Source organism: Mesorhizobium sp. NFR06 (assembly GCF_900115245.1).
GTDB lineage: Bacteria > Pseudomonadota > Alphaproteobacteria > Rhizobiales > Rhizobiaceae > Mesorhizobium.
Genome location: NZ_FOVT01000011.1, coordinates 113,006 through 210,457 on the forward strand (window position 1 = coordinate 113,006; position 97,452 = coordinate 210,457).

General features: G+C 63.8%; 97 protein-coding genes, 1 tRNA gene and 2 pseudogenes (1 of these 100 running past the window's edge). 46 read left to right on the top strand and 54 right to left on the bottom strand.

Features of this window, described 5'->3' with window-relative positions; all coding sequences use genetic code 11:
• Both F3H96_RS19755 and F3H96_RS19760 read right to left on the bottom strand, forming a co-directional pair.
• Positions 1 to 1,187, bottom strand: the 5' portion of a protein-coding gene (locus tag F3H96_RS19755; protein ID WP_149803399.1) for an ABC transporter ATP-binding protein/permease. It extends 646 nt beyond the left edge of the window; the window shows 1,187 of its 1,833 coding nt (coding positions 1-1,187); the start codon lies at positions 1,185 to 1,187; its stop codon lies off the left edge, out of view.
• 115 nt (positions 1,188 to 1,302) lie between these two features.
• Complete coding sequence (locus F3H96_RS19760; protein WP_149803400.1) at positions 1,303 to 2,079, bottom strand: methyltransferase domain-containing protein; 777 nt, start codon at positions 2,077 to 2,079, stop codon at positions 1,303 to 1,305.
• 117 nt (positions 2,080 to 2,196) lie between these two features.
• On the opposite strand from F3H96_RS19760, the gene gloB reads away from it, so the two are divergent.
• Both gloB and F3H96_RS19770 read left to right on the top strand, forming a co-directional pair.
• Positions 2,197 to 2,964, top strand: a complete 768-nt coding sequence (gene gloB / locus F3H96_RS19765; RefSeq protein WP_149803401.1) for a hydroxyacylglutathione hydrolase — start codon at positions 2,197 to 2,199, stop codon at positions 2,962 to 2,964.
• A gap of 50 nt (positions 2,965 to 3,014) precedes the next feature.
• Positions 3,015 to 3,446, top strand: coding sequence for a cupin domain-containing protein (locus F3H96_RS19770; protein WP_149803402.1), 432 nt, complete (start codon positions 3,015 to 3,017; stop codon positions 3,444 to 3,446).
• A gap of 98 nt (positions 3,447 to 3,544) precedes the next feature.
• Here F3H96_RS19770 and F3H96_RS19775 read toward each other — a convergent pair whose 3' ends face one another.
• The 3 genes from F3H96_RS19775 to F3H96_RS19785 are packed head-to-tail and all read right to left on the bottom strand — an operon-like array spanning position 3,545 to position 5,920.
• Complete coding sequence (locus tag F3H96_RS19775) at positions 3,545 to 4,216, bottom strand: lysoplasmalogenase family protein (RefSeq protein WP_149803403.1); 672 nt, start codon at positions 4,214 to 4,216, stop codon at positions 3,545 to 3,547.
• On the bottom strand, positions 4,213 to 5,100 hold the full coding sequence (locus F3H96_RS19780) for an EamA family transporter (RefSeq protein ID WP_149803404.1): 888 nt from the start codon (positions 5,098 to 5,100) through the stop codon (positions 4,213 to 4,215). The genes F3H96_RS19775 and F3H96_RS19780 overlap by 4 nt, the downstream gene beginning before the upstream one ends.
• Before the next feature lie 28 nt (positions 5,101 to 5,128).
• Complete coding sequence (locus tag F3H96_RS19785; RefSeq protein WP_149803405.1) at positions 5,129 to 5,920, bottom strand: DUF3108 domain-containing protein; 792 nt, start codon at positions 5,918 to 5,920, stop codon at positions 5,129 to 5,131.
• A gap of 251 nt (positions 5,921 to 6,171) precedes the next feature.
• On the opposite strand from F3H96_RS19785, the gene rpmB reads away from it, so the two are divergent.
• The 3 genes from rpmB to F3H96_RS19800 all read left to right on the top strand — a co-directional run bounded on the left by rpmB (position 6,172) and on the right by F3H96_RS19800 (position 7,962).
• On the top strand, positions 6,172 to 6,468 hold the full coding sequence (gene rpmB / locus F3H96_RS19790; protein ID WP_149803406.1) for a 50S ribosomal protein L28: 297 nt from the start codon (positions 6,172 to 6,174) through the stop codon (positions 6,466 to 6,468).
• A gap of 109 nt (positions 6,469 to 6,577) precedes the next feature.
• Positions 6,578 to 7,258: a queuosine precursor transporter gene (locus F3H96_RS19795; RefSeq protein ID WP_149803407.1), complete on the top strand. Its 681-nt coding sequence runs from the start codon at positions 6,578 to 6,580 to the stop codon at positions 7,256 to 7,258.
• 29 nt (positions 7,259 to 7,287) lie between these two features.
• Positions 7,288 to 7,962: a hypothetical protein gene (locus F3H96_RS19800; protein ID WP_149803408.1), complete on the top strand. Its 675-nt coding sequence runs from the start codon at positions 7,288 to 7,290 to the stop codon at positions 7,960 to 7,962.
• An 84-nt stretch (positions 7,963 to 8,046) separates the two neighbouring features.
• Here F3H96_RS19800 and F3H96_RS19805 read toward each other — a convergent pair whose 3' ends face one another.
• Together F3H96_RS19805 and F3H96_RS19810 are read right to left on the bottom strand one after the other, a co-directional pair.
• Positions 8,047 to 8,532, bottom strand: coding sequence for an SRPBCC family protein (locus F3H96_RS19805; protein ID WP_149803409.1), 486 nt, complete (start codon positions 8,530 to 8,532; stop codon positions 8,047 to 8,049).
• Positions 8,529 to 8,897, bottom strand: coding sequence for a metalloregulator ArsR/SmtB family transcription factor (locus F3H96_RS19810; RefSeq protein ID WP_149803410.1), 369 nt, complete (start codon positions 8,895 to 8,897; stop codon positions 8,529 to 8,531). The genes F3H96_RS19805 and F3H96_RS19810 overlap by 4 nt, the downstream gene beginning before the upstream one ends.
• Positions 8,898 to 9,063: 166 nt before the next feature.
• Here F3H96_RS19810 and F3H96_RS19815 point away from each other — a divergent pair, with 166 nt between their 5' ends.
• Together F3H96_RS19815 and F3H96_RS19820 are read left to right on the top strand one after the other, a co-directional pair.
• Positions 9,064 to 10,839, top strand: a complete 1,776-nt coding sequence (locus tag F3H96_RS19815) for a GtrA family protein (protein WP_149803411.1) — start codon at positions 9,064 to 9,066, stop codon at positions 10,837 to 10,839.
• Positions 10,840 to 10,855: 16 nt separating this feature from the next.
• Complete coding sequence (locus F3H96_RS19820; protein WP_244620069.1) at positions 10,856 to 11,866, top strand: hypothetical protein; 1,011 nt, start codon at positions 10,856 to 10,858, stop codon at positions 11,864 to 11,866.
• Positions 11,867 to 11,899: 33 nt separating this feature from the next.
• Here the strand turns inward: F3H96_RS19820 and F3H96_RS19825 are convergent, their stop codons facing one another.
• The 4 genes from F3H96_RS19825 to F3H96_RS19840 all read right to left on the bottom strand — a co-directional run bounded on the left by F3H96_RS19825 (position 11,900) and on the right by F3H96_RS19840 (position 16,592).
• Positions 11,900 to 12,910, bottom strand: coding sequence for an esterase-like activity of phytase family protein (locus F3H96_RS19825; RefSeq protein ID WP_149803412.1), 1,011 nt, complete (start codon positions 12,908 to 12,910; stop codon positions 11,900 to 11,902).
• On the bottom strand, positions 12,907 to 14,805 hold the full coding sequence (gene cobT, locus F3H96_RS19830) for a cobaltochelatase subunit CobT (protein ID WP_149803413.1): 1,899 nt from the start codon (positions 14,803 to 14,805) through the stop codon (positions 12,907 to 12,909). The genes F3H96_RS19825 and cobT overlap by 4 nt, the downstream gene beginning before the upstream one ends.
• A gap of 53 nt (positions 14,806 to 14,858) precedes the next feature.
• Positions 14,859 to 15,845 carry a cobaltochelatase subunit CobS gene (cobS, locus tag F3H96_RS19835; protein ID WP_149803414.1) on the bottom strand — a complete coding sequence of 329 codons (987 nt, stop codon included), beginning with the start codon at positions 15,843 to 15,845 and terminating at the stop codon, positions 14,859 to 14,861.
• A gap of 123 nt (positions 15,846 to 15,968) precedes the next feature.
• Entirely contained in the window at positions 15,969 to 16,592 is a 624-nt protein-coding gene (locus tag F3H96_RS19840; RefSeq protein WP_149803415.1) for a J domain-containing protein, read from the bottom strand.
• 136 nt (positions 16,593 to 16,728) lie between these two features.
• Between F3H96_RS19840 and F3H96_RS19845 the strand changes: the two genes are divergently transcribed.
• On the top strand, positions 16,729 to 17,031 hold the full coding sequence (locus F3H96_RS19845) for a BolA family protein (protein WP_149803416.1): 303 nt from the start codon (positions 16,729 to 16,731) through the stop codon (positions 17,029 to 17,031).
• A 4-nt stretch (positions 17,032 to 17,035) separates the two neighbouring features.
• On the opposite strand, the gene F3H96_RS19850 is transcribed toward F3H96_RS19845, so the two are convergent.
• Positions 17,036 to 17,842 (bottom strand): alpha/beta hydrolase, encoded by an 807-nt coding sequence (locus F3H96_RS19850; protein WP_149803417.1) that lies wholly within the window; start codon positions 17,840 to 17,842, stop codon positions 17,036 to 17,038.
• 372 nt (positions 17,843 to 18,214) lie between these two features.
• Between F3H96_RS19850 and F3H96_RS19855 the strand changes: the two genes are divergently transcribed.
• Genes F3H96_RS19855 through F3H96_RS19865 form a run of 3 tightly spaced genes read left to right on the top strand, consistent with a single transcriptional unit; the run spans position 18,215 to position 23,064 of the window.
• Complete coding sequence (locus tag F3H96_RS19855; protein WP_149803418.1) at positions 18,215 to 20,164, top strand: PrkA family serine protein kinase; 1,950 nt, start codon at positions 18,215 to 18,217, stop codon at positions 20,162 to 20,164.
• An 18-nt stretch (positions 20,165 to 20,182) separates the two neighbouring features.
• On the top strand, positions 20,183 to 21,493 hold the full coding sequence (locus tag F3H96_RS19860; protein WP_149803419.1) for a YeaH/YhbH family protein: 1,311 nt from the start codon (positions 20,183 to 20,185) through the stop codon (positions 21,491 to 21,493).
• A 26-nt stretch (positions 21,494 to 21,519) separates the two neighbouring features.
• On the top strand, positions 21,520 to 23,064 hold the full coding sequence (locus F3H96_RS19865; protein WP_149803492.1) for a SpoVR family protein: 1,545 nt from the start codon (positions 21,520 to 21,522) through the stop codon (positions 23,062 to 23,064).
• A 49-nt stretch (positions 23,065 to 23,113) separates the two neighbouring features.
• Here F3H96_RS19865 and F3H96_RS19870 read toward each other — a convergent pair whose 3' ends face one another.
• From F3H96_RS19870 to F3H96_RS19880, 3 genes are read right to left on the bottom strand one after another with little or no spacing between them, the layout of a single operon-like run.
• Positions 23,114 to 24,004, bottom strand: a complete 891-nt coding sequence (locus tag F3H96_RS19870; protein ID WP_149803420.1) for a transporter associated domain-containing protein — start codon at positions 24,002 to 24,004, stop codon at positions 23,114 to 23,116.
• Positions 24,001 to 25,143, bottom strand: coding sequence for a 3-dehydroquinate synthase (gene aroB, locus F3H96_RS19875; protein ID WP_149803421.1), 1,143 nt, complete (start codon positions 25,141 to 25,143; stop codon positions 24,001 to 24,003). The genes F3H96_RS19870 and aroB overlap by 4 nt, the downstream gene beginning before the upstream one ends.
• The gene (locus F3H96_RS19880) at positions 25,140 to 25,769 is read right to left on the bottom strand and encodes a shikimate kinase (protein WP_149803422.1); all 630 of its coding nucleotides are present in this window, start codon (positions 25,767 to 25,769) and stop codon (positions 25,140 to 25,142) included. The genes aroB and F3H96_RS19880 overlap by 4 nt, the downstream gene beginning before the upstream one ends.
• A gap of 189 nt (positions 25,770 to 25,958) precedes the next feature.
• Here F3H96_RS19880 and F3H96_RS19885 point away from each other — a divergent pair, with 189 nt between their 5' ends.
• The 5 genes from F3H96_RS19885 (at position 25,959) to F3H96_RS19905 (ending at position 29,918) form a co-directional block, all read left to right on the top strand.
• On the top strand, positions 25,959 to 26,111 hold the full coding sequence (locus F3H96_RS19885; RefSeq protein WP_149803423.1) for a histidine kinase: 153 nt from the start codon (positions 25,959 to 25,961) through the stop codon (positions 26,109 to 26,111).
• Positions 26,112 to 26,131: 20 nt separating this feature from the next.
• Positions 26,132 to 27,046: a site-specific tyrosine recombinase XerD gene (locus F3H96_RS19890; protein ID WP_149803424.1), complete on the top strand. Its 915-nt coding sequence runs from the start codon at positions 26,132 to 26,134 to the stop codon at positions 27,044 to 27,046.
• A 100-nt stretch (positions 27,047 to 27,146) separates the two neighbouring features.
• Positions 27,147 to 28,097, top strand: a complete 951-nt coding sequence (locus tag F3H96_RS19895) for an acetyl-CoA carboxylase carboxyltransferase subunit alpha (RefSeq protein ID WP_149803425.1) — start codon at positions 27,147 to 27,149, stop codon at positions 28,095 to 28,097.
• A 219-nt stretch (positions 28,098 to 28,316) separates the two neighbouring features.
• Positions 28,317 to 29,615, top strand: coding sequence for a murein L,D-transpeptidase family protein (locus F3H96_RS19900; protein WP_149803426.1), 1,299 nt, complete (start codon positions 28,317 to 28,319; stop codon positions 29,613 to 29,615).
• A gap of 51 nt (positions 29,616 to 29,666) precedes the next feature.
• Positions 29,667 to 29,918, top strand: coding sequence for a sulfurtransferase TusA family protein (locus tag F3H96_RS19905; protein WP_149803427.1), 252 nt, complete (start codon positions 29,667 to 29,669; stop codon positions 29,916 to 29,918).
• A 21-nt stretch (positions 29,919 to 29,939) separates the two neighbouring features.
• Here F3H96_RS19905 and F3H96_RS19910 read toward each other — a convergent pair whose 3' ends face one another.
• Entirely contained in the window at positions 29,940 to 31,046 is a 1,107-nt protein-coding gene (locus F3H96_RS19910; RefSeq protein ID WP_149803493.1) for a GTP-binding protein, read from the bottom strand.
• Positions 31,047 to 31,060: 14 nt separating this feature from the next.
• Positions 31,061 to 32,233, bottom strand: a complete 1,173-nt coding sequence (locus tag F3H96_RS19915; RefSeq protein WP_149803428.1) for a D-alanyl-D-alanine carboxypeptidase family protein — start codon at positions 32,231 to 32,233, stop codon at positions 31,061 to 31,063.
• 217 nt (positions 32,234 to 32,450) lie between these two features.
• Between F3H96_RS19915 and F3H96_RS19920 the strand changes: the two genes are divergently transcribed.
• Positions 32,451 to 33,614, top strand: coding sequence for a M20 aminoacylase family protein (locus F3H96_RS19920; protein ID WP_149803429.1), 1,164 nt, complete (start codon positions 32,451 to 32,453; stop codon positions 33,612 to 33,614).
• Between the two features lie 114 nt (positions 33,615 to 33,728).
• Positions 33,729 to 33,805 (top strand) — tRNA-Arg (locus F3H96_RS19925).
• Positions 33,806 to 34,018: 213 nt separating this feature from the next.
• On the opposite strand, the gene F3H96_RS19930 is transcribed toward F3H96_RS19925, so the two are convergent.
• Together F3H96_RS19930 and F3H96_RS31175 are read right to left on the bottom strand one after the other, a co-directional pair.
• The gene (locus F3H96_RS19930; protein ID WP_149803430.1) at positions 34,019 to 35,554 is read right to left on the bottom strand and encodes an FAD-dependent oxidoreductase; all 1,536 of its coding nucleotides are present in this window, start codon (positions 35,552 to 35,554) and stop codon (positions 34,019 to 34,021) included.
• A gap of 178 nt (positions 35,555 to 35,732) precedes the next feature.
• Positions 35,733 to 35,885 (bottom strand): annotated as a pseudogene (locus tag F3H96_RS31175) (fructose-6-phosphate aldolase); the annotation flags it as partial.
• On the opposite strand from F3H96_RS31175, the gene F3H96_RS19935 reads away from it, so the two are divergent.
• A complete protein-coding gene (locus F3H96_RS19935; RefSeq protein WP_244620077.1) occupies positions 35,877 to 36,677 on the top strand; it encodes a TIM44-like domain-containing protein in 801 nt (266 codons plus the stop codon). The pseudogene F3H96_RS31175 and the gene F3H96_RS19935 sit on opposite strands and share 9 nt — an antisense overlap.
• Before the next feature lies 1 nt (position 36,678).
• On the opposite strand, the gene F3H96_RS19940 is transcribed toward F3H96_RS19935, so the two are convergent.
• The 8 genes from F3H96_RS19940 to F3H96_RS19970 all read right to left on the bottom strand — a co-directional run bounded on the left by F3H96_RS19940 (position 36,679) and on the right by F3H96_RS19970 (position 43,263).
• A complete protein-coding gene (locus tag F3H96_RS19940) occupies positions 36,679 to 37,584 on the bottom strand; it encodes an anti-sigma factor (protein WP_149803432.1) in 906 nt (301 codons plus the stop codon).
• On the bottom strand, positions 37,571 to 38,113 hold the full coding sequence (locus F3H96_RS19945; RefSeq protein ID WP_244620070.1) for a sigma-70 family RNA polymerase sigma factor: 543 nt from the start codon (positions 38,111 to 38,113) through the stop codon (positions 37,571 to 37,573). Before F3H96_RS19945 ends, F3H96_RS19940 begins: the two co-directional genes overlap by 14 nt.
• A gap of 301 nt (positions 38,114 to 38,414) precedes the next feature.
• Positions 38,415 to 38,540, bottom strand: coding sequence for a hypothetical protein (locus tag F3H96_RS31535; RefSeq protein ID WP_280177783.1), 126 nt, complete (start codon positions 38,538 to 38,540; stop codon positions 38,415 to 38,417).
• A gap of 111 nt (positions 38,541 to 38,651) precedes the next feature.
• A complete protein-coding gene (chrA, locus tag F3H96_RS19950) occupies positions 38,652 to 40,040 on the bottom strand; it encodes a chromate efflux transporter (protein WP_149803434.1) in 1,389 nt (462 codons plus the stop codon).
• Positions 40,037 to 40,855, bottom strand: coding sequence for a sulfurtransferase/chromate resistance protein (locus F3H96_RS19955; RefSeq protein WP_149803435.1), 819 nt, complete (start codon positions 40,853 to 40,855; stop codon positions 40,037 to 40,039). The genes chrA and F3H96_RS19955 overlap by 4 nt, the downstream gene beginning before the upstream one ends.
• A gap of 179 nt (positions 40,856 to 41,034) precedes the next feature.
• Positions 41,035 to 42,072 (bottom strand): cation diffusion facilitator family transporter, encoded by a 1,038-nt coding sequence (locus F3H96_RS19960; protein ID WP_149803436.1) that lies wholly within the window; start codon positions 42,070 to 42,072, stop codon positions 41,035 to 41,037.
• A complete protein-coding gene (locus tag F3H96_RS19965; RefSeq protein WP_149803437.1) occupies positions 42,069 to 42,332 on the bottom strand; it encodes a metal-sensing transcriptional repressor in 264 nt (87 codons plus the stop codon). Before F3H96_RS19965 ends, F3H96_RS19960 begins: the two co-directional genes overlap by 4 nt.
• Positions 42,333 to 42,474: 142 nt before the next feature.
• Entirely contained in the window at positions 42,475 to 43,263 is a 789-nt protein-coding gene (locus tag F3H96_RS19970) for a 3-hydroxybutyrate dehydrogenase (protein ID WP_149803438.1), read from the bottom strand.
• A gap of 244 nt (positions 43,264 to 43,507) precedes the next feature.
• Here F3H96_RS19970 and F3H96_RS19975 point away from each other — a divergent pair, with 244 nt between their 5' ends.
• The 3 genes from F3H96_RS19975 (at position 43,508) to F3H96_RS19985 (ending at position 46,665) form a co-directional block, all read left to right on the top strand.
• Positions 43,508 to 44,296 (top strand): acetoacetate decarboxylase, encoded by a 789-nt coding sequence (locus F3H96_RS19975; protein ID WP_149803439.1) that lies wholly within the window; start codon positions 43,508 to 43,510, stop codon positions 44,294 to 44,296.
• Positions 44,289 to 45,449, top strand: a complete 1,161-nt coding sequence (locus F3H96_RS19980; protein WP_149803440.1) for a patatin-like phospholipase family protein — start codon at positions 44,289 to 44,291, stop codon at positions 45,447 to 45,449. Before F3H96_RS19975 ends, F3H96_RS19980 begins: the two co-directional genes overlap by 8 nt.
• Before the next feature lie 370 nt (positions 45,450 to 45,819).
• A complete protein-coding gene (locus F3H96_RS19985; RefSeq protein ID WP_149803441.1) occupies positions 45,820 to 46,665 on the top strand; it encodes an MFS transporter in 846 nt (281 codons plus the stop codon).
• A gap of 73 nt (positions 46,666 to 46,738) precedes the next feature.
• Here the strand turns inward: F3H96_RS19985 and F3H96_RS19990 are convergent, their stop codons facing one another.
• Positions 46,739 to 48,340: an inorganic phosphate transporter gene (locus F3H96_RS19990; protein WP_149803442.1), complete on the bottom strand. Its 1,602-nt coding sequence runs from the start codon at positions 48,338 to 48,340 to the stop codon at positions 46,739 to 46,741.
• Positions 48,341 to 48,443: 103 nt separating this feature from the next.
• The gene (locus tag F3H96_RS19995; RefSeq protein ID WP_149803443.1) at positions 48,444 to 48,977 is read right to left on the bottom strand and encodes a TetR/AcrR family transcriptional regulator; all 534 of its coding nucleotides are present in this window, start codon (positions 48,975 to 48,977) and stop codon (positions 48,444 to 48,446) included.
• A gap of 147 nt (positions 48,978 to 49,124) precedes the next feature.
• Between F3H96_RS19995 and F3H96_RS20000 the strand changes: the two genes are divergently transcribed.
• Both F3H96_RS20000 and F3H96_RS20005 read left to right on the top strand, forming a co-directional pair.
• Complete coding sequence (locus F3H96_RS20000) at positions 49,125 to 50,435, top strand: efflux RND transporter periplasmic adaptor subunit (protein WP_244620071.1); 1,311 nt, start codon at positions 49,125 to 49,127, stop codon at positions 50,433 to 50,435.
• Positions 50,432 to 53,515, top strand: a complete 3,084-nt coding sequence (locus tag F3H96_RS20005; RefSeq protein WP_149803444.1) for an efflux RND transporter permease subunit — start codon at positions 50,432 to 50,434, stop codon at positions 53,513 to 53,515. Before F3H96_RS20000 ends, F3H96_RS20005 begins: the two co-directional genes overlap by 4 nt.
• A 168-nt stretch (positions 53,516 to 53,683) precedes the next feature.
• On the opposite strand, the gene F3H96_RS20010 is transcribed toward F3H96_RS20005, so the two are convergent.
• Complete coding sequence (locus F3H96_RS20010; RefSeq protein WP_149803445.1) at positions 53,684 to 54,136, bottom strand: L,D-transpeptidase; 453 nt, start codon at positions 54,134 to 54,136, stop codon at positions 53,684 to 53,686.
• 86 nt (positions 54,137 to 54,222) lie between these two features.
• Here F3H96_RS20010 and F3H96_RS20015 point away from each other — a divergent pair, with 86 nt between their 5' ends.
• Genes F3H96_RS20015 through F3H96_RS20025 form a run of 3 tightly spaced genes read left to right on the top strand, consistent with a single transcriptional unit; the run spans position 54,223 to position 55,001 of the window.
• On the top strand, positions 54,223 to 54,444 hold the full coding sequence (locus F3H96_RS20015; RefSeq protein ID WP_149803446.1) for a hypothetical protein: 222 nt from the start codon (positions 54,223 to 54,225) through the stop codon (positions 54,442 to 54,444).
• A 30-nt stretch (positions 54,445 to 54,474) separates the two neighbouring features.
• A complete protein-coding gene (locus F3H96_RS20020) occupies positions 54,475 to 54,804 on the top strand; it encodes a hypothetical protein (protein ID WP_149803447.1) in 330 nt (109 codons plus the stop codon).
• A 35-nt stretch (positions 54,805 to 54,839) separates the two neighbouring features.
• Complete coding sequence (locus F3H96_RS20025) at positions 54,840 to 55,001, top strand: hypothetical protein (protein ID WP_149803448.1); 162 nt, start codon at positions 54,840 to 54,842, stop codon at positions 54,999 to 55,001.
• Positions 55,002 to 55,079: 78 nt separating this feature from the next.
• On the opposite strand, the gene F3H96_RS20030 is transcribed toward F3H96_RS20025, so the two are convergent.
• On the bottom strand, positions 55,080 to 55,781 hold the full coding sequence (locus tag F3H96_RS20030) for a winged helix-turn-helix domain-containing protein (protein WP_149803449.1): 702 nt from the start codon (positions 55,779 to 55,781) through the stop codon (positions 55,080 to 55,082).
• A 93-nt stretch (positions 55,782 to 55,874) separates the two neighbouring features.
• Here F3H96_RS20030 and F3H96_RS20035 point away from each other — a divergent pair, with 93 nt between their 5' ends.
• Both F3H96_RS20035 and F3H96_RS20040 read left to right on the top strand, forming a co-directional pair.
• Positions 55,875 to 56,603 carry a response regulator transcription factor gene (locus F3H96_RS20035; RefSeq protein WP_244620072.1) on the top strand — a complete coding sequence of 243 codons (729 nt, stop codon included), beginning with the start codon at positions 55,875 to 55,877 and terminating at the stop codon, positions 56,601 to 56,603.
• 34 nt (positions 56,604 to 56,637) lie between these two features.
• Positions 56,638 to 58,740, top strand: a complete 2,103-nt coding sequence (locus F3H96_RS20040; protein WP_188131462.1) for an ATP-binding protein — start codon at positions 56,638 to 56,640, stop codon at positions 58,738 to 58,740.
• Between the two features lie 287 nt (positions 58,741 to 59,027).
• Here the strand turns inward: F3H96_RS20040 and F3H96_RS20045 are convergent, their stop codons facing one another.
• Positions 59,028 to 59,438 carry a hypothetical protein gene (locus F3H96_RS20045; RefSeq protein ID WP_149803450.1) on the bottom strand — a complete coding sequence of 137 codons (411 nt, stop codon included), beginning with the start codon at positions 59,436 to 59,438 and terminating at the stop codon, positions 59,028 to 59,030.
• 474 nt (positions 59,439 to 59,912) lie between these two features.
• Here F3H96_RS20045 and F3H96_RS20050 point away from each other — a divergent pair, with 474 nt between their 5' ends.
• The gene (locus F3H96_RS20050) at positions 59,913 to 61,115 is read left to right on the top strand and encodes an aromatic ring-hydroxylating dioxygenase subunit alpha (protein WP_149803451.1); all 1,203 of its coding nucleotides are present in this window, start codon (positions 59,913 to 59,915) and stop codon (positions 61,113 to 61,115) included.
• Positions 61,116 to 61,374: 259 nt separating this feature from the next.
• On the opposite strand, the gene F3H96_RS20055 is transcribed toward F3H96_RS20050, so the two are convergent.
• Entirely contained in the window at positions 61,375 to 62,793 is a 1,419-nt protein-coding gene (locus F3H96_RS20055; RefSeq protein ID WP_149803452.1) for an aminotransferase, read from the bottom strand.
• Between the two features lie 279 nt (positions 62,794 to 63,072).
• Between F3H96_RS20055 and F3H96_RS20060 the strand changes: the two genes are divergently transcribed.
• Genes F3H96_RS20060 through F3H96_RS20070 form a run of 3 tightly spaced genes read left to right on the top strand, consistent with a single transcriptional unit; the run spans position 63,073 to position 65,922 of the window.
• A complete protein-coding gene (locus tag F3H96_RS20060; protein WP_149803453.1) occupies positions 63,073 to 63,990 on the top strand; it encodes an ABC transporter permease in 918 nt (305 codons plus the stop codon).
• Entirely contained in the window at positions 63,987 to 64,808 is an 822-nt protein-coding gene (locus F3H96_RS20065) for an ABC transporter permease (RefSeq protein ID WP_149803454.1), read from the top strand. The genes F3H96_RS20060 and F3H96_RS20065 overlap by 4 nt, the downstream gene beginning before the upstream one ends.
• 37 nt (positions 64,809 to 64,845) lie before the next feature.
• Positions 64,846 to 65,922 carry an ABC transporter ATP-binding protein gene (locus tag F3H96_RS20070; protein ID WP_149803497.1) on the top strand — a complete coding sequence of 359 codons (1,077 nt, stop codon included), beginning with the start codon at positions 64,846 to 64,848 and terminating at the stop codon, positions 65,920 to 65,922.
• Here F3H96_RS20070 and F3H96_RS20075 read toward each other — a convergent pair.
• The 5 genes from F3H96_RS20075 to F3H96_RS20095 form a co-directional block, all read right to left on the bottom strand.
• Positions 65,886 to 67,184: a flavin monoamine oxidase family protein gene (locus tag F3H96_RS20075; protein WP_149803455.1), complete on the bottom strand. Its 1,299-nt coding sequence runs from the start codon at positions 67,182 to 67,184 to the stop codon at positions 65,886 to 65,888. The genes F3H96_RS20070 and F3H96_RS20075 overlap by 37 nt on opposite strands.
• Positions 67,181 to 68,257, bottom strand: coding sequence for an extracellular solute-binding protein (locus tag F3H96_RS20080; RefSeq protein ID WP_149803456.1), 1,077 nt, complete (start codon positions 68,255 to 68,257; stop codon positions 67,181 to 67,183). The genes F3H96_RS20075 and F3H96_RS20080 overlap by 4 nt, the downstream gene beginning before the upstream one ends.
• Before the next feature lie 113 nt (positions 68,258 to 68,370).
• A complete protein-coding gene (locus F3H96_RS20085; protein WP_149803457.1) occupies positions 68,371 to 69,453 on the bottom strand; it encodes an ABC transporter substrate-binding protein in 1,083 nt (360 codons plus the stop codon).
• Positions 69,454 to 69,533: 80 nt separating this feature from the next.
• A complete protein-coding gene (gene betI, locus F3H96_RS20090) occupies positions 69,534 to 70,199 on the bottom strand; it encodes a transcriptional regulator BetI (protein ID WP_244620073.1) in 666 nt (221 codons plus the stop codon).
• 79 nt (positions 70,200 to 70,278) lie between these two features.
• Positions 70,279 to 71,019, bottom strand: coding sequence for a methyltransferase domain-containing protein (locus F3H96_RS20095; RefSeq protein WP_244620074.1), 741 nt, complete (start codon positions 71,017 to 71,019; stop codon positions 70,279 to 70,281).
• 268 nt (positions 71,020 to 71,287) lie between these two features.
• Between F3H96_RS20095 and F3H96_RS20100 the strand changes: the two genes are divergently transcribed.
• The 4 genes from F3H96_RS20100 (at position 71,288) to F3H96_RS20120 (ending at position 76,212) form a co-directional block, all read left to right on the top strand.
• Positions 71,288 to 72,907, top strand: coding sequence for an NAD(P)/FAD-dependent oxidoreductase (locus tag F3H96_RS20100; protein ID WP_149803459.1), 1,620 nt, complete (start codon positions 71,288 to 71,290; stop codon positions 72,905 to 72,907).
• A complete protein-coding gene (locus F3H96_RS20105; RefSeq protein WP_149803460.1) occupies positions 72,894 to 74,468 on the top strand; it encodes an NAD(P)/FAD-dependent oxidoreductase in 1,575 nt (524 codons plus the stop codon). Before F3H96_RS20100 ends, F3H96_RS20105 begins: the two co-directional genes overlap by 14 nt.
• A gap of 246 nt (positions 74,469 to 74,714) precedes the next feature.
• Positions 74,715 to 75,953, top strand: coding sequence for an aminomethyltransferase family protein (locus F3H96_RS20115; protein ID WP_149803461.1), 1,239 nt, complete (start codon positions 74,715 to 74,717; stop codon positions 75,951 to 75,953).
• Position 75,954: 1 nt separating this feature from the next.
• The gene (locus F3H96_RS20120; protein ID WP_149803462.1) at positions 75,955 to 76,212 is read left to right on the top strand and encodes a hypothetical protein; all 258 of its coding nucleotides are present in this window, start codon (positions 75,955 to 75,957) and stop codon (positions 76,210 to 76,212) included.
• Positions 76,213 to 76,357: 145 nt separating this feature from the next.
• On the opposite strand, the gene F3H96_RS20125 is transcribed toward F3H96_RS20120, so the two are convergent.
• From F3H96_RS20125 to F3H96_RS20140, 4 genes are all read right to left on the bottom strand, one after another.
• Positions 76,358 to 77,416, bottom strand: coding sequence for a dipeptidase (locus F3H96_RS20125; RefSeq protein WP_149803463.1), 1,059 nt, complete (start codon positions 77,414 to 77,416; stop codon positions 76,358 to 76,360).
• 257 nt (positions 77,417 to 77,673) lie between these two features.
• Complete coding sequence (locus tag F3H96_RS20130) at positions 77,674 to 77,973, bottom strand: GNAT family N-acetyltransferase (RefSeq protein ID WP_027166574.1); 300 nt, start codon at positions 77,971 to 77,973, stop codon at positions 77,674 to 77,676.
• A 1-nt stretch (position 77,974) separates the two neighbouring features.
• Positions 77,975 to 78,604, bottom strand: a complete 630-nt coding sequence (locus F3H96_RS20135) for an alpha/beta hydrolase (protein ID WP_149803464.1) — start codon at positions 78,602 to 78,604, stop codon at positions 77,975 to 77,977.
• Positions 78,605 to 78,607: 3 nt separating this feature from the next.
• Positions 78,608 to 79,540 carry a VOC family protein gene (locus F3H96_RS20140; protein WP_149803465.1) on the bottom strand — a complete coding sequence of 311 codons (933 nt, stop codon included), beginning with the start codon at positions 79,538 to 79,540 and terminating at the stop codon, positions 78,608 to 78,610.
• A gap of 213 nt (positions 79,541 to 79,753) precedes the next feature.
• Between F3H96_RS20140 and F3H96_RS20145 the strand changes: the two genes are divergently transcribed.
• On the top strand, positions 79,754 to 81,316 hold the full coding sequence (locus tag F3H96_RS20145) for an alkaline phosphatase family protein (protein ID WP_149803466.1): 1,563 nt from the start codon (positions 79,754 to 79,756) through the stop codon (positions 81,314 to 81,316).
• Between the two features lie 48 nt (positions 81,317 to 81,364).
• Here the strand turns inward: F3H96_RS20145 and F3H96_RS20150 are convergent, their stop codons facing one another.
• Positions 81,365 to 82,732, bottom strand: coding sequence for a PRC-barrel domain-containing protein (locus tag F3H96_RS20150; protein WP_149803467.1), 1,368 nt, complete (start codon positions 82,730 to 82,732; stop codon positions 81,365 to 81,367).
• Positions 82,733 to 82,982: 250 nt separating this feature from the next.
• Here F3H96_RS20150 and F3H96_RS20155 point away from each other — a divergent pair, with 250 nt between their 5' ends.
• On the top strand, positions 82,983 to 83,903 hold the full coding sequence (locus tag F3H96_RS20155) for a diacylglycerol kinase family protein (protein WP_149803498.1): 921 nt from the start codon (positions 82,983 to 82,985) through the stop codon (positions 83,901 to 83,903).
• Positions 83,904 to 83,911: 8 nt separating this feature from the next.
• On the opposite strand, the gene F3H96_RS20160 is transcribed toward F3H96_RS20155, so the two are convergent.
• The 4 genes and pseudogenes from F3H96_RS20160 to F3H96_RS20175 form a co-directional block, all read right to left on the bottom strand.
• Positions 83,912 to 84,115 carry a hypothetical protein gene (locus F3H96_RS20160; RefSeq protein WP_149803468.1) on the bottom strand — a complete coding sequence of 68 codons (204 nt, stop codon included), beginning with the start codon at positions 84,113 to 84,115 and terminating at the stop codon, positions 83,912 to 83,914.
• 134 nt (positions 84,116 to 84,249) lie between these two features.
• Positions 84,250 to 84,714: a phage holin family protein gene (locus tag F3H96_RS20165; RefSeq protein WP_149803469.1), complete on the bottom strand. Its 465-nt coding sequence runs from the start codon at positions 84,712 to 84,714 to the stop codon at positions 84,250 to 84,252.
• Positions 84,715 to 84,720: 6 nt separating this feature from the next.
• A complete protein-coding gene (locus F3H96_RS20170) occupies positions 84,721 to 85,047 on the bottom strand; it encodes a DUF883 family protein (protein WP_149803470.1) in 327 nt (108 codons plus the stop codon).
• Between the two features lie 177 nt (positions 85,048 to 85,224).
• Positions 85,225 to 85,455 (bottom strand): annotated as a pseudogene (locus F3H96_RS20175) (Crp/Fnr family transcriptional regulator); the annotation flags it as partial.
• A gap of 232 nt (positions 85,456 to 85,687) precedes the next feature.
• Between F3H96_RS20175 and F3H96_RS20180 the strand changes: the two are divergent.
• Positions 85,688 to 86,008, top strand: a complete 321-nt coding sequence (locus F3H96_RS20180) for a response regulator (protein ID WP_188131465.1) — start codon at positions 85,688 to 85,690, stop codon at positions 86,006 to 86,008.
• A 36-nt stretch (positions 86,009 to 86,044) separates the two neighbouring features.
• Here F3H96_RS20180 and F3H96_RS20185 read toward each other — a convergent pair whose 3' ends face one another.
• The gene (locus F3H96_RS20185) at positions 86,045 to 86,596 is read right to left on the bottom strand and encodes an RNA polymerase sigma factor (RefSeq protein WP_027166584.1); all 552 of its coding nucleotides are present in this window, start codon (positions 86,594 to 86,596) and stop codon (positions 86,045 to 86,047) included.
• Between the two features lie 3 nt (positions 86,597 to 86,599).
• Complete coding sequence (locus F3H96_RS20190) at positions 86,600 to 86,803, bottom strand: NepR family anti-sigma factor (RefSeq protein WP_149803471.1); 204 nt, start codon at positions 86,801 to 86,803, stop codon at positions 86,600 to 86,602.
• Positions 86,804 to 87,021: 218 nt separating this feature from the next.
• Between F3H96_RS20190 and F3H96_RS20195 the strand changes: the two genes are divergently transcribed.
• The 5 genes from F3H96_RS20195 (at position 87,022) to F3H96_RS20210 (ending at position 90,055) form a co-directional block, all read left to right on the top strand.
• On the top strand, positions 87,022 to 87,816 hold the full coding sequence (locus tag F3H96_RS20195) for a response regulator (protein ID WP_149803472.1): 795 nt from the start codon (positions 87,022 to 87,024) through the stop codon (positions 87,814 to 87,816).
• 170 nt (positions 87,817 to 87,986) lie between these two features.
• Positions 87,987 to 88,151: a DUF1328 domain-containing protein gene (locus tag F3H96_RS20200; protein ID WP_018429836.1), complete on the top strand. Its 165-nt coding sequence runs from the start codon at positions 87,987 to 87,989 to the stop codon at positions 88,149 to 88,151.
• A 174-nt stretch (positions 88,152 to 88,325) separates the two neighbouring features.
• Positions 88,326 to 89,357 (top strand): sensor histidine kinase, encoded by a 1,032-nt coding sequence (locus F3H96_RS20205; protein WP_149803473.1) that lies wholly within the window; start codon positions 88,326 to 88,328, stop codon positions 89,355 to 89,357.
• 137 nt (positions 89,358 to 89,494) lie between these two features.
• Positions 89,495 to 89,662, top strand: a complete 168-nt coding sequence (locus tag F3H96_RS30610; protein ID WP_188131463.1) for a hypothetical protein — start codon at positions 89,495 to 89,497, stop codon at positions 89,660 to 89,662.
• A 150-nt stretch (positions 89,663 to 89,812) separates the two neighbouring features.
• Complete coding sequence (locus F3H96_RS20210; protein WP_149803474.1) at positions 89,813 to 90,055, top strand: YMGG-like glycine zipper-containing protein; 243 nt, start codon at positions 89,813 to 89,815, stop codon at positions 90,053 to 90,055.
• Positions 90,056 to 90,244: 189 nt separating this feature from the next.
• On the opposite strand, the gene F3H96_RS20215 is transcribed toward F3H96_RS20210, so the two are convergent.
• The 4 genes from F3H96_RS20215 to xylF form a co-directional block, all read right to left on the bottom strand.
• Complete coding sequence (locus F3H96_RS20215; RefSeq protein WP_149803475.1) at positions 90,245 to 91,873, bottom strand: CHASE domain-containing protein; 1,629 nt, start codon at positions 91,871 to 91,873, stop codon at positions 90,245 to 90,247.
• Positions 91,874 to 91,997: 124 nt separating this feature from the next.
• On the bottom strand, positions 91,998 to 92,798 hold the full coding sequence (locus F3H96_RS20220; RefSeq protein WP_149803476.1) for an ATP-binding cassette domain-containing protein: 801 nt from the start codon (positions 92,796 to 92,798) through the stop codon (positions 91,998 to 92,000).
• Positions 92,799 to 92,811: 13 nt separating this feature from the next.
• Positions 92,812 to 94,164, bottom strand: coding sequence for a sugar ABC transporter permease (locus F3H96_RS20225; protein WP_149803477.1), 1,353 nt, complete (start codon positions 94,162 to 94,164; stop codon positions 92,812 to 92,814).
• A 214-nt stretch (positions 94,165 to 94,378) separates the two neighbouring features.
• Positions 94,379 to 95,419, bottom strand: a complete 1,041-nt coding sequence (gene xylF, locus F3H96_RS20230; RefSeq protein WP_149803478.1) for a D-xylose ABC transporter substrate-binding protein — start codon at positions 95,417 to 95,419, stop codon at positions 94,379 to 94,381.
• Positions 95,420 to 95,687: 268 nt separating this feature from the next.
• Between xylF and F3H96_RS20235 the strand changes: the two genes are divergently transcribed.
• Complete coding sequence (locus F3H96_RS20235; protein ID WP_149803479.1) at positions 95,688 to 96,929, top strand: ROK family protein; 1,242 nt, start codon at positions 95,688 to 95,690, stop codon at positions 96,927 to 96,929.
• A 192-nt stretch (positions 96,930 to 97,121) separates the two neighbouring features.
• On the opposite strand, the gene F3H96_RS20240 is transcribed toward F3H96_RS20235, so the two are convergent.
• A partial coding sequence (locus tag F3H96_RS20240) for a transposase (RefSeq protein WP_149803480.1) occupies positions 97,122 to 97,452 on the bottom strand: 331 nt, incomplete at its 5' end.

Here is a 97,452-nt window from a genome sequence, read left to right on the forward strand (position 1 = left end):
TCCGGCGAGGCCACTTCGAGCTTGTTGAGAGTCAGCTTGCCATCGGCGTTTTCGCCGAACTGGATGCGTTTTTCCTTGTCATGCAGCGCGTCGGTTTCCTCCAGCGCGATGCGGAAATCCGCCACGCGCATCAGCGTCGCGCGCCAGTCGGCGATGCTGCCGATGTTGTTGATGAACCAGCGCAGCGACGAATGGACCTGGTTGAACGCGCCAACCGCCATCATCAGCCCGCCAAAACTGATGTCGCCCGAAAAATAGACCGGCGAGGCGACCAGAATCGGCGCCACGACGGTTATCCAGCCATAGGTGTCGGTCACCCAGGAGAGGTTGATCTGGGCGGTGTAAATGCGCCGCATGGCGCCGAGCACAGTATCCAGGTCGAGTTCCAGCCGGTGCCTGGCATCGGCCTCGCCATGGTAGAGCGCGATGGCGTCGACATTCTCGTTGACCCGAACCATGGAGGAGCGCAGCTCCGCCTCGCGCGTGTAGCGCTCGCTGTTGAGGCTGATCAGCGGTCGCCCGACCAGCCAGCTCAGCCACGAGGCGGTGCCGGCATAGATGAAGGCGGCCCAGACCATGTAGCCCGGTATCGCCAATGAATAGCCGCCGACGTGGAACACGAAGCCGGAAGACAGTTCCCACAGCACGCCGATGAAGGAGACCAGCAGGATGAACGACTGCAGGAGGCCGACCCCGAGATCCGTCGACAAATCCGATAGATGCGCGGCGTCCTGCTGCATGCGCTGGTCGGGATTGACGCCGATGGCGCCGGCATTGGCCAGCCGAAAGGCCCGCGCCGGACGCATCCATTGATCGATCAGGTCAAGCGTCAGCGCCTGACGCAACCTCAAGCGAATCATCTGATTGAGCCAGGTCTGGCCGATGTTGAGCACCAGAAGTCCGCCGGCAATGGCCGCAAAGACCAGGAGCTGATGCAGGAAGTCCGCCATGTCGCGCCTGGCCAGCGCATCGTAGAAAGGCTGGTTCCAGCGGTTGAGCAGGACCTGACCGATCGAGGTCGCGATGATGACGGCGACGATGCCGATCGAGACCCAGGCAAGCTGCCGGCGCACCGGCGAGAACTTCAGCCCCAGCTTGATCGTCGCCACCTGGTCGGCGAGGCTGCTCGCCTCGACCGAGACGGCGGCCTTTCGCGGGGCTGGCTTTTTATCGGTTCGGTTTGGCATGAAGGATATTCCTGATTTTCGGCAGCGGTCACGAGCCGTGCCAGGCGCGCATTCCGCTGTTCGAGCATCCTCAGATAGGGTGACGACCGCCGCGCGATGCAAGAAGCGGTAGCGATCACGAACGCGTCACTTGGCCGGGCGCGGCATCGGTCACCTGCCGGCCAAGCCTCGTCGCGCCCTGCGGCGAGAAGACCGGCACGAAGACGCGGCGCGAGGCGCGCTGCGCGACGGGCACGCCCTGGTAGAGCCGCTTTTGCGCCTCGACGACAATGACGCCCGAAAAGATCGGCCAGAACCGCCGGCCAGCCTTCTCCAGCACATTGTGGAACCGCATCATGAAGCGCCGCGGCGATGGCGGGAAAAACAGCGCGTCACACCATGCGGCTGGCGTGAAATTCGCCTCGCGCAGCAACTCGGTCAACTGGCCGCGCGAGAACGGCCGGCCGTTGCCGAAGGGCGTGTGCTCGAACCGGGCCCACACACCGCGGCGGTTGGGCACGACGATGACGACACGCCCTGCGGGCGACAGCACGCGCCAGATCTCGTTCAGCGTCTCGCGCGGGTTTTCGGCATGTTCGAGCGAATGCACCAGGAGTATGCGATCGATGCAGGAATCGACCAGCGGCAATTCCTCGTCGAAGACCAGCGCCGTCGCCGTTGGCCCCGACGCCGGCCACACCACCGCGCCCTGCGTCGCCGGCATGAAGGCGAAGACGCGCTCGGCATCGGCGCCAAACCGCTCCAGCCATGGCAGCGTGTAGCCGAGGCCGACCAGCCGTTCGTTGGGAACTACAGCCCATATGGACGACAGCGCCATGGTGATCGAACGCTCGGCCAGACGCCCGAGCGTGGTCGAGTAGAAGGAACGCAGATCGACGATATCCGAATGCATGCGCGCGACGGTAGCCGCGATAAATGCCAAGTTCAACAAAGGCCCAAGTTCAACAAACGCGGATGACATCGCCCGCGGCCCGCCCTATGTCTGCGGCGATAACGGAGAAAGATGCCGATGCCCGTCGAAATCGAGCAGTTCATGTGTCGCACCGATAATTTCGGCGTGCTGGTTCACGACCCAAAAAGCGGGCAGACGGCGATCATCGACGCGCCGGAGGAGGCGCCGATCCTGGCGGCGATCAAGCGCACCGGCTGGACGCCGACGTTGATCCTGACCACGCACCATCATGCCGACCATGTCGAAGCCAATCTGGCGCTGAAGGAACGCTTCAAGCTGCGCATCGTCGGCCCGGAAGCCGAGAAGGCAAAAATCCCCGGCATCGACGAGACGGTCAGCCAAGGCTCGGTCGTGCGCCTTGGCGAGGAACGGATCGAGGTCATCGAGACGCCCGGTCATACCGCCGGCCACGTTTCCTACCATCTCCCGGCCTCGAAGGTGGGCTTCACCGCCGACACGCTGTTTGCGCTGGGTTGCGGCCGCCTGTTCGAATGCAAACCGCCGGTGATGTATGAATCGCTGAAGAAGCTGGCAGCGCTGCCCGCCGAAACCGTCATCTATTGCGGCCACGAATACACTTTGGCCAATGCCCGCTTCGCGGTGACCGTCGACCCGGGCAACCCGGTGCTCAAGCAACGCGCGGCAAGGATCGAGGCGCTGCGCGCCGACAACAAGCCGACGCTGCCGACGACCATCGGCGAGGAATTGTCGACCAACCCGTTCCTGCGCTGGCACGACCCGGCGATCCGCAAGCATCTCGGCATGGAGAAGGCTTCGGATGCCGAGGTGTTTGCCGAGATCCGCAAGCGCAAGGACAATTTCTAGTCCCAAGCTTCGCCGTCCAAAAGGCACGGCATGCATCGCAAAGACCGCCAATGACCAGCGCCGCCGAGATCATTGCAACGCTAGGCCTGCAGCCGCACCCGGAAGGCGGCTGGTATGCCGAGACGTTTCGCGACGCCGCGGCAGGCGGGCGAGGCCATTCGACCGCGATCTACTTCCTGCTGGAGCAAGGCCAGCTCTCGGCCTGGCACCGGGTGAAGGACGCGGCCGAGGTCTGGCATTTCTATGCCGGGGCGCCGCTGGCGTTGTCGATGCATGAGCAAGGCTCCGGCAGCGTCATCGAGCAGGTGCTGGGCGCGGCCCTGGCCGCGGGCGAGCGGCCGCAGATCGTCGTGCCGGCCGGCTGGTGGCAATCGGCGCGCAGCCTCGGCGAATGGACGCTGGTCGGCTGCACGGTGGCGCCCGGCTTTGATTTCGCCGCCTTCGAGCTGGCCGAGCCCGGCTGGCGGCCGAAAATCGCCTAGAGCAATTCCAGGAAACGTGTGACACGGTTTTCCGTCAGGAATTGCGTCAAAACAAAGAGATAGAACGTTTCGCCGTTTCCGTGAAACGGTGAAATGCTCTAACCGAGCAGGAAACCCAGCGTGATCGCCAGTTGGGCGGCGTAGTAAAGCACCCAGACCGCGTAGCGTATCCACATTCGATGCGGCGAGATCGCCGCGAGCAGGAAGCGCTCGGCCGCCAGCAGCCCGTCCGACGCCATGAACAGCACCGCGCCGGCGATCACCCAGGGATAGCTGATCGTGAGCGCCGAAAGGCCCATGGCCAGGATTGCCGCGACATAGACGGCGATCGGGATGCGCAATTGCGGCCCGACGCGGCGCCAGAGCGCGGCAAGCATGACGATGCTGAATGCGGCCATGGCCAAGGCGATCGCGCCCCGCCAGGACTGCGCGCTCAACAGTTCGAGCCCTCCGCCTGTCTTCAGGAACAGCGCGACAAAGACGATGTGGGCGGTGAGAAAGCTCGCTAGCCCGCCGAGAAAGGCCTTTTCGCCATCGCGCGACAGGAAGGCGTCGCCGATGGCGCTGAGCGCGAGCGCCACGACAAGCAGCAGCGGACCACCTTGCATGGCGGCAAGCACGGCCAGGAACGCGACGGCAAGCGTCTTTGCCGCCGTTCGCGTCAGCTTCGGCGGCATGTCGAGCGCAAAGGCGTAGATTGCCGCCGCGACAAACGAAAACAGCAGCGTTGCATTGGCGTTGGCCTCGATGCCGCCTGGAAACGGCATCATGCACTCACCTCTTTGGCCGCCGGCTTGCGCATCAGCAGCGACTTCGCCGCCAGCGCCGCGCCACCCGTGATGAGAACGCAGGCGGCCAGAATGCGCGGCGACGGCTCGGCGACGCCGGCCGCGATCAACACCAGCGTCGACAGAAGCGGCGCGGCATAGCTTGCGGCGCCCAGCACCTGGATGTTGCCGCGCTTGACGCCGATGTCCCAGGCATAGAAGGCGGCGCCCACCGGCATCAGGCCGAGCCCGATGACCGCCAGCCACTGGCCGGGACCATCCGGCAGAACGGTCTTCTCCAGAAGGAGGTGGCAGACAAATGAAAGCACCGATGTCGCCGCGCAGAACCAGGTGACGATCGAGGTCGGCACCGATGGGAAACGCCGCGACAGCAGCGAATAGGACGACCACAAAAGCGCGCAGACGGCGGCCATCGCATAGCCGAAGGCGTAACGCGCATCGAAAGCGAGCCCGCCGCCTTTGGTGACGATCAGGAAGGTGCCGGCAAGGCCGAGCAGCGCACCGACGACATGGTTCCAGGCAAGCCGCTCGCCCGGCATCAGCGCCGAGCCCAGCACGATCAGCAGCGGCCACAGATAGGCGATCAGGCTCGCCTCGACCGCCGGCGCGTTGCGCAGCGCCGTGAAGTAAAAGAAATGGTAGCCGAACAGCCCGGCTATGCCGATCACCCAGACTTGGCGAGGGATCATCTGGCTTCTGTCGGTGGCCGGCATCACCAGCCGCGCCGCCAGCCCCACGCAGGTGCCGATGGCGAAAGTGATGGCCGACAACAGGAACGGCGGCACCTGCCCCGAAGCGTCGGTGAGCAGCGCCAGCAGTGCCCACATGGTGACCGCTGAAAAACCGATCAGTGTTGCGCGCGCCATAGCTGTCCCCGGCGGCGCGCGACGGCGCCTACTCTACTGCTTCGAACTTTCGCGCGCTGATTGTCAGCGGACCGATCTGGGTGCCGACCGTGGCGCGGATCGGCGCATATACGCCGGATTGGCCGACCGGTGCAAACGTCACCATCATGCGGCTCTTGTTCTTTAGGAAGTCCAGCGCCTTGCGGCCCTTGCGGTAACCCGCCACCGGCTCGAAGCCCATCCTGCAAGTCACCGTATCGCCCTTGTAGCCGGGCACCGCGATCGAGCCTTTCGAGGCATAGGTCAGCGTCAGGTCGGCGCGCATCTCGCCGTCATAGAATTTGACGGTTCGCCCGCAGACCTTGTCGAGGCTGTCGGCATGGATGACGGTCGCCGCCATCGGGTCGAGCACCGATTTGAGGTCGCCGGCGCCGACAGGCACCCAGGTCTTTGGGTTGCGCTTTCCCGGCCCTGGAATGACCTGCGTCGAAGTGACCGCGCCGTTGGCGAAGCGGATATCGACGACGGAAGCCTTCTTGCCGGAGGTGTAGTCGGCCCGGAACACCCGCGGCCGCATCTGTTTGCCCGCGATGGTGCCCTTCGAAGAGATCGTACCCTTGGTGTCGTCGAATATTCTGGCGAGGCCGGCGGCCGAAACGGTGCCGTCGATCGCGTAGGTATCGCCGTCGTAGCGGCTCGAAAATGTTGCTCTGGCCACCGAGAGGCCGAGGAACGATACGGTATATTCGCCTTTGAAAGATTGCGGGCTGGCCGCGGCGAAGCTTGTCGCGGGCACGCTGGCGGCAATTAGGGTTGCAAGTGCGTGGCAGGGGCGAAGCATGGCGGTCCTTGGCGGTTTTGGCCGGAAACGCTATGGTTCCCAGCCTGGCATGTCCCTTCGCGAGGGGCTTATAGGTCAAAATCCGGCCTTTATATGGAGCGCATCCGGTGGCGGTGCATCTGGCGGAGCTTGACGTATTGGCGAAATGCAACTATGGAACGCCAACTTTTCCAAAGGCCGCCTGACCGAGACCGCGCGCCGCCTGGCGCGGGCTAAATGGTTTGGCAGGATTAGAACTGAAGGTTAGATCGATGTCCCGTACCTGCGAGCTCACTGCCAAGGCAGTCCAGACCGGCAACAATGTGAGCCATGCCAACAACAAGACCAAGCGCCGCTTCCTGCCGAACCTGGTCAATGTCACGCTCATCTCCGAAGCGCTGAACCAGAACGTGCGCCTGCGCATTTCGGCCAACGCGTTGCGTTCGGTCGAGCATCGCGGCGGCCTCGACGCGTTCCTGGCCAAGGCCGATGCCAAGGAGCTGTCGCAGCGCGCCCGCCTCTTGAAGAAGCAGATCGCCAAGAAGCTCGCCCAGCAGCCGGCCGCTTAACCAGCTTTCAAGCGGGACGACCGCCTCGAGTACCGGCTCGACCCGGCGCTCGAAATATGAGCGAGCGTCGACATGACGCTCAGCTGGTTCCATTACCCAGGATAAAAAAATGAACTTCCTGACGCGATACCTGCCCTTCGTGGCCGCCATGGCGCTTGTCGTCGTGGCGTCGAATATCCTTGTCCAGTTCCCGATGCAGGGCCAGGTCGGCGGCCTGTCGCTGGCGGACCTGCTCACCTGGGGTGCCTTCACCTATCCTTTCTCCTTCCTGGTCACCGACCTCGCCAACCGCCGCTATGGCCCGGCCGTGGCGCGTAAGGTGGTGTTCGTCGGCTTCATGACGGCGGTGATCTGCTCGATTGTGATCCCGCCCTTCCTGTTCCGCCACGGCCTGATCGAGTTCGAGACCGCCGCCAGCCGGCTGGTGCGCATCGCCGCCGCTTCGGGTGCCGCCTTCCTGACCGCGCAGTTGCTCGATGTCACCGTCTTCAACCGGCTGCGCCGGCAGAGCTGGTGGCGCGCGCCGATCGTCGGCACGCTGGTCGGCTCGGTCTTCGACACAGTCGTCTTCTTCGGCGTCGCCTTTTCCGCCGCCTTCGCTTTTACCGGCCCCAACGACAGCTTCGCGCTGGAGCCCGCGCCGCTGCTGGGCGTGCTGCCCGTCGAGACGATGCGTTGGGTCTCCTGGGCGCTTGGCGATCTGTCCGTCAAGCTGATCATCGCCGTGGTGGCGCTGATTCCCTATCGGCTGCTCGCCGCCCGCTGGAGCCAGCCGGCAGTCGCGGTCTAGAGCATGATCCCAAGGATTGGAATCAGGCCATGATCCCCTGGGTTCAGCTTGATTCGGCCCGCACGCCCGACGGTGGCCAGGAACTTCGCCTGAAGCAGCGCGGTTCCGAATTCTCGATCATGCTGGGCGCAAATGAGCTGATGAATAGCCGACTCAGCGGCTCGGAAGAAGCTCTCGCCAGGCTTTCCTGCCAGCGGATCGCCGACCGCAAGCAGCCAAGCATCCTCATCGGCGGGCTCGGCATGGGCTTCACCTTGCGCGCCGCTCTCGCCGCGCTGGGCGACAACGCCACCGTCACCGTCGCCGAACTTGTCCCAGCGGTGATCGCCTGGGCGCGCGGCCCGATGTCCGCCATCTTCGACGGCTGCCTCGAGGATCCCCGCGTCAGCATTCGCGAAGTCGATGTCGGGCAATTGATAAGGGCGGAGAAGGCCGCCTGGGACGCCATCCTGCTCGACGTCGACAATGGTCCCGAAGGCATCGTCTACAAGGGCAACGACTCGCTCTATAGCGCGGCCGGCCTGGCCGCCGCTGGTGCCGCATTGAAAGACGGCGGCGTGCTGGCGGTCTGGTCGCAAGGACCGGACAGCGGTTTCACCCGGCGGCTGAAGCAGGCCGGATTCGCGGTCGAGGAGGTCAACACGCGGGCCCGCGGCAAGCGCAGCGCCCGCCATGTGATCTGGATCGCGGCCAAAAAGCTGTGATTGGGTCGCAGTCAACGCATCGCAACCGTGACGACGCCGGCACCCCGCCCGCGGGACGGCCCGTGCCTTGGAGCGGGACCGAGGCTATTTCGACCTCTGAAGCTCAGCGGCCAAGGCCTCAAGCAAACCGCGGGTGCCTTCTTCCCGTCCTTGAGCCGAATCGACGCCATCGAGAAAGGCGCCTTGTTCGGTGTAGGTCAGGCGCGTGCCTTCGCCCGAAGGCGTGAGCTCGACGGTGGTGAGCGATGCCGACATCGTCTGCGACCCGATCGCCATTCGATAGGAGAACACAATGCGCTGGTCGGCAATGATGTCCTGGAACTGCGCATCCAGCCTGATCTCCGGGCCGCCCTGATAACTGAACCGCGAGACCTCGCCGCCGCCGACGCGGAAATCGAAGGTGAATTCGGCAATGGCAAAACCATCGCCGTCGATCCGCCAGCGCCTTACCGTCGCCTTGTCGGCAAAGGCGTGGAAGACTTTGGTCGGCGATTGCGGATAGGTCCGTTCGATCGTGAAGGTGGAGTGAATGACGGATTGCTCGTCCTTTGCGTGGGCTATCTGGTTCATTTCGTTTTGTCCTTTTGCTTGTCCCGATTTCTTGCAGTCGATTGATCTGCCTCGGCGAGGATTTCGCCCAGACGGTCGAGTTGGCGTTCCGCGGGTATGCGGCGCTCGGCGATCCAGTCAGCGAGCGGGGCAAGCCCGCCCGGCTCGATGCGGCAGGTGCGCACCCGCCCTATCTTTTCGCTGCGAATAAGCCCGCAGGCCTCCAGCGCCTGCAGATGCTGCAATACGGCGGCGAACGTCATGCCGAACGGCTCCGCCAGCTGGCTGACGGTCGCAGGTCCTTGGCTCAGCCTTTCCAGGATCGACCGGCGGGTCGGCTCGACCAGAGCCCTGAGAATGCCATCGATCTCGGAATACTTAAGCATGGACTTGAGTAATCCCGAAATATCGGACAGTCAAGTCATGACTTAAGTATTTTTGGACCGACCATGCCCTCGCCTGGCGATTCCGTCGACCGGGGCCGACGCTTTACGCTTTGTTACGCCAGATGATGCAGGATCGCGGGAAATTCTCCAGGGCATCGCGACCAGCATGATCGTGCAAGGCACCGGTTGGAAAAACGACCTTCTGCTTGCGTTGTGCGCCACGCTGGTGGTGCTGACGATCAACGCGTTTTCCGGTTTTTCGACGCTTGGCGACTATGGCGCTGACAACGATAGCATGCTGCGTCTGGTCGAGGTCCGCGACCTGCTCGGCGGCCAGGGCTGGTTCGATCTCCACCAATACCGGATGGGCATCTCTGGCGGATTCCTCATGCACTGGTCGCGGCTGGTCGACGCGCCGCTCGCGCTGATCATCATCGCCTTCGATGCGCTAGGCGCCGGCGCCGCCACCGCCGAACGGGCCGCGCAGATCATCTGGCCGACCTTGCTTTACGGGCTGACCATATTCGCGCTCATGCGCGCCTCGCAGCGTTTCGCCGGCGCGAATGTCGCGATGCCCTCGGTCATCCTGTCGACGGCCGCACTCTTCTTCCTTGTGATCTACAACCCCGGCGTGATCGATCACCACAATGTCCAGCTGTTGCTGACGGCGGCCAGCCTCTGGTTCCTCATGGAAGCGCCCTCCTCGCCGCCCGCGGCCCTTTTTTCGGGGATCTGCGCAGGCCTTACGCTCGCCGTCGGCATGGAGACCGCACCCTATGTGGCGGTGCTCGGCATCTGTGCCGCGGTCCTGTTCATCCTCGACGAAAGGGAGCGCGTCACGGCACGGGGTTTTGGCTTCGGATTTGCCTGCATCGCCTTCCTGGTCTTCGTCGCGACCGTCCGGCCGGCCGACTGGGGTGTGGCCCAGTGCGACGCCTTCTCGTCCTTCCAGTTCGCGGTTGCCGCACTGTCCGGCTTCGGCCTCGCGACAGCCGCTGCATTGACCGCGTCGACGGCCCGGGCACGGCTTCTTTCAATGCTGGCGCTGGCGGCGGCGGTGGCGGCCGCCGTCATCGTGTTTTTCCCGCAATGCCTGGCATCGCCCTATGCCGGCTTGGACGGGCGTATCCGCACCTATTGGCTGAACGACGTCGTCGAAGCGCAGCCTTTCTGGAGCGTCGCGGTCCATCAGCCGAAGCTGATGGCGGCGCGCTACGTGACGCCCTTCATCGCGATCCTGCTGATCGGCTTTCAGCTCCGAAGCCGTCGCTTGCGGCGCGAGGAAATGCTCGCCGCCATCCTGCTGGTTGTCGCCTTCGGCGTCAGCCTCTGGCAGGTGCGCGGCTCGACTTTCTCCGTCGCGTTCGCGGTGCTGCCGCTCTCGGCCTGGATTGCAAAAATCCGCCTGCGGGCGGGCGCCGCGCCATCATGGCGCATCTCTATGGGCATTGCCATGGCGTGGCTGGTCTCGCTCAACGCGACCTGGGCGGGGGTTGCGGTCGCGGCGCAATCCGTGGTGCAAAAGGCGCCGCAGCGGATCAACTCCGATCCCGACCATGCCGTGACCTGCGGCAAGCCGGGCGACTTCAACGATCTTGCCGCCATGCCGGCGACGACGGTGCTTGCCTCGTCCAACCTCGGCTCGGGAATATTGACGTTCACCGGCCACCGGGCGCTGGCCGGCCCCTACCACCGCAATGTCGGCGGCAACCTCGCCATGCTCGATGCGTTCATGGGAACGCCGGACGCCGCCCGCGCCGTCATCGAGCGCGAGCATGTGGGATTGATCGCAATCTGTCGCGACAACACCGAAGAGATATCGCTGGCTCTCGACGCTCCCAAGGGTCTTGTCGCGGAGCTGCTGCGAGGCGACGTGCCGCAATGGCTCGAACTGGACCGGACGACCGCTGGAAAACCGATCGAGATCTACAAGGTCCGTTGAATTTCGACCCGCGAGCATGGCAGCAGCGCGTTTCGCGATGCGCTCGCCTGCAAGTAGCCCTGAGACATTTTCGCTTCGTGCTGTAGAAACAGCGGCTAAAACCAGTCCGCTGGATCGTTGCAAACGAGCCTGTGCTTTGGTTAGCATTTCGCCGCGGCAGCGATATATCTATTCAGCGAACTGGATTCGGGGTTTTCTGCTCGGGGGAAGGATGTCCATGTCGGCCATAGACGGCGCGGTGGCGCCAGCATCAGCCACGCAAACGCTGCAGCATGCCGTCTCCCACATGGTGGAAGCCGTCAACCGCGCCAGCTTTGCGGAAACGCCCTTCTGGCATCTGGAGATGAAGGATGTTTTCCCGGCGGACCTCTATAAGCGAATGCGCGCCGCCATGCCCGAAGCGCGCGAGTATCGCGCGCTCAAGGGGCGCAACAACGTGAATATCAAGGCCGACGGCACCGCAACGCGGATCAAGATCGACCTCTACCCCGAATATATCCGCCATCTGCCCAGTGACAAACGGGCAGTCTGGTCCCTGGTCGGAAAGGCGCTGCATGCGCCGGAACTGAAAGACGCGTTCATGCGCCGCCTCGCCCCGGGATTGGAGCGCAGGTTCGGGCCGGACTTCATGAAGGTCGGCATGTATCCGGTGCCGATGCTTACGCGCGATGTGGCGGGCTACAAGATCGGCTTCCACACCGACACGAAATGGAAGGGCATCACCGTCCAGTTTTACCTGCCGGAGGACGACAGCATCAATCACATCGGCACGCGCTTCGCCCAGCGCAGGCCGGACGGGCGTTTTGAAATGTCTCACCGGATGCCGTTTTCCCCGAATACGGGCTATGCCTTTGCTGTCGGCACCGACACCTGGCACGCGGTCGATACCGTCGGGCCGGAGGTCCGCACCCGCGACAGCATCCTGCACACCTATTTCGTCGACAACACCGCGACGCTCAAGATCCGCAACCGAAGCAAGCGCGCGGCCAATTTCCTGATGAACGAAGTCCGCCACGTCGGCCGCTGACGTCCTGGCGGCGGGCCTCGCCGGCCGAAACGGTCAGTCCTGGTGCAGGATGAATTCCAGGTAGAGGTTGCGTTGCAGGATCGAATGGTTGTCGTCGGATATCAGCGACACCATCAGCGCGCCGTCGTCTCGGGTCCAGACGTCGAGCCCTTCCATATTGTCGATCTGGTAGGCCATATCGGCCTCGATCAGCACCGGCCCGTCGGCGACCGCGCCCTTTTTAACGCTCTCGCCATAGATGCGCCGCAGCCGCATCTTCACCCCGCGCGCGATCGAGAAGCTGCGCTCCAGAAGCAGCAGATCGCCGCCCGGCAGGAAGGCGCCGTCGGTGATGTCGAAATCGCCGTCGCGCTTGACGCTGAAGATCCCCTTATGCGGCCCTTCGATAACGGCGGCATAGACGTTGCCTGCCTCGTCGAGGCTCCTCTCCGAAACCACGACCAGGCCGCCCGCGTGCTGCCCATCACGGTTGGCGTGGGCGACGGTCTCGAAGCCGCGGTTCTGGCGCAGCTCCCGGGCGGGAACTAGGTAATCGAGCTGCTTGAACGGCGCTTTCATGTCGTCGGCATCGATCTTGAACTGGGCGACACGATGGTCGCGCTCGAAGCCAACGGTGGCGATGCCGTCCTTCACCGCAAGCCCTTCCGCGTCGACTTCCCATTTCCTGTCGATCGGACGGCCCCAAGCATCGACCATCTGCTGCACGCGGAAATTCTTCACGCCCGACGGACGTTTGTCGGCGTCACGCGTGATCGTGCCGAAAAACCAGAAACCCGTATCGGCGACGCCGATGAAATCGCTGCCATGCTTCAGGAAGCGAAACGCCGACAGCGCGCCGAAATCGCCCGCCGGCGAGGTCATTTCCAGCCCGCCGGCGAATTCGAACGGCCCGAACCGCGTCTCGTCGTGGCCGATATGGAACTGGCTGATCGGCCGCGCCGAAATCTCGACCGGCTCGACAACGGTTCGCTGGGCGGCAATCGCCGGCGAGGCGCAGGCCAGCATGCAGGCGGCAAGCGCCCGCAGCGCACGCGAAAAGATCATCCGGCGCGTCGCAAGCCGCCGCGCCTGGTGTCGCGCGCGCTCTCCTCGCCGAACAGCGAGGCGAGTTGCTCGGTCATGGCGCCTGCCAGTTCCTCGGCATCGACGATGGTGACGGCGCGCCGGTAGTAGCGCGTGACGTCGTGGCCGATGCCGATCGCCAGGAGCTCGACCGGCGAGCGCGTCTCGATCAGCTCGATGACCGCCCGCAGATGCCGCTCGAGATAATTGCCCGGATTGACCGAGAGCGTCGAATCGTCGACCGGCGCGCCGTCCGAGATCATCATCAGGATCTTGCGCTGCTCGGGCCGGCCGATCAGCCGGTTATGCGCCCACAGCAGCGCCTCGCCGTCGATGTTTTCCTTGAGCAGGCCCTCGCGCATCATCAGGCCGAGATTGCGGCGCGCGCGCCGCCACGGATGATCGGCGGACTTGTAGATGATGTGGCGCAGGTCGTTGAGCCGGCCGGGATTCGGCGGCTTGCCGTCCTTCAGCCATTTCTCGCGCGCCTGCCCGCCTTTCCAGGCGCGGGTGGTGAAACCGAGGATTTCAACCGAAACGCCGCAGCGCTCCAGCGTGCGCGCCAGAATGTCGGCGCAGGTCGCCGCGACCGTGATCGGCCGGCCGCGCATCGAGCCCGAATTGTCGAGCACCAGCGACACCACCGTGTCGCGGAACTTGGTGTCGCGCTCCTGCTTGAAGGACAGCGGCTGCATCGGATCGATGACGACGCGCACCAGCCGCGCCGGATCGAGATAGCCTTCCTCGAGGTCGAAATCCCAGGAGCGGTTCTGCTGCGCCATCAGCCGGCGCTGCAGCCGGTTGGCGAGCCGCCCGACGACCCCTGAGAGGTTGGCGAGCTGCTTGTCGAGGAAAGCGCGCAGCCGGTCGAGCTCTTCTTCCTCGCAAAGGTCCTCGGCGCCCACCGTCTCGTCGAAGGCGGTGGTGAAGACCTTGTAGTCGATCTCTTTCGGCAGGTTGAGGAACGGATTGTCGTGGCGCTTGGCCTCGCCCGGCGTCTCGGCGTCGGCATCGTCTTCATCCGAGAGATCGTCGGAGGTGGCGTCGGTGGCCTCCGTCTCGGCCGACTCTTCCTCGTCGGCGGAGGCTTCGGCATCTTCGGACTGCGACTGCTCGGAGCCGGAATCGTCCTCGCCGCCTTCCTCGCCCTGGTCCTCGCCCTGCTGCTCGTTCTCTTCGTTTTCCTCCGAGTCGTCGGTTTCCTGGTCGTCGCCGAGCTCATCGGCCATCTCCATGGAAACGAGCATCTCGCGCACCACCCGGGCAAAGGCCTGCTGGTCCTCGAGCTTGGCCGACAGGCCGTCGAGAGCGCCGCTGGCCTTTTCCTCGACCCAGGGACGCCAAAGATCGACCAGACGCTCGCCGCTCTTCGGCACGGGCCGGCCGGTGAGCTTTTCGCGCACGATCAGCGCCACCGCCTCTTCGAGCGGCGCGTCCGCCTTGTCCCTGACGTCGACGAGGTTTGCCTTGGCGTATTTGTCCTCGAGCATCGAGCCGATATTGTCGGCCACGCCCTGCATGGCGCGGCTGCCGATCGCCTCGACGCGCGCCTGCTCGACGGCGTCGAAAACAGACCGCGCCAGCTTGCCTTCCGGCGCCAGCTTGTTGTGGATGCGCTGATCGTGGCAGGCGCGCTTCAGCGCCATGGAATCGCCTAAGCCGCGCGTGATGGCGATATCGTTGCGGGAGGCCTTCTTGGGTAGCTCGGGCAGGCGGGCACGATTGCCGGCCAGCGCCGGCCGGTCCTTGGCAAAGCCGACCTCGAGGTCCTTGTCGCCGGCGACGGCGCGCATGCAGACGGTAACGGCGCGCTTGAAGCTGTCCGCTTCAGACCCGTTCTTCGGCTTGTTGCGCGTGTTGTCGCCCGGACCCGCCATCGTTCATTCCCTGCGCGATTAGCCTGGAAGGCTGAACGCCTTCTGGCGCGCGCCTAGCCCAGCACCACGTTGGCGGCGCTCTCCGGCAGATCCTCGCCAAAGGCGCGCTGGTAGAATTCGGCGACCACCGAACGCTCCAGTTCGTCGCATTTGTTGAGGAAGGTCAGCCGGAACGCCATGCCGATGTCGCCGAAGATCTCGGCGTTTTCGGCCCAGGTGATGACGGTACGCGGGCTCATCACGGTCGACAGGTCGCCATTGATGAAGGCCGAACGCGTCATGTCGGCGACACGCACCATCTTGTTGACGATGTCCTTGCCCTTGCTGTCGCGATAGTGCTTGGCCTTGGCCAGTACGATGTTCACCTCGTTGTCGTGGGGCAGGTAGTTGAGCGTGGTGACGATCGACCAACGGTCCATCTGCGCCTGGTTGATCTGCTGCGTGCCGTGATAGAGGCCGGTCGTGTCGCCGAGCCCGACCGTGTTGGCGGTGGCGAAAAGCCGGAACGCCGGGTGCGGGCGGATGACCCGGCTCTGGTCGAGCAGCGTCAGGCGGCCCGACGATTCCAGCACGCGCTGGATGACGAACATCACGTCCGGGCGGCCGGCATCGTATTCGTCGAAGCAGAGCGCCACGTTGTGCTGGTAGGCCCATGGCAGGATGCCGTCGCGGAACTCGGTGATCTGCAGGCCTTCCTTGACCACGATCGCGTCCTTGCCGACGAGATCGATACGGCTGACATGGCTGTCGAGGTTGACGCGCACGCAGGGCCAGTTGAGCCGCGCCGCGACCTGCTCGATATGCGTCGACTTGCCGGTGCCGTGATAGCCCGACACCATGACGCGGCGGTTGTAGGCAAAGCCGGCGAGGATCGCCAATGTCGTCGCGCGGTCGAAGAGATAGTCGGGGTCGATGTCCGGCACATGCTCGGTCGCCGCCGAATAGGCGGGAACGATCATCTTGGAGTCGAAGCCGAATTTCTCCTTCACCGGCACCGTCGTGTCGGGCAGGTTGGCGATATCGCGATCGACCTTGTTCATCTCTATCAACGTCTCCACGGGCGAAACGCCGCGTTTCGCCGGCAATCGATTTTGTTCGGGGGCGGTCTTAGAGCCTTTTCCAACCTTATGAAAGTTGGAAACGACTTGGGACCTTAGGGCCGCTCAGCACAATCCTGCTTGCTTGAGCACGCGATAGGCCTGCAGCACATCGCGGAACCGGTCTTCCGAACCTCTGTCGCCGCCATTCGCATCCGGATGGTGGCGCTTAACGAGTTCCTTATAGCGCGCCTTGATGTCCTGACCAGTCGCCTTTGTGTCAAGACCAAGCGTTTCCAGCGCCTTGGCCTCAAGCGGCTTTGCCTTGCGCTCGCGCGGCTCCCGTGCTCCGCCGCTGAACAGGTTGAAGGGATCGCGCATGCGATTGTAATAGCCGGCGCGCCCCGAACGCTGCTGCGCGAAATCCGGCGCCGAGCGCGTCCCGCCTACATTGGCGCCCATGCGCCATGTCGGCCTGTGGCCGGTCAGCGCCTCTTTCTGGAAGCGGGCGATCTCGCTGTCCGACACGCCGGAGAAGTAGTTGAAGCCCTTGTTGTATTCGCGCACATGCTCGAAACAGAAGCGGAAATATTCGCCCTCCTTGAGGCGCCCGACCGGCGCCCGATGCGTGCCGGCCTCCTTGCAGCCGTCCCACTGGCAGACCGGCGCGCGCGACTTCAACTCCGCGTCCTTCTCCGGCCGGATTCGAATTTTCTCGAAATATTTGGGGTACGCTTTCATCTCACCCATTTATGGGCTGTTCGCACGTGCGAAACAAGAATTGACATTTCACCGATGATCGCCCTAACCGCTGAATCGCGGCTTAAAAGCGGTCGAAAACGTAGATTCTGCGGCTGTGCCGCAGATGTGGGGAAGGGAAAACCGCATGTCCATACAGTCGACGATGGAAAACAAGCTGAAAGCGGCATTTGCGCCGGAAAGGCTTGCCGTCATCAATGAAAGCCACCTTCACGCCGGCCATCATCATGCCGAGTCTGGCCATCACGCGACGTTCGACGGCACCGGCGAGACGCATTTTCGCGTCCGCATCGTCTCCGCTGCGTTTGCCGGCAGGGGCCGCATCGAGCGCCACCGCGCCGTCAACGGTCTGCTCGCCGACGAATTGAAAGCCGGCGTGCATGCGCTGGCCATCGAAGCGGCCGCACCTGGCGAGAAGACGCGCTGGTGAATGGTCAGCCGACAGTCGCCTTGAGGAACGCCATCGCCGCCGCCGTCAAGGCGTCGCCATCCTGGCCGAAATCGCGATTGATCGACATGTGCGTATAGGCGCTGCCGTCGAACAGCCTGACCTTGGTGCCGGCGGCGCGCAGGCGCTCGGCGAAGGCTTTCGACTCCTCGCCGCGGCCTGAGGCGCGCGAATAGGCGATGAAGGTCGGCGGATGCGTCCTGCCATCGACATAGCTCGCCGGCGAAAGCGCCGCCCATTGCGCTGGATCCGAGAAGACACGCGCATAAGCTCGAACCATGCCGCCCTTCCTGGAAAGCGCGGCAAGATCGTAGGCCCTGGTATCGTCGAGGATCAGCGCGGCCACACCCGGCAACCCGCCGCGCATGGCGGTGAGCGCAATCAGGTGACAGCCGGCCGAATGGCCCATGCCGACGATGCGCTTCGGATCGCCGCCATATCGGGCGATATTGGCTCGCGCATAGGCGTAAGCCTTTTCGACGTCGCTCGCCTGTGTCGCGACATCCGCTTCCGGCAGCATGCGGTAGTCGATCGAGACGAACACGAAGCCGTTGGCGAGCAGGAAGTCCGGTTTGGAGCCGACCTGGCTGCGGTTGCCGAACCTCCATGCGCCGCCATGGACGAAAAACACCACCGGCAGATTTTTCGCGCCATCGGGCGCGTAGACGTCGAGCCTGGCAGGTCCGTAGTCGACGGTGCGAGGCGCCGGCTGGGGCGCGCGCTGGGCCGCCGATGCAGCGGCCGGCAGCATCGCAGCGATCGATGCCATTATGAAGCCGCGTCTATCGATCACCGTCACCTCCGGCCAGCTAGAGCAATTCCACGAAAAGTATGACCGGTTTCTGTCAGGAATTGCGTCAAAACAACGAGATGGAACGGCGGCGGCGCGCGTACGCTCGCCATTCGCGTCAGCAAGGATCAATAATCACTTCGGTAAGGGTCAATAATGACAACTCGTGGGTGCGAAACCGAATCCTGCCCTTGAAGCTTCGCCGGTAATCACCACGTATTTTTCAGGCGAGCACTTTCGGCCGTGTCGGGTATCCCCTAAGGTCGATGCCAGGTTGCATGTGTTCCCCTTCACGTGAAGGGAACCACAATGCTTTCCGGCAGTTGAAAGAGCGATGAGCCGATTGGCAGCCTGTCGGCTCCGAGGCAAAGCATCATGCGCGATAACCAATCCGACGTCTTCGATCTGTTTTCGGAGGTTTATTCCAACGCGGCCCAGGAAGAGATCAGCCTCCAGCAGTATCTGCTGGCCTGCCGCGAGGACAAATCAATGTATGCTTCGGCGCCGGAACGCATGGTCGAGGCAATCGGCGCCCCGAACCTGGTCGACACCAGCAAGGACGAGCGGCTCGGCCGCATTTTTTCCAACCGCACCATCAAAATCTATCCCTCCTTCTCCGACTTCTACGGAATGGAGGATACGATCGAGCGTATCGCCGGATATTTCCGCTACGCCTCGCAAGGCCTCGAGGAGCGCAAGCAGATCCTCTATCTCCTCGGCCCGGTCGGCGGCGGCAAGTCCTCGCTCGCCGAACGGCTGAAGAAACTGATGGAGCAGCGCCCGATCTACACGCTCAAGGTCGGCAACCAGATCAGCCCGGTTTTCGAATCGCCGCTCGGCCTTTTCCATCCGGACCGCATGGGCGATCTGCTCGAAGACAAATACGGCATCGCCCGCCGCCGCCTGAACGGGCTGATCTCGCCCTGGGCAGCCAAGCGGCTCGACGAACTGAACGGCGACATTTCCAAATTCAGCGTGGTCAAGCTGTCGCCGTCGCGTCTGCGCCAGATCGCCATCGCCAAGACCGAGCCCGGCGACGAGAACAATCAGGACGTTTCGGCCCTGGTCGGCAAGGTCGACATCAGGCAATTGGAAAATTTCAGCCAATCCGATCCGGATGCCTATTCCTACAGCGGCGGCCTGAACCGGACCACGCAAGGGCTGCTCGAATTCGTCGAGATGTTCAAGGCGCCCATCAAGGTCCTGCACCCATTGCTGACGGCAACCCAGGAAGGCAGCTACAACGGCACCGAGAATTTCGGCGCCTTCCCATATCAGGGCATCGTCGTTGCCCATTCCAATGAATCGGAATGGCAGCAGTTCAAGAACAACAAGAACAATGAGGCCTTCCTCGACCGCATCCTCGTGGTCAAGGTTCCCTATTGCCTGCGCATCTCCGAGGAAAGGCAAATCTACGAGAAGCTGTTGCGCGAAAGCGAACTTGCGAACAGCCCATGCGCGCCCGAGGTGCTGGACATTCTCAGCCGCTTCACCGTCTCGACCCGCCTTGCCGAGCACGAGAATTCGCCGCTTTACACCAAGATGCGCGCCTATGACGGCGAAAACCTCAAGGAGATCGACCCGAAGGCCAAGTCGGTCCAGGAATATCGCGATGCCGCCGGTGTCGACGAGGGCATGACCGGGGTCAGCACCCGCTTCGCCTTCAAGATCCTGTCGCAGACGTTCAACTACGACACCAAGGAGGTCGCCGCCGATCCCGTTCACCTGATGTACATCCTCGAGGAGGCGATCAAGCGCGAGCAATTCCCGAAGGAGACGGAGGCCGCCTACCTGGAATTCATCAAGTCCGAACTCGCGGCGCGCTATGCCGAGTTCATCGGCCATGAGATCCAGAAGGCCTATTTGGAATCCTACAGCGAGTACGGCCAGAACCTCTTCGACCGCTACATCGCCTACGCCGATGCCTGGATCGAGGATCAGGACTACAAGGACCCCGACACGGGCCAGATCCTCAACCGCGAGATCCTGGACAAGGAGTTGTCGCAGGTCGAGAAACCGGCCGGCATCGCCAATCCCAAGGATTTCCGCAACGAAGTGGTCAAATTCACCTTGCGCGCGCGGGCGCGCAACCATGGCCGCAACCCATCCTGGACGAGCTATGAAAAGCTTCGCGAGGTCATCGAAAAGCGCATGTTCGGTCAGGTTGAGGACCTGTTGCCGGTGATCAGCTTCGGCTCCAAGCAGGACAGCGTCACGGAGAAACGGCACAATGAATTCGTGCAGCGCATGGTGGAACGCGGTTACACCGAGCGGCAAGTGCGCCGGCTGGTCGACTGGTACATGCGCGTGAACAAGGCGGGCTGAGCAAGCCCGAACGGTTCCATGCCGATCTTCATCGACCGCCGCCTGAACCCGAAAGACAAGAGCCTGGGCAATCGTCAGCGCTTCCTCAGGCGCGCCCGCGAAGAGCTCAAGCGCAGCATCCGCGACCAGGTTCGCTCAGGGCGCATCGCCGAGGTCGACCGCGAGCATGCCGTGCCGATGCCCCGCAAGGGCACCAGCGAACCGACCTTCGGCGGCGACAAGGAAAGTGGCCGCCGCCAGCACGTCCTGCCCGGCAACAGGACGTTCAACTCCGGCGATCTCATCCCCAAGCCTGGTGGCGTGGGCGGCAGCCAATCGGCTCCGGGAACAACGGAATCCGAAGACGATTTTCGCTTCGTGCTGTCGCGCGAGGAGGTGCTCGACCTCTTCTTCGAAGACCTGGAACTGCCCGATCTGGTCAAGCTCAATCTCAAGCAGATACTGAGCTTCAAGCCAAGACGGGCCGGCTTTACGGCAAGCGGAGCGCCCACCAACATCAATGTCGGCCGCACGATGCGAAACAGCCACGGGCGCCGCATCGCTCTCAGGCGCCCCAAACAGGCGGAGCTGGACGCGATCGCCCAGGAGATTGCCGAGCTTCAAGCCAAGCCGGAAGGCGCGGCTGTGCGCGATCGCATCGCCGCCCTGCGCGAGGAATTCGACCGGCTCGAGCGCCGGCGCAAGCGGATTGCCTATGTCGATCCGGTCGACATCCGTTTCAATCGGTTCGATCCCCAACCGGTGCCGACTGCGAGTGCGGTGATGTTCTGCCTGATGGACGTCTCGGGGTCGATGGGAGAGCGCGAGAAGGACCTGGCCAAACGCTTCTTCGTGTTGCTGCACCTGTTCCTGACACGCCGCTATGAGCGCATCGAGGTAGTCTTCATCCGCCACACCCACGAAGCCAAGGAGGTGGACGAGCAGACGTTCTTCTACCACACCGAAAGCGGCGGAACCGTCGTTTCCACCGCGCTCGAGGAAATGCACCGCATCATCGAGCAGCGCTATCCGGTCGCCGAATGGAATATCTACGCCGCCCAGGCCTCCGACGGCGACAATTTCGCCACCGACTCGGAACGCTGCATAGAGCTGCTCGACCGCAAGCTCATGCGCCTTTGCCAGTATTTCGCCTATGTGGAGATCATCGACGAGCGGGAAAGCCACATTTTCGGCTCCACCCAGAACGGCACGTCGCTCTGGCGCGCCTACAATGCCGTCGACGGGAAATGGCCGAATTTCCAGATGAGGCGCATTGCCGCTCCGGCCGATATATACCCGGTCTTTCGCCAGCTCTTCGCCAGGCAGCCTGCCCTGCGCAAGAGCGTTTGAGGACGTGGTCGATGGGACGTGGGCCGATGGTCAGTCAGGCGCGCAAATCCGAACTGTTGTTTTCCGGGTCGGACTGGGATTTCAACAAATTGTCGCGCGTCTACGACGAGATCGAGGCGATCGGACGCGAAGAGCTTCACCTCGATATCTATCCGGTGCAGATGGAGGTCATTTCCTCAGAGCAGATGCTCGACGCCTATTCGTCGGTCGGCATGCCGCTGATGTATCGGCATTGGTCGTTCGGCAAACGTTTCCTCTATGACGAACTTCTCTACCGCAAGGGCGCTCGCGGTTTGGCCTATGAACTGGTCATCAACTCCAATCCCTGCATCGTCTATCTCATGGAAGAGAACACCATGGCCCTGCAGGCTTTGGTGACAGCCCACGCCGCGCTTGGACACAACCATTTCTTCAAGAACAATCATCTCTTCCGGCAATGGACGGATGCCGGCGGCATCCTGAGCTATCTCGATTTTGCCAAGAGCTACATCGCCCGATGCGAGGAACGCCATGGCCTGCCAGCAGTGGAGGCGATCCTGGATTCCGCCCACGCGCTGATGGAGCAAGGCGTGTTCCGCTACCGTCGGCCGCCGAAGCTGTCATCGGAACAGCAGCGCGAAGGGCTGCGCGAGCGCCTCGAATACGAGGAGCGTTCGTTCAACGATCTCTGGCGAACGCTGCCGCCCTCGCCGGGAAAGAGCAAGCCGGAAGCCAGCGACGAAACCCTTGCCGAGCGGAAGAAATCGCTCAATCTGCCGGAAGAAAACCTGCTCTATTTCCTCGAGAAGAACAGCCTCGTCCTCGAGCCTTGGCAGCGCGAGATCATCCGGATCGTGCGTGTCATCGCGCAATATTTTTATCCGCAGCGGCAAACCCAGGTGATGAACGAAGGTTGCGCCACCTTCGTGCACTACACTCTCATGAACACACTTTTCGACCGTGGCCGCATCAGCGAAGGCGCCATGCTCGAGATCTTGCGCAACCATTCGAACGTGGTTTTCCAGCCGGCCTATGACGACCCGCGCTTTTCCGGCATCAATCCCTATGCGCTGGGTCTCGACATGATGCAGGATATCAAGCGCATGTCGACCGCGCCGACCGCGGAAGACCGCGACTGGTTTCCCGACATCGCCGGCCGTGGCGACTGGCGCGACACGCTGCTCGATGCCTGGGCCAACCACCGCGACGAATCCTTCATCCGCCAGTATCTGAGCCCGACGCTGATCCGGAAGTGGCGGCTCTTCGTGCTCGCCGACGGTGCCGACGAGCCGCACTACGAGGTCGCCTCGATCCACAATGAGCGTGGCTATGCCAAGATCCGGTCAGCGCTTGCTCAAAGTTACGACGTGGGAGCGAGCCGTCCCGACATCCAGGTGGTTGACGTCGATCTTCTGGGCGACCGGCATCTGCGACTTCAGCACAATGTCAAGGATGGCATCATGCTCGAGGGTCAAAGCCGCGATGCAACGCTGCGCCATATCCGAAACCTTTGGGGCTACGACGTCAGCCTGGCTGCAATCGATGCTGGAACCGGCGCCATGCTCAGCGAGCGCTGGACAAAGGAACTTTGACGGCGGCGACGCCATTCGCAGGCCAGCACCACCTGGATGTCGACACACCCTATCCATCGCCGGCGGGCCTGATCCTCAAGCGTGCGATGCGGTTCTTGTCACGCTTCATCACCACGAAACGCTTGCCGTGGAAGGTGAAGGCCTGCTTCTCCTCCGGGATGGACTGCGTCTCATGGATGACGAGGCCGGCGATCGTCGTGGCTTCCTCGTCGGGCAGGTCCCAGTCGAGCGCGCGGTTCAAATCGCGGATCGGCACCGTGCCGTCGACGACGACGGAGCCGTCCGCCTCTTTCTTCACGCCCTGCATGTCGACATCGTGTTCATCGGCGATCTCGCCGACGATCTCCTCGATGATGTCTTCCAGCGTCACCAGCCCCTCGACCTCGCCGTATTCGTCGACGACGATGGCGAAATGCGCCTTGCGGCGCAGGAAGGCGTTGAGCTGTTCCTGCAAGGTTGTCGTATCCGGCACGAACCAGGGCTTCGCCGCGATCTTCATCACGTCGATCTGCGAAAAATCGTTGCCGACCTCGTTGAGGGCCCTGAGCAGGTCTTTCGCATGCAGCACGCCGACGATGTTGTCGAGCGAGCCCTTCCACACCGGCATGCGGGTGTGCGGGCTCTGCAGGATTTCGCGCACCACCGCCTCCGGCGCATTGTCGGCATTGACCGAGCGCATATTGGTGCGGTGGACCATGATATCGGACACTTCGAGTTCCTCGAGGTCGAACAGGCCCTCGAGTCGATTGCGCTCCTCACGCACCGCGTCGTCGCGACGGGGATCATCGCTGTCTTCGTCCCTGCCGTTACGCTCGAACCGTTGCGGGTCGATCGGCCGCAGCGCGTAGCCGAAAGCGGCAAGCAATCGGCCGCGCAACAGAAGCGCCAACAGCACGATGGCGGCGAGGACGGCGGCAACGATCCAGCCGGCGTCGCTCATCCCGGCCAGCTTTCCCGCCGGCCCGGATGGCTCGCCTTGAGGAAGGTGAGCACTTCCGAGGGCGGCACGTCCTTGGCGATGAAGGCCTGGCCGATGCCGCGCGTCAGAATGAAGGTGAGCGCACCGCGCGAGACCTTCTTGTCCTGGGTGATGAAGCCCAGCAGCGCCTCGGCGTCCGGCAGGTCACCGGGAATATCGGCCATGCGCCAGGGCAAGCCGACGGCGCGAAGATGCGCCTCGACGCGGGCCGCATCGTCGGGGCTAGCCAGGTTGAGGCGCGCCGAGAAACGATGCGCCAGCGCCATACCGATGGCGACACCCTCGCCATGGACGAGACGCGCGCCGTCATATTGCGTGGCGGCCTCCAGCGCATGACCGAACGTGTGGCCGAGATTGAGCAGCGCGCGATCGCCGGTCTCGAACTCGTCGCGGGCAACGACATCGGCCTTGGCGCGGCAGGCTTCGGCAATCGCCTCGACCCGCGCCGCGCCGCCGGCAAACACCTCCCGCCAGTTCTGTTCGAGCCAGGCGAAGAAGGCCGGGCGGTCGATCAGCCCGTATTTGGCTAGCTCGGCATAGCCGGCGCGGAACTCGCGGATCGGCAGCGTGTCGAGCACGCCGGTGTCGGCGAGCACCAGCTTGGGCTGGTGGAAAACGCCGACGAGGTTCTTACCGCGTGCGCTGTTGATGCCGGTCTTGCCGCCAACGGAAGAATCGACCTGCGCCAAAAGCGACGTCGGGACCTGCACGAAATTCATGCCGCGCCGCACGATGCCGGAAGCAAAGCCGGCAAGATCGCCGATCACGCCGCCACCGAGCGCGATCACCACGTCGCGGCGTTCGAGCTTGGCGGCGAGCACGCCGTCGACCACCTCTTCCAGACGGGCAAAGCTCTTTGTCTTTTCGCCAGCCGGCAATGTGATGACGGCCGACTGGATGCCGCCCTTCTCCAGGCCGGCCTTCAGCGTTTCGAGATGCGCGCCGGCGACGTTCTCGTCGGTGACGATGGCCGCGCGGGTACCGGGAAGGCGGCGCGCGATCTCCTCGCCGGAGCGCCCCAGCAATCCGGAGCCGATCAGGATGTCATAGCCGCGATCGCCGAGCCCGACCTCGACCTTCACCGGTTCGGCATTGCTCATGACCGCACCTCGTCAGTTGTGGCGCTTGTAGCGCCTGCCGCGGCCGTGTCGACGCCGAGTTGGGCGCAGAGCGCCGCAACGACTTCGCCGGCGATGATCTCCTTGCGGTCGTCGCGCGTCGGCACGGTCAGGTCGGCGTTGGCGTAGACCGGGTAACGCTCGCTCATCAGCCGCTCGAGCACAGCTCGCGGATCGGGGTTCTTCAGCAGCGGCCGGTTCTGTTTCTTCGAAACCCGCTCCATCAGGAGGTCGAGGTCGGCCTTCAGCCAGACCGATACGCCATGGGCCGCGATCGCCTCGCGGGTGTGGGCGTTCATGAAGGCGCCGCCGCCGGTCGACAGCACTTGCGGGCCATGTTCCAGCAGGCGCAGGATCACCCGCTGCTCCAGCGCGCGGAATTCCGGCTCACCATAGCGCTCGAACAGCTCCGGCACCGTCATGCGCGAGACGCTTTCGATTTCCTGGTCGCTATCCATGAAGGGCAGCGAAAGCATCATCGCCACCTTGCGGCCGATCGCGGTCTTGCCGGCGCCCATCAGCCCGACGAAGACGATCGAGCGGCTGCCGAGCCGTTCGATCAGCGCGGCGCGGCCTTCGTCCGTCGGATTTGCTGGCAGAGCGTTCATCGGGGCCCCTTTGCGCCGTATCGACATCAAAAGCCTGTTTGCGTCAAGCACGGCCGGGCAAAGCGCCCGAAGCTTTTGCGGCAAAACCCCTGTCCAGCGGAATCCTTCGTCCTTGAATTGGCCGGATTGGCGTCCCATAAGGGCACAGGGCTTTGGAAACGCAGAACAACAAGACGGGCGATAATTTGAATGCCGACTTTGTTTCGCTTCGTCGTGACGCTGGCGGTTCTTGCAGGCATTGCTTATGGCGCGATGTTCGCGCTGGCCATGTTCGTGGAGCCGAGAAAAGCGGAAATGAGCATCCGCATTCCCGCCGAAAAGCTCAACCCCAAGAAAAACTGACAACGAACTGATCCGGCCCGATGAACAGCGCCGCCCGCATCGAAGCCTTCCTCGAAATGATGAGCGCCGAGCGGGGCGCGGCCGAAAACACGCTTTCTTCTTACCGTCGCGACCTGGAAGACGCCTCCGAAGCCATCAGTGGCGGACTGGCGGGCGCGGGCGCGTCCGACATCCGCGCCTATCTCGACGACATTGCCGCGCGCGGCTTCGCGCCGACCTCGCAGGCGCGGAAATTGTCGGCGATCCGGCAGTTCTTCAAATTCCTCTATGCCGAGGGCCTGCGCGGCGACGACCCGACCGGCACGTTGGACAGCCCGCGCAAGGGCCGGCCGCTGCCGAAGACGATGAGCGAGGCCGAGACGGGCCGCCTGCTCGACCGAGCGGCGCAGGAAGCCGGCGAATCCGGGCTGGACGGCGACAGGCTGGCTGCGTTGCGCCTGCATGCGCTGGTCGAGGTGCTCTACGCCACGGGCCTGCGCGTATCGGAGCTGGTCGGCCTGCCGGTCACGGTGGCGCTGCGTGACGACCGCTTCTTCATGGTGCGTGGCAAGGGCGACAAGGAACGCATGGTGCCGCTCTCGACCAAGGCGCGCGTGGCCATGCGCGCCTGGCTCGCTGCAAGGGCCGGTCAGCCGGCCTTTGCCGAGAGCCCGTTCCTGTTTCCGGCCTCCTCCGACAGCGGCCATCTCTCCCGGCAGGTTTTCGCCCGCGATCTCAAGGGGTTGGCCGCGCGGTCGGGGATAGCTGCAGCCAAGATCTCGCCGCATGTGCTTCGTCATGCCTTTGCCAGCCATCTGCTGCAGAACGGCGCCGATCTCAGAGCCGTTCAGCAACTCCTTGGCCATGCCGACATCTCGACCACGCAGATCTATACCCATGTGCTTGAGGAGCGGCTGGTGCGGCTGGTCAACGATCATCATCCGCTTGCCGACTAGGCCTCATATCGCTATGTGAGGGCGACGTTCCAACGCTCGGAGCCGGCATTTCAGCGGTTCCGCCTGCCATTTGCCTTCCGACGGATCGGTCCGCTCAAGCATGTACAACTACCTCGACTTCGAAAAGCCGGTGCAGGACCTGGAGCTCAAGATCCTTGAGCTGAAGAAGCTTGCCGAGAACGGCGAGGCGGTCGATGTCGCCGAAGAGATCAGCAGGCTGGAAAAGCGCTCGCGCGACGCATTGCGCGACCTCTACAAGGCGCTCACACCTTGGCAGAAGGTGCAGGTCGCCCGCCATCCGGACCGCCCGCATTGCGTCGACTACATCAAGACGCTGTTCACCGATTTCACGCCTTTGGCCGGCGACCGCAATTTCGGCGACGACCAGGCGATCGTCGGCGGCTTCGCCCGGTTCCGCGGCGAGCCGGTGGCGATTATCGGCCAGGAAAAGGGCTCGGACACGGCAAGCCGCATCAAGCACAATTTCGGGTCAGTGCGGCCCGAGGGCTACCGCAAGGCGGTGCGCCTGATGGAATTGGCCGACCGTTTCCAGATCCCGCTTTTGACGCTGGTCGACACCGCCGGCGCCTATCCCGGCGTCGGCGCCGAGGAGCGCGGCCAGGCCGAAGCGATCGCCCGCTCGACCTCGGCCTGCCTTTCGCTCAAAGTGCCGTCGATCTCGGTCGTCATCGGCGAAGGCGGCTCCGGCGGCGCCATCGCGATTGCCACCGCCAACCGGGTCTACATGCTGGAACACGCCATCTATTCGGTGATCTCGCCCGAAGGCGCGGCTTCGATCCTGTGGCGCGACACCACCCGCTCGAAGGACGCGGCGACCAATATGAAGATCACAGCGCAGGATCTTCTCGAGATGAAGATCATCGACGCCATCATTCCCGAGCCGATGGGCGGCGCCCAGCGCGCGCCGGAAACGGTCATCGCCTCGACCGGCGATCTCATCGCCAGAACGATGAAGGACTTTGCCGGCGCCAACACCGATTTCCGCGAGCAGCGCCGCGAGAAGTACCTGGCAATGGGCCGCAGTCTCTGACCCCTTTGGGTCCGCGAGTCGTTCAACTGTGGCCGCAATGAGCAATTTCGCCACAAAAATGCCGCCGCATTCGGCTCAATGAAACTTGCCGTGAGGGGTTGGCCAAGGCTTGCGGTAAGGAATTTTCAAGGTTAACGGGCTTACGGTTCGCCAGTGTTCAGCGTGGCGGCCCGGCCGAAACGAAGCCGTTGGCCCGAGAGAAAAGACATAGCCGTCAAGATGTTTGCCAAGCTTGCCCGCACCGGAGTCCTGATCGCCGCCATCGGCGTCGCCGGCTGCAATGATTCGTCGATGAAGGATTTCGCGCCGGAGGCCAACAAGCCGCTGCCGGACAAGATCCTCGCCGACATGAAGGCCAAGGGCATGGTGCGCACGTCCTCGGTGATGGCGCGCATCTTCAAGGAAGAAGGCAAGCTCGAGATCTGGAAGGCCAAGACCAACGGCCGCTACGATCTCGTCGCCAGCTACGACATCTGCAAATGGTCGGGCAAGCTCGGCCCCAAATATACCGAGGGCGATCGCCAGGCGCCGGAGGGCTTCTACACGGTGCGGCCGTCGCAGATGAATCCGCGATCGAACTACCACCTGTCCTTCAATATCGGGTTCCCGAACGCCTATGACCGCGCCAATGGCCGCACCGGCCAGAACCTGATGGTGCACGGCGCCTGCTCGTCGTCCGGCTGCTATTCGATGACCGATGCGCAGATCGAGCAGATCTATGCCTTCGGCCGCGACGCCTTCCAGGGCGGCCAGACCGAGTTCCAGATCCAGGCCTTTCCGTTCCGCATGACCGCCGCCAACATGGCGCGCTACCGCAACGACCCGAACTACGAGTTCTGGAAGATGCTGAAGGTCGGCTACGACAATTTCGAAATCACCAAGGTGCCGCCGAAGGTCGACGTCTGCGAGAAACGCTACGTCTTCAATCAGGTCGCGCCCGAAGGCACGACCTTCGACCCGACCGGCCCCTGCCCGGCAATGACCCAGCCGGATTCGCTGAAGACCGCCTACGCCAATTACGAGAAGAGCTACGAGGCGGCCTTCAATTCGGCAGTGAATTCGAGCACGCCGCCGCCGAAGCCGACCATCGCGGGCATCAAGGAAGCCAGCATCGTTTCCGACTGGTCGAAGCGCCGCGCCCGCGGCGAGCGCGTGCCGATCGACCCGCCATCGATGAACACCGACGGCTCGGTGACGGAAACGACCCGCATGGGCCGCATCGATTCCCCGCTCGGCCGCAAGATGGCCGCGCTCGATGCCGAGAAGGAAGCCAAGCGCAAGGCCGAGGAGCAGCGCCTGGCGGCGATCGAGGCGGCCAAGGCCGCCAAGGAAGCGGCCAAGCAGCAGGCTCTGGCCGAGAAGGAGGCCGCCAAGCAGGCGGCGCAGCAGCCGGTCGTCACCGCGGGCGTCGAAGTCGCGCCCGCCCAGCCCGCGCCGGAAGCGCTGCAGGCGGCAGACGCCGACCAGGGCACGGTGTCGAAGCTGAAGAAGAAGCTGCTCGGCATGTTCGGCGGCTGAGATTTTCAGTGCATGTCGCCCAAAAGTGCAAGGCGGTTTTGGGATAACGACATGCATGAACAAAAGGCAAAACAGGCCGCCATCTACGATCTCAAGGGACTGAACTGTCCGCTGCCGGTGCTGAAAGCCCGCAAGCGTCTGGCCGCTATGCGGCCGGGCAGCAGACTCTGGCTCGAGACCACCGATCCGTTGGCGGTGATCGATATCCCGGCCTTCTGCGCCGATGTCGGCCACCAGTTGATCGAGACGGCGGCTGTAACAGGCGGCCATCGTTTCCTGGTCGAGCGCGGCAACGCGGCCTGAGCCGGCCGATTTTCGATCGCCTTAAAGCCCGGCAATCGCCAGCGGATTGGACTCGAGCGCGGCCCTGTCGGGCGTGTCGATCGACGGCTTGTTGGTGAAGGCGGCGAACAGCCGCCGGATATAGTCATCCGGCATGTCGAGCGTGATCAGCACCAGCCGGGTGCCGCGCTGGCCGTCGGGCCAGGCCGGCAGTCTCGCCGGCGGATGCAGGATCTTCTGCACGCCGTGGATGACCAGCGGCCGCGAGGGGTCCTCCATCAGTTCGATGACGCCTTTCATGCGCAGCAGTTTCTCGCCATGCGTCGAGCGCAGAAGATCAAGGAACATCTCGATTGCCGAGAACGGCACCGGCCCGTCATGGACGAGCGAGTGCGAGCGCACGCGCGAATCATGACGATGGTGATCGTGCTGGTGGTCATGGTCATGACCGTCGTGATGATGATGATGGTCGTGATCATGCGCCGCTTCTTCGCCGAGCCAGCGCCGCACATCGGCGGACTTGGTCTGAGGATCATAGAGGCCGCAATTGAACAATGCCGCGGCGCCGGCCTCGTTGACGTCGAGCACGACGGCACCCGGATTGATCTGCCGGAGCCGAGCCCGCAAGGCCTCGACATCGGCCGCGGCGGCAAGGTCGGTCTTGGTCAGCACGATGCGGTCGGCCACTGCCGCCTGCTTAAGCGCCTCGACATGGGCGTCGAGCGTTGCCTCGCCATTGACCGAGTCGACCAGCGTGATGACGCCGTCGAGCCGGAACGCCTGCACCAGCGCCGGGTGCGCCATGATCGACTGCAGCACCGGTGCGGGGTCAGCCAGACCGGTCGTCTCGACGACGACCCGACCCAGCCTGGCGATACGGCCGGTCTGCAGCCGGTCGACGAGATCGGCCAGCGTATCGACCAGGTCGCCGCGCACCGTGCAGCAGAGGCAGCCGTCGGAAAGCTGGATGATGCCGTCGGATGCCTGCTCGACCAAGAGATGGTCGATCGCCACCTCGCCGAACTCGTTGATGATCACCGCCGTATCGGTCAGTTGCGGATCCTTGAGCAGCCGGTTGAGCAGGGTCGTCTTGCCGGCGCCAAGAAAACCGGTGAGCACGGAAACGGGAATAGGAAAGCCGCCGCTCATCTGCTGCATCACCGCTAGTTCGCCGCCTTGGCGGGTTGGTCGCCCTGCGCCGCGGCGGCAGCCGTTCCGGTCGCGAGCGGTTCGGCGCCGGCGGGCGCCGGCCTGTCCGGCCGCCAATTCGGCAGCGGCACATCGGCATAGTTCTGGTCGGCCTGATCGACGAAAGCCTTGGGCGCGGGTCCGGTGGCGCCGCCGAGGCCGACCGCGATCAGCGTCGGATGGTCGAGCTTCACCTGATAGGGTGATTTCGGCGCATCCTTGGCGGCGACGGTCGGCGCCGCCTCGGACTGCTCCTCCGGCGTCTTCTTCTTGCAGATCTCGTCATGCATGTCGTTGGGCGACAGCGTGTCGCCGTAGGGCTTGAGCGCCGCGAGCGTCGTCGAGGTGGCTGCCGGCATATCGAACCCCTGGTCCAGCAGCTTTGCCGCGGCCTCGGCGCGGCTGACAGCGGACTTCTCGCCAAGCACCACGGCGACCAAGGTGCGGCCGTTGCGCGTCGCCGAGCCGATCATGTTGAAACCCGACGAGCAGACGAAACCGGTCTTCATGCCGTCGGCGCCGGGATAGCGGCCGATCAGAAGATTGTAGTTCGGGATGGCCTTCTTGCCGACGGCAAGGCCCTCGATCGAGAACCAGGGCGCATATTGCGGAAAATCCGTGCGCAGCGCCGTCACCAGCACGGCGAGATCGCGCGCGGTGGTATACTGGTCCGGCGAATAAAGCCCGTTCGGGTTGACGAAATGCGTCCCGACCATGCCGAGCCGGGCCGCCTCGGCGTTCATGCGGTCGGCGAATGCGGCTTGCGACCCGCCGATATTCTCGCCGACGGCCATGGCGATGTCGTTGGCCGACTTGACCAGCATCATTTTCAGCGCGTTGTCGAGCCGCATCACCGAGCCGGGCTTGAAACCCATCTTGCTCGGCGGCTCGCCGGCCGAATGTTTCGTCACCTTGATCGGCGAATCGAGCGCCACCTCGCCGGCCTGGATCGCCCGGAACGTCACATAGGCCGTCATCAGCTTGCTCAGCGAGGCCGGATACCAGCGCTTGAACGCGTCCTGGTGCTCCAGCACATAGCCGCTTTTCAAGTCGAACAAGACCACCGGATTGGCGCGCGCCACGCCGGCAAACACCGGAAGCGCCAGCGCGCCCGCCAGCAACAGGGTGACGAAATGCCTTTGCCGCATGATCAAATCCGAAATCGCCTCTTGCCGTAGTCGCTGCTGGCTCCGTAAGATTTCGTTACGCGATCGCCAACATAATGCGAGCCGGCCCTCGATTCCGGACCGCATTGTTGTGGTGCTATTTATCCTATGTGACGCCAAAATGGCAAAGCGCCCGACGATCACAATTACCGAGCGGCGGTTCTGAAGCGCCCTGCTCCAACAAAGAAATGGACCGACCATGCCGATTTTGAACCGCGCTGCCGAAATGCAGGAAGAAGTTGCCGGCTGGAGACGCCATCTGCATCAGACGCCGGAACTGAACTTCGACGTCCTCCAGACCGCCGACTTCGTCACCGGGAAGCTCAAGTCTTTCGGCTGCGACGAGGTGGTGACGGGCCTGGGCAAGACCGGCGTCGTCGGCATCATCCGCGGCCGCAAGGGCGATGGCGCGACCATCGGGCTGCGCGCCGACATGGACGCCCTGCCGATCGAGGAGATCACCGGCAAGCCGTGGGCCTCGACCGTGCGCGGCAAGATGCATGCCTGCGGCCATGACGGCCATACCGCAATGCTCTTGGGCGCCGCCAAATACCTTGCCGAGACGCGCAATTTCGCCGGCACCGTGGCGGTGATCTTCCAGCCGGCGGAGGAAGGCGGCGGCGGCGGCAACGAAATGGTCAAGGACGGCATGATGGAGCGCTTCGGCATCGAAAAAGTGTTCGGCATGCACAATATGCCGGGTCTGCCGGTCGGCCAGTTCGCCATCAAGCCCGGCCCGATCATGGCCGCGACGGCGGAGTTCACCATCACCGTCAAGGGCCGCGGCGGCCACGCCGCGATGCCGCACAGCACGATCGACCCGATCGTTATCGCCAGCCAGCTGGTCGTCGCGCTGCAGACGATCGCCTCGCGCAGCACCGACCCGGTCGAGGCCGTGGTGGTCTCGGTGACGAAGTTCCACGCCGGCGACGCCTACAACGTCATTCCCGAAAGCGCCGAGATCGCCGGCACCGTGCGCACGCTGAAGAAGGAAGTGGCCAAGAGGTCGGAAGAGCGCATCCGCGCCATCTGCGCCGGCATGGCGACCGCCTTCGGCGCAACGATCGAGGTCGACTACGACGCCAACTACCCCGTCACCTTCAACCATGCCGAGGAAACCGTGTTTGCCGGCGATGTCGCCGCCTCCGTCGCCGGCGACAGCCATGTCCACCGTGCCATCCAGCCGGTGATGGGCGGCGAGGATTTTTCCTACATGCTCGAAGCCCGCCCCGGCGCCTTCATCTTCATCGGCAACGGTGACACCGCAGGCCTGCATCACCCGGCCTACGACTTCAACGACGAGGTCATCCCGCACGGCATGAGCTATTGGGTGAAGCTGGCGGAGACGGCGCTGGCCGACTGACCGCCTTTGCAAGGGCGGCGAACTTCACCTAGCCGTCCGGAGCAAGGCGGCGAAGGATCGGCCGGCAACGCCTCTTGGCGAACCGGCCCGAAGCGTTTATGTGTCGGGCCGCGTGGTCCCGTAGCTCAGTAGGATAGAGCGGCAGATTCCTAATCTGTAGGTCGCAGGTTCGATTCCTGCCGGGATCACCATAGAAATCAAGCGCTTATGGAACTACGCTGGCAACCTCATTTTCGAACTCGACGATCTTTGAATAGCGCTGAGCTGGCGCAACCGCGCGCAGTCCGTTGGCTGCTCTAAAGCCCCGTTGCGTTATGGACATAGGTCCTTCCGGGCCATCACGACGTCCCGTTCGGCAATTCTGGTTGTGCTCTTTCTCCCGTTCGCGGTGCCGGGAGTGCCTGTTAGGTCGCCATTTGGCGCTCCATAGCCAACTCGGCTTCCAGGCTCTCGACATCCCGGAAGATCGAGGCGGCAGCCAACGTGCGTCCTCCCCTCTTGAAACGCAGCAGACAGTCCCTGGCGGCGATGTCGCCCTCGACTGCGATCTCGTCCCATCGTTCGGCATGACCGACATAGTTGATCGGCACGTCGTAATGCTGGCTCCAGAAAAACGGGACAGCAACGTACTTCTCGCGGTGTCCGAGCATGTTGAGCGCCGCGGTTTGCCCCTGCCTCTCAGCAACCACCCAATGTTCGACCCGGATATTCTCGGCGATGTGGGGATCGGGCCACCGCGCGATGTCGCCGGCAGCGAAAATCCCTGGCCCGCCCGTTTCCAGGAAAGCGTCAACGGCGACGCCGCGGTCAACGACCAGCCCTGCTTTCTCGGCAAGCCCGGTGCGCGGCCGCACCCCAATGCCGGCGACGACGAGATCCGCCGCCAGGGTACTGCCGCCGCTGAGGCTCACCGTCCCGTCGTCGATGCTGCTTACGGTTTGCTCCAGATGGAACACGACACCGTGCTCTTCATGCAAGGCGCGGATGAAATCGCCCATCTGCGGACCCAGGATCCGTTCCATGGGCCGCTTCTCCGGCGCCACGACATGGACGTCGATAGCGCGCGCACGCAAAGAAGCGGCTACCTCGAGCCCGATGAAACTGGCGCCGACCACGACCGCACGGCGTGCGGTGGCAGCCCGCGCGATGATCTCCTTGCAGTCTGCAAACGAGCGCAACATGCGGACATGCGGCTGGTCGGCGCCGGGGACGGCCAGGTGAACAGGTTCCGCCCCGGTCGCAAGCAGCAGCCTGTCGTAGGGAATCCTGCCCCCATCCGCGAGGACGACCTGCCGCGCACGGGCGTCGACATGCATGGTTTCCGTGTTGAGCCTCAGGTCGATGTTGTTCTTGGAATAGAATTTTTCCCCGCGCAGCGGGATCCAATCCTCCGGGGCTTTTCCGGCGAGGTAGTCCTTGGAGAGGTTTGGCCGGTCGACGGGCGGCGATTGGTCGTCGCTGAGCATGACGATGCTGCCTTGGAACTGCTCCCGGCGCAGCATTTCGGCCGCCGCGAACCCCGCCGCGCCGCCACCTATGATGACGATCTTCTCAGGCACCTGGCCGGAGCCTCCGGAGCGCGGTTTCGGAGCTGTCCGTTTCAGTTTCTCGCCGACGAATATGCGGCCATCCCGCTGTTCGACCGCCCAGCAGGCGAGAGGATTGAGTGCAGGGGCGCGCAACGCTTCGCCCGTCCGCAGATCGAAGCAGGCATGGTGCCAGGGACAGCGGACGGTATCGTCCGCCACAAGGCCGTCGACGAGCGGCCCGCCGTAATGCGTGCATGTCGCACTGACCGCGAACACCTCGGTTCCGCGGCGCACCAGCAGGACCTGGTCGTCGCCGCATCGGCCGACCAGCTTGCCACCGTCGGGAAGGTCCGTAAGCGCGATGCCTTGACTGAGATCCGGTCCCGTGGGCTTGTTTTGGTCCTGGGCCATTGCCTTCTCCTTTGATATTTCAGGATCAGACGTGCCCTTTTCAGTCGAAAAATGGGAATTCGGCTGAAAGAGCGCTGGAATTCAACAACAGCATCTCGCCATTCCAGGCATCCTGCAAACGAATTTGATCGGCAGTTGCATGCATATTTTATGTTAGGTGCCGACAGGCCGGACACATTTACAGGATAGCTTGCCCTGTCTTGCCCCCGTCAGCGAGAAAGGACTCGAGGCCCTTGTTTGTGAGCGGATGTTTGGCGAGATTCCTGATCACAGCTGGCGGTACGGTCGCGATATCGGCGCCTGCGATCGCCGCCTGTTTGACATGGAGAGCGGCGCTTTGGACGCATACGAATCCATTGTGAAAGCCTACGTGGCAGGAGACCTGACTCCGGTTCAGCGGTTCGTGGGGCCTGCGGCTCTGGACGTATTCCAGAGAGCCATCGCCGAACGCCGCCAGAGACAGGAAACGCTCGAGCTGACGTGCGTCAGCATAAAGGACCCCGTCATGGCAGCCGGCCCGGGGAAAACGGTAGAACTCGAGCTGACGCCGAAAGCGGCCCGCGAGCGCTTCGATGCCCTGCAGGAGGAAGTCGAGAGGGAGATCGGCTATCGCGTCTACGTCCAGAACGACATCACCGCCGCAGCCGGCGGCGAAAGCATGTTCGGCGTCGCAAAACATCTTTCGGACTACCTTTTCTTCTATCTCGGCGCACGCCTGCACAGCCGCCTGGTCCTCAACCATCAGATCTATAACACCACCGCCGCGGTAAGCTTTGATGTCGGCATCCTGCGCCTGGAGGAAGAGATCCGGAAGAAAGGCAATTCGCCCTCCGATTTGTGGGAGCGGGGCGCCGACTGGCCTTCGTTCGGCGATGCCGAGATCGCATGGCAACGCGACTTGGTGGAGCAGATGAAGTCGTCGATCGCGGCATTGAAGCCATTCGTTCCGGTGGCTTCCGTCGTCCTGTCCTCTTACGCGCCGCAGGCGATCTGCAGAGCGATTTGCCGGGAGCTGGAGCAGGCCATGCCGGGCACAACCGCCATTGCCGGCAACATCGAGCGCTTGCCCAAGGCAGTGGGAGCGGCGAGCCTTCCGTTCAGCTCGAGGTTCATGGTGGAATAGTTCAGCCCGGGCTGCCGGCCGCCGGATTGGCGATGATCGCCGCCCGGAAGCGGGCGACGAAATCGTCGAGCGCCGGGCGTTCGGCATCCGAGATCGCCCAGTAGGAGAAGGCGTCGTCGGTCCAGTGGACCAACAGGAAGCCGCCGGCCGACAGATCGTCCGCCACCGGCACCGATTTGACCTCGTTCTGCCGCGGCGCCGCCACCAGCGTGATCAGGTGCTCGTGATGACGATAGACCAGCGCCGGCATCGGCCTGTCGCCGATCACCTCGACGCGTCCGCCAAGCAGCGCGTAGCCGTCCTTAGCCATGTCGGGCGCCGCCGGCGAGACGCCGATGCGGCCGTCGAGCCATGGCTTCACCGTATGGCGGTCGGACGACACGATATCGACCGGGGTCGCCGCGAGCAGGCTGCGGCGATGGCCGTTGGCGACGGCGACGGCGAAACTTTCCGGCGCGTTTTCCACCATCAGCCACTGCGTGGCGCCGCTGGCGAGAAACGCCGTCAGCACGATCGAGGCCGCCATCTGGCGCCAGTCGAAGGAATTGAACCAGCGCGCCGAAGTCCGCGCCCGCATCTCGATCAATTTGCCATGTTGCGGCTGCACGGCCTTGGCGGCTTCTGACTGAGTGGGCTCGTCGGCTCCCTTCGTCCCGGCAATCGCCGCGATGCGCGCCAGGAAGTCGTCGCTGACGGTCGGGCGCGGCGCGTTGGCGACAGCGCCGCGCAGCGCCACGAGGCGCGCATGTTCGGCGGCGAGGTCCGGATCGGCGGCCATGCGCCGTTCGACCGCCAGGGCAGCCGCGGCATCGAGCTCGCCATCGACAAGGGCGTGGATCATCAGCTTCATATCCTGAGGGTCTTGCGGCAATCCATCCTCACGCGGGCGATTTTCATGCGGGCTCATGGTGGCGCCCTCCAAGTTCCGTCATCAAGATGCCGCGTGCTCTCGCCAGCCGCGACATCACCGTGCCTTGCGGCACGCCGAGCATGGCGGCGATCTCGCGGTAGCTGAGACCGTTTATGTCGCGCAGCACCAGCGTTTCGCGGAAGGCTTGCGGCAGCCTTGCGATCGCTGCTTCCACCGCCGCCGAATTCGCCTTGGCGATCAGCGCCGCTTCCGGGCTGTCGGCATCATTGTCGGGCGGCGGCGAGACATCGTCGAGGTCGGCGAGATCGCCGACGGCCACCACGCTGCGCGGGCGGTTGCGCGCCATCCAGGTATAGGAAGCGTTGCGCACGATCGTGAGCAGCCAGGCACGCGCATTGCCCCCGGCAAAGCCGGCAATGCCCGCATGCGCCTTGAGGCAGGCCTCCTGCACCACATCCTCGGCATCGGCGGCATTGCCGGTCAGCCAGCGGGCAAGCGACAGCGCGTCGCCAAGATGCGGCAGCACCACTTCGGCAAAACGCGCGGCCAGTATCTTTTCGCTCAACACCGTTTCACCGTCAGGCGCTCCCCCTAGGGGCTTGCGGCCACCCTCGGCAGGTGGCGCGGACCTGTCCCTGCTCGTGCGGGTGAAGATCGCGACTGCAGGCGACGGCGCCTGCTTGCGGGGAGGAGAAGGCATTGGTATCACCGGAGTCAAGTGCCTCGGAAGAGAGGGGTGCCTCGCAAGAGAGGGCAGCCTCGTCAGAAAGGAGCGCCTCGCAAGAGAACGGCGCATCGCCGGCTGCAATGGGATGCTGGACGTCGCCGTCATGGTCGTGGATCTCGAAGGTTGCGATCGGCACGGATCAGGGCCGGCGACGGGGCGGTATCGCCCGGAACGGGTGCGCCCAGCTCATCCGCTCCAGCGGGCGCCGGCGGCTGATGCCTTCGCCCTCTTCAGCCCTTGTGCCGTTGGCTTCATGCCGCTTCATGTTGGTCTCCTGCTGTTGCGCAGATGTGGCGCATGCTCTGAAGACCGATGAACGCGGCCGTTTATTCCCGGCCTGTCAGCTTTTTTCACGGCAACACGATGCGGGCCGGCCTCACAGCGCCAGCAGCGCAAGTCCCGCCAGCGCCGATGCCGCCAGGGTCGGCAGCATGCCGAGTTTCAGCCTGAACATGGCGATCATCGCCGCCGCCGACAGCAGCGCGGCGCGCCAGTTGAGCGAGGACAGGACTGGAACTTCCACACCCCAGCCGACGCTCTCGACCTTGCCGAAGACGACATGCAGCGCGAACCACAGCGCAAGGTTCATGATCACGCCGACGACCGCCGCGGTGATCGCGCCAAGCGCCGCTGCCAGCGCCTTGTTCTGCCGCAGCTGCTCGATGTAGGGGGCGCCGAGGAAGATCCAGAAGAAGCAGGGCGCAAACGTGGCCCAGAGCGTGAGCACCGAGCCGAGCGATCCGGCCAATAGCGGGTTGGCAAAGCCGGCATGGCGGTATGCTGCGGCGAAGCCGACGAACTGCAGCACCAGGATCAGCGGCCCGGGCGTCGTCTCGGCAAGCCCGAGCCCATCGACCATTTGCCCCGGCGAGAGCCAGCCGAACGAAATGACCGCCGCCTGCGCGACATAGGCGAGAACCGCGTAAGCGCCGCCGAAGGTGACGACGGCCATCAGGCTGAAGAAGCCGCCTATCTGCGCCCACACGCTGCCCGGGCCGGCAAGCAGCGCGATCACGGCCACCGGTCCGAGCCAGAGCGGCAGCCAGATGGCGATGGTGCGAGCCGCATGCCATCGCGTCGGCACGGTATGGCTAAGCTCGCCGCGCTCGAACATCAGGTCGACCACGCCTACTCTGTCGGCGGCGGTGCTGCGTTTGCCATGCGCCGAGCCGGAAAACAGGCCCGGTGCATAGCGATTGCCGATCCAGCCGATGAGACCGGCCGCAAGCACGATCAGCGGGAATGGCAGCTTGACGACATAGATGGCCAGGAAGGCCGCCACCGCGATCGCCACCATCACCCGGTTCTTCAGCGCCCGCTTGCCGATGCGGATCACCGCTTCGACGACGACGGCAAGCACCGCCGCCTTGACGCCGAAGAACAGCGCCTCGACGACCGGCGCATCGTTGTAGAGCATGTAGAAGCTGCTCAAGCCGAGCATGACCAGCGCACCCGGCAGTACGAACAGAAGGCCCGCCACCAGGCCCCCCGCCGTCCGGTGCAGCAGCCAGCCTATGTAGACGGCAAGCTGCTGCGCCTCGGGACCCGGCAGGAGCATGCAATAGTTGAGCGCGTGCAGGAAACGTTCCTCGCCGATCCAGCGGCGCTCCTCGACCAGTTCCCTGTGCATCAGCGCGATCTGTCCCGCCGGCCCGCCGAAGGAGAGCAGGCCGATCTTCCCCCACAGCCGCGTCGCCTCGCGAAAAGTCGGCATGGCCGGGACTTCGGCCGCCGGCGCGGCGCCGTCCTTGGCCAGCGCGGTCATTGCGCCCTGCCTGCGACCGGCCAGTTGTGCGTCTCGTCCGTGGCGTCGCGGCACCAGCGGAAGAAGGCGTCATAGAGGAGCATGCCTGCTTCGAGCTGTTCGAGGTCGTCGCGGAACATGCGCGACAGGCCGAGCGAGGCGGCGAGGAAGCCGGCCGCCTGCGGCACGAGGTCGGGGCGCGCCGTGTCGGCCGCGCGCACGATCAGCGCCAGGCGATCGAGTGCTTCGGCACGCAGGCCGAATTCCTCGATCATCGTGTCGAAGCTGCAGCGATCGCCACGATGGCTCCAGAACACGCCTTCGATGTCGAAGGGAACCGCGGCGAAGCGGTCGGCCACCAGAGGCACCTCGGCCGGGTCGACGAACAGGAACACCGCCTTGGGATCGACGAAGCGGCGGATCAGCCAGGGACAAGCGATGCGGTCGACCTTCGGCCGGGAGCGGGTCACCCACACGGTGCGCCCCTTGGCGTCGCGCGGCGGGATAGCGTCGGCCGTGACCAATGGCGCCTTGGCGGCCGCCCAGGCCTCGAAGCCGCCATCCAGCGACTCCGCCGGAATGCCTTCGTGGCGCAGCCATGCCGCCACGCCTTGCGAGAGCTTTTGCCCCCTTTGGCAGATCACGACGACCTTGCATCCGGAAAATTCCGCCGCCCAGGTCGAGACGGTCCTGAAATCGCGCCGGCATGACGCCGGCAGCAGGCGCGGATCTGATTCATAATCCTCGTCGATGCGCACATCGACAAGGCAGGGTGCGTCAGGCAGACCGACAAGACGGGAGAGCTGCGGCACAGTGATTTGGGTTGTTGACGGCATGGCGTCCACCTCCTGAGCAAAGAGAGTTTGGACGCGATCGTTGGGCTGACGCCTCACGGGGTCGTCGCGGGGAACCCCTTGCCGGAATGCTGGATCGCCGCCCATCAATTGTCAAGCGACTGAATAGCCGAGACCGTGATGTTCGTCAGCCGAGACCGGCAGACGCGAGCGCACGCCCGTCAGTGCCGGTGGCCGCGGTGCTCGTCATGATTACGGTCATGAGGATGCGGATGCTTGCGCTCATCCAGCCTGGTCGAAAACCGGATGTTGGCGGCAGCGAGCGCCGGCATGTGTTCGAACAGTTCATTCTCCAACGCCGCCGCAATCTTGCTTGCCTCTGAAAGTGGCAAGGTTTCGTCTGCGGCAATGGCGATATCGGCATGCAACTTGTGGCCGATCCAGCGAGCCTTGGCGTCGACAATATGGGCGCCGCGCACATGCGCGGCGGCATGCTGGATTTCAGCCATCACGCCCGGCTCGACGCCGTCGAGCATGCGGGTGAGCACCGATCTGGCCGACTGCCACACGATGCCGAAAATCGCGACCGTGATCAGCAGCCCAACGACCGGGTCGGCCAGCGGCAAACCCAGCCAGACGCCAATGGCCCCGATGACCACCGCAAGGCTCGTAAGGCCATCGGTGCGGGCATGGTAGCCATCGGCGACCAGCGCAGCGCTGTTGATCTCGCGGCCGATCCTGATGCGAAATACCGCGACCGCTTCATTGCCGAGAAACCCTACGATCCCCGCAGCCGTCAGCCAGCCAAGGTGCGTTACCGCCCGTGGATTCATCAACCGGTCGATAGCTTGATAGCCGGCGACGACCGCACTGAACAGGATGATGAGCACAATGACGATGCCGGCCAGGTCCTCTACCCTGCCAAGGCCATAGGTGAATGTCCGAGACGGCTTGCGTCGTGCCAGCATGAACGCGATCCAGAGCGGAATGGCGGTTGTGGCGTCGCCGATGTTGTGAATCGTGTCGGCCAGCAGCGCCACGCTGCCTGACAGAACCACCACGATCATCTGCAGCGCGGCGGTGGCCGCCAGGATGACGAACGACCATTTGATGGCCCAGATGCCGCGATCGGTTGTCGCAATCGTTGCGTCGATGACCCCATGGGTATGGCCATGCGAGCCATGGTCGTGACCAGGCCCGGTATGATCGTGCGACCCGAACCCAAGCCAGTCGAGAATGCGTGCGCCGAACCCGCTCACAGGTATTTCGCCAATTGCTTGAGTTCAGCCAGCGAGTTGTGGCCCGCCTCGGCGGTATCGGTCAGACAATGCTCGATATGATCGTGGATCAGTTCTCGTTTTGCGCTGCTGATGGCGCTTTCCACGGCATGGAGTTGCTGCGCAAGATCGACGCAGGAACGATGCGCCTCGAACATGGAAAGCACTGCCGCAAGGTGGCCTTGCGCGCGCTTCAGACGCTTAACAATGGCGGGATGCGACTTGTGGATGCTGTCCGTCATGCTGGTCGACTATCCCCCCGGGGGGGATATGTCAATTTACGATTCACCTTCAACAGGCGGCGCGCTCGGTCTCCACCGGCCAGCGCGGCGATGACAAACGCAATCCACCGATAGTTGGCTATTGGTCGCCGGCGGACAAGGCTTACTGCGCCGTCCAGCCGCCATCCATCGGCAGGGTCGTGCCGGTGATCTGCCTGGCCGCATCCGTGCACAGGAACAGCGCAAGCGCCGCCAGCTCCTCGACGGTGACGAATTCCTTGGTCGGCTGCGCCGCGAGCAACACGTCGTGCTTGACCTGCTCCTCGGTCATGCCGCGCGCCTTCATCGTGTCGGGGATCTGCTTCTCGACCAGCGACGTCCACACATAGCCGGGCGCGATCGCGTTGACGGTGATGCCTTCTTGAGCCACTTCCAGCGCCACCGTCTTGGTAAGGCCGGCGATGCCGTGCTTGGCCGAGACATAGGCCGACTTGAACGGCGAGGCGACCAGCGCGTGTGCCGAGGCGGTGTTGATGATGCGGCCCCATTTGCGGCTCTTCATTCCCGGCACCGCCGCCTTGATGGCGTAGAAGGCGGCCAGAAGGTTGATGCGGATGATGGCTTCCCATTTGTCGTCGGGAAATTCCTCGATCGGCGCGACATGCTGGATGCCTGCATTGTTGACCAGTATGTCGAGGCTGCCGAACGCCTCCTCCGCCTCGCGGATCATCGCGGTGACGGCGGCGCCATCCATCATGTTGGCGTCGGAATAGCGGCACTTGACGCCGAAGTCCTTCTCGATGCCGGCGCGCTCCTGCTCAATCGCCACGGCATCGCCCAGGCCGTTGATGGTGACGTTGGCGCCCTCGGCGGCAAAGGCGCGGGCGATTGCCAGGCCGATGCCACTGGTCGAGCCGGTGACGAGCGCATTCTTCGAAGACAGCGAACCCATGGGAAATCTCGCGACAGGATGACAGGAGGGAAGAGTATGAAGACAGACAGCTGGGAAGGCATATGGTTTGTGCGCCGCAGCATCACAATGCCACACCCATATGTCGGCGCTATTACAGCTCCGCGCGGTGTTTGCCGGCTCGAGGAAGCGCCGCTTGCGGCTGACACGGCCGTGTCATGCTGCCGTGCAACATATTGCCAGCGCATTCGCGCGGGGTCATTTCAAACCTGTCGGGGCACCAGCCATGGAAATCGCCGATGTCGTTAAGCGCGCCTATGCCATGCCGCTCACCAATCCGTCTTTCCCGCCCGGCCCGTATCGTTTCTTCGATCGCGAATACGTCATCATCACCTACCGCACGACGCGCGAGGCGCTGGAAGCGGTCGTGCCGGCGCCGCTCGAGATAGACGAGCCGCTGGTCAAGTACGAGTTCATCCGCATGCCGGACTCGACCGGCTTCGGCGACTACACCGAAACCGGCCAGGTCATCCCGGTACGCTACAAGGGCCAGCATGGCGGCTATGTCCATTCCATGTATCTCGACGATGACGCGCCGATCGCCGGCGGCCGCGAGCTCTGGGGTTTCCCGAAGAAGCTCGCCAGCCCCAAGATCGTGCATGAAGGCGAAGTGGTGGTGGGCACCCTGCACTATGGCAGCGTTCTGTGCGCCACCGGCACCATGGGCTACAAGCACCGCGAGGCCGATCACGACCAGATTCTGGCCTCGCTCGCCGCGCCCAACTTCCTGATCAAGATCATCCCGCATGTCGACGGCAGCCCGCGCATCTGCGAGCTGGTCCGCTACTACCTCACCGACATCACGCTGAAGGAGGCCTGGACGGCGCCCGCCGCGCTCGATCTTCGCCCGCATGTCATGGCCGACGTCGCCAAGCTGCCTGTGCTGGATATCGTCTCGGCTGTCCACTTCACCGCCGATCTGACGCTCGGCCTGGGCGAAGTCGTGCATGATTACCTCGCGGACTACGGCCGATCGGCTGCCGGCGCGACCAAGCTGGAGAAAGCCGGTGCTTGAGCGCAACCGCAGCAGGGCCGCTGCCGCCACCATTCAGGAAATCACGGCGCAATATGACCGCATCGCCCTGGTCTTCCAGGGCGGTGGCGCGCTCGGCGCCTATCAGGCCGGCGTCTATCAGGCGCTTGCCGATGCCGGCTGCGAGCCGACCTGGCTCTCCGGCGTCTCGATTGGCGCCATCAACGCCTCGATCATCGCCGGTAACGAACCGAGCCGCCGCCTGCAACGGCTGGAACAGTTCTGGCAGACGATCTCCGGTCGCAAGATCTGGGCCTATACGCCCGAAGGCGACATCTACCGCGACATCCGCAACCAGACCTCGTCATTGATGACCATGACCATGGGCCAGCCCGGCTTCTTCAAGCCGCGCAGCCCGAACCCCTGGTTCCAACTGACGGGGGCCGAGGGCGCTACCAGCTTCTACGACACCGCCGAGCTCAAGGACACGCTGGAAAGCCTGATCGACTTCGACGTGCTGAACGACGGCAAGAAGCGGCTGAGCGTCGGCGCCGTCAATGTCAGGACCGGCAACTTCGTCTATTTCGACACCGACAATGTGCGCATCGGACCGGAGCACATCATGGCCAGCGGCGCGCTGCCGCCGGCCTTCCCCTCGATCCGTATCGAGGGCGAGTATTACTGGGATGGCGGCATCGTCTCCAACACGCCGCTGCAATATCTGCTCGACCAGGAGGAGGACCGCTCCTCGCTGGTGTTCCAGGTCGACCTGTTCAGCGCCCGCGGCGTGCTGCCGCGCGGCATGGCCGACGTTCTGTCGCGCCACAAGGACATCATGTATTCCAGCCGCACGCGCCAGAACACCGACAATTTCGAGCGCATCCATGCCTTGAAGATGAAGCTCCTCGACGCGCTGAAGCGCGTGCCGCCGGACCAGCTCAAGGACGGCGAGAAGGAGCTGATCGCCGACTATTCCAACGCCGGCGTGGTCAACATCGTCCACCTGATCTACCAGCACAAAGGCTATGAGGGCCACGCCAAGGACTATGAGTTTTCCGGCACCTCGATGCGCGAGCACTGGGAGATGGGCCAGGAAGACACCGAGCGCACGTTGCGCCACAAGAAGTGGCTGATGCTGCCCGACAATGCCGAGGGCGTCACCATCCACGACCTGCATCGGGAAGATCCAACCTGATACTTGCGTCCGGCCAGGTGCGGCCGGTCGCGCCGTGCGAATTCACACACCCTCACTTGCCGCAACGCGTTCCTCGAAGACGGCCTTGCACGCGGCGCTGCGCTGCTTTCGCCCGGACTGAAGCTTCGTGGGCGCTGACCCGACATTCGCCTCAAGGACGCGCACCACCTGGCTGATCCGATGGCATACCCGAGTTCCGCGACAGCCCTGTGAGAACCGCGGTGCAGGGCACCCTCCACGCCGCCGAGCACACCTTGCCGGACTGTGAAGCCCTACTTCACAGCCCATCAACATTATCGCGAATAGCCGGTTGCGGAAGCGCGGAATACATCTTGCGGGCAAATGCGCTGGGCCGAATGGAGCACTGCTGATGACCGCCGAAGCTGTTTCCACTGCTGTCGTTCCGTCGCGTGACGCCTGGCGTAGCCTGCTATGGTTTGCGCCGCTGGTGGCACTGTGGACGCTGTTGATCTATCGTTGGCCGTTGATCCCGGCCAGTGGCTTTCCGACCACGGTGCACCAACTCGCGGCCCATGGGTTCATCGCGCTGGGTTTGTGGCTCGGCCTCGAACACACGAGCATGGCGCAAGGCCAACGCCGCGTGACCTGGTTGGCGGCCATGATCCCATACACGCTGTGGTTCGCCGTGGCCTGGAGCGCCGCGATCAATGGCGTTTTTCACCCGAGCGCTACGCCTTTACCAATGTTGCCGATGGCGATCTTTCTGCCGGTAATCATCGGCGCGCCGCTGTTGCTGTTCTCCAAGCGGATCGGGCAGGTGCTCGATGCGATGCCGGCGAGCTGGCTCGTCGCGCTTCAGCTCTACCGCGTATTCGGCAGTTGGGCGCTCGCAGCATGGCTGCATGATGCGCTACCCGGCGTGTTCGCGGTGCCAGCGGGCATCGGCGACGTGCTGACCGGACTTTTCGCACTGCCGACGGCGATCGCTTTGGCGACCGGTGCGGCCGGGAGCCGGAGGGCGGCAACGTTCTGGAACATCCTCGGCCTTGCCGACTTCGCGGTCGCGGTTACGATGGGCGTCATCACTTCGCCCGGCCCGTGGCAATTGATCGTTCTCCATGTGCAGAGCATCGGCGCCGGCGATTATCCGGGTGTGCTGACCCCTGGTTTCGTGGTGCCGAGCTCAATCCTGCTGCATGTATTGTCGCTGCGCCAATTGGGCCGCCGCAACAGGATGGAGCTTGCGCGGCGATAGGAGTAGGAGCCGACAAAGAGAAACGACGCCGTTTGCGGCGCCGTTTCTTGTCATGGGCATTCCGCCTTCCGCCTCAGAACACCTGGCGGAGGATCACGAACAACACGAAGGCCAGCGCGATCGAGCAGGGCAGCGTGAGCACCCAGGCGAGCAATAGGTTGCGCACCGTCGACCACTGCAGGCCGGAGCCGTTGGCCGCCATCGTGCCGGCGACGCCTGACGACAGCACGTGCGTGGTCGACACCGGCAGGCCGAGACGGTCGGCCATGCCGATTGTGATCATCGCGACCAGCTCGGCGGCGGCGCCCTGGCCATAGGTCAGGTGGCTTTTGCCGATCTTCTCGCCGACGGTGACGACGATGCGCTTCCAGCCGACCATGGTGCCGAGTCCAAGCGCCAGCGCCACGGCGACCTTCACCCACAGCGGGATGAACTTCGTCGCGTTGTCGACCGCCTTGTGATAGTCGGTGACCGCCTTGAGGTCATCGGCCTGCATCGGCAGCAGCTTTTTCTTGTCGATCAGCTTCAGCGCCTCGCCGATCAGGTAGATGTCGTTGCGCGCGTTGCTGACCAGATCGGTCGGCACCTTGTCGACCGTGGCGTAGGGCTGCAGCCCGGCGGTCGTGTTGTGGATATAGCTCTGCAGGGCGACGGTGGTCTGATCGTTCCATGACTTGCTGCGCACGGCCTCCTGGACAACCGCCTTCGGATCGGCGGCCGTCACGCCTGGCTTGACATACTTGCCCAGCGCCTGCTCGACGGCGACCGAGGCCGACTTGTAAGCTTCGAGGTAATTGATGTCGGGCGTGCGGTTGAGCGCGTAAGCCGTCGGCACCACGCCGATCAGGATCAGCATGATCAGGCCCATGCCCTTCTGCCCGTCATTGGAGCCATGGGCGAAGCTGACGCCTGTGCAGGTAAAGATCAGCAGCGCGCGGATCCACCATGGCGGCGGCGTGTTGCCCTTCGGCGCTTCATAGAGCGCCGGATTGCGCACCAGGAGCTTCATGGCATAGAGCAGGATGGCGGCCGCGAAGAAGCCGACGATCGGCGACACCAGCAAGGTGGTGCCGACATTGGTCGCCTGACCCCAGTCGACGCCGCTGGTGGCGCTGCCTGCCGGCGCCATGAACTGGTTGGCGAGGCCGACGCCGATGATCGAGCCGACCATCGTGTGCGAGCTCGAAGCCGGCAGGCCGAGGAACCAGGTGCCGAGGTTCCACAGAATGGCGGCGACCAGCAGCGCGAACACCATGGCAAAGCCCGAGGACGAGCCGACCTGGAGGATCAGCTCGACCGGCAGCAGCGACAGGATGCCGAAGGCGACCGCCCCGCTCGAGGTCAGCACGCCGAGGAAGTTGAACACGCCCGACCACATGACGGCGAATTCGGCCGGAAGCGAGCGCGTGTAGATGACGGTGGCGACCGCGTTGGCGGTGTCGTGGAAACCGTTGACGAATTCGAAGCCCAGCGCAATCAGCAGCGCGATGCCGAGCAGGATCCAGGGTACCGTCTTGGCAATGGCCAGGTCCTGGCTGAGCGCATAGCCGACATAGATGATGCCGAAGAGCACCAGGACGCCGAAAACCGGCAGGAACCACTTGGCGCCGCCCGATCGTTCTAGGGGATGATTCGGTCTCGGGATTCCCGCCTCACTGGAAACTACGTCCACCATTGTCCCACTCCATTTGCATTGCAGCAAAGAACCAGGAAGAACGCTATGTCCCTAGGATGAAGCTGGTGTGACGCCTGCCCAAATGGGCGTATGGGCCGGCTGTTTATCCGGCTATCTCGAGCAGCGAGGAGATCAGCAGTCGGTGCTCTTTTTGCGAGAGCACGTCTGAATCAAACAGGTTCATGCTGCGCAGCCCTTCGATGGCGAGGAAACAGACAAGCAGCGAGCCGAGATCGTCCGTCTCTCCTTTCAGGCGTTTGAAGAGCTGCCGCTTGAAAGCCTTTATCGGCGTCAGGAAATCGGGATCCTCGGCGATCGCCGAGAACATCCAGGAAGCCGAAGGTTTTGGTTTCTCGCAATCGTCGGCCGAAAGCTGGATATAAGCCGCGAGCGAGCTTTCGTGGCTGGCCTCGGCGATGCGGGCTTCGAGCGCCAGTTCGAACTCGTTGAGGAAATTCTCGACCAGCCCCTGCATCAGCTTGGCCTTGGTCGGGAAATTATAGAGCAACCCACCTTTCGACACGCCGGCGCGGCTGGCAACCGCGTCGAGCGACAGGCTTCCCGGACCCGACTCGCGCGCCACGTCGGCGGCGGCGGCAAGTATCTTTTCGCGTGAATTTGACCTGCGTGCTCTCACCACGGCTCCCTTACATTAGCTTACGCGGAATTGACAACACCGTCCAGCCGGTACAGTAAAGCGCCCGCTGTTTGAAATCGGGACTTATCGTCGATAAGTGTCCCGACATCGATCGTTTTGCCGGTTGCCGGCTCGAGGGGACTGCCCGTGAAGCGCTTTTTCATCATCACCGGATTCTTGCTTTTGCTCGCCCTGGTGTGCGTCGGCATCGTTGGCTTCAACTTCATGCGCGATGCCGGCATCAAGCAGTTCTTCGCCACCATGAAGCCGCCGGCCGCGACGGTCTCGACAGTGATCGCCAAGCCTTCAGAGTGGACCCCCGGCGTCGAGGCGATCGGCACCGTCAATGCCGTGCGCGGTGTCGACCTCACCGTCGAAACCGCCGGCATCGTCAAGAATATCCTCTTCCACGCCAACCAGAAGGTTGCCGCCGACGCGGTGCTCTTGCAATTGGACGACGCCGTCGAGAAGGCCGATCTGGTGGCGCAGAAAGCCCAGGCTGCGTCGGATCAGGCGGCGTTGACCCGCGCGCTGGAACTGCAGCGGCGCGGCGTCGGCACGGACGCCACGCTCGACGCAGCGCGTGCCGCGGCGGACGCCTCGGCTGCGCAGGTGAACAAGCTGCAGGCCGTGCTCGAGCAGAAGCAGCTGACGGCGCCGTTCAACGGCACGGCGGGCATTCCGAGGATCGACATCGGCCAGTATCTGGCGCCCGGCAACTCCGTGGTGACGCTGCAGGATCTCGATACGATGCGCGTCGATTTCACCGTTCCCGAGCAGCAGCTTCCGCTTCTCAAAATCGGCCAGACGGTCCGGCTTGGCACCAGCGGCGGCGACCTGCCATTCGCCGGCTCCATTCGCGGCATCGACCCCAAGATCGACCCGGCGAGCCGGTTGGTGTCGATCCGCGGCGAGGTCGCCAATCCCGAGGGCAGGCTGACCCCGGGCCAGTTCGTACAGGTTCGCGTCGAACTGCCGGAGGAAAACAACGTCATCTCCGTGCCGCAGACGGCGGTGACGTCAAGCCTTTACGGTGACTATGTCTTCGTGGTGGTGCCGGCCAAGCCCGCCGCCGCCGGCGCTGCACCGGCGAAACCGGAAGACCAGAAAGCCGGCGCGGAGAAACCTGCCGGCGATGCTGCCAAGCCGCAAGCCGATGCCTCAAAGCCGGCCTCCGATACGGCAAAGCCCGCCGATAACGCCGCGAAGCCTGCCGACAAGACCGCAGCCGACACCGCCAAGCCTGCCGAAGCGGGGCAGCAACCGGCGCTCGTCATCTCGCAAGTGTTCGTCAAGCTCGGCCGCCGCAACAACGGCATGGTCGAGATCACCCAGGGCCTGAACGCCGGCGACGAGGTCGTCACCGCCGGCCAGAACCGGCTCTTCAACGGCATGTCGGTGGCCGTCGACAACACCATCGATCCCAGCAAATCGGCGAACAAGCAGGTTCAGCAATGAGCTTTTCCGATATCTTCATTCGGCGGCCCGTCCTCTCGACGGTGCTGGCCTGCATGATCCTGCTCCTGGGATTCCAGGCCATCTTCAACCTGTCGATCCGCCAGTATCCGAAGGTTGACGAGACGGCGATCACCATTACCACGGCCTACCCCGGTGCCAGCGCCGATCTGATCCAGGGCTTCATTTCCGCCCCGATCGCGCGTGCCGTCGCCTCGACCGAAAACATCGACTACGTGACTTCGTCGAGCCGCCCGTCCTCCAGCACCGTGACGGTGCAGATGAAGCTCGGCTCCAATCCGGACGTCGCCCTGACCGAGGTGCTGTCCAAGGTCCAGGGCGTGCGCGGCACCTTGCCCGACGCCTCCAAGGACCCGGTGATCGTCAAGGGCACGGGCCAGCAGTTCGCGATGATGTACATCTCGATGCAGAATCCGAACATGACCAAGGAGCAGCTCACCGAATACATCGAGCGCGTCGTGCGGCCACGCATTTCGACGGTCGAGGGCGTCGCCGATGTGCAGATCTTCGGCGCCGAGGAATATTCGATGCGCGTCTGGATCGACCCGATCAAGCTTGCGTCGCGCGGCGTGACGGCGGCCGATGTGCTGACCGCGATCAACAACTCCAACTTCCTCTCCGCCCCCGGCAACACCGAGAACGAATATGTGGTCTCCTCGATCACCGTTCGCTCGACGCTGCAGACGCCCGAGGCCTTCGCCGAGCTTCCGCTACGCTCGACCGACGGCCAGGTCGTGCGGCTGCGCGATGTGGCGCGCGTCGAGCTCGGCGCGGCGAGCACCGACACCAGGGTGAGCTTCAACGGCAAGCCCGGCACCTTCCTCGCTATCTTCCCGACGCCGGCGGCCAACCCGCTGACGACGGCGGCGGCAGTCACCAAGCTCGTGCCGGTGATTCAGGAGACGCTGCCGAAAGGGATGACGATCGAGGTCGTCTACGATTCCACAGAACAGATCAGCGCCTCGATCGAAGAGGTATTCAAGACCATCGTCGAGGCGGTTGCCATCGTCATCGTTGTCATCCTGTTGTTCCTCGGCTCGTTCCGCTCGGTGATGATGCCGATCGTGACCATTCCGCTGTCGCTGATCGGCGTCTGCTTCCTGCTGTTTGCGGTCGGCTACTCGATCAACCTCTTGTCGCTGCTCGCCATGGTTCTGGCGATCGGCCTTGTCGTCGACGACGCGATCGTGGTGGTGGAGAACATCCACCGCCACATGGAAGAAGAAGGCATGTCGCCGATGCAGGCGGCCTTCAACGGCATGCGCGAAATCTTCTCGGCAATCGTCGCCATGACCATCACGCTGGCCGCCGTGTTCGCTCCGCTTGCCTTCACAGGCGGCCTCACCGGCGCGCTGTTTCGCGAATTCGCGGTCACGCTGGCCGGCTCCGTGGTGCTGTCCGGCCTGATCGCCGTCACCATCACGCCGATGATGTCGGCGCGCCTGCTGAAGCCGGGCGCGCACGGCCGCTTCCAGCGCATCGTCGACGGCGCCTTCGGTCGCGTCGAGCGTGTCTACGAGCGGGCGGTCACTGCCTCCTTGAGGAACAGGCCCGTCACGCTGCTGATAGTCGTCGCGCTGGTGTCGCTCACCGGCTTCATGTTCACCAAGACCGCGACCGAACTTGCGCCCGAGGAAGACCAGGGCTTCCTGCTCTCGATCGTGACCGCGCCGCGCTATGCGACCTCGGACTACACCGAGACCTACGTCAACCAGATCCTCGGTCTCGTGAAGGATATTCCCGAAACGCGGGCACAGTTCTCTGCCGTCGCCTTCGGTGGCGCGACCAACGGCGCCTTCGTCGGCTTCGCGTTCAAGGATTGGGCCGAACGCCAGCGCAGTTCGAAGGAGATCCAGGCCGACATCACCGGCCGGCTGGCCAAGGTCGCCGGCGTCGAGGCCTTCGTCTTCGCGCCGCCGACGCTGCCGGGCTCCGGCGGCGGGCTGCCGATCTCCATGGTGGTGCGCTCCACCGGCGATCCTGCCGAGGTCTTCGACCAGGCCGAGAAGATCAAGAAGAAGGCGCAGGCCTCCGGCCGTTTCATCGTCGTGCAGAACTCGATGTCCTACGACGCGCCGCAGGTGACCGTCACCATCGACCGCGAGCGCGCCGCGGCGCTGAATCTGCCGATCGCCGACATCGGCGGCACGCTGACGCTGCTGGTAGGCGGCGCCGAGGTGGCGCAGTTCGACCGCGACTCCAACAGCTATGACATCATCCCGCAGGTGCCGAAGGAATTCCGCGACAATCCCCAGAAGCTCGGCGAGTATTTCGTGCGCAGCGTGGATGGCAAGATGGTACCGCTGTCGGCGGTCGTGAAGATTTCGACCAACGCCTCGCCGGCCGCGATCGAGCAGTTCAATCAGCTGAACTCGGCCACGATCTCTGCTCTTCCCCTGCCCGGCGTGACCACCGGCGACGGCTTGAAGGTGCTCGAGGACCTCGCCAGGGAGACGCTGCCGGACACTTTCTTCATCGACTATTCCGGCCAGTCGCGGCAGGAGAAGGAACAGGGCAACACGATCATTATCGCCTTCGCCGCCGCCGTGCTCGTCATCTACCTGGTGCTGGCCGCGCAGTTCGAGAGCTTCCGCGATCCGCTGATCATCATGATGGCGGTGCCTCTCTCGATCTTCGGCGCCATCGTGCCGCTGAATATCGGGCTGGGCACGCTCAACATCTACACCCAGGTCGGTCTGATCACGCTGATCGGCCTGATCACCAAGCACGGCATTCTACTGGTCGAGTTCGCCAACCAGCAGCGCGAGATCCACGGCATGCGGCGGCGCGACGCCATCATCGCTTCGGCCAAGGTGCGCCTGCGGCCGATCCTGATGACGACTGCGGCCATGGCGCTCGGCGTCGTGCCGCTGATCGTCTCCAGCGGCGCGGGTGCTGCCGCGCGCTACTCGATGGGCCTGGTCATCTTCACCGGCATCCTGGTCGGCACCATGTTCACGCTTTTCGTCGTGCCGATGTTCTACACCTTCATCGCCAGCAAGGACCTGCCGCATCTCGCCGAGAAGCCGGATCCGAAGCTGATGCCGGCGCTACCGACTTAGCAATTTCGGTTTTCCGTCCGGCATTGCGCAAACAAAAAGGAGCGGCGAACAAACCCGTTCCAAATGAAAAGAGGCCGGCATTTTCCCGGCCTCTTTTTTTGGCGGTTGCCCCACGGCTTCGGTCAATTGACCGAAGGCGGCAATCGGCCTGCTACTTGATCCAGCCCGTTACTTGACGATGACGATGCTGGTATTGGCCGCGCCGAAGGCCTCGACGAGCTGGTAGAAGTCGGCCGCGGCATCGGGATGCAGGCGCACGCAACCATGCGAGGCCGGCCGGCCGAGGCGATTGATGGCATAGGTCGCGTGCACGGCGTAGCCGCCGCTGAAGAACACCGAATGCGGCATCGGCGCATTGTCGTACTTCTTCGAATACCACATCTCATGCATGCGGGTCGGCTTGAATGACCCCGTCGGCGTGACATGCGCCCTGTCGCCGGTCGAGACCTTCCAGGCGAAGGTCGGGCGCCCGTCCACGATGACTTCCATGGTCTGTTGCGACAGCGAAACCCGGGCGACAACCTGGTTGGCGTGAGCGGCGTTGCTGCCGAAGATGAGTGCCGCGCCGGTGAGCGCGGCGGCGGCAACGTTGATGAGCTTGGCGGAAATGGCGGTACGCATGACGATCCCTCTCTTTATGCCGGTCCCGCCGGCTTCAAATTCGATGGGCCGTCTTATCGTGGGCACCTGTTTCAAGGCTATTTCGCTTGATGCTCGTTTCTGTTTCGAATCTGTTTCTCAAGGTTAACCGCATCGCCTGGCGAAATTTGCTCGCAGATCCGGGTATGGTTAACGCCAACTGGGCAAAATCCACAAACGAAAGCGCATATGGCCTTGATATGAAAGTCGTTTCGCCGATCTCGAAACCGAATTGCAACAAAGCGCGGCTCGCGCGGCATGATGCGGATACAGGCCGACAGCAGATTTGACGCAACGGGAACAGACATCACCAAACGAAAATGGGTAGGAAATCGAAACTTCGCTCCTGGCTTGTCGGGATCAGCGTCGCGGCCATCGTCCTCGCCGGCACCGGCTCCGTGGCCGGCAACCCGGTGACGCTGGCGGCGAAGACCTCAGGCGAGGTTTCGACACTGCACATGGCTCTGTTCATCGCCACGGTCTGGATTGTTTCCAGCCTGCGTGTCCACCGGCTGAAGGCCCTCTGGCGGGTCGGCCTTCGGTTGATGAGGACGCGCGGCCCCTCCGGCTACTTGCTGCCGAGAGGACCGAAGGCCCGCGCCGCAGCGGGGGGCTCCGTAGGCGGCGCGGGCGCTTCGGGAGTTTCCTGAAGCAGAGACGATTTTCGAGATTGGGGATTAAGACAATGAAGACGAAATTTGCCGCGTCGGTGCTCTCGGCACTGCTTTACGTTCAAGGGTTGCTCGGTTTTGCCGCGCTGGTCACCGTGCTCCTCAAGGACCGCGCCCATGCCGGCGAAATCGCCATCGGCGTGCCGCCCGGCCCGTCAATGCTGGTGGTGCGTTGAAGCATCTATCGGATCCAAGGTGGAAATCAGACTGAGGATCCGATGAAGGGCGAAGAAACTTGTCTTCCTGGCACAATCTCACTCGCTGCGCGGGACCGGCGGATCGAAACGGTAGCCGGCGCCCCTGATGGTGGTGATGGTCTCGGTGTCGAGCTTGCGACGCAGCCGCACGATGCGCGAGTCTATCGAGCGGTCGAAAGCGTCGGCGTTCTCGGCCGGGGCCGCGGCAATGATGTCGTCGCGCGTCAGCACCTTGCGCGGGCTCGACAAAAACAGCTTGAGCAGGGCTACCTGCCCTGGAGAAAGCTGATCCTCCGCGCCCGAGCGATGCATGACCATGGCCGATCGAAGGTCGACGGTGGCGTTTTCCAGCACGATCAATTCCGCCGCTGCCCTGCCGCGTCTGGCCAGCAGGCCACCGATGCGCGCGGCAAGCTCGCGCACGTTGAGCGGGCTTTCGACCACGTCGGCGGCGCCCAGTTCGAGCGCCAGCACCTTGTCGACGAGGTCGCGCGGCCGGCAGATCAGAATGAAGTCCGGACCGCCCTCGCCGCCTCCGCCTTGCCCGCCATAGCGCCTGAGCAGCTCGCGGCTCTCAGCCTGGCTGACGTCGTCGCCGACGACCACGACGTCGATGCCGCCGGCCGAAAGCAGCGTCTCCGCCTCCCATGGCTGGCGTGCCTGGCGCACGTCGTGACCGCGCCGATCGAGATGATCGGCGAGATCGCCCGCCACCACTTCGGCGACGGATACAAGCGCAATGACGGCTCGTGCGGCCATTTTCTCCACCCCGCCACAGACAACTCGAGATGAGTGCTGGACATCATGTTTATACCCAATCTACTTTCCGCTGAAAGCGGGAGCGAGCACGTTGTGAAGGCACGCATCATCGTCGTCGAGGACGAACCGGATCTGAGGGAAGCCGTGGCCGAGTATCTCGGCGCCAGCGGCTATGACGTCGCCACGGCCGAAAATGCCGTGGCCGCGCGCGCGCTGTTCGAGGCGCAGTCCTTCAACCTCGCCATCCTCGACATTGCCATGCCCGGCGAGGACGGGCTGTCGCTCGGCCGCTGGCTGCGCTCGAAAACGCCGATCGGCGTCATCTATGCCACAGCTGCCGGCACCGCGCTCGATCGTATCGTCGGGCTGGAGCTTGGCGCCGACGATTACATCGTCAAGCCGTACGAATTGCGCGAAGTGCTGGCGCGGGTGCGCAGCGTGCTGCGCCGCGTGCCGCAGCCGGCCGCGCCGCAAGCGGCGAAGGCCGAAGCCGGCAACCGCCGCCGCGTGACTTTCGGCGGCTTCCAGGCCGATTTCGACGGCCGCCTGGTCACCGGCGCCGATGGCGCGGTCATCGAGATGGCCAAGAGCGAGTTCGACGTGCTGGAGGTTTTCCTCACCCGCGCCAACCGGCTTTTGACGCGGGCGGCGATTTCGGAAGCCATCGGCTTCGTCGAAGACCCGGAATCCTCGCGCGCGGTCGACATCCGCATCATGCGGTTGCGAAAGAAGATCGAGGCCGATCCCGCGAATCCAAAATTCCTCCGCACGGTGCGCGGCGAAGGCTATATCTTCTCGCTGCCGAGCGGCGACAGCAATTGAACCCGTCGACGCGGGCTTCGAGAGACGTCCGATCATGACTGCTGATCCAGCACGCACCGATATGCATGGCTCGCGTCCAGGCGGCGCCGCGATGGCGGCCGTCCATGTCGTGCGCCGCCTGCGCGAGGCGGGCGACTGGCAGCGTGAGATGGACGTCATACTGGAAACGATGTGCCGCAAAATGGATTGCCAGCGCGGCATCCTGTTTCGTCTGCGTGAACTGCCGGGCGAAGGCTTCGCCCAGTCCGTCGCCGCCTATTGGATCGACCCGGATTTCGGCGGCGAGCTGGCCTCGCCCACCGTGATCATGCAGTCGATCATCAACTCGGACCGGCTGCTGGAGCGGCTGCAGGAGGATGAGCGGCAAGGCAAGATCTTCGCCGGCCACACCCGCGATCTCGAAGGCTTCCTGCGCGCCGATTTCGAGAAGCAGAACATCAAGTCGTTCCTGTCCGTGTCGGTTTTCGCGCATGGCCACCTCTGGGGCACGTTGGCTATCAACGACTGCGTCGGCGAGCGCGAATGGACGGACGAGGAAGAAGCGACGTTGCACATCATCGCTTTGGCCATCGGCGACGCCATCGAGCGTTCTCCATCCGAGGCGCATGTCAGCGAAGTGATCCGCCGCACCATGCTGCAGGCCTCGCTCGACGCCATCATCGTCATCGACGAGTCGGGCTCGATCATCGAATTCAATCCGGCCGCCGAGAAGATGTTCGGCTTCCAACGCAGCGCTATCCTTGGCAAGGATCTGCTCGATACGATCGTTCCGATATACTACCGCAAAGGCTACGCGTCGGGCGCCGACTACATGGCCGGCCGCGGCGCGCCGATGGTCGGCCAGCGACTGGAGACCGTCACCCAGAACGCTGCCGGCGAGATTTTCCCGATCGAATTGACGGCGACGGAGATGCGTGTTGCCGACCGCCGCCTGATCTTCGGCTCGATCCGCGACCTGCGCGAAAAGCTGCAGGCCGAGGAAGAGATCAACCGCCAGCGCGAGAAGCTACACCAGAACGAGAAGATGGCGGCGATGGGCTCGCTACTTGCCGGCGTCTCGCATGAGCTCAACAACCCGCTGGCGGTGGTGGTGGCGCAGTCGACGCTGCTGCATGAATTCGCCAGCGATCCGCAAACCAAGGTGCGGGCCGAGAAGGTGCGCGCCGCCGCCGAGCGCTGCGGCCGCATCGTCAAGAGCTTCCTGTCGATGGTTCGGTTGCACCCGACCGAGCAGGCCGAGACGGATCTCAACCAGGTGATACGCGCGGCGCTCGAAGTCACCGCCTACGGCGCGCGTTCCAGCGGCATCATCATCGACACCGATTTCGCCAACGGGCCGCTGCTTGCCATGGCCGACGCCGACCACGTCACACAAGTCGCGGCGAACTTCCTCATCAACAGCCAGCACGCGCTTGCCGGCATCAACGACGAGCGACGCATCAAGGTGCGGACCTTCCGCAGCGAGCTCGGCAATCCGGGCTTCTCCGTCGAGGACAACGGCCCGGGCATTCCCGAGGCGATCCGCTCGCGCATCTTCGAATCCTATTTCACCACCAAGCCGGTCGGTGTCGGCACCGGCATCGGCCTGTCGATCTCGAAATCGATCGTCGAGAGGCACAATGGCAACATCTGGTTCGAGGAGGTGCAGCCGCATGGCGCGCGCTTCCTCGTGCAATTGCCGGCGATAGCGGGCAACAGCGCAACACCCGGCGAAGGTTCGGCGCGTTCGAGCGGGCTGCGCCATGCATTGGTGATCGACGATGAGCCGGACGTCGCCGCCTCATTGTCCGACATACTCGAACTGATGGGCCTGAAGTCGCGCGTCGTGGCAAGCTGGATATCGGCCGCGGACGTGCTGAACGGTCATATGCCGCCGGACATCGTCTTTTCCGATCTGCGCATGCCGGGCATCAGTGGCATTGCGATCTACCGCGAACTGCTGGCGCAACGGCAGGGGCTGGCGCGACGCTTCGTGTTGGTCACCGGCGACCTGATCGGCGCTAAGGCGGAGATCGAGGCGCTGCCGCCGCACCAGCGGCCGCAGATCCTGGAGAAGCCTTTCTCGACGCTCGACGTCCGCAGCGTCCTCGCGGCGATTGCCGACGAAGCCGCGGCCGATAATGGCGCCCACATCTGAGCGGGACTGGTCTTGCGATGATATGGGTTCGCCAACGGATGCGTGATCGGGCCTGAACTTGCGCCGCCGCAGGATCTGTCGAGATTCAGGTCAAGCCGAGTCGAGGTGGTGGTTAGCGAGAACCGGAACGGAGCGTACTTAGTACGTGAGCACCGGAAGCGCACGGAACCTGCCATTCGCAGGCCGGCTTCACCTGAATACCGGCAGATTCGGGAAAAAAGAGGCTCCCGACCGACGATGCGGCGGGAGCCTGACTGGAGCGCAGGAGGGCGCGCTCAGGGGAGGTCTTAAAAAATATTCGGCGTGTTGGTGAGCGGCGCGGCGTTGGCGATCATGCGCACCGCGCGTGCCCTGTGCTGCCCGGATTGTTCAGCGATGGCCCGCAGGCAGTCGACGCTCTCGGCGCCCCAGTTCTGGCCTTTGCAGGCAAAATCGATCGTGGATTCCGGCAAGCGGGCGGTCTTGAGCGTGGTCTGCGCGCCCTCGACGATATTGGCCGGTGGATTGACCGACGCGAAAGCAGGCCCGAAAGCGGGCGCGGCCAGCATGCCGGCGAAGGCGCAGGCGCCGATCAGCACGAACATCGCCATTGGGTGGTCGCTGGCGCGCTGGCGCAGCGCAAGCTTCGGCCGGCGATCATTGCGCTCCGGCCCGTGCAGACGGCGATTGGTGTCGGTAATCCGGACCTTCGCGAACATCGGCTGTTCCCTTCGTTATCTTTCTTTTTTGCTATGAAACGAACTTAATCGCACCGGGTAACAGCCGAATGGTTGGTGGCGATTACCCGTGTAACAGGACTGAAACAGGCGCCGGGCTCGCCCGGCATGCTCGTCCAGCCACGACAATTCGACTTCCAGCTGCTTGCCGAACATATGCGCCTGCTGGGCCTGGCTGACTGTAAACGACCTCACACAAGCATGCTGAATCGAGCCCGTCGCCCCCTGCTGAGGCGCGCCTGGTATCCACGGGAACCAGCGTGATCCAAGACAGCTGCCCGCGCTCGGAATCGCTGTTTCGCTTCCTCGATTAAGACGCGGATTTTCCGGTATTTTTCCGGCTCTGACGAGCGTTAGCCTGTCTCCATAGAACTTTCATATTCTCACAAGCCATTGCATTTCAATACAAAATATGCCTATATTGAATGAGTATTCAACAAAAAGAAGAGCACATCCATGAACCCGCACCTCCGTGATGTGGCGATCCCCAACGATTGGGACCGGCGGGGTTTGCCGGGATGGAGCTATCACTCCAACGCCATTCTCGAGCTGGAGAAGGAATACGTCTTTCGCAATCATTGGCAGATCGCCGGCCATGTCTGCGATGTGCCGAATCCGGGCGACTATCTGACCATGGACGTCATCGGCGAGCGCGCGCTCATCGTGCGCGGCAAGGACGGCGGCGTGCGCGCCTTCAACAACATGTGCCGCCATCGTGGCAGTCGCGTCGTCGCCGACAGCCGGGGCAGTTGCAAGAACGCGCTGGTGTGCCCGTTCCACGGCTGGGTCTACAATCTCGACGGCACGCTGCGCGGTGCCGCCCGCCCACGCTCTTTCCCCGAGCTCGACAAGACCGAGTTCGGCCTGATGCCGCTCGACCTCGAAATCTGGATGGGCTTCATCTTCATCCGCTTCCGCAAGGGCGGTCCGCAGCCTTCGGTGGCCGAGCTTCTGAAGCCGATCGAAGCCGAAATGGCCCACTACAATGTTGCCGACATGGTGCCGTCCTGGGGCATCTGGACGCAGAAATCGCCGGTCAACTGGAAGTCGGTGCGCGACGTCGACAACGAAGGCTACCACGTTGCCATGGCGCATCCGGCGCTGCAGGACCTCTATGGCGCCACCTATTTCGACGAGCCGTTCATCAATGGTGTGTCGCGCTCCTTCGCCGCCTATAATCCGCATGCCGGAAGGCGCTGGAGCGTGCGCGAGTACATCAAGCTGGCACCCGACGCTTCGCATCTGCCGGAGCATCTGCGCAAGGCCTGGATCTACTACGGCATCTTCCCTAACAACGCGCTGTCGATCATGCCCGAATCCGTGCAGTTCTATCAGGAGTTCCCGCTGTCGACCGGCGAGACGCTGCTGCGCGGCGCCATCTACCGCTACAAGGACGAGACCAGGGAGCAGGCGGCGGCGCGCTACCTCGCCTACCGCATCGACCGCGACACGATGAACGAAGACGTGCAGCTTTCCGTGTGGTCGAATGAATCCATGGTGTCGGAGGCTTTCGAGGGTTTCTACCTCTCCGACCTCGAATATGGCGTGCGCACCCACCACGACCATCTGCGCAAGCAGATACCGGTGCTCAATCTGGAAACCGCACCGGAAGAGAAGGACATGTGGGCGCTGAACGACGCGCTGCGGTCGAAGGGGTGAAGCCTTCCCTTCTCCCCGTTTCACGGGGAGAAGGTGCCCGAAGGGCGGATGAGGGGCGGCGCCAGCGCCTCGCTATTGGCTTGCCGTCAATCTCAGAAGCTATCGTCTGATTTGCAAGGCGGCGCAGCGCAGGTTGGTGAGGTTATCGCCTCAGACGGATGAAGCCCCTCATACGCGCTCAGTGGCCAATGTCAGCGCCGCCCCTCATCCGCCTGCCGGCACCTTCTCCCCGTGAGTGAACGGGGAGAAGGAAAAGACTTCACCCCCGCCAGACACCCTCTTTCCGCAAATCGTCCATCGTGCGCGAGATGCCTTCGCGCAGGATCGCTACCATGTCGTCGATCTGCTCGCGGCCGATGATCAGCGGCGGCGACATCACGCACATGTTGATCAGCGGCCGCACCAGCAGGCCAAGCTCGTGGCAATGCGCGTCGATGCGCTTGCCGACATCCTTGTCGAGCTGCAGCGGATCCTTGCTCTCGCGGTCGGCGACGCATTCGATGCAAGCCATCAGGCCGACGCCACGCACCTCGCCGACCAGCGGCAGCTCTTCCAGCGTCTTCAGCCGCGCCTGGAAATAGGGCGCGATCTCGCGCGTGTGGGCAAGCACGCCCTCTTCCAGCAGGTCGAGGTTCTTCAGCGCCACCGCGCAGCCGATCGGATGGCTGGTGTAGGTCAGCCCATGGCCGAACAGTGCGTCGGGATGGTTGGAGCGGCGCAGCTCTTCGAGCAGCCGTTCAGAGATGACGACGCCGCCAAGCGGGAAATAGCCTGACGTCACGCCCTTGGCGAAAGTGATCATGTCCGGGTCGATGCCGAACACATCGCCGGAGGCAAAGACGTGGCCGAGCCGCCCGAAGCCCGTCACCACCTCATCCGAGACATAGAGAATGTCGTTGTCGCGGCAGATCTCGCGGATGCGCTTGAGATAGCCGTCCGGCGGCACGATGACGCCGCCGGAGGCCTGTACCGGTTCGCCGACGAAGGCACCGATGCGATCGGCGCCGACGCGCGCGATCGCGTCGCGGAACTGGTCGACCAGGAAATCGGTGAAAGCAGAAACGTCCATGCCTTTCGGCCGCCGGAACGGATCGGGCGAGGAAAGCTTGACCACCAGCTCGTCGGCACCGTCCATCCAGTCGCGGTCGCGCGGCCGGCCGTTGAGCGACGCCGACAGATAGGTCGAGCCGTGATAGGCGCCGCCACGGCTGAGAATGAGCTTCTTCTCCGGCCGTCCGCGCACATTGTTGTAGAACTGCATGAAGCGCAGCGCCGTCTCGACAGCCGAAGAGCCACCGGTGGTGAAGAAGGTGTGGCTGAGATCGCCCGGCGCGGCATCGGCGATACGCCGGGCAAGCTCGGCCGAGGGCGCATTCATCGTGTACCAGGGCGTGTTGTAGGACAGCGCCATCGCCTGGTCGTACATGACCTTGGCCAGTTCCTCGCGGCGATGGCCGACATTGATGCACCACATGCCGGCCGGACCGTCGATCAGGCGCTTGCCGGCGGCATCGGTGATGTAGACGCCGTCGCCCTCGGCGATCAGCGCGCGTGCCTCCGCGCCCACCGAACCGGCATAAGGCCAGGGCTGGACGAGGTGTCGCTTGGCGAGCTCGACCGCGCCGTCATCACTGGCCTCGATCATTTCCCGTGCCTTGATATCCCTTACAGCTGCCATCTTAGCCTCGCATTTCAGGTTGCGGATTCCGATGGACACAAAACGAAGCGGAACCTTGGAAATTCGGCCTTTCGTCACTTCATTTTGAATGTCCGTTCAATCAATATTGCAGAAATAGAGCTTGATTTCAATCGGCGGATACGCTCATGATGAAGAAAGCCGGCAAGCCAGGGAGCAATTCCTCTCCAGGCATAAAATGGGAACACGGCGCTGCGAATGGGAAGGCCGCATGGCGGGACAGTCCGAGCCAGCTACCGAAATCACGCCCGGAGCGCTGCAATGACGGCGACGGCGGAAGGATCGCCCCCGTTACGCGTGGTGGGATTGAGACGAAGTCCCCTTCTGCAATCGGAAGCCGTCCAAGGCTTTGCCCTGATCAGCCCGACCTTCGTTTATGCCCTCATTCTTCTCGTCGCGCCGATCCTGGTCGTCATCGCGCATTCGTTCTGGACCCAGGATTACCTCACCATCGACCACACATTCACGCTGGAGAACTACCGGATCGCGCTGACCGAGCCGATCTACCGCGACCTGCTCTGGCGCTCGCTCAACATCTCGCTGACGGTCAGCTTGCTGACGGTGCTGCTTGCCTACCCGATCGCCTATTTCATTTCCTTCCACGGCGGCCGCCACAAGAGCCTGTGGCTGTTCCTCATCACCATCCCGTTCTGGACTAGCTACCTGCTGCGCGTGATGTCTTGGAAGGTGATCCTCGGCTATAACGGCGTGCTCAATTCCGGCCTGATGGGCCTTGGCATCATCGACGAGCCGTCGACCGCGCTGCTCTATAATTCCACCGCCGTCATCATCACGCTCACCCATGCCTGGGCGACCTTCGCCATCCTGCCGATCTTCGTTTCGCTGGAGAAGGTCGACCGCACATTGGTCGAAGCGGCCACCGACCTCGGCGACGGACCGCTGCGCTCTTTCCTGCGCGTGACCCTGCCGCTGTCGGCGCCCGGCGTCATCTCCGCGGCGCTGATCGTCATGATCCCGACCGTCGGCGACTACGTCACGCCCAAACTCGTCGGCGGCAAGGACGGCGTCATGATCGCCAATGCCATCCAGGCGCAATTCGGCAAGGCATCGAACTGGCCGCTGGGCGCTGCGCTCTCCGTCACCACCATGATCATCGTCTCGCTGATGGCTGGCGCCACCGTGCTGGTCTTCCGCGCCCTGCAGAGGCTGGCACGATGACGGCGACAAGACGTTACCTGCCGGGATGGCTGTCGAGCTACGCCGTCCTCTACCTGCTTTTCCTTTATCTGCCGGTGATCTTCCTGCCGATCTTCTCGATCAACACCGCGGCGACGCCGAAATTCCCGCTCTCGGGCGTCACCCTTCATTGGTACGAGGATCTGCCGCGCACGCCGGCTCTGATCGACGCCACCTGGAACAGCCTCATCGTCGGCGTCTCGGCCTCGATCCTCTCGACGGTGCTCGGCATCCTCGCCGCCCGCTCGATCACCCGCTACCGCTATCCCGGCCGCCGCGCCATCAACGGCCTGATCATGGCGCCGCTGGTGCTGCCCGAGGTGATCGTCGCCATCTCGATGCTGCTGGTCTTGCTGCAGCTCGGCTTGAGCCTGTCGCTGTTCACCGTCGTGCTCGGCCACGTGCTGGTCTGCATCCCCTATTCGATGACGGTGCTGACCTCCGGCTTCGAGGGCTTCGACCGCAGCCTCGAGGAGGCCTCTGCCGATCTCGGCGAGAGCGCCTTCGGCACCTTCCGACGCGTGACGCTGCCGATGGTCGCGCCGGCGATCATCTCCAGCCTGCTCGTCTGCTTCACCATATCGCTCGACGAATTCATCATCGCCTTTTTCCTCACCGGCACCGAGGCGACGCTGCCGATCTACATCTGGGGCCAGCTGCGCTTCGCGGCCAAGCTTCCCGGCGTGCTGGCGCTCGGCACTTTGCTGCTCTTTGCGTCCTTCGCGCTGATGACGATTGCCGAAATCCTGCGCCGCCGTGCGGCGAGACGCACCCAGACCGAGGGAGGCCTCTATGCTTGAGCGGGTCCAATCCGAGCGCACCCAATCGGATCGCGCCATGATCGAGATCCGCGACGTGACGCGCAGCTACGGATCGTTCAAGGCGCTGGACAATGCCTCGCTTGCAATCCGGGAAGGCGAGTTCTTCTCGCTGCTCGGACCTTCGGGCTGCGGCAAGACCACGCTCTTGCGCATGATCGCCGGTTTCGACACGCCGACCAGCGGCTCCATCGCCGTCGACGGCCAGCCGATGGACGGCATTCCCGCCAACCGGCGGCCGACCAACATGGTCTTCCAGAGCTATGCGATCTTCCCGCATCTCGATGTCGAGCAGAATGTCGCCTACGGTCTGAAACGTCTCAAGCTCCAGGGCGGCGAGGAAAAGCGCCGCGTCGAGGAGGCGCTGGCGCAAGTGTCGCTGACCGGCCTCGGCAAGCGCCGCGCCACCGAGCTTTCCGGTGGCCAGCGCCAGCGCGTGGCGCTCGCCCGCGCGCTGGTCATGCGGCCCAAGGTGCTGCTGCTCGACGAGCCGCTCTCGGCCCTCGACAAGAAATTGCGCGAACAGATGCAGGTCGAATTGCGCCGGCTGCAACAGGCGGTGGGCATCACCTTCGTGCTGGTCACGCATGACCAGTATGAGGCCTTGGCGATGTCGGACCGCATCGCCGTCATGTTCGGCGGCCGCATCGCGCAGATCGCCTCGCCCAAGGAAATCTACCAGCGCCCTGTCAATCGCCAGGTGGCCGACTTCCTCGGCGGCATGAACTTCGTCAGGGCCGAGATCGTCGAGGAGAACGGCGCTTCGCTGGTGCTCGACACGCTGGGCTTCGGCCGCGTCAAGACCGACAAGCCGAAGGCTTTCGTGCGCAATGGCGGCGGCGCGGCGACACTCGGCATCCGGCCGGAGCGGCTGCGTGTGCTGTGGGACAATGCGACGGCGAAATTCGAGGTCGCCGGCAAGGTCGTCGAGCGCCACTATTTCGGCGAGATAACGCATCTGATCGTCGAGATACCGGGACTGGAAAAGCCGCTCTCGGTGACCGAGACCAACGATTTCGGCGCCGACGACATTCCGGTCGGCGCGCCGATCCGCCTCGCCTACGACCCTGAGGCCTTGGTGGCGATGGCCGACTGAATCTTCGCGGCCGCGATGCGACCGGCGACAATCGCGCCTTCGACATAGCCCGGGAAAGACGGCGACACTTCCGAGGCGGCGAAATAGACCGGCGGCACGCCGGCGAGGATGATGCGCTCGGCATGGCGCGCCGTCACATCGACGATGAGGTCGCTATAGGCGCCGCCGCTCCAGCGGTCATGCGTCCAGTCGCGCGAGCTGAAATCGATGATCTCGGCCGCCCGTAGGCCGAGCGCTTCCACGAGCCTCGCGGTGACTTCCGCGCGCAACGCCGCAGCGCCGAGCGGATGCCAGCGCAGCGCGAGCGGCCCGCCGACAAAGACGACGAGCGCGGCATGGTCGGCATCCTGGCTGGCGTCGCAGGCGAACAGCCCAGGCTGGTCGCGCCACATGACCATGCCGCACAGGTCCCGCTCGCGCCAGAACGGACTGGCATAGCGCACCAGGATCTTGATCACCGCGCCGCTTTCCCAGACGCTGAGTGCCTGCGCAAGTTCCGCCGGCAAGGCAGGCGCGAAGTCGAGCTTTGCGGCCGTCGCCGGCGGCAATGCAATCAGGACTTCCCGCGCTTCGATCGTCCCTGCAGTCGTGGTGATACGAACGCGTTCAGACCCATGCTCGATGCGCGTAACGGCCTCGCCAAGTCGCACTCGTCTGCCGAGATCCCCGGCAAGATCCTCGGCAAGCGACTGCATGGTCTCGCGCAGCGAGTATTGCAGTTCCGGAACCTCGTTGGTAATGCGGCGATCATTGTCGATCAGGTGCCAGAGCGGCACCTTGTCCACCGCCAGGCACCACAGTCCCTCGATCATCGACTTGAACGCGGCTTTGGCGTCAGTGGGGTCCTTCTGGCGCTCCAGCCAATCGGCGACACTCAAGCCCGCAATCGCCGGATCGTCGGGCTCGATCCAGTTCATGCGCTCGCGGATGGCCATCGCGCCATGATAGGTCCGCCCGGCCTCAACGACCGACATCGACGGATGCGTGATGAAATCGCCGTCGACATAGGTCTCGACGAATGTCTTGCTCCGCGCCTTCGCCAGAGCCGTTACCTGAGGCATGTCCTCGCAGAAGAACTGACCGCCGCTGTCGATCCGTTCGCCAAGCCCGTTTCGCACAGCCTCGACACGTCCACCCACGCGGTCGCGCGCCTCCAGAACGAGAAAATCGATGCCGGCCTTGTTCAGCTCGAACGCGGCCGACAGGCCGGTGAAGCCGGCGCCGACGATGACGACGTCGGTTCTTTCAATGACACTGCTCAATAGCCGGCCTTGATCTTCTCGAATTCGGCGATCATCCGCTGCTTGAGATCCGGCGCCACCGGCTGCTGGAACAGCGTCTTGTCGAGGAACTTGTCGAGATTGTCGAAGCCGCGTTCGGTAAGCAGCTTCTGGTCCATCGCCGCCATGCCGGCGCTGTTGCCGTGACCGTAGCCGAAGGTCTTCACCATGTACTCCGAAACAGCCGGCGCGTTGACGGCGTTCAGGAAATCATAGGCCTGGTCGGGCTTGCCGGGCGCGTCCTTCATCAGCACATAGCCGCATACCCAGGTCGAGATGCCTTCCTTGGTGTCGCGATTCATGGCGATCGGCAGACCCTGCCCCTTCAACGTCACATAGGTTTCGTTCCAACCCCAGACCAGGTCGACTTCGTTGCCCGTGAAGGCTTGGTTGAGGTCGGTGTCGTCGGTCCAGTAGAAGCGGACATTCTTGTGCACGTCGCGCAGGAAGGCCGAGGCCTGTTTGAACTGCTCGTCCGTCATCTTGGTCCAGTCTTTCAGACCGACCACAAGGCTCGCCAGCGCGTAGGCGTCATCGACATTGTCGCCGATGGTGACGCGGCCTTTGAATTTCGGATCCGCGAAGATTTTCAACGACTGCGCCTCCTCCGCCGTCACCTTGTCGGTGCGGTAGAGCAGCGATGTGTTGCCCCAGTCGAAAGGCATGAACCAGGCTTTGCCGTCGGCGGTGGTAGCGAGATCCTTCATCGCCATGATGCCGGGGTTGAGATCCTTCCAGCCGGCGATCTTCGATGTATCGAGCGGCTGCAGCATGCCTGCCTCGCGCCACTTCGCCACGCTCTGCGAGCAGGGATGCGCGATGTCGGCCCTGAAGCCAGCGCGCATCTTCTCGAAGGCCTCGTCCTCGTCGCCGAAGAAGGAGAAGGTCGGCTCGCCGCCATATTTGGCCGCGTAGTCGGGATGCAGCACCGGATCCTCGTAGCCGGACCAGTCGAACACGACGAGTTCGCCGCCGCCTTCGGCCAGCGCATGGGCGGTGCCGGCGCCGATGGTGACGACGGCGGCCAAGGCAAGGCGGCGAAGCATGGATTTCATGGCGCGAGAACTCCCCCATCGCGAATATGTGAGGGGACGTTAGGAAAATTCAGCAGCTTTGGCGAGCCCGCCTGCTTCGATCGAACGGGAAGCAGGCGGGTCCCCGGGCAAACTCAATAGCCAGCTTTGATCTTCTCGAATTCAGCGATCATCTTGAGCTTGAGCTCGGAAGGCAGCGGCTGCTGGAACAGCGTCTTGTCGACCCACTTTTCCACGTTGTCGTAGCCCTTTTCCTTCAGCACCGCCTGGTCGACGCCGGCCATGCCCTTGGCGTTGGCCTGGCCGTAGCCCCAATCCTTGACCAGCACCTTGGCGACTTGCGGATCGTTGACCGCGTTGAGGTAATCATAGGCCTTGTCGATGTTGCCGGGCGCGTCCTTGAACAGCACATAGCCGCACACCCAGGTCGAGATGCCCTCCTCGGTATCCTTCTTGGATTTGATCGGCACCCCGGCCGCTACCGACTGCATGGTGGCGTCGTTCCAGGCCCAGGCGAGGTCGACCTCGCCGCCGGAGAGCAGCTGCACGATGTCGGTGGTGTCGGTCCAGTAGGAGCGCACGTTCTTATGCACCTGGCGCAGGAAGTCGGACGCCTGCTTGAACTGCTCGTCCGTCATCTTGGTCCAGTCCTTGAGTCCGATGGCAAGGCTGGCCAGCGCATAGGCGTCGTCGACATTGTCGCCGATCGAGACCCTTCCCTTGTATTTTGGATCGGCGAAGGCCTTCAGCGACCGCACGTCCGTTTCGGCGATCTTGTCGGAATTGTAGGTGAGCTGGGTGTCACCCCAATCCCACGGCATGAACCAGGCCTTGCCGTCGGATGTCGTGGCGAGATCCTTCATCGCCATGATGCCGGGATTGAGGTCCTTCCAGCCGGCGATTTTCGAGGTGTCGAGCGGCTGCAGCAGGCCCGCCTCGCGCCACTTCACCACGCTCTGCGAGCAGGGATGGCCGAGATCGGACTTGAAGCCGGAGCGGATCTTCTCGAACGCCTCGTCCTCGTCGCCGAAGAAGGCGAAGGTCGGCGAATCGCCATTCTTCTCGACATATTTGCCGTGGAAGCTCGGATCCTCGTAGCCGGACCAGTCGAACACAACCAGATCCTTGTCGGCGGCAACGGCGAAAGCCGCCGCCGAGGCCGCCAGCGCGCTCCCAAGCGCCAATGTCAATGTCAGGCGTCGGCTGAGTTTCTTCATGCTGTTCCATCCTCTTTTGGTTTGCCGGTCTTGTTGGCCGGCTATTGCTAACCCCGGCTTTTGCTAGCCCCCAGTTCTCGCTAGCCATAGTGTTTCGGGAAGGCGGCGGCCAAAAACGCATTCGCCGCCTGCAATGCGGTCTCTCGCGTGGTGTCCTCCGTCCCCATCATCAGCCGCAGCCACAGGCCCTCGAGCATGGCGCTGAGCGCCAGGGCGATGACCTGGGGGTCATAGGCGTAGCCGCCGCTTTGTTTGAGCGTCGTGCAGAGATCGATGAAGACCTGCTGGTAGTAGGCGTCGCGCGAGCTGCTCAGCGCCTGATAGGTCGGTCGCGACTTGGCCTCGCCCCAGAAGGCGAGCCAGGCGGCGAGCTTGCGCTTGTTGCAGATCGAACGATCGAAATCGGCCCACACCAGTTGCTGCAGCTGTCTCGCCGGATCGTCGCCGGCCTTCTGCAAGGCGGTGCGCCAATGCGCCGAGTACTCGTCATACATGTGCTGCAGCGTGGCGATCAGCAGTTTTTCCTTGCTCTCGAAATGGAAGTTGACGATGCCACGCGAGAGACCCGCGCCGTCGGCGACATCGGCCATCGTCGTTTCGGCATAGCCGCGCTTGGCAAGTGAATCGATCGTCGCCTCGATCAGCTGCAGTCGCCTGACCTCTTTCGAGGCCTTGCGGCCGCGCTTGTCGGCATCGCCTTTTCGCGCTGGTTCGGGGAGAATATCCCTGGCCTCTGCGGTCTTCATGGGTGTGACGGTCTCCAGCATTGCCGGCTATCCAACCGGCTTCCAACCGCGCAGATGAGTGGGGCGGTGCTCGCCACTGTCAAGCACCTTCTGCATCGCCTCCCAGGTCCTGATGTTCTTGTCGACATAGGCCGCGCCGACCGCCTCGGCGGCTCGGCGGTAGAGCGGTCTTGAGCAGCGCGAGCTCGTCGCGCGCGACCTCGCGGTACCATGGATTGCGGTCGCGTACGGTGATGTCGGCAAAGCCGGCGCGCCGCATCGCCTCAGCATAGCGCTCCGGCGAGGCCATGGCGAAGGAGAGCCCTTCGGCCGCGACATAGGCCTTCATCTCAGGCGATGGCTCGCCGTCATGCGAGATCATCCAGTTCGACGCGGCAAAGACGCCGCCCGGCTTCAGCACACGCAAGATTTCAGCAAACAGCGCGTCCTTGTTCGGCACATGCAGCAGCGCGTCCTTGGAGAAGACGACATCGAAGGAGGCGGCCGGGAATGGCAGCGGCCCGGGCGGCGCCTGGACGAAGCTGACGCCGCCCTCGAGGCCTTGCCTGATCGCCCCTCGCCGCGCCGTCTCGATCACCGGCTTTTCGACGTCGAAGCCGATGGCTCGAGCCGCACCGTGCCGGGCAACCAGATGCAGCGTGATGCCGCCGGCGCCGCAGCCGATATCGAGGATCGTCTTGCCCTTGAGCGAGAGGCCCTCGACCACGCGGTCGACCTCGTCGGGGCCGCCCGGCGACAGGTAGCCCTCGCCCCACAGCGCTTCGAGGAAGCGGATGGCGGTATCGTCATACTCCGGCTTGTCGTCAGCCGTCTCAATCATTGGATCTTCAGCCCCAAATGCCGATGTGGCCCATTCAGTCAAGCAGGGCCAGAAATGTCGGCAAAGCCTAGCGCATCAACGGGAAAACGCAACACCATTTGTTGAACATTCATTCAAAATGACTGGACAAAAAACCGTGATCCGTGCAAAATTCGAGCAACCAGGGAACAAACCGCACCGAGCAACTCCAGGAAAAGCGCGACGCGGTTTTCCGTCCGGAATTGCGGAAAAACAAGAAGATAGGCAGCCGAATGGAGGTTCAGCACGCATGAAGGCATGGGACGCGATCGTCATTGGCGGCGGCCATAACGGCCTGGTCAACGCCTGCTACCTGCAACGCGCCGGGCTCGACGTGCTGGTCGTCGAGAAGAACGAGTGGGTCGGCGGCGCCGCCACCAGCCGCGAGCTGACGCCGGGCTTCCTCTATTCCAACTGCTCCTATGTCTGTTCGCTGTTCAGGCCCGAGATCATGCGCGATCTCGAGCTGCCGCGCTTCGGCCTGCAGGTGATCTCCTATGAAGGCGGCGCCGTGTTCACGCGCGACGGGGACTATCTCGCCAATTACCGTGACCACGACGCGCACCGGCGCGAGTTCGCGCGCTTTTCCAGGCGCGACGCCGAGGCCTATGACCGCTATTCGCGCGACGTCACAAGGCAGTGCCGCTTCATCCAGCCGCTGGTGATGCGCACCGCGCCCGACCCGACGAGCCTCAAGCCCCGCGACCTCGGCGAGCTGCTCTATCTCGGCAGGAAATTCGCCGGGCTCTCGGCCGAAGAGATGGCGCTGACCCTGCGCTTCTGGACGATGTCGATCTCGGACTTCCTCGACGAGTATTTCGAGACCGACGTCATCAAGGCGAACTTCGCGCTTTCCGGCATCATCGGCACGGCCCTTGGGCCCATGTCGCCCGGCACGGCCTACGTCCTGCTCCACCATTATATGGGCGAGGTCGACGGCTCGGTCGGCGCCTGGGGCTATGCGCGCGGCGGCATGGGCGCCGTCACCAAGGCACTGGCCGCCTCCTTCACGGCCTCGGGCGGCATCATCCGCACCGGCGCGGAGGTCGACCATGTGCTGGTCAAGAAAGGCAAGGCCAAGGGCGTCGTGCTGGCTGGAGGTGAGGAGATCCACGGCAAGCTCGTCGTCTCCAACGCCGACTTCAAGCGCACCTTCCTCAAGCTGGTCGAGGAAAAGGAACTGCCCGACATCTTCCTGCGCCGTGTCCGGAATTTCAAAATCCGCGGCTCCTCCGGCAAGGTCAACATCGCGCTCGATTCGCTGCCCGAATTCCCGGCCTTGCCCAAGGACTCGCCGGTCTATCGCGGCGACATGCACTTCACCGATTCCATCGAGCGCATGGAGCGCGCCTATGACGACTGGAAGGCTGGACGCTGGTCGGCCGATCCCTTCCTCGACATGATGATCCCGACCACGCTCGACCCGACCATGGCGCCGCCGGGAAAACATTTCATGAGCTGCTTCGTGCAATACGCGCCGCCTAGGATCGACGGGCGCGACTGGACGGATGCCGACCGCGACGGTTTCGCCAAAAGCGTGATCGCGCAGATCGCCGAATATTCGCCCGGCTTCCGCGACCGCATCGTCCACATGGAAGTGCGCACCCCGCGCGAGATCGAGGCCGAGGTCGGCCTCACCGAAGGCAACATCTTCCAGGGCGAGCTGACCTTCGACCAGTTGCTCTTCAACCGCCCTGTACCGGGCTACGCGCAATACCGCTCGCCGGTCGGCGGGCTCTATATGTGCGGCTCCTCCACCCATCCGGGCGGCGGCGTCATGGGCGCGCCCGGACGCAACGCCGCCGCCGAGATCCTGTGCGATCTCGCCAAGCCGACCTTGCATATGAGCCCCGCCCATGACGTCATCTGATTTGAACTGGGGCGCCATCGTCATCGGCGGCGGCCACAACGGTCTCGTCGCCGCAGCCACGCTGGCGAAGTCCGGCCGCAAGGTGCTGCTGCTCGAGGCCGGCAACGAGGTCGGCGGCGCGGGGCGAACCGAGGAATTCGCGCCCGGCTTCCGCGTGTCCGCTGTCGCCCATCTGCTCAATCGCCTGCATCCCGATGTGGTGAAGACGCTGGAGCTTGAGCGCCACGGGCTGAGGGTCGAGCGCGTGGATTTCGTGCCCTCGGTCGCGCTGTCGAAGGACGGTCCGCTGGTGCTGCACGGCGCCTATGGCGAGGTGCTGAGCGGCGCCAGCCGGTCGGAACAATCCGCCTGGAAGGTGCTGCGGGCGCAGCTGCTGCGCTATGCCGGCGTGCTGAAGCCATTCCTGTCGCGCCGGCCGCCGGACCTTGCCGGCATGTCGCTCGCCGAAATGACCGGGCTCGGCCAAACGGCGCTGGCGCTGAAGAAGCTCGGCAAGGAAGACATGCGCGACTTCCTGCGCGTGCTTTTGATGAACGTCTACGACCTGCTCGACGAGCAGCTTTCCGATGACCGGCTGAAGGGCCTGCTCGCCTTCGACGCGACGCTCGGCTCGCATCTCGGGCCGCGCTCGCCGACTTCGCTGCTCGGCCTCTACTACCGGCTGGCGGGCGAGATCGGCGGCCTCGCCGGCGCGCAGATCCTGCCGAGAGGCGGCATGGGCGCCGTCGTCGCCGCCATTCGCTCGGCGGCCGAAAAGGCGGGCGTTTCGATCCGCCCGGCATCGCCGGTCGCCAAGGTCATCGTCGAGAAAGGCCGCGCCATCGGCGTCGTCACGCAAAACGGCGAGACGCTGCGCGCCAGGACGGTCGTCTCCGCCATCAATCCGGCGACGACGATCCTCGACCTCGTCGGGCCGCGCGAGGTCGACACCGGCTTCGTGCGCAAGGTGAAGAACATCCGCATGAAGGGCGATGCCGCCAAGCTCCATCTGGCGCTCGACCGGCCGCCGCAATTTGCAGGCGTCGGCGTCGCCGGCCACAAGGGCCGCCTCGTCATCGCCGCCTCGCCCGACCATGTCGAGCGCGCCTTCAACCCGTCGAAATACGGCGAGTTCTCGCCCGAGCCGGTGATGGAGATCACGTTGCCGAGCCTCGTCGATGCCTCGCTCGCGCCCTCGGGCGCCTGCGTGCTCTCGGCCGTGGTGCAATACGCACCCTATGCGCTGAGACAGGGCTGGACCGCCGGCAAGCCGCAATTCCTCAAGGCGATCATGGCACAGCTCGAAGCCTATGCGCCCGGCATCGGCGCGACGGTACGCCATGCCGATCTTCTGACGCCGGCCGACATCGAGGCGCGCTACCGGATGCCCGGCGGCCACTGGCACCATGGCGAGTTGCAGGCCGACCAGATGCTGATGTTGCGGCCGGTCTCCGGTTGGTCGGGCTACGACACGCCGCTCGAAGGACTGTTCCTCGCCGGCGCCGGTTCGCATCCCGGCGGTGGCATCTCCGGCGCGCCCGGCCTCAACGCCGCGCGCCGCATCATCGCGATGAGGGCATGAGATGAATTCGCTATTCACAAATGCAGCGCTCTACGGCGCCGCCCTCTGCCCTGCCGGGCATCTCCCCCACTTGGGGGGAGATCAGCAGTTCGGTTTGTCGGCGCCTTTCTTGCAACGCCGGAGATTGGCGAAATCGCCGGCGACGGCCAACCTCGCCCCTTGTGGGCGAGATGTCCGGTCCACCCTCTGCAGCGCAGCTGCTGCGGAGGACGGGCAGGACAGAGGGGGGCGCGAAGGAACGCCGTCATGAATCAGCATCCCACCATCAAGCCGTCGATCGACGCTCGCGCCCTCGCCCAATCCCACTCCCGCACCCTGCGGCTCGGCACGCCATTCCAGCCGCGCATCGACGCCCTGGGCCTGAAGCAGGACTGGTACAGCTGGGCCGGCTATCGCGCGCCGCATTCGCTGTGGGACGAGGAGCTCGAATATTTCGCCATCCGCAGCCAGGCGGCACTCTTCGACATCTCGCCGATGACCAAATACCGGATCGAAGGTCCGGATGCGGAAGCCTATCTCGACCGCGTCACCTTGCGCGACGTGACCAAGTTGAAGCCCGGGCGCGTCCACTACACCGCCTGGTGCGACGACGAAGGCTTCGTGCTCGACGACGGCACCTTGTTCCGGCTCTCTGCCACGCGCTTCCGGCTGTGCTCGCAGGAGCGGCATCTGCCTTGGCTGCTCGACAGCGCTTTTCGGTACGAGGTGAGCGTCGAGGAAGAGACCGAAGTGGTCGCGGGGCTAGCGTTGCAAGGCCCGACATCCTTCGCCATCCTGCGCGACGCGGGCTTTGCCGGCGTCGAGCGGCTAAAGGTGTTCGACCTCGCCGAGTTCGCGCATGATGGCGCAACCGTCACCATCTCTCGCACCGGCTTCACCGGCGATCTCGGCTACGAGTTGTTCGTGCCGGCCGACAGGGCGCTGAGCCTTTGGGACCGGCTGATGGCGGCGGGCGAGCTGCGCGGCATCCGCGCCATCGGCTACACGGCGCTGAACCGCGCCCGCCTCGAGGCCGGCCTGATCGTCGCCAATGCCGACTTCACAGCTGCCGAGCACGCCATCCGCGCCGACCGCCTGCGCATGCCGGACGAGATCGGGCTCGGCTTCATGATCGATCCGAAGAAGGGGCACTTCAACGGCCGCCGCGCCATCCTGGAAGCCCGGGCAAAGAAAACGCTCCGCCATGTGCTGGTCGGGCTGGAGATCGAAGGCAATATTCCGGCCGAGCATGCCATCGTCTATTATCGCCGGAGCCAGGAGGTCGGGCTGGTCAGCGCAGCGATGTGGTCGCCCATGGCCAAGCGTAACATTGCCCTTGCCTCCTTGCAGCGGCCCTATGGCGACACGATCGTCGACGACCTCTGGGTCGAGATTTACGCCATGCGCGAGTTGCAGTACCAGAAGCTGATGAAGCGGGCGAAAGTGGTGCCGCGGCCCTTCGTCAAGCTCGACCGTCGCACCGCCAACCCGCCGGCGGATTTCTGACATGGCAAGCGATGCCGAGAACCTGGACGCCGAAGCGGAAGCCGCCGAACAGTGGCAGCTGGTCAACACGCCGCTCGGCGAGATGTGGTCCGGCCGCACCCGCTACGCGGCCGCCATGTACTTCTTCAAGCGCGGCGAGATGAACGCCGAGACGCTGGAGGTCTACCGCATCTGCGCCCGGCTCGACCACGAGGATCCCTTGCCGATCATCCGCGACCGCGGCGTCGGCAAGGACTGGCTGAAGCGAATGGGCGCTTAGGCCCCACGGGCGTACGCGGATAGCAGGCTTCGGTGGCGGCACCGCGCAATCGTCATTCTAGGGCGAAGCAAGGAGCGAGGCGACGCGGCGCAGACCCTAGAATGACGAAGTGAAAAGCGTGAGCTCTTCCACTCACACGGGTGGCCTATCCGATCGTCCTTTCAAGGACATTCAACCAATTGCGGTAGGCGATCTTCTCGATCAGCGCGCGGCCGAAGTCGCGCGCGGCAAGCACGTCGATGAGCTTGGGCAGGCCGGCGACGTCGCCGATGACGGCCGGGATCATCGCGCCGTCGAAATCCGAACCAAGACCGACGCCGTCCTCGCCCAGTGCCTGCAAGAGCGAGTCGATGTGGCGCACCATGATGTCGAAACTGGTGTCGGCATTCATGCGGCCGTCCTCGCGCAGGAAGCCCGTGGCGAAGTTCAAGCCCACCATGCCGCCCGTCTCGCGGATCGCGCCCAGCTGCCAGTCGGTCAAGTTGCGCGAATGGCCGCAGATCGCATGCACGTTGGAATGAGTGGCGACCAGCGGCGCGTCGCTGAGCCCGGCAACGTCGCGAAAACCCTTCTCGTTGAGATGCGACAGGTCGATCATGATCCTGAGCTTGTTGCAGGCCTTGACCAGCGCCTTGCCGGCGTCGGTCAGGCCAGGCCCGGTGTCGGGCGAGGATGGAAAGCGGAACGGCACGCCGTTGCCGAAGGCGTTGGGGCGGCTCCACACGATGCCCAGCGAACGCAGGCCTGCGGCGTGCAGCACGTCAAGCATGGCAAGCTCGGGATCGATCGCCTCGACCCCTTCGATGTGGAAGACCGCGGCGATCGAGCCCTTCGCCATGGCGTCCCGCACATCGCCGGCGCTGCGGCAGACGGTCAGCGCGTCAGCCCGCTCCAGCCGGAACAGGATCGAAGCCATGCCGATGGTCGAGGTGATCGCCTCGGCATGCGGCAGTTCGGGGGGCAAGGGCTCGTTGTCGCTCGGGGCCGGCGGCACGGCGCTGCGCTTGCTCTTTTCGACCGGCGGCGGAAAGATCGCGAACATGCCGCCGGCAAAGCCGCCCTTCCTGGCTCGCGGCAGGTCGATATGACCGCCCGGCGTTCCCTCGATGAACAGCTTTTCGACATCGGCTTCCTTCGACTGGTAGAGTCGAAGCAGCGTGTCGTTGTGTCCGTCGAAAACGGGGATCAGGTCGGTATCGGTCATCAGGGGAGCCATTCAAATCGGTGACAGGCGGGTCGGCAAGTTTGGTCCGAGCGAACTGTCAACTTAGGCAAGATGGCCGGGCCGCGCAAATGCCAGAGGCTCTTTCCCTTCTCCCCCTGTGGGAGAAGGTGGATCGGCGCGCCAGCGCCGAGACGGATGAGGGGTGTTCCAGCTTGGCAACGACGGCGATCCGTCCAACACCCCTCATCCGGCCGCTGCGCGGCCACCTTCTCCCACAAGGGGAGAAGGAACGCAGCTTACTGCTTCAGCACGTCCGCCCATTCCGGGTGACGGCGGAACTGGGCGTTGGCGAAGGGGCAGAGCGGGATGATCTTCTTGCCGGCCGCCCGCGCGTCCTCGACCGCGCGGGTGACGAGCCGAAGCCCGGCGCCCTGGCCGCGAAAGACATCCGGCACTTCGGTGTGATCGATGATGAGCTGGTGCTCGCCGATCTTGGTGAATGTCATCTCGGCCTCGGCGCCGCCTGGCCCGCGCAGCACGTAGCGCCCCTTTGAGCCGCGGTCTTCCAGTTCGATCTCGGGCAGCTGGTCAGCCATTTCATTTGCCTCCTTCGGCGGCCGGCGCCAGCGCGAAAAGTCGCTGCGCCGCTTCGATTTCATTCGGCCGAACCTCATGCCCGCCGTCGTGCCATTCCACTGTGACATCGGCGCCGTCGGCGCGCAAATAGGCCTCGAGCCGCGACGTCAGGTTGGGCGGACAGATCGGATCGCGCCTGCCGGCAGTGACCAGGATGCGGCGGCCGGCCAGGCTTCCCTGCACCTTAGGCTCGAACGGAATCAGCGGATGCATCAGTGCCGCGGCATCGAACAAGGCCGGCTCGGCAAACACCACCGAAGCCAGGATATTGGCGCCGTTGGAATAGCCGAGCCCGAACACCGCCGAGGGCTTTGCCGCCTCGACATGCGCCTTAACGAAGCCGGCCATCTTGGCCGTTGCCCGCGCCAGGTCGTCCATGTCGTAGACGCCCTCGCCGGTGCGGCGGAAGAAGCGGGCGGCACCTTGCTCCGAGATATCGCCGCGCGGCGAGATGATCGTCGCCGAAGGCATGAGCTCGCGAGCGAAACCAAGAAGCTGGTTCTCGTCCGCGCCGGTGCCGTGCAAGACGAAGAGCAGCGGACTGCCCGGCGAACCGGGCAGCATTTTGTGGATGTAAGCGTCCTTGCTCATGGTTTAGTCTTCCAGCTTCTGCAGATGCTCTTCGAGAAAGGGCCGCAGGTGCTGGTGCTGCGTCGGCAGCTTCAGCGCTTCGCCCAGATGCGCGGTGTCCTCGTCGCGGTCGAAGCCCGGCTCGTTCGTCGACACCTCGAACAGCACGCCGCCCGGCGTGCGGAAATAGATCGCCCAGAAGTAATCGCGATCGATGACCGGTGTCACGCCATATCCGGTGTCGACCAGCGCCTTGCGCACTTCGAGCTGCCTGGCGCGATCCTCGACGGCGAAGGCGACGTGATGCACCGAGCCGGCGCCGAGATTGGCGAAGCCGGCGCCCGGCAGCGATTCGATGTCGACGACGTCGGCGCCATTGCCGTTCTTGATCGCAAGCCGGCGGACGTTGCCGGATTTGTCGACTTCCTCATAGCCCATGAATTTCAGCAGCTCCTCCGTGGCGCCGCCGTCTTTCAGCCTGAGCGAGACCGAATGAAAGCCGCGGATGGCCTCGTCGGCGGGAACCCCGCCCTTGACCCATGGCGCCCTGTCGTCGGTCTTGTCCTCGACGAGCGCGAAACTGTCGCCGTCGGGTCCGGTGAAGCTAAGCCGCCTCTCGCCGAAGCTTTCGCTGCGCGCGACATTGCCCACGCCCTCGTCCGTGAAGCGCTTTTCCCAATAGGCGAGCGTGTCTTCCGGCACCGAGAAGACCGTAGTGCCGACTTCGCCGACGCCGTGCCGGCCCCTCGCGATATCGGGGAACGGAAAATAGGTCATGACCGAGCCTGGCGTGCCGACCTCGTCGGCGTAGTAAAGATGGTAGACATCCGGCGCGTCGAAATTGACCGTCTTCTTGACCCGGCGCAGGCCAAGCTTCTTGGTGAAGAACTCATTGTTGCGGCGCGCATCGCTGGCCATCGAGGTGACGTGATGCAGGCCCTTGATCTGATCGAGCATGATGGTGCTCCCTTCCATGTCCTTGGTGCGGCCCTTGCCGCTGTCCACGCCAATATGAGGATAGCCCGGCCCACGGCAAAGCGGGCAAACACAGAATGGACTGTATCATAATAGTGAACAAAAACACGATGCGCGTTCACCATTCAATCACCGGCGTCAGCTTGCAACGCCGGTGATTTTCGGTTCCATCTGGTGCTCCGCAAGGAGGCAATTTTGGACAACCAGCCGAACCGCCCGAATGTTCTCCTCATCACCTGCGACCAGTGGCGTGGCGATTGCCTGTCGGCCGCCGGCCATCCGGTGGTGAAGACCCCGAACGTGGATGCGCTCGCCGCCGAGGGTGTGCTCTTCCGACGCCACTATGGCGGAGCCGCGCCTTGCTCGCCGGCGCGGGCCTGCCTCTACACCGGCCTCTACCAGATGAACAACCGCGTCTGTCGCAACGGTACGCCGCTCGACGCGCGCCATGGCAACATCGCGCTTTCGGCGCGCGCGGCAGGATACGACCCTACCCTGTTCGGCTACACCGATGTCTCGCTCGACCCCCGTCAGCTTGCGGCCGAGGATCCGCGCCTGCGAAGCTATGAAGGCGTGCTGCCTGGCTTCACCGTACGCCAGTCCTTGCCCGAGCATCAGAAGCAATGGCTGTCATGGCTGCGGGCGCAGGGCATCGACACCGGCGCCGGCAGCCCTGACATCCACCGTCCGGCCAGCGGGCAGGCGGAACGCGATGTGACCAACGCACCCCCGGTCTATTCGAAGGACCAGACGCCCACCGCTTTCCTGGCCGGCGAATTCATCCGTTGGCTTGGCGAGCAGGAGAAGGGCGCGCCATGGTTCGCGCACATCTCCTTCATCAGCCCGCACCCGCCCTTCGTCGTGCCGGAACCTTACAACACCATGTACGATCCGGCTGATGGCCCTGCTTTCAAGCGCGCGGCAAGCGCGCAAATCGAGGCCGAGAGCCACCCCTACCTCGCCTACGACCTCGCCAGGCAGAGGAGGGCCAAGTTCGTCCCCGGCATCGAAGGCAAGGTGCCGGATTGGAGCGAGGAAAACTTCCGCCGTATCCGTGCGATCTATTACGGTATGATCTCCGAGGCCGATGCCCAGCTCGGCCGCATATGGCGGGCGGTCAAATCAGCGGGCGCCTGGGACGACACCGTCATCGTGCTGACCTCCGACCACGCCGAGATGATGGGCGACCATTTCATGCTCGGTAAAGGCGGTTTCTTCGACGCCAGCTATCATGTTCCGCTGGTCATCCGCGATCCGCGCGGGAGGGCCGCGGCCGGCTCGTCCGTCGACCATTTCACGGAGGCCGTCGACATCTTCCCGACCTTGCTCGACCTGATCGGCGCCACGCCGCTGCGCCATCTCGACGGCCGGTCATTGGCGCCCTGGATCGACGGCAAGCAGCCACAGACTTGGCGCGACGCCGCGCACTGGGAGTTCGATTTCCGCACGATTGCCGAAGGCGACGCCGAGCGCCATTTCGGTATCGACTCGCGCAGCTGCAACCTCGCCGTCATCCGCACGGCCGACTCTAAATACGTCCATTTCGGCGGCGGCCTGCCGCCGCTGTTGTTCGATCTGTCGAAGGACCGGGACGAGTTGAACAATGTGGCCGACGATCCGGCCTATCTGCCGCTGCGGCTGCAGTTCGCTGAAAGGTTGCTCGCCTGGCGCGCCGCGCATCTCGATCAGGCGCTGGCCTTGGCCGAGCTGACGCAAGACGGCGTGGTCGGGTATGTAGTCGGGACAGCAGGGCAATAAGGCAGCAGGCCCGGAAGCGCGCTGCCTACTGCCTACTGCCTTGTTCCCTCACTTCAGCATCATCCGCTGCTGGTCGCGGTTCGCGGCGTAGGTGCTCTTGTCATAAGCAGGCTGCGCCTGCAGCTGCTCCTTGGTGAAGTTGGTGTAGAGATATTTCTTACCGTTCTTGTCGGTCATGAATTTGAGCTTGTCCATGCCGATCGCCACTTCCTTGGCGCCCATGCCGAGGAAGCCGCCAACATCGATGATCACGGCGTCCGGCTTGTTGTCAGGCGTCAGCACGACGTCGCCGATCGAACCGATTTCAGCATCGTTGGCGCCATAGACCGTCGTACCCTTCAGGTCGTCGCCGCGGATATTGCCCATGGGCATTTCGGTCAGCGTCGACTTGTCGATCGAAGCGGTCTTGGTCTGGTCCGTGGCGGCGGCACCTGTGTCGGTCGGCTTGTTTTCAGCCATGGTTGGTGCCGGCGTCGCGGGCTTGTTCTCGGCGGTCGACTGGGCCGGCTGCGCCGGCTTGGCGCCCTTGTCGGAGGTCGTGTCAGACGATGCCACGGTAGGCGTGGTCGTGGCCGGTGCATTGCTCGCGGCCGTCGTCGAGCCGGGCGCCGGGTCGTAGGGCTTGCGGTTGAACTCGGGCTGCGCCTGCAGCTCCTCCTTCGTCGTCTCGGCCACCAGCCAGCGGTTGCCGTCCTTTTCGGCCCATTTTGCCTTGGCGAAGTCATAGGTGACGTTCTTCGTGCCTATCCCCAGGAAACCGCCGACGCCGATCACCAGCGATTGCGCCTTGCCGTCCTTGGCAAGCACGATGTCCTTCACGTCGCCGATCTTCTGGGCATCGTCCGCAGTACCGTTATAGACAGACTCGCCCATGATGTTGGTGGCGAGGTTGCCGTCCGCCTTCTTCACCGGTTCGGCCGGCGGTGTGGCGGCCGGCTTCTGCATTCCGGTGCTGTCGGTCGCTGCAGGCTGCGTGGCGTCGGCGGATTGCGCCGGCGCCGGATCATATGGCTTGCGGTCGAATGCCGGCTGCGCATTCAGCTCGTCCTTGGTGGTCTTGGCAATCAGCCAACGGTCACCATTCTTCTCGGCCCATTCCATCTTGCTGTAGTCGAAGGCGACGTCCTTCGTGCCGACGCCGAGAAAGCCGCCGACCCCAATGATGGCGGACTTGACCTTGCCGCTGGAGTCGAGAACGACGTCGTCGACCTTGCCGATGTCCTGTGCGTCGTCGCCGGTGCCGTTGTAGACGGACTCACCGATGATGTTGGTCATCAGCGCGCCGTCGGCGCGTATGACCGGAGCCGGGTTTTCGGTTGCGGGGGGCTGCGCCGGTGCAGGCGCTGCCGTCTGCGCCACGGCGCCGGTGGCGAGCAGCGTTGCGATCGCGGTTGTCGCGAAAAGGGTGCGGATCATGGTGGTCTCTCCTCGTGCCTGAATTTCGTGCATGACGTTCCCTCGGCCCCGCCTCGGATCGGCAGGCCGGGAGCGGCATCATCGACAAAGTCACAACGTTGTGACCGGGGCGTTGTTCCACAGGCCCCGCACCCGCGCCGCTACTGCGAATTCCCGACCAACGGTGGAACCATTGGGCCGCCATTGTCGTTCCGGCCTGCGGCTGAAGGTCATTTTCAGTTCGGGCAACGAAACAAGAGACGGAGTGAGTATGCGGTTTGCTGCGGTGCTGAACCAGGACGGCGGCACCCTGCGCACGATCGATGTGGAAGCGTTCTCCGATCGGCTGCGACGGACGCTCGAAGCCGCGGGGCATTCGGTTGAGATCGACATCGTCGCCGGCCGCGACATCGCAATCGCGCTGGAGAAGGCCATCGCCAGACGCAATGTCGATGTGGTGCTCGCCGGCGGTGGCGATGGCACGATTTCCACCGCGGCGTCCCTCCTCATGAACAAGAAGAAAGCCCTGGCGATTTTGCCCGCCGGGACGATGAACCTGTTTGCGCGCGGCCTGGGCATTCCGCAGACGCTGGAAGCAGCGCTGCAGTCCTTCGCCGATGGCGAGGTGATCGCCGTCGATATGGCGAGCGCGAACGGTCGGCCTTTCGTGCATCAGTTTTCCGTTGGGATGCACGCCAAGATGGTTCAGCTGCGCGAGAAGATGGATTTCGGCTCGCGCGTCGGGAAAATGCAAGCTTCGGTGCGCGCCGCCTGGTCTGCCATCAAGAACGCGCCGGCGCTCAAGGTAAGCTTGACCGTCGGCAAGGCCGAAATCGTTACCCGCACCACCGGCATCGGCATCAGCAACAATCTTTTCGGCGACGGTCACCTGCCTTATGCCGACAACCCGACCGGCGGCGTGCTCGGCATCTATGTCAGCATCGCGCGAAGGCGTCATCACCTGGCAAAACTGCTGCTTGACATGCTGCGCGGCAGGTGGCGTCAAAGTGCGCATGTCGAGGTGCACCAAGCCGACAAGGCGGTGCTGAAAATCCACTCGCCCACTAGGAAGTTCAGCGCGGTCCTGGATGGCGAATTGATCAAGCTCGAGCGCGAAACCACGATCGAGATCCACCGCGGCGCGTTGAAGGTGCTCGTTCCGTCAAGCAACGCGCAGGCAAAGGCCGCGTGATGGAACGATCAGCTGCCCTGGGTGGATTTCTGCTCGGCGGCGGGCGCCGTCGGCACGCGTTGCTGCGTCGTCGGTGACTTGATCAGCTCTCCGTAGATCTCGACTGCTCCCCACGCAATGAAGGCAAGCAGCAGTCCGGCAACGAGTATCCTGAGGGCGTGCCAGCCCCAATGTGCTTGGCGTGCTTTGTCTTCAGGTACGATCTTGGTCACGATTGGCCTCCACACTGCGCGGCGGCGGGCGCCTCAGATATGGTTGGGTAACGGGTCCTGTTCGCGAAGGTTCCGCAGCGGGGACGACGTGCAATCAAGTCTACGGCAACCGGTTCCGGCCGGTTGCCTGACGCCTAAGGCACGTCCTGCGGGTCCGGCTTGGGCGGCCTGGGTTTGGCGTTCTCGCGATAGATCGCATAGGCGACGATCGCGAGAGCCGGCGCGACAATGGCTCCAAGCCCGCCCTTGCCCTTAGCCAGCGCCGGAAGCAGGGCAAGCGCGGCGGTAATGCCCACTGCCGTCATGTCGGCCTGCCGTCGTCGCGCCCGCCGCCGGCTGCGGACCCCGCTCGTCAGCTTGTGAATGACCAGGATCAGCCCGGCGAGCACCAGGAACCCGATGCCGAAGCCCAGATTGGTCGCCAGCGGTCCGTAGCGCGCCGCCAGCCAGATATAGGCGGCGCCGATGAGAAAGCCGACGCCGCAAAAGGCGAGAATGGCGGCAAGTCCGTAGAGGATTGCCGTCGTCCGCGCTCTTTGCAAAGCGGCCATCGCCTCGCCCGAGGCAAGGGCCGAGATCAGCGAGACAAGCGTCCCCATCTGTGACTAGCGGCGGGAGAGAAGGGCGAAGAGGAAACCGACGCCTGCCGCGATCGCCAGCGACGTCACCGGCTTTTCGCGAACCTTCGCAATCAGCTGCGCTTCGATGTCCTCGGCGCTTCCGCGTACGCTCTCGAGCGCCGCCTCGCCCTGCGCGCGCAATTGTTCGACGCCGTCCGCGGCGGCGCGACGAGCCGCGCCATAGCCATGCTGACTGGTCTTGGCGAGCTGCTCGGTGAGTCTCTGGATATCAACCTTCAGTTGCTCGATATCGGCCTCGAGGTCGGCGGCGGTTGCTTGATCTGTCGCGGTTTTCCCTGCACCGGTGGCCATCGCTTAACTCCTTGCGTTTGCTTCGATTTCAACGTCTGATCGGTGCCAAGGTTCCGGGCTTGGCCTTAAATCAGCGGCCTGCGTTCTTCGCCGAGCCCCTTCCCACCGGGCAAGCTTTTTCGGTCCATCATAATCAATCACTTCGCAGCCGCCGTCCCGCCACATGACGAGCTCGGACAAAAGCTTGTAGCGAAACGCCCAGCCAGACAGCACCGTGTAAAGATGCGCGCTGTGACTGCCTTCGACCAGCACCGTCGCCCCCTTGTCATCGGCGAGTTCGCCGCGCTTGAAAGCGCTGCCGAACGACAGTTCCTGTTTTCGAAGGCACGAAAGGCGGGCAAAGGCCGCAGCGGACGCTTCGCAAGGATATTGACGACTGGCGACCGGACGTGCGCTTTGACTGGACATTTCGACCCCTCTTCGAAATCCCTGCCCCGATGGGCGCATAGGAACGCTTTAGACCGGCGTGGGTTCCGCCAGGCATCACGCCATGTCTTTTTAAGCGCCATGCCCATGTCTTTTTTAAATGACATCATGGCGGATTCCGCGCATGAGTGCGGCCTTGCCGAGGAGACATCCATAAGTGCCATTGCTTGACGGACTGCGTATCCTTGTCCTCGAAGACGAGTTCCTGATTGCGATGGATGTCGAGCAGCTTTGCCGCGATCACGGCGCCGCGGATGTGACGATCGTGCGTGAGCTCAACGAAATCGACGGCCAGGCGCGGCCGACGCGCTTCGACGCGGCCGTTATCGATCTGATGCTTGGCGGGGTATCGACGCTTGATTTCGCCGCGAGGCTGCGCAGCGAGGGCGTGCCGTTCGTATTCGCCTCCGGCTGTTGGGATCCGGATGAAGTCAAAAGCTCGTTCCCGGACATCCGACTGGTGACCAAGCCTTACTCAGGCGACGATTTGATTGAAGCCGTGGCCGTGGCCTGCGGGCGTGCCAAAGCGGCCTGACGGCCATTGCTCCGGTAAGCGCCACGATGGTTCGGCTCACGCCGCGTTCGAGCCTGTCACCTGCGCCGAGATCGCGTCGGGCCCGAACTCGTCCTCTCCGGAAATCTTGAGGATCTCCTGCAGCCTGGTGCGCGCCCGGCTGACCCGGCTCTTGATGGTGCCGACCGCGCAACCGCAGATCTCGGCCGCTTCTTCATAGGAGAAGCCGGAAGCGCCGATCAGGATGATGGCTTCGCGCTGGTCCTCGGGCAGTTGCTCGAGCGCGCCGCGGAAATCCTTGAGGTCGAGCTGGCCATGCTGCGCCGGATGAACGGCAAGCCTGGCCGTCATGATGCCGTCGCTGTCCTGCACCTCGCGGCCGCGCTTGCGCATCTGCGAATAGAATTCGTTGCGCAGGATGGTGAATAGCCAGGCCTTGAGGTTGGTCCCCGGCTGGAAACTCTCATGCTTGTCCCACGCCTTGACCAGCGTTTCCTGGACGAGGTCATCCGCCCGGTCGGCATTCTGCGTCAGCGATACGGCGAAAGCTCGCAGGCTCGGGATCGCGCCGAGCAACTCGGTCTTGAAGCTCTGGGATACCGCCGCCATGCCTCAGTCCTTTTTCTGGGCAGGTTCGGTCTTTTCCAGCTGGCTGAGCAACTGAGCGAAACGGTCCGGCACACGGTCCGAGACCAACTCGTCGTAATATTGCTTGAGCTTGCGGGCAATTTCGGAGTTTGCTCCAAGCGGGTTGCCGTCCCCGTTCCGATGCCTGTTTGCGGCATCAGCCATCTGTTTTTTCGACATTTCTTTCATAGTCGCCCTAGTTTCCAGCACCCAAACCGCTCTTCGACTCCAAACCACAACGTAAGCGGAACCCTCGTCTGGTCGCCCATCCCGAGCCCCCGAAACGCCCGCCTGCTAATTTAGTTCCACAACCGGCGGAACTTTTTCTGCAAGCCGGCGTTTGATTTTGCGGGGCGTGCATCAGTGTGGCCTTGAACCTGAAACGTCATCTGAGGGAGACGTAAACAATGAGTTTGTCAGCAACCATCGCTCCGCATCTTCCGTTCCTGCGCCGCTTCTCGCGGGCGGTATCGGGGTCGCAGGAGAGCGGTGATGCGCTGGTCGCCGCTATGCTGGAAGCCATCATCGCCGATACCAATATCTTCCCCGAAGCCTCCAGCGACCGCATCGCGCTGTATAAGGTTTTTGCCAGGCTGTTCACTTCCGTGGCCATCCGCGTGCCGCAGGAACAGGCGCAGACGGCCTGGGAGCAGCGGGCCGCGGCCAACCTGAATGCGCTCGCGCCGTTGCCGAGGCAGGCTTTCCTCCTGGTTGCCGTTGAGGGCTTCAGCGAGGACGAGGCAGCCGAAATTCTCGATGTCGACGAAGATGAGTTCTCGACGCTGCTTGCCCAGGCGAGCAACGAGATTTCCCGGCAGGTCGCGACCGACGTGCTGATCATCGAGGATGAGCCGTTGATTGCCATGGACATCGAGGAGATGGTCGAAAGCCTCGGCCACCGTGTCGTCGGCACGGCGCGCACGCATGCCGAGGCAGTCGCCATGTTCGGCAAGACGCGGCCGAAAATGGTTCTGGCCGACATCCAGCTGGCCGACGGCAGTTCCGGCATCGAAGCCGTCAACGAGATTTTGTCCTCGACGCCGGTGCCGGTGATTTTCATCACCGCCTTCCCGGAACGCCTGCTGACCGGCGAGCGCCCGGAGCCGGCCTTTCTGGTCACCAAGCCCTTCAATCCCGACATGGTCAAGGCATTGATCAGCCAGGCCCTGTTCTTCGACCGGCAGGCCAAAGCCGCCGCCTGACCTCGTCCGAAACTTGACCCTTTAAGCGTCACGCGAGGCCTTTGCGCCGCGTGTGACGTTTGTCTGTTTTGCGGGCTGAAAAGCCCTTCGAGGGGATCGTCTTTTTCAGCAAATGGTGGAACAAACGCCACCGAGCCACGTTCTTTTCCCGACATAGAAGGAGACGCATCATGCTGTACTGGGCGCTCGTATTTCTCGTAGTTGCGATCATCGCCGGCGCGCTTGGGTTCGGCGGCATCGCCGGTACATCGGCCGGTATCGCGCAGATACTGTTCTTCATTTTCCTTGCGTTCCTGGTGATCTCGCTCATCGCAGGCCTCTTCAGGAGAGCCTGACCGCAACACTGGAAGCCGCACCCCTCAAACGGTTTCCAGCCACCGCCGGGCGGCGCCTCGAAAGAGCACCGTCCGGCGGACCGCTTTCGGGAGCCTGCAATTTCAGGGCGTCGATACCATCGGAACCAGTAGCCAATTTAGCCGTTCAAGACCGAGTGCCGGGATTGTTTTCCGATGCCTTCCGAGGGTCGCACGAAAAATAGGACAAAAAAGCAGGACGGCGAAGTGATCGCGATGCATCCGGCGGAAAGCGGGATGCAACTTGGGCGGGCTTTGCTTCATGCCCTGCACAATGCCGGAATTTCGGTCCTCTATCAGGATCGGCAGATGAAAACGGTCTGGGCGCGCAACATGAGGGCGCCTTGGGCACCTGAAACCGCCAATGGCAAGGATGTGCTTTCGCCGGCGCAGGCCGAACGCATGAGAGCCGCCAAACTTAAGGTGATCGAATCCGGCAAGGCGGACCAGTTCGAGCTCAGCATTCCGGGAAGCCATGGCGTGCGTTGGTTCCATGTGTGGATCGATGCCGACCGCGGGGAAGGCGGCGACGTGCTCGGCGTCGTCACCACCATGGTGGAGACCACGGAGCAGAAACGCCGCGAGCAGACGCTGAAGACGTTGCTGCGCGAAGTCAGCCATCGATCGAAGAATCTCCTGGCCATCATCCAGAGCATCGCCACCCAGACCGGGCGCTATACGGAGACGCTTGGCGAGTTCCTGACGCGGTTTCGCGGCCGGCTGCAATCGCTCGCTTCCTCGCAGGACCTCGTCACATCCTCCAACTGGCGGGGAGCGGCGCTGCAGGAACTCGTGTCCGGCCAGGTCGGACGCTACAGCAGCGATCTGGCGCAAAGCCTGCGTTTCGCCGGCGAAAACCCCTACCTCAATCCCAACGCCGCCCTGCATATCGGTCTGGCGATGCATGAGTTGGCTGTGAATTCAGTGAGCTATGGTGCGCTTTCACGGCCGGACGGCCACGTCGAGGTGCGCGCGCAGCTCGAGGCCGAGGACGAGACCTCGCCCAACCTTTTGCTGATCTGGACAGAGGCGGTCGGCGACGCGCCGCGCAATGAGAAGCGCTTCGGCAGCGTGGCGCTGGAACGCGTCGTGCCGATGTCTCTGAATGGTTCCGCGACGCTGGAAATCGGCAAGGACCGCATGGAATACCGCCTCACCGTTCCGCACGGGAATTTCGAGACGGATTGATTGCGCCGCCGATGGCGAGGGGGCTTTGCCGGCGACGCCTCTTAACCGGCCGCTCACCATAAAGTCCGATCCTGTACATCCGGCCGACGATGCGCCGGAAACCCATCCGCGCCTCGGGGCGCGATCGAGAGACTGAAATGATGGTTGCCGACAACAGGCTGGAGCAGGCCGCCCGCGTCTCGATGAGCGGCTTCCAGGACGCCGAGCCGGCGCCGGCGCCACGATCGTCTCACCTTTCGCTCCGCCTTGGCGCGATCGCGCTTCTCGCCGCCGGTGCCCTGACCGCGGCCTGGCAATTTATGTGACCCGCGCATAAGGCCTCGACTCCCGACGGCGAGCGACCCGAAAAAGACTATCTTAAACAACAGTAAGATCGGGCAGGCAAAGCCCGTTTTTTCATGCTAAATGGCTGCTGGCACTGCCGAAAAGTGAGGACAAAAGTGAGGAGCAATTCTATGCGGAAGATGATCATTGCCATGGTTGCCGTGGTCGCCGTCAGCGGCTGCACCACGACCGAACAGGACGTCGTCGGCGGCGGCCTGATCGGTGCGGGTGTTGGCGGCTTGGTCGGCGGCGGCAAGGGTGCGCTGATCGGCGCGGCTGTCGGCGCCGGGTCGGGCCTCCTGGTTCGCAACCTGCGCAATGGCTACTGCGTGTATCGCGATCGTCGCGGCACCTACCAGGCCCGCTGCAACTAAAGCATGAAACGCGTGAAGCGGTTTTCGGGCGACATCTCTATCTCATTGATTTGGAGCCGGATTCAGATTTCAGGTCGACTCGACCTGAAATCATCTGTCTCTAGCCCGATACCGGAAAGAACCGGAGGCCGTGACCCGGCCTCCGGTTTCGTTTGATTTCAATCGCTGGTTCGCCCCCCGCTGGCCCGTTCACACGGCCAGCGGAATCCTGATTTCCACCTTCAATCCGTCGGCGTGATAGTCGCGCGCGATCATGCCGCGCAACTCGCGTGTGACGTTGAGATCGATCAGCTTGGTACCAAAGCCGGTCTTGGCCGGCGCTTCCAGTTTCCCCTGACCCGTTTCGCGCCAGTTCAGCACCAGCGTCCGGTCGCGGCCGCGCGCTTCGACGCGCCAGTCGACCTTGAGGGCCCAGCCTCCCTTGACCGAATTGGCTTCGCCATATTTCAGCGCGTTGGTGGCGAGCTCGTGGAAGGTCAGCCCGAGTGCTTGCGTCGTCGTCTCGTCGAGCAGCACTTCCGGCCCGGACAAGACGCCTTCGGGAAGGTCCTTGCCGAACACCTGCCCGAGCTCGATGCGCAACAGGTCTCCGAGATCGGCCTTCTGCCAGCGCGAACGCGTCAGCATGTCCTGCGATGCGGCCATGGCCTGGAGACGCGCCGAGAACGATGCCGAGAATTCCTTGACGTCGGTGGCTTGCGAGGCCGTCTGCCGCGCGATCGCCAGAACGCGGGTGATCGAATTCTTGATGCGGTGCTTCATCTCCTGCAGGATCAGGTCCTTCTCCAGCAGGCTCTTTTCGGTCGCCTCGTGCAGCGCCGATTTCGCGTCATAGGCGCGCTCCTGATAACGCGCCACCAGGGCGATGGTGCCCGCGAGCAGCAGGCCGAACAGTCCAAGCATCACCGGAATGAAGCGCGAGGACGGTGGCGAAAAGGCGCTCGTCGGCCTGAACAGCAGCGTCCAGGGCCTGCCTGCCACGACGATATCGCGGCGCGCCACGAGCTCTCTGCCCGTAGGCTCGACCGGCGGAGCCTCGGAGCGGAACAGAAGATTGCCGGCCTCCGGCTTGCCGTCATAGACCTCGACATTGACCGGCAGCAGCGGCGAGTGGCTGAGCGCAACTTGGAAAAATTCGCTGGCACGAAAGGCGGCGTAAAGAAAGCCGGCCGTCGAGGAGCGGCTTGCATTGATGACGTCGGGCGCGGTTTCGACGTTCAACCGCACGAAAATCAGGAAGCCGGTGAAGGACTGCGCCCCCCCGGCGCCCTGGCCAAGCTGGACCAGGCCGCTCGCATGCTGCTGGTCGTCGCCCATCGCCTTTTCGATTGCCGCGCGCCGTACCGGCTCGCTGAACATGTCGAAGCCGATAATCGACTGGTTGGACGTATCGAGCGGCTCGAACAGCACGATCGGCGTCCGCCATTGCTCGGTCGTGTGGGGGTAGATCGGGTGGACCGATCCGTAGTCGTGCAGGATATCGCGTTCGACCGCTGCCTCGTCGCCGGTCTTGGCGAGCCTGAGGAAGCCGATGCCGCGCAGGCCGGCGAAGTTGTCATCGATGTTCAGGGCCGTGAAGAAGGCGCTGAATTCGCCGCGCGTGATGTCCCCGTTGCGCGCATCGAACAGCGCCTGCGTCGAGCGCAGCAGCGACAGATGCAGGTCGACGCGGCTTTCGATGCGGCTGAGCGCATCGTCGGCGGTGCCTTCGAATTTTATCCGCGCCGCCTCCTGAGTCGCGAAATAGGCGAATCCCGCCATCGTCAGGCTGATCAGGGCGACGGCGATGAAAGCGACGGTAGGGAAGAGTTTCTTCAAAGGCCGGGGTCCAGGAATGCTCGGACCTTTATGGGCAAGTCTGGATGACAAGACAATGGCGAGGGCAAACCATGACGGCGGCTGGCATAGCAGCCGGCCACCGACAGCCGGCTAGTTAATCGCCTCAAGCCGCGATCTTCAGCGCGCCCGGTCCGGGGATGGCGCCAGGCGGGCACTTGCCGAGGATGATCATGCCCAGCACCTCGTCCTGGGTGACGTCGGTCGTGCGCGCGGTGCCGACCACTTGGCCGTTCTTCATGACGCAAACCCGGTCGGCCAGGTCGAAAACGTCGTGGATGTCGTGGCTGATCAGGAAGATGCCGATGCCGTCGGCCTTGAGCTGCCTGACCAGTTCGCCGACTTGGGCCGTCTCCTGCGGCCCGAGTGCGGCCGTCGGCTCGTCCATGATCAGGATGCGGGCGTTGAACAGGATCGCGCGCGCGATCGCCACCGACTGCCGCTGTCCGCCCGACAGCTTGACGACCGGCTCCTTGAAGCGCTGGAAGCGCGGATTGAGCCGCCCCATGACCTTGCGCGCCTCGGCTTCCATGGCGACGTCGTCAAGCGTGCCCCAGCCGGTCATCAGTTCACGGCCGAGGAACAGATTGGCGGCGGCATCGACATTGTCGGCCAGCGCCAGCGTCTGGTAGATCGTTTCCACGCCGTATCTCTTGGCGTCGCGCGGATTGGAGATCGACGCCTCCTCGCCATCGATGAATATCTGTCCGCCGTCGCGCTTGTAGGCGCCGGACAGGATCTTGATCAGCGTCGACTTGCCGGCGCCGTTGTGGCCGAGCAGCGCCATCACTTCACCGGGGAACAGATCGACCGACGCATCGTCGACGGCGCGGATGCCACCGAAGGCGATCGAGATGTTGCGCATGTCGACCAGCGGGACACCGGCGGGAGCGTTCTTCTCTGCCATGATCGTTCTCCCCTCAGACGCGCTTGCGGTAGACGGTGTCGAGCCAGACCGCGACGACCAGCACCGCGCCGACGACGATGCTCTGCAGCGGCGAATCGACACCGAGCAGCACCATGCCGGACTGCAGCGACTGCATCAAAAGCGCCCCGAGCATGGCGCCGAGCACGGTTCCTGAACCGCCGGCAAGCGACGTGCCGCCGATCACCGCCGCGGCGATGACCAGGAGCTCGTCCAGCGTGCCGAGCGCATTTGTCGAGGCATTCTGCCTGGCCGAAGAGATCGCCGCCGCGATCGTCGCCAGCACGCCCATGATCATGAACACCTTCATGGTGATCCAGCGCGTGTTGATGCCGGCAAGGTTGGCTGCTTCCGGATTGCCGCCGATGGCAAAGACATAGCGGCCGAAGCGCGTGCGCTTGGTGACGAAAGTCATGATCAGGCCGACGGCGACCGCCATCAGCACCGGAATGGCAATGCCATGCGCGATGAACAGCCCGCCCTCGGGGACCGTGATATTGTTGGCGGCGGCGTAGCGATTCACGATGCCGACCGGCCACGGATAGGAATTGGCGAGCCACACCGCGCCCAGGATGATCGCGCAGGTGACCGTGGCGAGCAGCGTCTCGGCCCAGACCGGACGCAGCGGGAAGCGGAAGCGCTTGCGCTGCACGCGGCCGTTGAAATGCATGAAAACCACCGCCAGGCAGGCAGCGATGCCGACGACCCAGCTCCATTTGGCGCCGATCGAGCCCGCCGGGCCGCCGCCCATCAGCTGGAACGTGGCGTCGAGCGGCGCCACCGTCTGGCCGCTTGTGACCCACCATGCGGCGCCGCGCCATACCAGCAGTCCGCCCAGCGTCACGATGAAGGCCGGCACTTCGAGATAGGCGATGATGAAGCCCTGGAAGGCGCCTATCAGCAGGCCGAGCGCCAGGCCGATCACCAATGCCAGGATCCAGATCCAGGGATTGCCGAGTTCAAGCCCGACGAAGCGAACCAGGAAGTGCGCCTGGGCAAAGCCCATTATCATGCCGATCAACCCTTCGGCCGACCCGACCGAGAGGTCGATGTTGCGCATGACGATGACCAGCACCATGCCGGACGCCATGATCGCCACGGCCGATGTCTGCACCGACAGGTTCCAGAGGTTGCGGGGCGTCAGGAAGGTTCGGCTGTCGAAGTCGAGCGGATTGACGCCAAGGCGCAGGCTGGAAATCACATGCAGCCCGATCCAGATCAAGAGCAGTGCGCCGATCATGCCGAGCATACGGGTGTCGAGCTCGGTTGCCTTGAGGAACCGGGCGGCCGCGCCGAGTTCCGACGCGCGCGCGGTATCAGCCGGTTGGGTTGACGTCGTGTCGGTCATGATATCCTCCCGCCGGCCGCCGTCTGGCGCGGATGCCGACCCAGGCTAGAAGCTATCCGCGCGAAGCGGAAACACAAATCTCTTCGAGAAAAAGCCGCGGCTTTGAAGCTATCCCAGGAAAAGTGCATGGCGGTTTTCCGTCCGGGATTGCGAGACAAAGACCTGGAGCGGTTCAGTCAACCGCCCCGGGTCGATGTCGGAAGAAAGAGCCAGTTTAGTTGCAGACCTTGACGCTGCCCCCGGCGACGCCCGCGCAGACTTCGTCCTTCTTGATCCAGCCGGCGTCGATGACGACGTCGAGATTGTCCTTGGTGATGGCGACCGGGGTCAGGAACAGCGATTTGACCGTGTTGCCGCCCGGTGTGGTGAAGTCCTTCACGCCGGCGATGTCGGTCATCTTCTTGCCGTCGGCGAGCTGCGAGGCGATCTCGGCGGCGTTCTTGCCGAGCTCGCGCGCGTCCTTCCACACCGACACGGTCTGCGTGCCGAGCGCGATGCGGTTGAGCGCGGCGTGGTCGCCGTCCTGGCCGGAGACCGGAACGGTGCCGGCCAGGCCTTGCGCCGTCAGCGCCGCGACGACGCCGCCGGCGGTGCCGTCATTGGCAGCCACGACCGCATCGACCTTGTTGTCGTTGGCGGTCAGGAACTGCTCCATGTTCTTCTGCGCGTTGGCGGGCAGCCAGCCGTCGGTATAGGCCTCGCCGACATTCTTGATCTTGCCGCTGTCGATCGCGTCCTTCAGCACTTCCATGGAGCCCGCGAACAGGAAGTCGGCGTTCGGATCGGAGCCCGAGCCCTTGATGAAGACGTAATTGCCTTCCGGCTTGGCCTTGAACACCTCGCGAGCCTGCATGCGGCCCACTTCCTTGTTGTCGAAGGTCAGGTAGAACACATCCTTGTTCTCGATCAGGCGGTCGTAGCCGACGACCGGGATGCCTTCATCGAGCGCCTTCTGCACTGCCGGACCGATGGCCGAGGCATCCTGCGCCAGGATGATCAACGCGTTGGCGCCTTGCGAGATCAGGCTTTCGACGTCGGTCAGCTGCTTGCCCGGATTGGACTGCGCGTCGGCCGAAATATACTTGTCTCCGGCTGCCTCGATGGCCGCCTTCATCGCCGCTTCGTCGGTCTTCCAGCGTTCTTCCTGGAAATTCGACCACGAGACGCCGATAACCTTGTCCTTCGCCTCCGCGACCGACACCAGTGTCAGCGACATGGCGACACCCGCCAGAATGGCGGCTGTGAATTTCTTCATGATATCCTCCCTGCGCCCTGTGCGGCGCGACCAGACTGGCCCGAAGGGCCGGCACAGAGGCTTTTTTTCGAGCCCCGAAAAAAGACTGATGCAACGCCGAGGCGCTGTCAACTCGGATTCTGATGGTTTTTGAGGTCATGCGGACTTTTTTTCGAGCCTCGCAATAAATAATGACAGCTCCGCCGGCTTCTGCCACTATCTCTAGCATGTCATCGACGGCCCGTGTCATCATCACAAGGCCGCGATGATGGGAGGAAATGCGAGGACAATGTCGGTCGGAATCCGCCACGACGATTTGCGCCGGCGCAATCGCGCCATGGTGATTTCGGCCGTGCGCCGCGCCGGTCAGCCATCGCGGACGGAGATTGCCGCCACCACCGGGCTCAGCCACTCGACCATTTCGGCGATTTCCGCCGATCTGATCCAGGAGGGCATCCTCACCGAAAGCAAGGCCAGCGAGCCGACGACGTTGAAACGCGGCCGGCCGCAGATCGGCCTGGCGCTGAAGCCTGAAGCCGCCGCCGTGCTGACCGTGGTGCTGTCGCTGAACTTCCTGTCGGTGGCCGTCATCGACTATGCCGGCCAGGTGATTGCCGAGGAACAGCAGCGCCTGGACACGCTGGTCATGCCGCGCGACGAGCTGATCGGCGAATGCGTGGCGATTGTGCGGCGCCGGCTGCAGGATCCCGACCTCGACGTCGGCAGCGTCGCCCGTATCGCCATGGGCATTCAGGGCATCACCGATACGCATGCGCGCGCCATGCTGTGGTCGCCGATCACACCGCTGACCGACATTCCTTTCGCCGACATCCTCGAGAGGGAATTCGGCATCCCCGCCACCACGGAAAACGACTGCAACATGATGGCGGTGGCGCTGCAATGGCGCGACCCCGAGCGCTATCGCGACGACTTCATCGCCATCCTCTTGTCGCATGGCATCGGCATGGGCCTCGTGTTGAAGGGCGCGCTGTTCACCGGCACACATTCCTCCGGCGGCGAGTTCGGCCACATGATCCACCGCCCGGGCGGCGCGCTCTGCCGCTGCGGGCGCCGCGGCTGCGTCGAAGCCTATGCCGGCAACTATGCGATCTGGCGCAGCGCCATGAAGATGAGCGAGGACGCCGAGCCGGTCGACGTCGGCGACGCCGACATGCGGGCCCTTGCCGCGAAGGCGCGCGCCAAGGACGGCCCGGAGCGCGAGGCCTACCGCCGGGCCGGCGAGGCGCTGGGCTTCGGTCTGGGCAACCTGTTCGCCCTCATCGATCCGGCGCCCGTCGCCATGGTCGGCGTCAGCGCGGCTGCCTTCGACCTGATCGAGCCGGCGCTGAGAGAGGCGATCGCCCAGACCGCCGGCGGCCAGTACTCGAAATCGATCTCCTTCGACACGGAGCCGAACGAACTGCCCCTGATCCGCGAAGGCTGCGCCATGCGCGCATTGACCTTCGTCGACCAGGAGATCTTCGCCCCGGGCGGCCAGGCAAGAGCGGGTTTAGGGAAGAACGTGGCCTGATCAGCTTTGAAATGACCGTTGGTTTCCGAGTGTCGCGCCAGACGCCGGAGATTAGCGAAGGCCCCGCAGCTCCGTCATTCCAGGGCGGAGCAGGAGCGGAGCTCCGTCACGGAGACCCTGGAATCTATGCCTTACCGCGATCGTCGGATGCAGCGGAGCCTGCACGGCAGCAGCGCCTAAAGCATGTCGCGTTTAATTGGCCTCATATCCGGCAGCTTTGAAGAAGTTTCTGCACTGTATCGGATCGAACAGGTCGCATATGTCCTTGAGAGCGCAGCATAAAGCGTCGAAAGATCGCGCGGCCTTCTTTCTGAGCAGCGCCTTGAGTTTCGAGAAGGCCATTTCGATTGGATTGAGATCGGGCGAGTAGGCCGGCAGCGGCAGCAGCCAAGCACCGCGTTGGCGCACCAGTTCGGCCGCCCGCTCGCTCTTGTGGAAGGCGACGTTGTCGAGGATGACGACGTCGCCCGGTTTGAGCTCGGGTGCAAGCTGGGTCTCGACATAGAGTTCGAAACGCGCCTTG

Coding starts and splice junctions, on each gene's coding strand:
- F3H96_RS19770 (WP_149803402.1), top strand. CDS start 3,015: ATGACCAGCGCCGCCGAGATCATTGCAACGCTAGGCCTGCAGCCGCAC.
- F3H96_RS19940 (WP_149803432.1), bottom strand. CDS start 37,584: ATGAGCCCGCATGAAAATCGCCCGCGTGAGGATGGATTGCCGCAAGAC.
- F3H96_RS19780 (WP_149803404.1), bottom strand. CDS start 5,100: ATGGCGCGCGCAACACTGATCGGTTTTTCAGCGGTCACCATGTGGGCA.
- F3H96_RS20040 (WP_188131462.1), top strand. CDS start 56,638: ATGACTGCTGATCCAGCACGCACCGATATGCATGGCTCGCGTCCAGGC.
- F3H96_RS19910 (WP_149803493.1), bottom strand. CDS start 31,046: ATGAGCGGCGGCTTTCCTATTCCCGTTTCCGTGCTCACCGGTTTTCTT.
- F3H96_RS20235 (WP_149803479.1), top strand. CDS start 95,688: ATGTCGGTCGGAATCCGCCACGACGATTTGCGCCGGCGCAATCGCGCC.
- F3H96_RS19825 (WP_149803412.1), bottom strand. CDS start 12,910: ATGATCTTTTCGCGTGCGCTGCGGGCGCTTGCCGCCTGCATGCTGGCC.
- F3H96_RS20100 (WP_149803459.1), top strand. CDS start 71,288: ATGAAGGCATGGGACGCGATCGTCATTGGCGGCGGCCATAACGGCCTG.
- F3H96_RS20120 (WP_149803462.1), top strand. CDS start 75,955: ATGGCAAGCGATGCCGAGAACCTGGACGCCGAAGCGGAAGCCGCCGAA.
- F3H96_RS20030 (WP_149803449.1), bottom strand. CDS start 55,781: ATGGCCGCACGAGCCGTCATTGCGCTTGTATCCGTCGCCGAAGTGGTG.
- betI (WP_244620073.1), bottom strand. CDS start 70,199: ATGAAGACCGCAGAGGCCAGGGATATTCTCCCCGAACCAGCGCGAAAA.
- F3H96_RS19920 (WP_149803429.1), top strand. CDS start 32,451: ATGCCGATTTTGAACCGCGCTGCCGAAATGCAGGAAGAAGTTGCCGGC.
- F3H96_RS19890 (WP_149803424.1), top strand. CDS start 26,132: ATGAACAGCGCCGCCCGCATCGAAGCCTTCCTCGAAATGATGAGCGCC.
- F3H96_RS20170 (WP_149803470.1), bottom strand. CDS start 85,047: ATGGCCACCGGTGCAGGGAAAACCGCGACAGATCAAGCAACCGCCGCC.
- F3H96_RS20155 (WP_149803498.1), top strand. CDS start 82,983: ATGCGGTTTGCTGCGGTGCTGAACCAGGACGGCGGCACCCTGCGCACG.
- F3H96_RS19895 (WP_149803425.1), top strand. CDS start 27,147: ATGTACAACTACCTCGACTTCGAAAAGCCGGTGCAGGACCTGGAGCTC.
- F3H96_RS19815 (WP_149803411.1), top strand. CDS start 9,064: ATGATCGTGCAAGGCACCGGTTGGAAAAACGACCTTCTGCTTGCGTTG.
- F3H96_RS19880 (WP_149803422.1), bottom strand. CDS start 25,769: ATGAACGCTCTGCCAGCAAATCCGACGGACGAAGGCCGCGCCGCGCTG.
- gloB (WP_149803401.1), top strand. CDS start 2,197: ATGCCCGTCGAAATCGAGCAGTTCATGTGTCGCACCGATAATTTCGGC.
- F3H96_RS20010 (WP_149803445.1), bottom strand. CDS start 54,136: ATGCGTACCGCCATTTCCGCCAAGCTCATCAACGTTGCCGCCGCCGCG.
- F3H96_RS20125 (WP_149803463.1), bottom strand. CDS start 77,416: ATGACCGATACCGACCTGATCCCCGTTTTCGACGGACACAACGACACG.
- F3H96_RS20065 (WP_149803454.1), top strand. CDS start 63,987: ATGACGGCGACAAGACGTTACCTGCCGGGATGGCTGTCGAGCTACGCC.
- F3H96_RS19820 (WP_244620069.1), top strand. CDS start 10,856: ATGGCAGCAGCGCGTTTCGCGATGCGCTCGCCTGCAAGTAGCCCTGAG.
- F3H96_RS19970 (WP_149803438.1), bottom strand. CDS start 43,263: ATGGGTTCGCTGTCTTCGAAGAATGCGCTCGTCACCGGCTCGACCAGT.
- F3H96_RS19990 (WP_149803442.1), bottom strand. CDS start 48,340: ATGGTGGACGTAGTTTCCAGTGAGGCGGGAATCCCGAGACCGAATCAT.
- aroB (WP_149803421.1), bottom strand. CDS start 25,143: ATGAGCAATGCCGAACCGGTGAAGGTCGAGGTCGGGCTCGGCGATCGC.
- F3H96_RS20185 (WP_027166584.1), bottom strand. CDS start 86,596: ATGGCGGCGGTATCCCAGAGCTTCAAGACCGAGTTGCTCGGCGCGATC.
- F3H96_RS19915 (WP_149803428.1), bottom strand. CDS start 32,233: ATGCGGCAAAGGCATTTCGTCACCCTGTTGCTGGCGGGCGCGCTGGCG.
- F3H96_RS20195 (WP_149803472.1), top strand. CDS start 87,022: ATGAGTTTGTCAGCAACCATCGCTCCGCATCTTCCGTTCCTGCGCCGC.
- F3H96_RS19855 (WP_149803418.1), top strand. CDS start 18,215: ATGCGCGATAACCAATCCGACGTCTTCGATCTGTTTTCGGAGGTTTAT.
- F3H96_RS19785 (WP_149803405.1), bottom strand. CDS start 5,920: ATGCTTCGCCCCTGCCACGCACTTGCAACCCTAATTGCCGCCAGCGTG.
- F3H96_RS19860 (WP_149803419.1), top strand. CDS start 20,183: ATGCCGATCTTCATCGACCGCCGCCTGAACCCGAAAGACAAGAGCCTG.
- F3H96_RS20095 (WP_244620074.1), bottom strand. CDS start 71,019: ATGATTGAGACGGCTGACGACAAGCCGGAGTATGACGATACCGCCATC.
- F3H96_RS20135 (WP_149803464.1), bottom strand. CDS start 78,604: ATGAGCAAGGACGCTTACATCCACAAAATGCTGCCCGGTTCGCCGGGC.
- F3H96_RS19760 (WP_149803400.1), bottom strand. CDS start 2,079: ATGCATTCGGATATCGTCGATCTGCGTTCCTTCTACTCGACCACGCTC.
- cobT (WP_149803413.1), bottom strand. CDS start 14,805: ATGGCGGGTCCGGGCGACAACACGCGCAACAAGCCGAAGAACGGGTCT.
- F3H96_RS19955 (WP_149803435.1), bottom strand. CDS start 40,855: ATGCCGTCAACAACCCAAATCACTGTGCCGCAGCTCTCCCGTCTTGTC.
- F3H96_RS19865 (WP_149803492.1), top strand. CDS start 21,520: ATGGTCAGTCAGGCGCGCAAATCCGAACTGTTGTTTTCCGGGTCGGAC.
- F3H96_RS19975 (WP_149803439.1), top strand. CDS start 43,508: ATGGAAATCGCCGATGTCGTTAAGCGCGCCTATGCCATGCCGCTCACC.
- F3H96_RS31535 (WP_280177783.1), bottom strand. CDS start 38,540: ATGAAGCGGCATGAAGCCAACGGCACAAGGGCTGAAGAGGGCGAAGGC.
- F3H96_RS19775 (WP_149803403.1), bottom strand. CDS start 4,216: ATGATGCCGTTTCCAGGCGGCATCGAGGCCAACGCCAATGCAACGCTG.
- F3H96_RS19870 (WP_149803420.1), bottom strand. CDS start 24,004: ATGAGCGACGCCGGCTGGATCGTTGCCGCCGTCCTCGCCGCCATCGTG.
- F3H96_RS19795 (WP_149803407.1), top strand. CDS start 6,578: ATGAACTTCCTGACGCGATACCTGCCCTTCGTGGCCGCCATGGCGCTT.
- cobS (WP_149803414.1), bottom strand. CDS start 15,845: ATGAACAAGGTCGATCGCGATATCGCCAACCTGCCCGACACGACGGTG.
- F3H96_RS19885 (WP_149803423.1), top strand. CDS start 25,959: ATGCCGACTTTGTTTCGCTTCGTCGTGACGCTGGCGGTTCTTGCAGGC.
- F3H96_RS20025 (WP_149803448.1), top strand. CDS start 54,840: ATGAAGACGAAATTTGCCGCGTCGGTGCTCTCGGCACTGCTTTACGTT.
- F3H96_RS20190 (WP_149803471.1), bottom strand. CDS start 86,803: ATGAAAGAAATGTCGAAAAAACAGATGGCTGATGCCGCAAACAGGCAT.
- F3H96_RS19840 (WP_149803415.1), bottom strand. CDS start 16,592: ATGGGTGAGATGAAAGCGTACCCCAAATATTTCGAGAAAATTCGAATC.
- xylF (WP_149803478.1), bottom strand. CDS start 95,419: ATGAAGAAATTCACAGCCGCCATTCTGGCGGGTGTCGCCATGTCGCTG.
- F3H96_RS19805 (WP_149803409.1), bottom strand. CDS start 8,532: ATGAACCAGATAGCCCACGCAAAGGACGAGCAATCCGTCATTCACTCC.
- chrA (WP_149803434.1), bottom strand. CDS start 40,040: ATGACCGCGCTGGCCAAGGACGGCGCCGCGCCGGCGGCCGAAGTCCCG.
- F3H96_RS19845 (WP_149803416.1), top strand. CDS start 16,729: ATGTCCATACAGTCGACGATGGAAAACAAGCTGAAAGCGGCATTTGCG.
- F3H96_RS20070 (WP_149803497.1), top strand. CDS start 64,846: ATGATCGAGATCCGCGACGTGACGCGCAGCTACGGATCGTTCAAGGCG.
- F3H96_RS20080 (WP_149803456.1), bottom strand. CDS start 68,257: ATGAAATCCATGCTTCGCCGCCTTGCCTTGGCCGCCGTCGTCACCATC.
- F3H96_RS20055 (WP_149803452.1), bottom strand. CDS start 62,793: ATGGCAGCTGTAAGGGATATCAAGGCACGGGAAATGATCGAGGCCAGT.
- F3H96_RS20220 (WP_149803476.1), bottom strand. CDS start 92,798: ATGGCAGAGAAGAACGCTCCCGCCGGTGTCCCGCTGGTCGACATGCGC.
- F3H96_RS20180 (WP_188131465.1), top strand. CDS start 85,688: ATGGATGTCGAGCAGCTTTGCCGCGATCACGGCGCCGCGGATGTGACG.
- F3H96_RS20200 (WP_018429836.1), top strand. CDS start 87,987: ATGCTGTACTGGGCGCTCGTATTTCTCGTAGTTGCGATCATCGCCGGC.
- F3H96_RS19930 (WP_149803430.1), bottom strand. CDS start 35,554: ATGGCCCAGGACCAAAACAAGCCCACGGGACCGGATCTCAGTCAAGGC.
- rpmB (WP_149803406.1), top strand. CDS start 6,172: ATGTCCCGTACCTGCGAGCTCACTGCCAAGGCAGTCCAGACCGGCAAC.
- F3H96_RS20020 (WP_149803447.1), top strand. CDS start 54,475: ATGGGTAGGAAATCGAAACTTCGCTCCTGGCTTGTCGGGATCAGCGTC.
- F3H96_RS20005 (WP_149803444.1), top strand. CDS start 50,432: ATGAGCTTTTCCGATATCTTCATTCGGCGGCCCGTCCTCTCGACGGTG.
- F3H96_RS19985 (WP_149803441.1), top strand. CDS start 45,820: ATGACCGCCGAAGCTGTTTCCACTGCTGTCGTTCCGTCGCGTGACGCC.
- F3H96_RS20150 (WP_149803467.1), bottom strand. CDS start 82,732: ATGATCCGCACCCTTTTCGCGACAACCGCGATCGCAACGCTGCTCGCC.
- F3H96_RS20060 (WP_149803453.1), top strand. CDS start 63,073: ATGACGGCGACGGCGGAAGGATCGCCCCCGTTACGCGTGGTGGGATTG.
- F3H96_RS20130 (WP_027166574.1), bottom strand. CDS start 77,973: ATGGCTGACCAGCTGCCCGAGATCGAACTGGAAGACCGCGGCTCAAAG.
- F3H96_RS30610 (WP_188131463.1), top strand. CDS start 89,495: ATGATGGTTGCCGACAACAGGCTGGAGCAGGCCGCCCGCGTCTCGATG.
- F3H96_RS20210 (WP_149803474.1), top strand. CDS start 89,813: ATGCGGAAGATGATCATTGCCATGGTTGCCGTGGTCGCCGTCAGCGGC.
- F3H96_RS19800 (WP_149803408.1), top strand. CDS start 7,288: ATGATCCCCTGGGTTCAGCTTGATTCGGCCCGCACGCCCGACGGTGGC.
- F3H96_RS20045 (WP_149803450.1), bottom strand. CDS start 59,438: ATGTTCGCGAAGGTCCGGATTACCGACACCAATCGCCGTCTGCACGGG.
- F3H96_RS20205 (WP_149803473.1), top strand. CDS start 88,326: ATGCCTTCCGAGGGTCGCACGAAAAATAGGACAAAAAAGCAGGACGGC.
- F3H96_RS20085 (WP_149803457.1), bottom strand. CDS start 69,453: ATGAAGAAACTCAGCCGACGCCTGACATTGACATTGGCGCTTGGGAGC.
- F3H96_RS20050 (WP_149803451.1), top strand. CDS start 59,913: ATGAACCCGCACCTCCGTGATGTGGCGATCCCCAACGATTGGGACCGG.
- F3H96_RS19935 (WP_244620077.1), top strand. CDS start 35,877: ATGGAGAGCGGCGCTTTGGACGCATACGAATCCATTGTGAAAGCCTAC.
- F3H96_RS19900 (WP_149803426.1), top strand. CDS start 28,317: ATGTTTGCCAAGCTTGCCCGCACCGGAGTCCTGATCGCCGCCATCGGC.
- F3H96_RS20140 (WP_149803465.1), bottom strand. CDS start 79,540: ATGCTCGATCAGATCAAGGGCCTGCATCACGTCACCTCGATGGCCAGC.
- F3H96_RS20225 (WP_149803477.1), bottom strand. CDS start 94,164: ATGACCGACACGACGTCAACCCAACCGGCTGATACCGCGCGCGCGTCG.
- F3H96_RS19905 (WP_149803427.1), top strand. CDS start 29,667: ATGCATGAACAAAAGGCAAAACAGGCCGCCATCTACGATCTCAAGGGA.
- F3H96_RS20115 (WP_149803461.1), top strand. CDS start 74,715: ATGAATCAGCATCCCACCATCAAGCCGTCGATCGACGCTCGCGCCCTC.
- F3H96_RS20165 (WP_149803469.1), bottom strand. CDS start 84,714: ATGGGGACGCTTGTCTCGCTGATCTCGGCCCTTGCCTCGGGCGAGGCG.
- F3H96_RS19965 (WP_149803437.1), bottom strand. CDS start 42,332: ATGACGGACAGCATCCACAAGTCGCATCCCGCCATTGTTAAGCGTCTG.
- F3H96_RS19810 (WP_149803410.1), bottom strand. CDS start 8,897: ATGCTTAAGTATTCCGAGATCGATGGCATTCTCAGGGCTCTGGTCGAG.
- F3H96_RS20105 (WP_149803460.1), top strand. CDS start 72,894: ATGACGTCATCTGATTTGAACTGGGGCGCCATCGTCATCGGCGGCGGC.